Here is a 115,343-nt window from a genome sequence, read left to right as displayed (position 1 = left end):
AACCTTTTTATCATCAGCTTTTGTGGCCCTTCTCGCTATCTCGCAATTACTCATATTGTAAACATAGCTGAGTAGGAAAAATGACATCGGACGAGGATTGTTATGGTCATACATTTGGGCCACCATCCGATCAATATTCAGTGCATCTTCATCAGAAATAGGATTAACGTAGCCCTTAATTTCTCTTGGTAGTACATTTGATAAACCACACATTTCGGTGTACCAGCCAACGCCTGATTTATTGTTAGCCCACGCTCCCCACGATCTGAGAATTTTTCGTGTTGTTTGTAAGTCTCTCATTTCACCACTCCCGACGTTACTCTCGCGATAACTTTCCAGTCAGATAATCAGTAACCACCGCTCTCATCTCGTCCACGCCATAACAGAAAACAAATAAATACCCTTGTTCAGTTAACCTGGCTTGCCATTTCAATTGGGAGTCAGAGATTTTTGATTTGTACGGCTTCGGAGCCTTAGCTTCAATGCGTAGTCCATGGTATCCGCAACGGGCAACGTCAAGAATGTAATCCGGATATCCACTCTGTACACCAAGTTTCTTTAAATCTCCCTGTGCCTTCCAGCCGCGTTTGGCCTCATTAGGAACATGAGTAAGATGCTCACCAACTTTGACACCACCTATAGTGGAGTATTGAGCCCATTCTACAAACGCGGCACATTCTTCCATTTCCGGCTCCCTGCGTTTTTTCTTTAAAGTTTCTCCGGATTTTCTTAACTCTCCGAGGCTCATTGAAACGTCATAAATTCTCGTATCCATTACTTAACTTCCAGTAAACGCTTTTCAAACTTTTCCTGAGTTTCTTCAGGTTGTGCCATTTCGATATTTGAATTCATGGTCGTCCCCTACTTCCTGAAACTTTCCCAATTGAATGAAAGCCAGACACCCGAATTACTTTTCATGCGATCCATAATTCTAGGTCCTAACAAATCACTGATACTTTGCTGGCCATCATTGGACTGATACGGCAAATTCGTTAGCATTCCGGTCGGTCTGTACCGACAAACACGTTGATCGATAATTTGATTAAGCATCAACTTTTCAGTGTCTGTGTTTCTCTGTAGCCCTATTTCGTCAATCACCAACAAATCAAAGTCAGCCATTGATTTAACAAACTGGTCTTCTGAAATCTGGCTGCCTGAGCCATAACATGCCCGGAGTTTTTGCATAAGCTCGGTAACCGTGATAATCAGGCATGAGTATTTTCTTTTGAGCAAAGCATTGCAGATTGCTGCAGCGAGATGATTTTTACCGGTACCGGTATTTCCGCTGAAAATAAAACCGGTCCCGGCGTTAGTGTCGAAATTCGTTATGTACTGACTCGCAAAACTTACTGCTTCGTGTTGTGAAGAGTTGGTGACCAGATAGTTTTCAATCGAACACCCCTGATACATCGCTAATATTCCGGACCGACCGATAAGCTTTGAAATTCGATAATTCGCCAACTGAGCACGAAATTGATCATGTTGTTTCGCTTCGTCCTGCTCGCGCAACCGTTTCAAGTCATCCCATGAATATTTGAGATTTCCCTGGGCAGCTCTGGCTCTGATTTCTTGCATGATGGTCATAGCGATGTTCTCCAGCCGGGAGGCGCGGAGAAATCATTTTCTGAGCTAATGGAATTAATATCCGGTTTCCCGAATTGCTGCCTGTCACGCTCAAGCCAATACACTTCAAAGCCACACCAGCCTCGCTCCACACACAAACTCAAAACATCGTCCACACTCATGCCGAGTTTTTCCCTCGCAAGTTTGAGTTTTTTTGCAAATCGATTGACTGCCGTTTGAGTCAGTGGTGATTTTTTTCTGTCACGAACGGTTTTCCAATCTTTCAGAATTTCAGGGGCTGGTTGTTCAGGCCACAAGGAAAAATCAAGTTTGGTTTTTTTTGTGTTATTTTTTTTAATAGTTTCTATGACTGGTTCTACTGACTGGTTCTGAGTACCGTTTTTGGGACTATTCAAAGTACCGTTTTCGGGACTATTTAAAGTCCGTTTTTGGGATGGTTCCGTTTTTGGAATGATTCCGTTTTTGGGACTATTAGAACGAAGGGATATTTGTTCATCAATTTCAATCAAATTTAGCTGATAAACCTTAACTCTCTGAGTTGCCCCCTTCCGTTCTCCGGTGTCCCTCAAAAGACCTGCATTAATCAATTTATCTATGCCTGACATGATTGTTTTTCTGTTCAATCCAGTATCTTTAACAAGCCTTTCGATTGACGGATAACAGCAATGATATTCATCAGCACGATCCGCCATCGAAAGAAGCAGTAATTTTAAGCTTGCCGGCTTTATATTTAACGACCAAGCCCAATCATTTGCAGCCCTGCTCATAATGCCACCTCACAAATAGTGCTCATAGAATGAGTTTTGTTCGCTGCAGGCATGTCAGAAATAAAATAATCTACCTTTCCGGATGCGTGCTTCTTCATCTCAACAAAGCCAATGTCTTTAAGCTCCTTCAGAATGGCATACACACCATCTTTCCCGGTTCTCTTTTGCGTTCCCTGCGTAACACCGACCAAATGCTCAATATTTACTGTCCAGTTATCCGGTTTCGATAAAATGTATGAAAGCAATCCCATTGCCTGAAAAGATAACCGGTTATCGGCATAGACTGAGTGGGACATTACGCTGTAGTTGCGATCACGCCTGGCTCTTACAATGCTCATAGTTCATTCTCCGAATACAAAGCATCAAGTTTGATCATGAAAGCCTCAAAGGTTGACTGGTATTCATCTTTGAGAGCCGATATTTTTCTTCGCTCTTCAGCGTCAAAGACACCATCAGCTTTTGCTTCCTCGATGGTTTTATCCAAAAGTCCCTTAACTGCATTTAACTGAAGATGGCAGTCAAACATGTCTACACTGTCTAATTCAGCCAGACTCGGCTTAGGGACAACGAAACAATTAACCCTTTCTGCGAAATACTCGGCGATACTGGATGACTTTCTTAAGTCAGCGAGTTCCACCAGCTCATCGACATTAAAAAATCGAGAGCCTTTTTTTTCATACAAATGGTTATTGAAGCTATCAACTGACATCCCCAAAGTAGCCGCAACAACTTCTTTTCCACCGCTAACACCTGCAATGGTTTTGTTTATCATTTCTTTTTTGTTGGTCACCACATAGCTCCAATATTGGTGGTTAATAACAAAAGCCACTTGTGAAATAATTACTTCATCTCGGTAGCTTCAATAGCTGAATTTTTTTGAATCGACCGTTCGACAAGGTTTCAATTTGTTCTGCATAATTTGTTTCCCCGGTATATTCCGTTCGAGGCAGAACACCTTTTTCACACCATTTGTAAACAGCTCGAGCACTAACATTGCAATGCTTGGCTATTTTTTGAACACCGATTGCCGTTATAGCTTTTCTTAACACATATACACCTTTTAAACATGAACATTTAGTACATAGTACAACAGAACTGAAAGTACACTCAAGACGTTTTATTATTGAACCTATGGTACATAGTGAAAATGTGCGGTTAGAATTTTCTCAGCGGCTTGCACAGGCCTGCGTAGATGCTGGGATTGGAGAACATGGTAGAGGCGTAACTATTTCCAAACAGCTTGGAGTCACACCCAAAGCTGTAAGTAAATGGTTAAACGCCGAATCGTTACCCCGTCAAAATAAAATGTCTGAGTTAGCTGACTTTCTCGGAGTAAGCCTCTATTGGCTGCAATATGGCAAAGAAACAGCTCAGGAAACAGGCAATGCTGAAATTTTAGGCAATATGCAAACATGGGATAACAAAACCCCATTATCAGAAGATGAAGTAGCTATTCCTTTTTTATCAGACATAAAGCTTTCTGCAGGTAACGGGTTCGTAAATGATCTGGAACATGACAACGGTTTTCGTCTTCGCTTCGCTAAATCCACACTCCGCAGGTACAACGTACTACCTGAACATGCAGTTTGCGTAGCAGTTACTGGAAACAGCATGGAGCCAGTTCTTCCTGATGGCTCAACTGTCGGTATTAACTGTGGTGACAAGGCACTAATAGATGGAAAAATCTTTGCCATAAACCATAACGGTGAATTATTTATTAAGAAGCTATACAAACTACCAGGCGGTGGTTTAAGGATATTTAGTTTCAATGAGATTGAATACCCACCTAGGGAATACACAAGCGAACAGATAAAAGAACAAAAAATCACGGTTATTGGTCGGGTGTTCTGGTATTCCGTAATGTTATAAATGGTTGAGACAGATGGCTAAGCAAGATGAAATATGCATTTCTCAGGTTATCCGTGAAATGAAGCAAGGACGAACAACTCCATATCTGTGTAAAGATGATAATCAAAACCAACATATCGTAAAGGGTGAAAATGCTACTCGAGAAGGATTGGTTAAAGAATGGATATGTGCCACATTAGGTACCGAATTCGGCTTACCCATCCCCAATTATTCAGTTGCGTGGGCCGACACTCCACTACAAAGTAAACGTGACTTGTTTGAATATAATTTTGCGTCCAGTTTTATTGAAAATATTCAGGATGTCACGCCTTCAACCCTAAAAAATCTTGATCAGCAACTTATCAATGATCTTTATATTTTTGATTATTGGATACAAAATGCGGATAGAAACCTAACAGGTTTTGGCGGTAATCCAAATTTCTTTATTCATCAATCATCTGGTAAACCTGTTGTTATAGATCACAATTTAGCCTTTGACGCCGACTTTGATATCAAGCAACATAAGGCTCTTCATGTCTGTTCCACAAAAAAGAAATGGGCTACATTGTTTGATATAGAGCGCCAGAGATACGAAGAATTATTTGCAAAGTCATTACTTGCTTTAGACGCTGCTATTAACTCCGTCCCTGATGATTGGTTGGAAGGCTACTCTCTGGAAAAAATTGATGCTGAAATTAAACCTATACTTAATAGATACAAATCTGATGACTTTTGGGAGGCAATAAAATGAAAGCATTCGTTGAATATGCAGTTGTACGTTTCATGCCGTTCTCAGAAACACAGGAATTTGCAAATGTAGGTGTAGTCATTTGGAATAGCGAAAAAAGAGAAGTGCTAACCAAACTAGCACCAACACCATTTAGCCGGATCAATAATTTCTTTGATGACTTAGACGGCAATCTATACAAGACAGCCCGTCATTTTATGGATCTAGAGTTACGCAGAATTCAGGAATACGCTCGGGATGCGGACCCAACTAACCTTGATACAATCATGAACGAATTAACCCGACAACGTGAAGGAGTTATGACGTTTAGTGAATCAGGAATGATGTTAACTGAGCAACCACAAAAAGCACTTGAAGACCTTTATAGTACGTTTATAGGAAGGGATCTGAAGGTACCAAAAGAAATTCGAGAACGAGTTATGGTTCGGGAATTAAAAAACAGTTTTCGTAAACTTCCTTTTGAATATAAAGAGCATTCTCTTGCTACTAATTTCGGACAGTTTAATGTTCCGCTAGCTACTGAGGTTGACACTAAGTTAAGAGCAATCAAGCCTATGGCCTTTAACCAAAACAAGCCTATAGAGATAGCCGATCACGGTGACAAATGGGTTTCTCGTGTCAGACACGCGTTAGATGCCCAGACTATTGAGCCATCTAATTTCTTGTTTACGATTGAAAAGCCAAAATCAAAATTAGATGAAGCTCTGAAAGCTTTTGAATCGGTAGAGAAAGGAATGAAAGCTTTAGGTGTTAACATTATCCCGTATGATAGAAAAAGTGAAATTCTTAGATTTGCCACCCCAGACATTGATTCTAGAGACTTTGAACTTCGTTAATTAACATACAAATATATTTCAGCAAAAACCGCTTTCATAGCGGTTTTTTTATACCCACCGAATAAAAATGAACTTTTAGTACTTTACTTAAATTGAACTTATGGTACATTTATGAGCATCAAAACGGAGAAATTATTCTCAAACTGACATGTTCTTTAACAATACGTACTATGAACGATTATCCCGGCGGTTAATCTACCGGGCCAGGTTCACTCCGAGTAATCCAGTGACGGAGGACAGAAATTCACTGAAACAGACTTGTGTGCCACTAATGGCGACCGGGTGTCTTACCTATAGATAATGGAATGGCATTTGCTGATATGGCTTAACCGAGTGGATGACCCAGTTATGTACACAACCCCGCCTGTCTCGGCGGTTAGGTAGAGAACTATTTGGCTTTAGAAACAGAGCTATTTTGAAATCCCTTTAATGCTCGGACAGTGGACTAAGGAATATGCCGACAAAGCCTAATGAAACTGCATTAGAGGAATTTCACAATACCCAACCACTGCACCACCAGCAAGGATAACGTCATGTTAAATAAACCTGTTCAGGATAATATCGATACTATCCCCACCCTACTAATTCAGAACTATCAGGACTACCTTACAAAAGGTATTTTTCAAATGTTCCATAACCGGGAATTCTGTCATTCAAGCATCGGCGATTTCTTTCAGTACCTATGTAAAACTGATGGCGGTGCCCAGTTAATGACTGGATTGATAAAGCATTTAATCACTATGCCTATTAATCCAAATGACCCCTCTCAAACAGTCTTGTATCAGCAGAAGCAATATCTGTCTGACTATCTCAAAAAGTTTGTTCAGGAAAATGATGATCGTTTCTTTGCTGAGTTCCTTGAGCAATTGAAAGAACAACCAATCACCATTTCAAGCCTGATCGATTAATCCACCAGCACTTTAACCACAAGAGGACTTTCTATGTCTGAACAGGAAAAAGGAAATTTGAGTATTGAAGAAACCAACACCAATTTTCCAAAACTTATGCAAGATCTTGACGCAGGTGTAATTGCCAATGTTGTCGGTCTTGCACTGACTAACGTTGCTCGCGCGGTTTCTCATAACGATAAACCGGGCGAAGTTAAGTTAAATATGAAATTAAAGCCAATGGGTACCAATAATGAAATGGCTGAAATTGCATGTTCAATTTCAGTAAAAGAACCTAAGGCAAACGGTAATAAATCGGAAGATTTTAAATATACCTCCCTCGCATTTATAGGCAAAAACGGCAAGCTGACTTATGACAGGCCAATGGAAGACATTAAAGGTCAGTTAAATCTTAACGATCGTAAACTACAAGAAGTCCGCTAATCCCCCCTCTACTGTATTTTTTAACCACACATCTATCAAAGAGAAAAACATCATGGATAAATCAGCAATTATGCAGATCCAAGAGACTGCTAATATCCCAGAACTGCTCAAACAATTAGAAACCGCCAAATTCCCGGTCGCAGTTTTTCCGAAAGATTTCTACGTTGAAAGTCTTGAACAGTTTATGCCGGAGCGAAATCAATTTCGTGGTTGGATGAAAACGGCAAATATCGATGAATTCATCCGGTATAACGAAAAATACGCGCAACCGGGTAACGAATGCTTTATTGATGCTTCCAAAATGACAGGAAGAACCATTTTTGACTTAGGCACAAAGGAAAATCCAGGACACTGTTATCACAAAGCATCCTTGGCCCTAAAAGCTACCGCCGCATTCAATGCATTGACTGCTATCAATGAAGAACGTTGCGGGCAAAAACAACTGGCCGAATGGATAGAAGACTATGCTGTTTTCTTAGAAGTGTTCGCCGTTGATGGTTCGAAAATAGAAATTCCAATTGCATCAGCAGCAGTTCGAAATATGAACTTTGAAGCCAGGGCTGGTAGAGAGTCAAGTGTTGATGATTTCAGCCAACGACAGTCCGAATATGAATCAATAGCTGTCCGCACCAAAGACGAACTTCCAATGCCAGCCGTATTTAAATTTAAATGCGAGCCCTATCTCGGTCTCCCTGAGCGGGTATTTGAGATGCGTATGAGCACAATCGGTAATGAAACGTTAATTTTGCGGATTAAAAATCTTGAACAACATCAGGAGGAAATGGGTGTTCAGTTCATGGATATTCTTACTGGCAAGTTCAAAGAAGAAGAAATCGACGTAGCTACATTTATCGGTTCTTTCAGCGAATAGCCTCAATAACAAGGCTGCTTGTGGCCTTGTTTATTTCTACAGATATTCACAGTTAGAGGTAATGATGGAATGTGAAATCCCGTATTTCCTAATGGAAATGTCAAAACAAATGCGCAAGCAAAACAATCGCGGAACAGCTGCTCCCATATGGCAAGTTAGGTGCAAAGACTACGTTGCTACAGAAGAAGGGATTAATGAGCATCATATTGAAATTATGGATATGAACGGTCAGTGCGTATATCGCTCTGATATGGATGCATCTTTCGAATCTTTTGCATCCTACCTACTCAGTAACCATAAAAGTTGGTGCGATGAATGGTGTGACCTTTATGACGTAGTGAATGACTCAGGAAAATATGAAAAACGTGCATTCATTAACTCTTTTCTGGCCTATTTTAATCCCTGTATTGATGAGCTGCCGGTTGATTTATCTTTGATTCACTGTCAAGAAATCGAAAAGGTCATATCCACCCATTTAACCGAAGAAGATGCAAACTGGTTTATAAGGCGTAAACAGCACCATCACCCTAAGTTATACACACATGTCGAATCAGCTTATTGGTCCCCACAAATGAAAGAGCTTAGAAAATGGATTATGAGCCTTGCTGAGAAGGAACAACAGCCATGAAAGACACCGATATAATCGAAAATCTTACAGGCAAGCTCGAACTGGCTGAATCAGACAAAATAACTCTTATATCCACTCTTCAAAATCTCTTATCAAATCACTCAAAAAAATCAATTGCTGACGCAAAAAAAGTATTAAATCAATTTTCTGCTCAGCAATAATTCAGGAATTTAACAATGTTACTACCAGGTGAAATAGTAGTTGATAACTTCGCCGGTGGCGGCGGTGCGTCTACCGGGATGGAATTGGGGCTGAACACTCATGTAGATATAGCAATAAATCACGATCCAGCAGCCATTGATATGCACAAAATGAACCATCCAGAAACAAAGCATTATTGTGAGTCTGTTTGGGACGTTGATCCTGTAGAGGCCTGCGCCAGTCGCCCGGTCGGTTATGCTTGGTTTAGTCCGGACTGCAAACATTTCAGTATCGCTAAGGGCGGCAAGCCAGTAGAAAAAAATATACGTGGCTTGGCTTGGATTGTCATTAAATGGTGCGCGCTGGTTCCTGTGCGTATCTTTAATTTAGAAAACGTCAAAGAATTTAAAGATTGGGGGCCGTTAATAGAAATAGAACCCGGTGTTTTTAAACCCGACAAGAATAAAAAAGGAGAAACTTTCAGGGGGTTTTTAAAGGCACTTACAATCGGATTAGAAAAAGATAGTCCGGTATGGAGTGATATCTACCACTCATTATTTCGCTGTAAATACGATATAAATCAGAAGCTAAAAATATATAAGGCCATTGTAAAAGGTCTAGGCTATACGCTTGAATATAAGCTAATTAGCGCAAAAGATTATGGAGTTCCAACAACCAGGCTTCGTTTGTATATCGGAGCTAGGAATGATGGACACAAAATACATTGGCCTAAACCAACACACGGCCCGGACGGATCTGGATTATTACCTTACAAAACCACGGCTGAACATGTCATAGACTGGTCTCTTCCTGTTCTAAGTATTTTTGGACGTAAAAAGCCTTTGGCTGAAAAAACCATGCAACGAATTTTTAAAGGCATTAAGAAATTTGTCATTGAAAATGAAAATCCGTATATCGTTTCTGACCGTCACAATATTTCGTTTATAACAGAACACGCAAACGGCTCAAGCCAGAGAAACATGCCAATTGATGAACCATTAAGAACCATTTGTGCAGAAGTAAAGGGCGGTCACTTTGCCTTAGTCTCAGCAACAATTGATCGCCAGTTCGGAAACAGTGAAGGAAACCGCATTGACGAGCCTCTTGGAACCATAACCTGTGGCGGCGGCGGGAAATGCGCACTCATAACAAGCCATATTGTAAAAATGCGTGGTGACAATGTTGGTCACGGAGTGGATGAACCACTTCATACGATTTCAGCCGGAGGCTTCCATTTAGGCGAAGTTAGAGCTTTTCTAATGAAATATTATGGAACTGGTGAAGGTGAATCTTTAAATAGTCCATTAGGGACGGTAACAACTAAAGACCGTTTTGCTTTGGTTACGGTGAAAGGAGAAAGTTATCAGATTGTAGATATAGGCATGAGAATGCTACAACCTCACGAACTTTTTTCCGCCATGGGTTTTCCGAAAGATTACAAAATATCTCATAACAGCAACGGTAAAAAACTATCAAAAAGTTCACAAGTAAACAGGTGCGGTAATGCGGTTTGTCCTCCAGTAGCACAAGCTCTGGTTGAAGCCAATCTACATATCACACCTAATCAAATTGCAGCATAGGCAGCAAATCATGAACCAACACTATCAACCTCTAAGGCATCCAAAATGCTTTAGTGGTGAATTTGTCGATATATTCAATACAGATAAAAAATACACGCTCATTTATGCCGATCCACCATGGAAGCTAAACAGTATTAAAACTGGCGGCTCAATGAAATCCGGGGCTGCAAATCAATACCCAACAATGGATTTGTACCAATTAATGTGTTTACCGGTTCGTTACATGCTTAAGCCGGATGCTGTTTTGGTTATGTGGTATCTGAGTTCGATGCCGGATGAAGCCCTTCAACTTGCAAAAGCCTGGGGATTTAAAAAATTCTCAAACATAAACGGAATTGTTTGGGAAAAGCTCACCAAAAATGGAAAAACGAATTTCGGAATGGGTGCTCATACTCGCGCTGGTACTGAATCGGCTTTAATTGCTTACAACGGAAGCCGGGAGCGGTTAATCAGAGATAAGGGCGTCAGTAACCTGATTAAAGCTCCAATGCCTATTAATCCAGAAACCCGGGAATACATTCACAGCGCAAAGCCACCAGAAGCATATGAAAGGATTGATCGCTTATACGGTAAACACATTGAACGAATAGAACTTTTTTCGAGAAAAAGGCGGATTGGTTGGGATTGTTGGGGTAATGAAGTGAAAGAGGAGTATACATGAAAATAAGCTTTTACAGTTTTAAGTAATCGCCAGAACGTAAACAAATACCTTTCCTACATTTAATTAAAAATTTCCCAATCTCTCACCCACCGTATTCATGAGTTTTTATTGCCGAAACTTCCAACGGAGATCCATATGAAATACATGCCCATTCGTGAATGGTTTCAAAAAACCTTTTCCTTCGTCCCAAGCAGCGGAACGATTACATCGTATATAAAGACGAACCAAATCCAACCGAAGCCAGTTAAAATGGCCGGCCGGTGGATGGTGAAATCTGATGCAGTTTTTACCGGTCTACCCCAATCTCAGAACAAATCAATATCAGACCCCCTTGTAGAAAGGATCTTTAAAAATGGCTGCACGACCCCGAACTCATAAAATAGATGTAGAAAACTTATACCAGAAATTAGATAAGAGAAGCGGCAAGGTTTATTACCAATATAGGGACCCAAGAACCGGTAAATTTCATGGCCTTGGATCAGACAAGAAAAAGGCTATCCTGGCCTCGAAAGAACTTAACCGTTTAATATATGAGCAACTAACAGAACAATATCAGCATATCATTAACTCAAACCAGGTAACTATCAAAACAACCGGTATATCTACAGGCAAATGGTGTGAACGATATTTATCAATTCAAAAAGAAAGACTCACAGTTGGTGAAATCGTTGAATCCACGTTTAAGTCTAGAAGATCTGCCATTAACGTATTAATTGGAAGGTGTAAAACGACTGGAATAAAAGAGCTTGATACAAAAACTCTGGCAACAATCATCGATGAGTACAAATCTGAAGGCAAGTCTAGAATGTCGCAAGTACTTAGATCGGTATGGATCGACTTATTCAAAGAAGCTCAACACGCTGGAGAAGTTGACGCCGGATATAACCCAGCTTTAGCCACCAAACCTCCAAGAGTTGAAGTCAAAAGAGAAAGACTCAAAGAATCTGACTGGCCTATCATATATGAAAGCTTACTCAAGAACGCACCAAGATACACCACAAATGCAGCCTTGTTAGCATTAACAACGGGATTGCGCCGGGAAGATGTTTGCGCACTGAAATTCAGAGATATTAAAGACGGTTTTCTTTATGTAGCGACGAGCAAATCAAAAAGAAAAACCAAGCTTGCCTTTCCTCTTGAGCTGACAAACCCGCTTATTAATAGAAGTCTTGGAGAGATAATTTCAGATTGTCGACAAAGCGGTGTTGTTTCTAAATACGTTATTCACCAGACAAAACGTGTGTACACGGTCAAGCCCGGTGACAGAGTTGACGTAAACAGGGTAACCCACCACTTCGCTATTGCAAGAGATTTAACTGGCTTAAAATGGAAAAACAAACCTTCATTTCACGAAATAAGATCATTGGCTGAGCGATCGTATCGTAAAGTTGGGATTGATACTCAGGTTCTATTAGGCCACAAAGATCGCAGAACAACGGATAGATATGATGACATGCGAGGTGGTGAATACACAATCATTCAAATTGCAAAGTAGTGACGGTGTAACCATTTTCGGTAAAACCACACCAAATACAATCCCCCACCCAAATACTGCTGTAGTTTTGGAGGGGAAATTTTGGAGGAATTTTGGAGGGGATTTTTTAATAATAAAAATCAGCCAGTTACAAAAACCTAGTATGCTAATCATGCACATAGAGCTCAATATAATCAAGCTTATACAAGCATTTAGCTAAAACAAGCTGTGATATAAGGCACAAACTATTCAAACATTTGAATAATCACATTAATTTCCAGTGTTTCTTCAAATATTGAATGCACCATGATTTAGCCTCGCCGATTTTATTACGTCGCCATGCCATAATTATGTCGGTTGTTGTCTCTTGTGAACCATCGATAATTTTAAGTCTTTCCTGTTTCATGTATTTCTCAGCGACCTGCTTAGGTATTGTCCCAATACCTAAGCCATCAATTAATGCCCTGCATTTTGCATCAAAATTCGTGACCGTTAATCTTGGCTGTTTGTGCAGGATATTAACACTGATTGCCGGTTGTTCTATAGCAGTATCGGCAATAGCAATAACCCGGAATTTTTGCCGGGCCTGTTCATCAAATACGCCCTTGCGCTTGTGGATATAATGATTGGTTGCTGCGACCCAAACCATTGACATCTGACCTATTGTTTCAGATTTTACGTCATGAGGTAGTGAGTCTGTTTTAGGACAGACTAATAAGTCGGCTCTGTCCGTTGCCAATGACTCCCAACACCCTGCTAATATTTCTTCCTGAAGTCGGACCCGGGTTTTACTGACATTCCCGAGAGCATCAACAAGAGGAAAGAATGTTTCAACCGGGACAATTCCGTCGTAGGCCAGAGCGATATCCAATTCCCAGCCATTCGCCAGTATCGTTGCATCATTCACTAATTTATCGGTTGCATTCAGAATAGCTCGTCCACTTTCCAGAATAAGTTTTCCTGCTTCCGTAAAATTCGCTTTATGACCTGAACGGTCAAATATCATGATATCAAGATCCTGCTCCAGTTTCTGAATTTGATAACTTAATGAGCTGGGGGCCCGGTTTAGTTCATTTGCCGCTGCCGCAAAGCTTCCCCTGCGGTCAATTGCATCAAGTATATGCAATGCTTCTAATGTAATTGGACTATGCAACGTTACTACCCTTTAGTTGTGCGACGAAACTGACAATGCAAATCAGTAAAAAACAGCAGATCACCATTGGTATCATTTAACAGGTTAAATTTCAGGTTTAACCCAAACATGGCAAAAATCAAACCATCCTAATGCATTGCATTTAGCATTTTGCAGAGAACCACACTGGTCGTGATTAACACCCATCCAGACATGAAACAGTGGTACCAGTTGTTTATTCTCAACAAGCGATTTCCCGAGATCCATTGCCGGAAAAGGTCTGGATAACTGGCTTCTCCAATCATCAATCATATTACGCCATAAATCAAAATGCTCCGGTACACTCATTGAATGAATATCCGAATAATTTAGTAACCAGCCGGCAATCGCATCATCACGATAATTTGATATTCCCATGGCTTTTACCCAGATATCAATGCTATCTACATCCTCCAGCTCATGTTCGTAACGAATAAGTTCAACAGTGTGGCCATCGGATTTAAGAATAGATTCAATATAACTGATAATCTGAGGAAACATCGGATGTTTGGCATGATATGCTATCCTTACCGGTCTGTCATTATAAGGAACCGGGCTGATAACATCGCAGCTCGTTGAAGTATGGTACCAGCCTGGTTTAAGTCCCAATGCAGGCACAATACCTAACTCGACGATTGCTTGCTCAGGCAATGCTCTGAAAAGAGACAATGCATTCAGCCGGTTTGTAAAATAATCGGCCCATGCTAAATCTTTTGCTAATCCGTTTTTCCTGTTTAACAGCAGATGTAAACAGCCGGGATCAAGGCTAACATCCTCTTCTACAGACCCTCTTTCCATTTTTAAAGGTTTGGTTAAACTAGGAAAGACTAAGGTCGAGTGTGCTTCATCAATCACACAGACTTCAACCCTATCTAATAATGGCCTGAATCCAAAATAACCGTCAAACGCATCCAGTACCAATCTTTTTTCATCATTATGAATGACTTTGTACGGACCGGTTCCGACTGGTAACTGATCGTAATCTTCAGAACGTTGCTCACAACTTAATACGATTTTAGCGCAAGACTCTGTTAACCATAAATCCAGATAGTGATCCGGTTTTTTAAGGTGTATATCAATAATCCAGTCACTAACGGCAATAACATTTTCAATGTGAGAGAAAAGAGGGAATGGTTTCAGGGCTGTGATACTTTCTATAACATGTCGGATCGTCAACAGTTCGCCATTATGAAAACGGACTCCCGGTCTTAAATAAAAACGCCAGTGTTCAGGTGAAATCTGTTGCCAGAAATGAGCAATATCGGGACCAACGTTATCATGTTCATCCAGTGTTGTTAATCCGCTGAAAACCTGCCTGACAATATGTTGTTCAGAACGGCGCATGTTAATTCTGGGACACAAACGGGAAAGTGGCCGATAATAAGGAAGACGAACAACCTGTTGCCCTTCCTGCTGTTGAACTCCAAGATAGTTTTGTATTACCTGAGTTAATTTAGTGGCATCATTATCCAGAACCGTCAGAGCTTGACTAAATTTGCCTTCCTCTAAATATCGTCTTGCTAAGTTCTCACTGATTTCATTCCGGCTTTGCTTAAAAATGAGTTTAGATAAACGTCCGCGTCCAGCCGCCGGATACCATTCAATCCACCCTTGTTCTTCCATTTTGTTCAGAACAATACGGGCATTCCGTCGGGTACAAAAAAGTAAATCGGTAATATCCTCTAACTGAATAGAGGTATCATGTCCCTGACAGTGTTCAAATAATGATTCAAATTGAGAACGAAGACGCTGGCTACTCATAAAAGCGGAAAACCTTATTTTAAACAATCAAGACGATTTTCCCCATTTTAATTCAGACAAACAAGTTTATCGATCAAGAAATTATAAAATTTCAACGCCAGTCTCTTTAGAGATTAAACAAAGTTGCTCTTGATTATCTAATGTCAAAGACCATTTTGCATCACCAGAATTTGCAGCGATAACACAAGCATCTCCGTACAGTGTTATCGTATCTCGGTATGCTTGCATTGTTATTCCCCCTGACACGGAAACTCTGATAACGATTTCCATGGGGGTGACAATGATTTTTCCTGCTGAATAATTGATAACCACCAGTTCCTCTCTTACTTACTTCCTTTAACTTTCATTACGGCCACAGTAAGACGGCTTGTACAAACAAGTTGATGTTTATCGTTATGTATGTTGATTTGCCATACCTGAGTTTTAGAACCAATATGCACAGGCTCAGCAGTCCCGGTCACCATTCCATTCCTGACCGCCCGGATGTGGTTGGCATTGATATCCAGACCAACACAGAAAGAGTCATCATGAACACAAAAATTTGCGGCAACCGATCCAAGTGTTTCCGCCAAGACGACTGACGCACCACCATGAAGCATACCCAATGGTTGGTGGGTTTTTGCGCATACCGGCATAGTCGCCTTTAGTAATGAATCTGTAACTTCACTATAGCGGATACCCAGATGTTCAATCAGCGTATTTTCGGATGTCTTATTTAGTACATCTAAATCAATATCCTTCTTCCAAATTTTCATCCGTTATTTAAGCCCTTTTTTATGGTTAGTCATGTTACATATGCAAAAAAAGACATTCTACCAGCAACTTTTCCTTATTCATCACTTTGCTAAATAAAAACTGGTGAAACCTTCATTGTGAATTTTTAATTTACCCTCTTTTATTCATGGCCGTAATATGCATAATACGACCTCTTTTCCAAGTTTAAGGCTAACATTATGTCTACCGAAGCAACTCTTCTTGAACGTTGTGATTCAAAATGTGAATTGTGTGGAGCAACGTCGTCTCTATCTCCATTTGTGGTTGCGCCACATACACAAATGACAGTCGATCACTCAGCTATGCTATGTGATACATGCAAATCTCAGATTGAAGCTCCGGACTCTATAGACCCAAATCATTGGCGATGCTTAAACGACAGCATGTGGAGTCAGGTGCCTCCGGTACAGGTTTTAGCCTGGCGTCAGCTTAAAACGCTTGCAGAGAAAGAACAATGGGCTACGGAACTTCTCGACATGATGTACATTGAAGAAGACGTAATGAACTGGGCTATCATCGGAATGGATGATGATGCTGAAAAACCGCGTGATGTAAACGGTGTTGAACTAAAGAAAGGTGACGACGTAACAATCATCAAAGACCTACCAATCAAAGGTTCTTCTCAGGTTATCAAACAAGGTACCGTTGTACGCGGCATAAGCCTCGCAGACGATCCAAAACTTGTTTCTGGTAAAGCAAACGGCCAGTCAATGTACATCATCGCAGAGTACACTCGTAAGAAATAGGATTTTTTACAGTCATTTACATGGATAAAGGCGCTACATTTAGCGCCTTTTTTGTTGGAAAGCTGAGAGAAAGGTAACGCTGTAACTTTAAGTTGTATTTAACGATTCTTAGTCACCCAAAAATCTTATAACAATATTAAAATGGCCTTTTATACTGCTGAACGAATGTATGATTTTATACACCCGGTGACCAGAAGAAATAAGCTAAATCAATCTTTAAGTTTGAAAGAACTGACCAAGTCATCTAACTGGCCAGAAAGCTGCAGCAACTGAATGCTGGCTGTTGCCATGGTTTCTGCATTATCAGCTGTCTCTATGGTTAATTGATTAATATCTTCAACATTTCGATTAATCTCCGTAACCGTTGAAGCCTGCTCTTCGGTCGCAGTAGCCATTTGGATATTACGATCATTTATTAACTCGATATGAACATCAATTTGTTGTAATGAATGGTCGGCATTGTCAGCTTGAGCCACTACCATATCGCTTTTTTCTTTACCCTGAGACATCGCGGAGACAGCTTTATTCGACTCTTCCTGGAGTTTATTAATAACTTCTTGTATTTCCTCTGTTGATTCTGCAGAACGACTGGCAAGATTTCGAACCTCATCTGCAACGACAGCAAAACCTCTACCTTGTTCTCCAGCACGAGCTGCTTCAATTGCAGCATTAAGAGCCAGCAAATTTGTTTGCTCCGAAATACTACGTATGGTTTCCAGAATAGAACTGATGTTTTCAACCTGAGTAGCTAATGACTGGACAACTCCTGTTGCATGAGTAAGTTCGCTTGAAAGGACATCTATCTGAGTGCGAGCCTCACCTATCACCAGGCTGCCTTCCTTAACTTGCCTTGTTGTCTCTTTAGCTTCTTCAGCAGCTTGAGCGGCATTACCAGCGATTTCCTCAACGGTTGCACCTAACTCTGTGATTGCTGTTGCAACCTGAACTGAATTATCTCGCTGAGAAACACACTTTTCTTGAGTCTGCCTGGCTCTCTCCGCTACCTGATTTGCAGTATCGGCTAAGACAGAAGAGCTGGTCGCGACTTTCTCGACAGAATCATGAACCTTGCTTATAAAAGTATTAAAGCTTTTGGCAATGGAAGCCAACTCATCTTCACCTTCCAATTCCACTCTAATATCTAATGCCATGTTGTTGGCAGCATAGACTATAGGATCTCTTAATAAACTCACTCTTCTACGGAGACTTAATATGATAAGAAAAGAAATCATCACGGATATGATTATCGTAATACTGATAATCATTCCCATACGAAGAACTCCGGAGCTATAGCTTTTCTGACTTGAGGAGTATAGCTGCTCAGCCTGTCCTAACAGTGAATCTAAGATCTGATTGGTTTGTTTTCGCATAACTCCATAAGACTTAGCATACTTGTCTCTATATATTGCCTTTGCCTTATCAAGTTGATTATTTTCAAGTGCTTTTAGCATCGGAGTGAGCTCTTCTCGAATAACATCCTCAAATTTTGATGCCAACAGCTCTACTTCTGCTCTACGTTCATCATCAACTTGAGCACTGATAGCGTGTTGCAGTGCATTTTGCATTTCAGGGATGTCTTCTTCACGAGTTTCTTTGACTCTTGTTAAAACCCCTTTTTTGTCTTTTAACGAGGTTTCTTGCAATAGCATCATGTCGATACCGACACGCATTCTAGGAATACGAGATGCTATTTCGGCCATCGAACGCATTGGCGAAGAAGTACTCTGATAGAGTTTTTTACCTTGTTCTTTAATAAATGCCATACTGTTAAAACTTGCCCACCCTACAATTAGCAACGCAAAAGTAGGCAAGAGAACAGCAATTATCATTCGGGTTTTCAGCGTTAGTTTGTTAAACAACATAGGCCATCCTATTTTATAAAGTTCGTCAAACAAATATTTAACTTCATTAAGTTTAAATTTTAACAACTTTTACAATATATATTAGTTAACTTTTAAACAATAAATCACCAGAAAATCAAATCGGTGACTAAGAAATCGAATAAGAATGACAATCTGGTGACCAAAAGATGTGGCAAACTCAGATGCCATCTGTATAGACAATGGGGCAGAGAAAACACGTTAAGTAAAAAGTATTGTCCAAAAAAGCGACAACGTCACAACAAAAAACACCTAATCAAAACTTAATCAGTTCCACATGTTGATCTTGTGATAATTCTATTTCAGGATAAATATTCATACTTGGTTAGTCCTTTTCAGTCATTCTTATTTACAGGGTTGCATCCTGATCTATGAGAATCGTATACTGCCTTTAAAGAATACTGTACTCGTTTTTCATTCTACAGGATTACTATGTCAAATTTAGACATCAAGTTTATCGCTACTGATATGGATGGCACACTTCTCAACGAACAAGGTGAACTGCCCTCTCGTTTCTTTGAAATTTTTAACCAGTTAAAACAAAAAAATATTTTATTTTCTGCAGCCTCTGGGAGGCAATATTACAGTTTGATTGAGACTTTTGAACCAGTTAAGGACGATATCGTTTTTATTGCTGAAAACGGTACTCTGGTTATGCACAAAGGAATGGAATTATACAGTTGTACTATTCCGGAAGAAGATATTCCGGATTTGATATCCAGAGCCAGAAATATTCCGGACTCTTACATTGTTCTTTGCGGAATTAAGTCGGCTTATATTGAAACCCAGCATCCGAAAGCATTGAAAGAATTGGGTAAGTATTATTACCGCTGTGAGTATGTCGATGACTTACTGTCAGTTAAAGACGATTTTATTAAAATTGCGATATGCCATTTCGGGGGTACCGAGGACAATGTATACCCAGTGATCAATGAACATTTCGGCTCAACCCATAAAGTTGTTGTCAGTGCAAGGATATGGCTGGATATTATGAATATTTCGGCGTCTAAGGGTGATGCAGTTCGCCAGCTACAAGATCGGTTGGGGTTTTCATATGAACAAACCATGAGCTTTGGCGATTATCTGAATGATACTGAATTACTGGAAGAAAGTTATTATTCATTTGCAATGGCAAATGCGCATGACAAAATTAAAGAACTGGCCCGGTTTCAGGCCCCCAGTAATCAGGATGAAGGGGTTATTACAACAATTATTGAAAAAGTTTTAGATTAAATTGTCCTCCCTACCCCAAAACAGAAGAGAATATGAGTAATGGCTCATAGTCTCTTTATGTGTCAGAAAGCCCTTACTTCACAGAAGAACTGAATATTACCAACATTTTTCGTTTGCCAAAATTGATGAGATATAAATTCAAACTATCTTTATGTTGGATTATTGTCTATCTAGTTGTCATATGCTACCAACAAATATAATATATAAGAATTTGCTAATATATGAATTTTGGAGTACAGAATGAATGACACCACTTTATTGACACAAAACTCAAGGTTGTCAAATTTTCCGATATCGTTCTATGCCATTGTCATGGGATTGACAGGCCTGGCAATCAGTTACCGGGCGGCAGATTTCAATGAAATAAGCCGGATAATAACCATGCTTAGTTCTTTCATATTTCTGCTTGTTACCGGCTTTTATGCTACTAAAGTTTTGCTTTACCGGGCTAAAGTACTTGAAGAAATTAAGCATCCGGTAAGAATCAATTTTTTTCCAGCATTTTCAATAAGCCTGCTCCTATTATCAATAGCATGGCAACATATTCCTCTTATCAGCGGAATCTTATGGCATGTTGGTGCCATTGTTCATATTAGTCTGACTCTTTTTGTTATGAGCAGTTGGATTCATCATACGCACTACCGTCTTGAACATGCGAACCCAAGCTGGTTTATCCCCGTCGTAGGTAACATTATCGTTCCAATAAATGGGGTGAGTTTAGGGTATATTGAAATAAGTTGGTTTTTCTTTAGCATCGGAATTGTATTCTGGCTGATTCTACTTACTATCATTCTGTACCGTTTATTCTTTCATGAATCCCTTCCGGCCCGTTTAACACCGATGTTGTTTATTTTATTGGCACCACCATCTGTTGGTTTTGTTTCGTATACGATTCTGACTGGAGGAATAGATACTTTTAGCCGGATTATCTATTATGTAGGATTATTTCTGGCCATTCTTTTAATGAGTAATTTAATCCGTTTTACCCGTATACCTTTTTTTATTTCTTCATGGGCTTATTCTTTCCCATGTGCAGCTCTGACGATTGCTACATTTAAATTCAGTCACCTTACTCATTCAGGTGGAATGGCTACATTTGGTAATATTCTGTTATTACTTATTTCTTTGTTATTTATCTGGTTAATAATGAAAACTATAAAAGCAATAATACGCGGTTTGATTTGCCAACCAGAATAAATCAGAGTTACCGAAGGGCTTTTAGTACTTCATTTTATTCACAGTATAAAGCCCCCCTATTACGACATATTCATTTTCTCCGCTCAGTGCATCGGGTAAAAGAGATTGATAACAGGCAATTTTTGTAAGCGGAACATTGACTTCATACACGCTTGAACCAAATAAAAGCGCAGATTCAGGGTTTGACGTAAAGGAGGACAGGTTATTAAATAGTGTTACTTGCTTATCGTCTATTCCAAAATTCTCTGAGTCATCAGTGCATCCACGATATAAGGTAATATGTTGCTCAGATGGAAAAGTGAATTTTAGTTCTTGTTGACAAAAGTAATACAGTAAATCAAGCTGCTCATAAAGCTCATTAGTATTATGCGTGGCCTGCTGACAGCGTTGACGGAACTCCCAATAGGCTTCATTGCCACAATCAACTGACGAACCGTTGTAAAAATTTGTGAGCAATCCGAAACGGGATTCAACCCACCCCCGCCATGCAGCTCCTTGTTGATTATCTGAATCAAATAGCCACCCCAGAATCAAACGCCGGTAATGAACTTTAGGCCGGAGATTTTTGAGTCCATCAGACTCAATACGCATCCGAATTCGGGTTTCGTCCGATAAGCAAAATCGGTTGTCCATAAACTCAGTAAACATATCAAAACGCTGATTTGTTGATGTTATTTTACTCAAATCATCAAAAAATTTACTGTACCAGAGCGGAATACCATCGAGACTGACAGGAATAGGATGGTGTTGATATTCTATTGACCCAAACAACCAGGATGGAACATTGATTCGGTTCAGCGGCACTGTGATTTTTCGTAACAACGATTTCTCTTTTGTATTTGGTGCATAATTAAAGTTGTCTGAATGTATCATCAGTCACTTCTCCGAATTTTACATAGATCCGGAAGCCAGATATAAACTATCTGCAACCTTAACTATTTCATCATGCTGAAACAATGCATCCAGCCAATCCTGACGAATACCGCTGTAACCATAATATGCTCCTGCCATTTGTCCGGCGATCGCAGCAGTAGTATCTGCATCATTTCCTAAATTCGCAGCTGCAAGTACACACGATTCGTATGAATCAGTATAAATAAAACACCATAAAGCAGATTCCAGACTATCCACAACAAAACCACTACCTGTCAAATCCTGATACCTCTTATTCAAAAAATGCCCGGACTTGATAGATATAAACTCCTGGGTTTCCGGCTGATAATCCAGAGTCATAAAAACGGTCTTCTTTTCACCATGAAGCAATTCAACCAAATAGGAAGAAAGATAGCGGCATGCATCAACACATAATGCAGAACGATGTGTTGTTTTGGAACTTTCACCACCATAGAAAATAGCTTCCCGCGGTTTTTGCTGGTAAAAAATCGGAATAGGGGCCAAACGCATAATCGAACCATTACCTGAGCACCATCCTGCTTTAGAGCCTGATAATGGGTCGCCTGTTTTCTGGTAACGTCTTAATGCTGATGACACGGAAGCACCGACATCAAAGCATATATTCAGGCTACTCATGTAACCGGAATCCATCCAGGCACAATACCGTTCAATTTGATCTTTAAGATTAAATGCTTGGTGTTCTGTTAAGCTATGAGCAAGACACAAGGCCATGGACGTGTCGTCAGTCCAATATCCTTTTTTAAGACAAAACTGCCCTCCACCAATCATATCAGTTAAAGGCTTGAAAGTACCTCTTGGTCTAAATTCTACCGGGGCTCCAACAGCATCACCGACCGCAAGTCCAACCAGGCAGCCCAGAGATCGGTCTCGGTCAGAGGAAATATCTGTAGTCATAATCACTCCATTGATTATTTTCTGATAAGATCAATTTCCGTCAGAAACCGGATTAGTTTTTTTATTTCTTCCATTCTGGACAGGAAAAGGAATCTTTAAAGTTTTCATTTTCCTGTATAACGTTGTTTTATGAATACCCAATTCTTTTGCCGTTGCGGAACGATTAAATTGATTTCTTTGCAATGCAGATTCAATGGACATTTTTTCTGCTGATTCACGAATCAATAGTATGTTCTTTTTTTCTGAAGAAACACAATTTCCGAGCAGTTCAGGAGGTAAATGACAAAGACCGATTTCAGCATCTGGACATATAACAAAGGCTCTCTCAATAATATTTTCCAGTTCACGAACATTTCCTGGCCAGTGATACTGCATCATGACAGAGGCAGCCTCAGAATGAATACCGTGTATTTCCTTCCCCTGTACTCGGTTAAAGTTCTGAATAAATTGGTCTGCTAATAACAGAATATCCTCCTTACGTTCACGTAATGGCGGCAATTTCAGATCAACAATGTGGATTCGGTAAAAAAGATCCTGCCGGAATTCACCGTTTTGAACCATAGAAGGTAAGTCCCGGTGAGTTGCGGCAATGATTCTGGCATGGCTGATTTCGGATTGAACAGCCCCAAGCGGTTCATAGGAATGCTCTTGCAATACTCTTAGCAGACGAACTTGTAGCGCCGGGCTTATTTCACCGATTTCATCCAAAAATAACGTGCCTTCATTCGCCAGAGCAAAACGTCCCGGTTTATCTTTATTCGCACCGGTAAATGCGCCTTTTTTGTACCCGAATAATTCTGATTCCAATAAAGAGTCTGGCAACGCTCCACAATTAATAGCTACAAATGGTTTATCTGCCCGGGGACCACTTTCATGAATAGAACGGGCTAATAGCTCTTTTCCGGTTCCTGTTTCCCCCTGGATCAAAATCGTACTGTTACTGGAAGCTACAACTGGTATAAGATCCAACAAGCTTTTCATCACAGGACTATGACTGGAGAAACGGCCAATCTGATGATGATCTTTTAATGCATTTCTCAGTGCTTCAATTTCACTCAGGTCCCGAAACGTTTCAGCGCCACCGATCATATTTCCCTTGTTATTTCTTAAAACAGCGGTAGAAACTGATACCGGTATTTTCTCTCCATCGGCATCTATGATAAAACAGGTCCGGTTAACGCTTGGTGTCTTAGACTCAAGTGTATGCCTCAAAGCACAATTGCCTTCACAGAGGCTTGACTTAAACACCTCAGAGCATAACCTTCCTAGAGCTTCCTCTTTCTTAATACCTGTTATGTCCTCAGCAGCCCGGTTAAAGAAAGTGATTTTCCAGTTTTTATCAACAGTAAATACACCATCTGAGATACTTTCTAATACGGATTCTGCAAAGCCGGGGAAATGCCCCACTGATTCTTGAACCATTATATTTATCCAGTCTTTTCATTTCGCTGACTAGACCTATTAGGTCATTAGTCTCAAAAAATGCTTACCCTGATGTTTAGACTCTTTTCCATTGTAAAGAACAATTATGTCATTTGCCAATAATGACTGCACTAATGATTTTCTTTCAGCTTATTTTTCTTTCATTCAGGCTGTATAGTTGTTTTACATTTATGTTATGTGGCTATTATTTATGGAAGATAAGACATGGTAAATACAGAAGATGACTTTTATAAAGGACTTAAAGATTGCTCAAAAATAGAGTAAAAATCATAAAAGTGAGTAATGAAACTTATGAATATAGTTTTGTAAATTTATAAAATTATGGGCAAAAGAATAATTTGACATGCATCACAAAAAACCATCCTGTGACACGATAAAGTCTCTCTCGAAATAAATGTCATATTCTTTGTTAGTCAAAGATTCAAGAGGTATTGTTAATGATTCCAACAATACTAATTACTTGAGTTTTATTTCTTGACCTATTTTCGTAGTTGTTTTAGTTGGATAATAGAGAGGCAAATCCCCTAATTAACGTTTCTCTGTTCAACTCATTATCAAGACCCCACCGAATTTCGGATTGGGGTTTCTTTTTTTAGGCGTTCACCGCTATACAGTTTTGTCCATTCTGCTCACATAGATACAACGCTAAATCCGCATCTTTCATAAGTTTACTTTCTTCCAGATTCCAGCTCGTCGGAATCATACTCGAAAGGCCTATACTGGTTGTAACATATTTACCTATTTTTGACCCGACATGCTCAATGTTTAGCTCACGAACGCCTGATAATACATCGTTTGCAACTTTGATAGCGCCATCTAAATCTGTAAATGGTAACAAGCAGGCAAATTCGTCATCATTATAATGACTGCAGACATCAGAAGGCCTTCTGGCCCTTTTATGTAAAAGATCACCAATTTTTTTTAAGCACTTTTGAGCATTGTCTTTTCCGTATTGGCGGCAGTATTCCTGATAATAATCAATATTCAACTTTAATAATGAAATGGGCCTATGTTCTCTCATACACAATCGCCAGTTAGCATTGAGAAAGTCATCAAACTTATTCTTATTATATAAGCCGGTTGCTGTATCGATGATTGTTGTTGAATTGATATAATCAGTCTGAAGCTTAAATGCAACATGAGAACGAATACGAGCTTGGAGACAAAGAGGATTAATGGGAGGAAAAATAATATCTGCAGCCCCACTCTGGTAGCCTTTTTCAATAACACTCTCTGTGCTCTTCCGGTTCATAATACCATCTGTTGCTTTACGCGAAATCAGTACAACCGGAATATGATGAGTACTTTCATCATCAGTTAGAGTATGACATATATGATAGCTATCAATATCAGGCATATTAACATCTAATAATATTACATCCGGGGATTGCTCTCTGGCTCTGACCATCGCATCCATACCTGATGAGGCGTAAATAATCCGATAGTTTCTTCCAAAAACACGACTTAAATAGGAAATGTTTTCCTTTTTACTATCAATAACCAGCAGAACTGCTTTACCATCATAATTCCAATTTTCGATATTGCTCATACATTCATATTCCATGACCAATGCGAATATTAATTATTGTTATCTAGTACAATTTATAATTAATTTTCTGTCTAAGTTACTATGCCCCTTTGTCTTTATCTTATGATAGGCAGTAATCTACTTGAACCTTTTTGACCTCAATGCTCAATGGCATACAAGGCATCCGTTTTTTTCTCAACGCAGTCTAATGTTTGAGGATCAATTCCATGGATACAAAAAGAAAACGCTTCTAATCCGCTGGCTCCATACCCTTTATAAAGACTTTTATAGACAGAAAAGTTCCCCTCAACATACATACAATTGATAATGAAAATAGGCCTTTCAGGTTGATCATAATTCGGATAGGTTTTGATTTCGGCTACACGGGCAATAATTCCATAGTAATCGAGTAAATCACCTACCCTGAACTCAGATAACATCCGTTTTGTCCGATGATACTTATCGGTAACATTTTTATTACCTAATTGAGTAAAGTCCCGTTTTTCCAGATATGGTTCATCGGGTACATCATGTTTCTTCGAAATAAATTCTGAAAAATGGTGTATAGGTGAAAATTCAGATATACGTGTTTTAATTAAGCCCAGACGTTGTTTTAAGTTTTCCATTTGTCACTTCTCAAATGTATTTTAATTAAAATTATACTTATACATATTTATGTATAGACCATCTGAGTCAATATGCCTATGTCAATGCCGTCATATGTCGAATTCACATCTAAAATTGCGCTAAAACATATCTGGCGTCTTGATTTGAACTTCTTTTGCAGAAAATTGCATTTTTCTTCTGATAGGATCACTCTATGGCGAGAACAAAACACTAAAGAAATTAATAAAAATGAATCCAGAAGCGATTCAGTCTTCGTACAACATCTGAATCGCTGTAAAAATTATGGTACCTGAAACTAAGCAAGTACAATTTTGATTCTTAATGCGCTGATAAAAGACTCAAAATCTTCATAGTATCTTGCCGTGTTAAACGGAATTTCAACTTCCATTTTTCCATAAGAACTGGTTGAAATTTTTAACGTACCGGCTAACAAACATGCATCCAACTCAATACTGGTAATTTTACTAAATGGAATATGCTGTATTTTATATCCCATAATATTATCCGAAATTTCAATAAAACCTTCTTCCACAATTATGAGACCATAAGACGTTAGTACTAAGAGTTTGGCTGCTGAATAAACCGGAGACTCGATTCTTTCACGCAGATATTCCCGATCTAAAAAAACCAGATCTTCGATCTCTTCATCCGGAAGTAATGAGGTTTCCTTTCTCAGGATTTGCTTAAAGATACTTGGAACCTCAAAATCAGTATCGAGAACCCTTGAAATTTTGTTATTTATGTCACCCATCATTCACCCTCCTGCTATTTTGTCCAAATTATATGCATTTGTTCAATAATTCTCCATAATACATAAATCACTTCCATAACAGGATCACATAAGTCGGTCATTTGAATGATGACTTTGCGACACGGATATTTTATATCTTTGTTACTCCTTTCTTATGTATCTATATTTGAACACTCAATCGTTTTGTGAAAGTACTGAAGTACCTAACATGAATCAACGTCGGAAATAAGATAAAAACAAAGACTCATTCAGATCCATCAACAAAAAGAGAACTGATTAAAAACCCAACAAACAGGGCTAAATATTTATTTTATTTTTGGTTTATCTCTTCTAAGCCCTTGCTACAAACTAAATAATCTGTACCATAATTTTTACTTCTCATCTGCCAAATTCCAAAATATTCTCTCGTATAAAAGCTGCATTACGATCAAGGTGTATTCATGATATTTAATGACGGAGTTCCAATGCCGCAGCGCATAGGATCAATCGTAACTATTGCTCTTGGTATATCGGTTGCCGTTCTGGATGGCACTATCGCCAATGTGGCACTTCCCAGCATAGCTGACGATCTACAAATCAGTGCGGGCGCTTCTATCTGGATCGTCAACAGCTATCAGTTAGTTGTTACTATGACTTTACTGTCTCTGTCCTCCCTTGGTGATATTGTCGGATACCGGCGAATTTATCAGACAGGGCTGCTTGTATTTTCCTGTATGTCATTACTGTGTGCTTTATCCGGATCTCTTCTGACTTTGACCATTGCCAGAGTACTTCAGGGTATTGGGGCATCAGCATTAATGAGCGTAAACACTGCTCTTATCCGGCTTATTTTTCCAAAAGCAAAACTGGGAAGAGGCATGGCTCTGAATGCAATTGTAGTAGCCATTTCTGCTGCGGCCGGTCCAACCATTGCCGGCGTGATTTTATCTTTTGCATCCTGGCAATGGCTATTTGCTATTAATATTCCGATAGGTATTACTTCGTTATACCTATCATTCAGATATCTTCCAAATAACGACTCAAAAAATACCCACTGTTTTGATGGTATGAGTGCAATATTAAATGCGTTAACTTTTGGACTATTTTTTATTGCCATTACCGGTTTTTCACACAATCAATTTATTGGATATGTTTTATCAGAACTACTTTTGGCTTTGATCATTGGCTATTTTTTTGTTCGCCGACAATTGAAAAATCCATTTCCATTGTTACCGATTGATTTGCTGAGAATTCCTATTTTTTCCTTGTCGATATGTACTTCTATTTGCTCATTTTGCGCTCAAACTCTGGCTATGGTATCCATTCCTTTTTACTTTCAGCGAACATTAGGATTAAGTGAGACTGAGACCGGCTTGTTATTAACACCATGGCCTATTGCCACGATATTATTTGCTCCATTGTCAGGAAGGCTTGTCGAAAAGATTCATGCTGGAATTCTTGGTGCCATCGGTATGCTTATCTTTTCAGCAGGTCTGTACTCTCTGGCTTTGCTCTCTGGAACACCAACATATTTGAACATCTCTTTGTGTATGATGATTTGCGGCGCAGGATTCGGTCTGTTTCAGTCCCCAAATAATCAAACGATAATGAGTTCTGCCCCTAGGAACAGAAGTGGTGGTGCCAGCGGAATGCTGGGAACGGCAAGATTAATAGGACAAACCTCCGGGGCAACAATCGTTGCACTATTATTTAATTCTTATGCCGTGGAAGGAACTCATGTTTCGTTAATGTCGGCAGGCGCTTTGGCTTTAATTGCCTGTTTTATCAGCGGATTGAGGTGGAAAGCATAAGAATTAAATCGTTTATAAATTTCTTTCAGACGCAAAAACACGAAAAAAGTTTAAAAAGTAGTACTGTTCCGGCGATTAAAAAATTAGAATCGGTTTTGATTCATTATGAAAACAGCCATTTATATATGATTTATGAGATAGAAAGATGAAAACAATGAAAGTCAGTACTGCCAGTCTCAATCAAACGGCAGGCGAATTTGAAAAAAATATCAAAAATATAATAGATGCTGCTGTCAAAGCAAAACACGATGGAGCCAGTTTTCTTCTGACTCCTGAATTGTCGCTCACCGGCTATGGACTGGAAGACAATTTCAGTTATATGAGCATTATTGATTCAGCCCTATCTAAACTATTCAAACTGGCTTTACAACTTCCCAAAGGGATTGCTGTCTCTGTCGGGCTTCCTTACCTTTATAGCGGAAAACTTTTTAATGGCACGGCGATACTTCTTGATGGCAACATTTGCGGAATCACATTCAAGAAAAATTTAGCCTCTAATGGAATCCATTACGAACAACGTTGGTTTACGCCCTGGAACCAGACAGACGTATTTCAACATACATTTACAGCGAACGGGAAAGAAGTCACGATTCCTATCGGTACTCCGATTTTTGATATTGACGGATTTCTGATGGGGATCGAAGTCTGTGAAGACAGTTGGGTAGCAAAACGCATCGCTTCACATTATTTTGACTTTGGAGTCGATATTATCGTTAATCCAAGTGCCAGTCATTTTGCTATTTCGAAATTTGAAACCCGTAAGCAGATAATCCAGGAATCAAGCCGTACCTATGGTGTGAATTACTTGTTCGCAAATCTCAATGGGGTCGATTCGGGGCGGGCGGTATACGATGGTGGCTGTATCATCGCTAGTTCCGGTCAAATCATCAATCAAGGTCCAAGATTTCACCATACCCCCTGCGAAGTAATTACATCCGTTATTCGTAATAATAACAGCAGGATGAGAAAGACCATTACCAGCCAGCGCTATTCAGAGACTCAACATAATTTGAATGGTTATATCGTAAAGGTAAACACAAATAATAACACTCAGCCTCATCACAATGATTCCAAAACGTTTCTTAGTCGGCTGGCAGACACTCATTGCGAAAGAAACGTTATTTCTGCATGGGAAAACAGTCCGTATCTTGAGCATGAAGAAGCGACAAGAGCTATTGCGTTGGGTCTTCGTGACTGGTCTCAGAAAACTCACACAAATGGATATACCCTCTCACTGAGTGGTGGAGCCGACTCCGGATTGGTAGGGACTCTTTGTAATCTTGCCGTTAAGCTGGAGCTGAATGAGTTTCGAACTAAACAGTTATCAATAAAAAACAGCTACTTTATGCGTTTTATTGGTGATGACATCATTGATGTAGACAATACCGATCTGGATGTTCTTGAAAAGTCCATCATGGAAAACTTTCTGGAAACAGCCTATCAACCAAGTGCTAATAGTGGCAATGTGACGTTCACCGCAGCAACAAAACTGGCAGAGTATATTGGTTCTACCCATTTTAATTTTCCAATTAAAAACGTAGTAGAACAATATGAGAAAGTCCTTGGAGAAGAAACCGGAACAGAGTTTAACTGGGAAGACCACGATATTTTCCGCCAAAATATTCAGGCCAGGACAAGATCCCCCATGATTTGGGGAGCAACAAACCTGAAGAACAGTCTGTTATTAACAACCAGCAACCTTTCTGAAGCAAGTCTCGGTTATGCAACTCAGGATGGCGATACATCCGGCGTACTCGCACCTATTTCCGGCGTGACCAAATCCAGAATTTTGAAAATACTTTCCTGGATGGAAAAGAAAGGTATTGATATTACCTACGATGATACCAGTCATTATGTAAAATATAGTGCTCTTAGTTACATCAATAGCCAAAAACCGACGGCAGAGCTTCGCCCGGAAGAACAGCAGGATGAAGATGATCTGATGCCTTACGCTATGTTGGACCGCATTCTGATGCTGCAGTTGCAGAAAAACCTCAGTCCGTTGGAGATATTTGAGGTCATTGCGATAGAAGACAAAGAGTATACCCCTGAATTTGTAGCTAAATGTGTTGTAAAATACTTTACCATGTTCATTAGAAACCAGTGGAAACGGGACCGTCAGGCGCCATCTTTCCATATTGAAATAAATTCTCTTGACCCAAAAACAGACCGCAGAATGCCATTACTTGGCAATCCATATCAGGAGGACGTAGCCTACCTGAAAAGTTTGTTTTAATTACTTTTAAGTCCACACATTATGACCGTGTTTATTTGGCGCGGTCATCTTATCGAAAGCAATGCAACCATGAGCATTTTCAATACTGAGCAATATCTCATTTTTATCTGCCCATGCCATTAAAATGCCATATTTGTTTGTTTTTTTGTTTTTTGCCCCCACAAATAGTGTTTAGATAAATCACTAAATTCTGACATATCGCAATATATAAACGATGCTGTCAATGTAACGTATCTATAATTATTTTGAAGTACCAAATAAAAGGTTGGGATAATTGATGTCCGATATAACGACAAATGTAACGAATACTGAAAGCATGGTTCAGACCGTGCTAAACACACTAAACTCCGGCTGGGGCTACTCCATTGGCGGAATTCTTCTCGTCGTCGCAACAGGTTATTGGGGCATAAAAAAACTGAATACGCCTCGTTTTGTGATTATGCAAATTCGCAGACGCAATCTCAAAGAGATGAAAAAACTGGGTACTGAAAATACCGAAGCGACTGACGATCTCGATCGTTTACTCAGTTCCGTTGAACGTTATGCCACACAACAAGGCATGTCCGGAACGGCGATGTCTAAATTACTGGAACCTTTAAAAGAAGCCAAAAATGGCGCCAATTTTTACCAGTCAATGTCATACATCGCAAAAAATATTGGTGATAATGGGTTGGCAAATACTTTGTCGAAAAAATCCAAACAGGTAAAAACCAGTTCCAATCTGATGGCGGGGTTACTTAAACGCGCGAAAGTGTAAACGAAAAACGGGTCTCCCACTCATGCCGGGAGACCCATATCGCTATCCGTTATTTAAAAATATACTGATTAACAAGGTTTTCCAGATATTCCTGCTTACCGGATTCTCTTGTCGGATTCACATTCTTCTCAACAGCGTAGTTCGCAATAGATTCTAAATTGTATTCTCCAGCCAGAATTTTTTTACCGAAAGTATCACTCCAACCCGCATAGCGTTGGGCAATATTTTTCGATAAGACGTCATCTTCAATCATGGCAGCGGCTTTTTTAAGAGCCAGAGCCATCGTATCCATTCCGCCGATATGACCGTAGAATAAGTCTTCAGGGTCAATGGATGGACGGCGTAATTTAGCGTCGAAGTTCAATCCTCCGGTTGTAAACCCACCGGCTTTCAGAATTTCATACATCACTAACGTATTTTCTTCAACACTGTTAGGGAACTGGTCTGTATCCCATCCCAGTTGAGGATCGCCACGGTTCGCATCAACCGAACCAAAGATACCCAAAGACGTTGCGGTCGCAATTTCATGATGGAAGCTGTGTCCGGCCAATGTAGCGTGGTTAGCCTCGATGTTGACCTTGATTTCATTTTCTAAACCAAACTGTTTTAAGAAACCGTACACGGATGCGGTATCATAATCATACTGATGCTTAGTGGGTTCTTGTGGTTTGGGTTCAATTAAGATGGCTCCTTTGAAACCGATTTTGTGTTTGTGCTCAACCACCATCTGCATTAAACGTCCTAATTGGGCTCGTTCCTGACGTAAATCGGTATTCAGTAACGTTTCATAACCTTCACGTCCACCCCATAAAACATAGTTTTCACCACCCAGTCGTTTGGTTGCATTCATGGCGTTAAAGATTTGTGTTGCAGCATAAGCAAACACTTCCGGATCTGGGTTAGTCCCTGCGCCAGCCATGTATCTTGGATTAGAGAAAGCGTTGGCTGTACCCCACAGCAGTTTAACACCGGTCTCATTTTGCTTACGCTCAAGAATGTCGACCATGTGTGAAAAATTGCTGACGTATTCTCTGATGCTATTGCCCTCTGGTGTAACGTCAGTATCATGAAAACAGTAATAGGGATTGCCTAATTTGCTAAAGAATTCGAAGGCAACATCCGCTTTCATCTGAGCCAGTTCCATTTCGTTTCCAGCCCCTTGCCAGGGTCGATTAAAAGTCCCCAAGCCGAACATATCGCCACCAGGCCATACCAGATTATGCCAGTAACACGCAGCAAACCGTAAATGATCTTTCATTGATTTACCCAGCACCATTTCGTCTGCATCATAATGATGAAACGCAAGTGGATTCTGACTTTCTGTACCTTCAAATTTAATTTTGTCTACGTTAGTAAAAAATTCAGTCATTGTTTTTCTCTCATTCAGATTTATCAGAAATTTAGTACTTACAATCGGTTTATTACTTTTCCTAATAAAATAACTTCTGTTGTTATTTTATTTTTTATTGTTAACAACCAGAAAACAATTATGTTTTTTTACATATTAATGTCTTTATTTATTAACTGGAAAAAATACACAATTATTTCCCACAACGTTTTACTAAATTATTAATAAATTAGGTTTTATAAATAGTTTCTGTTGTGAGTATTTTATATTTCAATACAATACCCGCCTGATAATTACTTCTCCAGCGCACACGATTAACGCTGTTGTTTCATTGCACTGTCCATCCAAACGGCTAAGAGCAGAACGCCCCCTTTAACGATATATTGCCAGAATGTCGGAACATCCATCATACTCATCCCATTATCAAGAGACGCCATGATAAACGCACCAATCACAGCACCAAACACGGTACCGACCCCTCCGGCCATACTGGTTCCGCCTATAACACAGGCCGCAATCGCATCAAGCTCAGCGATATTACCGGCTGACGGGGAACCTGCGCCCAGCCTGGAGCTCAAAATCAACCCGGCAACCGCCACTAAAAAACCATTCATTGCATAAACTAATAATTTAGTCCGCTCGACATTAATACCTGATAAGCGGCTGGCTTCTATATTTCCGCCAATAGCATAAATACGGCGACCAAAGCGGGTTTTCGTTGCAATAAAGGTTCCGACCAGAATAAAAAAGGTTAACAACAATACAGGAGTTGGAACACCACGATATTCATTAAGAATGAATATCACCACTAATACCGCTAAAGCAATAATGGTATTTCTAATTAATGAACTCTGCATACTTGGTACGGATAATTCATATTTTTTCCGCATGGCATTACGTTTTTTCTGCCAACCGAAATACACAGAAAGACAGGCAAGGCCAATAATCAGACTCACGATATTAGGCAAATAACTTTGACCGATGAACTCCATTCCTTCAGAAATCGGAGCGACAGTTGTACCGTTGGTAATACCTATCAAAATACCTCGGAAAGCTAAATACCCAGCTAACGTAACGATAAAAGAAGGGACTTTTCGGTACGCGACCCACCATCCATTCCAAACACCCAGGACAAGCCCGGCAATCAACGTAATGACGATGGTCATAAATAAGGGCAACCCAAACCAGACATCCAGTATTGCCGCTATCCCACCAAGTAGTCCCATGAGGGAACCAACGGAAAGGTCAATTTCCCCGCTGATAATGACAAATACCATACCAATCGCTAAGATTCCGGTAATCGCCGTTTGTCTAAATAAGTTTGAAATATTTCGTGGCGTCAGGTAACTCCATTCCGTCATAAAACTGAAGAAAATCATAATGAAAATAAGAGCGATAACCATCACCAGAAGCTGTAAGTTGCCACCTTTCAGCTTATCGAACAATGAACTACTGTTTGTTTTGCTTAAATCACCGGGTTGCTCAATCATGCTGCGACTCCTTCTGATAATGCGCAATCCATAATAATTTCCTGAGTCAGGTTTTCGTTAATTAAATTTCCTTTTATGACACCTTCATGCATAACAAGAACGCGGTCACTAATACCGAGTACTTCGGGTAACTCAGAGGAAATCAGAATGATGCTGATATCATTTTTAACCAGTTGAAATATTAATTTATAAATTTCGTATTTAGCGCCGACATCAATCCCCCGGGTAGGCTCATCCAAAATTAAAATGCTGGGATTTACCATGAGAAACCGGGCTAAAATAGCTTTTTGCTGATTACCACCCGATAGGTTTTTGATGGCAATTTCCGTATTAGGGGTTTTCACTTTAAGCTGATTCACACTATTTGCTATTGAGTTTGCTTCTAACGTGTCATTCAGCACACCAGACGAGCCAAACTCATCTAAGGCGGCTAATGAAATGTTTTCACCGACAGACATGATGGGAATGATGCCATTACGCTTACGGTCTTCCGGTACCATTGCGATGCCGACATCCAGAGCATCTTTACTGCTCAGGATATTGAGCGTTTTTCCATTCAGATAATAGTTACCCTGATAACGGCCAAGATAGCTGCCATAGAGGCATTCCATCAATTCGGTCCGACCAGCGCCCACCAAGCCGGAAACCCCGAGAATTTCGCCCCGGTGTAATTCAAAACTCGCATTTTTTACTTTAGGAATGGCCGAATTAGATTTGTCCCAGGCACAGACATTTTCAACCTTCAGAACCACATCGCCAATGTCGTGGGGTTCTCTGGGAAATAGCTGTTTCATTTCCCGGCCAACCATCATGGTGATGATATCGTCTGTCGTCATGTCTTCAGCCGGACGGGTCCCGATATGTACCCCATCCCTGATAACGCAGATATAATCCGATATTTCTTTTACTTCCCCAAGTTTATGAGAAATATAGATGCAGCTAACACCAGACTCGCGCAATTCTTTGACTAAATTCAACAGAATCTCGGTTTCAGATTCCGTCAGAGGGGCTGTCGGTTCATCAAGAACCAGCAACTTCGTATTTTTTGACATGGCTTTGGCAATTTCTACTAATTGCTGCTGCCCCACGCCCAAATCCCCAACTTTTGTTTCAGGAGAAACAGATAAGTTCACTTTCTGTAATAAGATCTTAGATTCGTAATGCATGAGTTCATAATCTAAAACACCATGCTTGCTAATTTCAGAGCCAAGGAAAAGATTTTCAAGAATACTCAATTCTTTTACTAACGTTAATTCCTGATGGATGATAGCAATGCCCAGACTTTCGGTATCGGTAATATTTTGAGGCTGAATAGATTTACCTTCAAAAATAATCTCACCTTCGTAATCGCCATGTGGATAAATACCACACAGTACTTTCATTAGTGTTGATTTTCCCGAACCATTTTCACCACACAGTGATAAAATTTTCCCTTTTTCTAAGCTGATACTAATATCATCAAGCGCTTTAACCGGGCCAAAGCATTTCGTGATATTATTCATTTTTAATAAATAAGTCATAATAATCACTCCTAACGAAAAAGAGCGTTAAGAAAAGTCTTAACGCTTTTATTTTCTATTGATAAATTTCTTTTTCGGAGTGAAATCCATCAGCAACAACGGTTGTTTTAATGTTTTTGGCATCAACAACAATTGGATCCAATAACCAGGCTGGTACGTCTTTCATTCCATTATTGATTGAAGAGTTCTGAGCGGGTTTTTCACCTTTACCCAGTTCAACAGCAATTTCTGCAGCACGATTGGCAATAGAAGGAATGGGTTTGTAAACGGTCATTGTCTGCGTGCCATGAACGATACGACGTAATGCCGCAAGGTCAGCATCCTGCCCTGAAATATCAACTTTTCCAGCTAGTCCCTGAGCTTCAAGTGCCTGAATAGCACCGCCGGCTGTTGAATCATTAGAAGCAACAACAACATCAATGTTGTTATTATTCGCAGTCAGTGCATTTTCCATAATTTTCAGTGCATTTTCAGCTAACCAATAATTAACCCATTGATCACCGACAATTTTAATATCACCTGAATCAATTTTAGGTTGCAGAATTTCCATCTGACCTTTACGGAAAAGTTTGGCGTTGTTATCAGTTGGTGCCCCACCCATAAGGAAGTAGTTACCTTTAGGCTTTGCTTTCAACATAGCTTCCGCCTGCATTTCACCAACTCGTTCATTATCAAATGAGATATAGAAGTCCAGATCGGCATCAGTAATTAAGCGATCATAAGCAAGAACTTTAATGCCTTCACGTTTGGCATCTTTAATCACATTGGATAAAACACCACCATTTGTCGGAATAATAACCAGTACGTCAACACCACGGGCTATCATATTTTCGACTTGAGAAATTTGTGTTTGTTCATTGCCATTAGCGGATTGAACATACACTTTTGCTCCCAAATCCTCTGCTTTATGAACAAAAATATCTCTGTCTTTTTGCCACCTTTCCAAGCGTAAATCATCGATGACCATCCCGATCTTTAATGTCTTTGCAAAGACTGGAGTACTGATACTAATAAGAACGGAACATACAAGAATTATCAGTTTTTTCATTATATTTTCCTTTGTAGTACATTATATTTAATATTTATGTAGGGTATATTCAGTATCCATTGATACTGAGCAATTTAATCTTATAGACAAAGAACAAATAAAACCATTTCTCTTATTTTATTTACCTTTTACGTTTTCTGTTATTTTTTATTAATCGTGATCAACCTTGGATATTTTAAAAACAAGAAAACCTCAAAAAAGAAGAAATGATAAATTTTATTTTTTAATCAATAACTTATTTCAATGAAACACTATCTTAGATGATTAGCATTAATAGCAATAGTGAGATCAAGAACACATCAAATAAAAAATAACCTACTATACCCATACATATTAAAGTGACAACAATTGTTAATTTTTAAAATAAAATAAGAATTAAAAAATATTATTGATTCATGTAAATATGATAGTGTTTTTATATCAGACTTTTTCTTCGGGAGAATCCCTATATTCTTTGGGAGTTTTATTAAATGACTTCTTAAATACCGAATACATATATTGAATAGATGGATATCCGCAGGTTTCGGATATTTCAGCAATAGGAAGGTCCGTGCTGGATAGCAGATTACGGGCACGATCTAACTTTGCCTTATGTATTTCGAAATGAATAGAATGGTCCCGCTCTTCTTTAAACCGGCTTTCAAGATTGGAACGGGATATTCCCACGTGAGTTAATACCTGCTCGACTTTAATTCCCTTACAGGCATTATTTCGAATGTAGTGTAATGCCTGAACAACATACGGATCATGTAATGTTTGATAATCAGAGCTCTGTCTTTCAAACACCTGGCTTGGTGGGACAAGAATCCGGCTGTTTTCAATACGGGGATTTTCCTCTCCTTTTGCTTTTTTCATCAGCAACCGATGAAGCATTTTGGCTGCATTATAACCCATTGTCTTGCATCCCTGAGCAACAGAACTTAACGACACTCTTGTCAGATACCGGGTCATCTCTTCGTTATCTATACCGACAACCGCAATCCTGTCTGGAACCATAAGACCCAAATGTTCGCAGGTTTGCAAAAGATGCCGGGCTCTCGCGTCAGTAACAGCAATAATTCCAATTGGCGTTGGTAATCGTTGAATCCAGTCAGACAGGCGATTCATGTCATATTGCCAACTAAGTGCATTCGTCTCATTCCCCCGATAAACCGAATAGAAATAGTTTTCCTGAGAAACTAAATCGATAAAAGCCCGTTCCCTTTGGTTAGCCCAGCGTTGCCATGAATCATCAGGAATACCATAAAAAGCGAATTGCTCAAGTCCTTTCTCTTTCAAATGTTGAAAGGCCATTTCGACAATTTTGTAATTGTCTGTAGCAACATAAGGAACATCCGGATAATCTTCATCATCTGTATACGAGCCTCCTACCCCGACAACAGGGATATTTGAATCTTTCAGAAGTTCAATAATTTGTGGATTATCAAAATCAGCGATAACACCGTCACCGTTCCAGGAGCGAAAATGCTCAACATTCGTTGTAAAATCATCTTCAATAAAAATATTCCAATGGCATTGGGATGCTTGAAGATATTCTCCGATACCTTCCATAACCTGTCGGTCATAAACCTTATTCGCATTAAATAACAGTGATATTTGATAATGTTTATCCATTGGCAACCATCATTTCTATCAATTAGAGAGATGAGTCTACCAGCAGAATTCATTTCTCTATGTGATCTATAACTCAGTCAATAAATCTCTGAATTAGAATAACAAAAAACATAATTGTAGACCGTCCGTAAAGGAATACACTCATTGGTATTCTTATGCATTCTATTTGCAGTGAATCCTCACCTAGGAGATGACTATGTTTATTGGGATCGATTTAGGCACATCTGGCGTAAAGACAATATTAATGTCCGAAACCGGAGACATTCTGGCCTCAACCACAACTGAAATATCGGTATCCAGACCTCACCCACTCTGGTCTGAACAAGCTCCGGATGACTGGTGGGCAGCTACGTTAACGTCACTAAAGGCGCTTTCCGAACAACATCATCTCAATCAGGTGAAAGCCATTGGCCTGTCGGGACAGATGCATGGTGTTACATTGCTCGATAGCCAGCATCAGGTTATTAGACCAGCCATACTCTGGAATGACGGTCGTTGTGAAGCAGAATGCCATGAACTGGAAAAACTCGTACCGGAAAGCCGCGATATAACAGGAAACCTGATGATGCCGGGTTTTAGTGCACCTAAACTAAAATGGCTGGCCAAAAATGAACCGGAATGTTTTTCCCGAATAGATAAAGTTCTGCTACCTAAGGACTACCTGAGATATCTGCTGACCGGAGAATTCGCAACTGATCTATCAGATGCAGCAGGTACCATGTGGCTGGATGTTAAGGCGAGAGACTGGAGTGATGAACTGCTAAATGCCTGTGAATTATCGCGTTCTCATATGCCAGCGTTGTATGAAGGTAATGAAATAACCGGGACCCTAAAACCTATGCTGGCAAAACAGTTCGGTATGGACGAGGTTCCGGTTGTCGCCGGTGGCGGCGATAACGCTGCCGGAGCCATTGGTGTCGGAATCATCAAACCGGGACAAGCCATGATTTCCCTTGGTACCTCCGGAGTCTATTTTTCAGTCAGCAAACAGTTTATCAGTAACCCCGATTCGGCTCTCCATTCCTTTTGTCATGCATTACCTGGGACCTGGCATACCATGTCAGTCATCTTGAGTGCCGCATCCTGCCTGAATTGGGTAGCGGAACTTACCGGATATGACACAGTCTCCTCAATGATGGACGATGTTGAAAGGAATGCACCAGAAACCAATGTGATTTTTCTACCATATTTATCAGGAGAAAGAACCCCTCACAATAATCCTAATGCCAAGGGAGTATTCTTCGGTATGACGCATGATACCTCTAAGTTAACCCTTGCTCAGGCAGTACTGGAAGGTGTTGGTTTTGCATTAGCCGATGGTCTTGATGCTTTACATGAAACCGGAGAAAAACCAGACCAGATAACTCTGATTGGTGGCGGAGCGAAAAGCTCGTACTGGCGACAATTACTCACTAATATATTCAACCTTGATTTGGTTTATCGTCGTGGCGGAGATGTGGGACCGGCGTTAGGTGCAGCCAGACTGGCTCAGCTTGGAGTTTTGGGTTCGGGTGCAATGATTGAAGATGTATGCCCTCTTCCCGAAATAATCGAATCCCATAAACCTGATATTGCGCAGCACAAAAAACTGTCAGTGAAAAGAGAAACATTCAGGATGTTATACAAGCAGCTTTTGCCTGTTTATTCATAATATTTCGATTAAAAACAAAGCGACTCCCAGTTATATAACATGACAAAACGGGAGCCGCTGTCTGGTTACGTTGGTATCCTCAGAGAAAATTTCTGACGAATTTTTGCAACTTTTGATGCTGATTTTACACTAACATCCGTCTGATCTCTGTTTATTGGACGGCCATCTGATTCCAGACCTATATCACGAAGCAAATGCGGATTATCCCAGGGAATATCATGCGCCGACCGTTTAATTTTTCGTTCCAACGCTCGTTCTTCCCGATAAATATCAGCACGAATAAGCCAGACGGCAAGTCGGATATAAATTGAATGTTTCATGGTACTCTCCTTAGTAAAATAATAATGTTTACTGGGAGAAATGGCAGATTAAACAGAGAAAGGTCCAGTCAAGCTGCCAGTTCCGCAGCTTAACATGAGCATACGGATCAACTTAATCTCGGCGTTTCGATGCATTATCAATCAACATGTCAAGCGCTGGATAATCAGACTTCATGCTGAAATTACACATAGAAATAAGATCGGAAAGAGACGCAAAATTAGATGAATTAATACGTTGAATATTCATATTACGTCTCCTCTAAGTTAATCCGTGATGGTGACGAAACTCTCGTTTCGTTATTTTTATACTAAAGAATAATGCCTTAAAATCAACCAATTCCAGACACTAATAATAAATAAGCAGAATTGTTCTAAAATAAACATTTGTCTATCTTTAGAGCAGTATTATTCACTAAATTAATCGGTAAACTAATGACTATAGTTTTAGCACCATTATGGTAACTATACTTAAAAGGTTTTATTTCATATCAGTTCATCATCAAGAATGGCATCAGATAAGGCTTGCACACATACATCGTATTTCTCCAGTGAGCTTCTTATACAATACAACGAGGTCATTCGTTCTGTTTCATTCGAATATTCAATTCTCTGTAACTCACCGCTTTCAAGATACGGTCTGATTTCACTCTCCGGCAACCAACCAATACCAAGTTGATTAATAACCGCTTCTATGGCGGAATTAACGGAAGTAAAATACCAAGTCTCTCCGTATCGTTTATTTTGACGGTTTGCTCTTTGATTCTCTTTATCCACTATTTGTATTGTTGGGTAGCGGTATAAACGGCTTGCTCTGAGTTTTTCCTGAATCGAAAAAATTTCATGATTCTGGTGCGCTACCAAAATAAACCGCAGGGTAATTGTCAGAACTTTAGGGTGTTTATCCTGTTCTGGAACACTGACAACATACAAATCCCCCATTCCCTGTTCAATCTGTAAAAGCCCTTCATCGCGTACAATCTCTTTTACATGTACCTGAGTATATGGATACAACTGGTTAAAATGTTTCAACGCATTAAACAAACGCTGTTTGGGAAATAAGCTATCCACAACCAGACTGATTGATTCCCTGGAATTTTCCGTCAAAGCTTTCGCCTGAGATTCAAGATCCTGCCATTCAGCAAGTAAAATGGAGGCCTGCTCCAGAAGAGAAGCACCAGCGTTAGTTAATGTCAGTTTTCTCCCCTTGAGTTCAAGCAAATCTATACCAAGTCGTTTTTGTAACTGATTGATTTGATAACTGACAGAAGGCTGGCTTCTACAGTGTTTTTCAGCAGCTTTTGCAATACTGCCGGTTTCAATAATGGATTCCAGCAGCATCCATTGTTCGAGTGTACTTAAAAACATATAAAATTTCTTGAGCCTTTATATTCAAAAATAGCGTTATTTTATAAAAATAATTTAAATTATAGTATCTGTATTCCAAAAAATGAATAATAAAAGAGAGTGATTATGTTTGATAAAACCGATCTTTCAGGCCTTCTTGGTAAACATTTGGTTTACACATACGACAACGGCTGGAATTATGAAATTTATGTAAAAAATGGAGAAACTATGGATTACCGGATTCATAGTGGAATTGTCGGAAACCGTTGGGTCAAAGATCAAAAAGTATTTCTTGTCAGAGTAGCCAGTGACGTCTATAAAATTTCATGGACTGAGCCTACAGGGACTGACGTTAGCTTAATTGTAAACCTGGCTGATAAAGTCTTTCATGGAACCATTTTCTTCCCTCGCTGGATTATTAATGATCCGAAGAAAACCGTCTGTTTCCAGAATGATTTTATTCCTCAAATGGAAGCATATCGCGAAGCGGGTCCAATCTATCCGACTGAGGTTATTGATGAATTTGCTACCATTACATTTGTACGTGATTGCGGAGAAAATGACGACAGTGTAATCAATTGTGCTGCAAGCGAATTACCAGCTAATTTCCCAGACAATCTGAAATAATTAACCCGAAGGTTTCGGTATAATGAGTTATGCCGGAACCTTTTTAATCGCTCCCTTATCCTCCCTTATCGAATAAATGACATTCGATATTCAGTCCTCTGATTTTTCAGTTTTCTATTGGTTGATATACATAATCCTGCCTTATCATGTCACTTCCGTATATAATCGTCTTCAGATATTTATGCGGGTAAAACATATGCAGATACTGGCCAACTCTACGATAGTTCTCGATTTTGAAACCACCGGGCTCTCACCAAATATGGGAGACAGAGCTATTGAAATTGGTGCGGTAAAGCTGGTCGAAGGGCAGGTAACAAAGACTTTTCAATGCCTGATGAATCCAGGATTTCGTATCAGCCGGTTTATTGAAAATTATACGGGCATTTCGAATGCTATGCTAAATAACGCTCCCAGTTGCGAAGAAGTAATGAGTGAGTTTGCTGAATTTATCGGAGACAGCTCACTGGTTGCACATAACGCCTCTTTTGATAAACGATTCCTGGATGCAGAACTGGCCCGAATTAATACGGATTACTCAGGCGATTTTGCCTGCTCAATGCTGATAGCCAGGCGATTAATTCCGGACTCACCAACACATAAGTTAGGAGATTTAGTTCGTTTCAAACAAATTGAAAATGACGGGACGTTTCACAGGGCATTGGCTGATGCGCAAATGACAGCAAAATTATGGACATTAATGGTACATGAACTGGAAAGCATCGGAATAAAAAATCCCAGTTTTTCCCTAATGCAACAGATAAGTAAAATCAGTAAAAATGATGTATATCGCTTCCTGAAAAAGAAAACCGAATAAACCGATTATTGCTTGCCACTACTTCTATTTATTTGACACCTAATTGAATACAAATTAACAGATATCAATTACTCCATTCTGTTAACAGAGGTATTGTAAGTAATAAAAATCAATAATTAGGAAGCAACCATGAGCACATTAGAAATCAATAACGCAAATATCCCCATATTTGATTATGAATCTTTAACGTTAGAGAAGATTACAGCCGCCATTAAAGTCGTTGAAAAAGCACACAAACTTAACTTTAGTACCATCCGTCAATTTGTTACTGAACACAGTTCAACAGTGATCAGTGAATTTAACAAAATGAAAACGTTTGAAAGTGTTGATCAAAAATTTCAGGTAATTGATAAAGTATTCAGTACGATGCCGGATTATAAAGAACTAAATTACTATATTCTTGAAATTGCTATTTTAGTAAGTTAATCCATTATCAGTGACATACAAATATCTTAAGCCCTCTGACTGATGAAAAATTAGCAGGTACCAATGCAACAAATTTAGAACATCTTTTACAATACCTGTTACAACTGTTAAACAAAAATCCAACCTCGGATAAAGTCTTCACATTTAAGCTTTATCCGGAGTTTGACACACATATCAGTATTCTATTTCCAAAAAAATTTATCAAATCAGTTATCAACCCCACCCTTTATCAGTGGTAATACAGAGTTTGTATTCCTGTCTTCGCATTGGTAATGAAGCGTTAGGTGTTATCTGCGGCAGTTATTCTATAAATCATTTGCAACAGAGTGTTGCAAACTAGAGAAACAAGAGTAATATTGATATCAATTATCATTTAGATCAACATTTAGGAGCTGACTATGAATACCACATCAGGTGAAACACTTGAAGATAATAGCTCACTGAATAAGCCTCCATTAAGATCAGATTCGGAAAATTCAGTTAATTACCTCGCCAGTTTTTCATTAATCCAACCTTTTTTAATCAAACAAAAATGGGCCCTAATCACATCAATTTTTATGGCAACACTTTCAGTTGCATTTGAACTTTTCCCAATCTATGCAATATATCGTCTGTTAGTATTAGCAATCGAATACACCATTAACCCTACTACCGTAATGATCCTATCTGTCTCATCCTTAATCAGCGTTTTGGCTGCATACATTTTACTTGGGTTGGCAATGAGGACATCGCATTTCTTAGCATTCAATTCTCTTTATCAACTCAGGATTAAAATCGCTAAGCACCTCGCTTTACTTCCGATGGGATTTTACAGCAAGAAAAAAAGCGGAGATGCCAAAAAGCTTCTAATCGATGACCCTGAACAACTGGAGTTGATCATTGCACATGGGATACCCGAAGGAATCAGCGCAATCGCAACATGGTTTGCTGTTTCATGCTGGCTTTTTTACATCGACTGGCGAATGGCCTTAGCATCAATTCTGATTACACCTATCTCCTTTTATCTGTTGATTAAAGGAATGAAGAAAGGCTCAGAACATGCATCGGCCTACCAACGTGCAAACCAAGTAATGAATGCCTCCGTTGTTGAATACTTAAATGGTTTGCCAATTATAAAAATTTTCAATCAGGACGAAAAAAGCCACAAGGAAACAGAACAGGCGATAAAAAACTATGCCAATACCGAGAAAAGCTGGGCTCAGGCATATTTACCCTACGGTGGCACATTCTTTAGCCTTGTTCTCAGCAATGTGATTTTCATAGTGATTCTGGGCAGTTTTCTGGTCGTCAATCATTCTATTGACGTTATCACATTTGTCTTTTTCATCATTGTTGGGGCCAATTATAGCCGCCCATTACTTAAACTGTTTCATTTATTCCATCAATTGGCTCATATCAGTATGAATTCACAGTTGACTGAAAAAGTATTAGCCACGCCTCCACAAACAGACTCGCATAAAACCATCTCTCTTGATAATTACACGGTTGAATTTGATAATGTTTCATTCAGATATGATCAACAGGAAGTTCTACATAACATATCATTTACTGCGAAACCAAATGAAATAACAGCGCTAGTTGGACCATCCGGTGCAGGGAAAAGCACTCTCGCCACACTGATCCCCCGTTTCTATGACATATCAAAAGGACAGATTTCTATTGGGGGACACTCAATTACTGAATTTTCGATAGAGCAACTCATGGATACCGTCTCTTTTGTTTTTCAGGATACTTTTTTGTTCACTGGAACTTTAGAAGAAAATATAAAATTTGGCTCCCCACAGGCCTCTGTTCAAGACATGATTCTGGCGGCTCAAGCGGCTCAAATACACGATTTGATCTTATCCCTGCCAGAAGGATATCAAACAAAAGTTGGCGACAAAGGACGTAAATTATCAGGTGGAGAATGCCAACGCATCGCAATAGCAAGAGCTATTCTCAAGAACTCCCCGATTATTATTCTTGATGAAGCAACCGCATTTTCGGATCCAGAAAATGAAGCACTGATCCAACAAGCAATCGAAGCCTTAACAAAAGATAAAACGGTAATCGTAATTGCACACAGACTAAACACCATAAAAAATGTTGATCAAATTGTAGTTATTGATAACGGCTTTGTTGTTGAAAAAGGACTCCATGAAAATCTTTTAAGTAATGATGGCGTCTATAAAAAACTTTGGACCGACTTTTGTGCGATTCAAACATCCGAATCAAAGGTTGAGGAATATCCACATGAATAACCAAATTCAAAAAGAAACAACAGAGACACATTCTGACTGGCAAAGTTTAAAGCGGCTATGGAATTTGGCAGGACCACTGAAACACCAAATTGTCAGAGGAATCATATTCCGGTTTCTTCAGTCTTTCAGCCTAGGATTGGGTTATGGCGTCGCCATTATAGTTGTCACTACACTTGTTACTTCACAGGGCAGCGTTACGAAAGACTGGTTCTATCAAATTTGCTTCCTTTCATTACTTTCGCTTACCGGACAACTTGTTTTTAGTTTTTTATCATCACACAAAACTTGGATGGCAAGCTTTCAGCTATCCAGTGATTTACGAATAAAAATGCTAAGAAGAATGAACCAACTTCCATTGGGTTTTCATCTATCCCGGCATAGAGGTGACGCTGTCACTGTTCTCACAACCGATATGCAGACAGTAGAAACATTTCTGTCTGATGGTTTACCCCGCATTGCAGAAGCATTCGGCCTTCCAATTGCAGTGCTTACCTACCTGATTTTTCAAAATACTGCCCTATTCACCGCCGCTGCTATTTCGATTGTCCTGAGCATACCGGTATATATCATTGCCAGTCATAAACTTGCTCAGTTAGGAATAAAACGTCAGGACACACAGGCATCTGCAGCAGCAAGAATGATTGAATATATTCAGGGGATGGTGGTCATAAAATCTTTCAACCGTCTCGCGAAAGGTCAAGAAGATTTTGAGAATGCACTAAATGATTTCCGGAATTTATCCAACAAGATGGTTAAACAACTTGTTTTTCCATTGGTTATATTTGGGGCAATTACCCTACTCGGTATTCCCATTATTTTTTATGTTGATAGTCATTTACTGCTAAGTAACAGCATTAACGTATCTTTATTTATAACGGCTCTAATGCTTATTTATGCACTCTACAGCCCTTTGCTTGGTTTGGTGGCCGTTCTTGAGCAAACCCGGATGGCTGATGCTTCGTTGACCAGAATGAACAGAGTCCTAAACGCAGAAACCCTTTCTGAACCAGAACACTCTGAAAAACCTTCTGATTTTGATATTAAATTTAATAACGTTTCTTTTGGATACAATGATGATCAAAGCGTTATTAATAATATCAATTTTTCTGCCAGACAAAACTCCGTAACGGCAATCGTCGGACCTTCCGGAGCCGGCAAAAGCACACTACTTAATCTTGTTGCCCGTTTCTGGGATGTTACATCCGGAGAAATCAGCATTGGTGGAGTCAATCTTCAGCAAATGAAGACAAAAGACTTAAATAAATTAGTTACTTTCGTTTTTCAGAATGTCTATCTTTTTTCGGGAACAATAATGGATAACCTGTTGATTGGTAGACCTCATGCAACTCAAGACGAAATCATTTATGCGGCAAAAATGGCTCAGGCTTATGATTTTATAATGGACCTGCCTGATGGGTTCGATACTCAAATTGGAGAAGGCGGGGCTACTTTATCAGGAGGAGAGAGACAGAGACTTTCCATTGCCAGAGCAATGCTCAAAGACGCACCTATTATTCTGATGGACGAAGCGACAGCAGCAATTGATCCAACCAATGAACGCGCTTTTTATCAGGCTTTGAAGGCATTGACAGCAAATAAAACCGTTCTAATTGTCGCCCACAAATTATCAACCATAAAAAATGCAGACCAAATTATCGTCATGAATGACGGAAACATCGTTCAGCAAGGCAGCCATACCGAATTAGTCAACTGTGATGGCTTGTATAAAAACTTATGGGATAAGTGGTCAGGTGCAGCCAACTGGAAATTTAATCCGTTAAAACATTAATATTATAGGGAAAAATTATGGAAAACAGTTTACGTCAAACCGGTATCGGTAATGAAGTCAGTCAGACTTTATTTATTCCTCTTTATATGAAAGCACAGCAGACTCTTGCCAAAGATTCTTTTTTTCAAGATTTATCGGCCGTTCATATTGTCGAAAATATGAAGTACGATTTCTCTGTATTTAATCAATCGGTGACCAGTTCTGTCGGATGTGCTGTCAGAGCTGATTATATGGATTCTCAAGTTATAAATTTTATTGATTCTCATGAAAAACCGATCATTGTTAATATAGGGTGTGGTCTGGATGCCAGATATGAACGCGTAAGGCCTTATATTAATAAAAAAGCACAGTTTTATAATCTGGACCTTCCAGATGTAATCAAAATGCGAAATAAGCTACTTCCAGGAAACAGTGAAAGCATCAATCTAACAGGTTCAATTCTCAAAACATCCTGGATGGAAACTCTTCGATCCTATCACCCCGACAGTCAATTCTTTTTCACTATAGAAGGTGTGTTGATGTACTTTGACAAATCTCAGGTAAAAAACATACTGCAGAATTTAAGTCACTATTTTAAAGGCGGAAAATTAGTATTTGATGCAACCTCTGGCTGGATGGCAAGACATTCACAGAAACACGATAGTATAAAACATACAGGTACCGAATTTCAGCTTTATCTGGACGATCCCCGTGAAATCGAAATTTGGAACGATAATATTAAAGTAGCGAAAATTCACTATTACTGCGATTTTAAAGAATTTCGCCGAATTGGATATATAAAATATTTCCTCATGAAATATTACCCACCAATGCGGAAGGCTGCTTATATTGTCACCTGTAACATTTCTCAGTAAAAAAAAGGAAGAGCTGTATCATTGGATTTTAGCAAATCTGATGCGTTTTCTATATATTACCGATAATTTGATTATTAAGATAAAACAGAAATATTTATATGACATCTAAGCAACCCTCGGATGTATCCATCGGAAGGCCAGCCCGAATTTCCCGTGAAGCAATCGCCAAAGCGGCATTGGGAATCGGACTGGACAGAATAACTCTGAAAAAAATATCCACTAAACTTGGTGTTGATCACTCTTCACTATACCGACATGTAAAAAATCGTGAGGATATTATCTACGATGCTTTGGATCTGGCAATTTCCGAAATTAATACAGAACATCATACTAATAATTGGCAGGATTATTTAACTTATGTAGCGAATACACTTTGGGATATTTACGCAAAATATCCGGGACTGGCGGCTACAATCCGAAGTTTTGATCGCCCTCCACTATCAGCAATTAACGCATTTTCAATGTCATGCGACAAAATTGAATCACTCGGCTTCAACCGTGATGACTCCGCCTTGATTATTGACAGCATTATTGATATGACAACCGATTGTGCCTCTGCATGGCAACAGTTAAATACTCCCGATTCAAATGGGAAAATACCAGCTCAACGACTCAAAAATGCCTGGGAGCAGGCTAAAACTCATCAAACAGCCGCACATGTCGAATATGTTGTTCGTATTATTGCCAGTAACCCCAAAGACTGGTGGCAGAAAAAATTATCTCTGCTCATTGCTGGTGCAGAGGTTTTCTACCAACGAACTATATCGAAAGATGACTGAATTACCCTGAAGTAATGCTACGATTTAAGGCTTAACAGAACTATATAATGAAAATATACCCCTCTGACTGGTAAGCTACCTAGAGGGGTATTCATAATTAGAAATTGACAAATTTCTCTTATTTTTATACAGAAGGATCAGATTAATTCATCCAGCTTTTCCGGATCGTAAGCTGTCAGCTCCTGTCCATGAAGGACACGGGAGACATAATCAGGGTTTGATATAAATGAACGACCAATTGCCACCAAATCGAAGCGGTCTGTCGATATTGCCCTAGTCCCGGACTCCGCATTATATCCACCGACTCCAATAAGTGTTTTGCTGGTATGCTTACGCATATAATCAGAGACGGTACCATCCAGAAAATCAAATTCCATGGTGTCATCAAACATCCCTTCATGCAGATAGGCAAGCTCCCTTTTTTCCAGTTCTTCAAAAAGATGATCGAACACTTTCCTATCTTGTGGGTCGGGATCTATATGTGCATACGCTCCGGGAGACAGGCGTAACCCAGTCCGGTATCCCCCAATGCGTTCACATACTGCATCGACGACAGAAAGGGGAAAGCGGGTCATATTCTCAGGTGTTTCCCCGAACTCATCAGTTCTCTGATTCGTATTAAAATGAAGAAACTGATCGATCAGATACCCGTTAGCCCCATGGATTTCAACACCATCAAAACCCGCCGTAATCGCATTTTGTGCTGCAGTTGCATAATCTTCAGTCAATTGCTCAATCTCTTCGCTTGTTGCCGCTTTAGGTACGGTATAAACCAGATCTCTATGCCGGGGAACCGTTCCTTCAAATGCAATGGCAGATGGAGCTAAAGCATACTCTCCACCGAAAAACGTCGGATGTGCCACACGTCCGGTATGCCATAACTGTGCAAATATCTTTCCCCCCTTCTGATGAACAGCAGAAGTGACGTTTTTCCAGCCTTCTACCTGTTTTTCAGTAAATAATCCGGGAGTATTCGGATATCCCTGTCCATCAGGTCGAATAATGGTTGCTTCAGAAATGATCAACCCGGCATCAGCACGTCGGGCATAATATCTGGCAACCTCATCGGTAGGAACAAGCTCATTATCTGCTTTACAGCGAGTTAACGGCGCCATGACGATTCGGTTATTAAGCGTAATTTTACCGTTGAGTTCAAACGGTTGAAATAATATGTCTGTCATTACTTTTCCCCAGTTATTATTGACTTTTATCTATGCTAGATCATTCTTGAATGATCATTCAAGCTATTTTTGAACAATCATTCAAATTGCTTTGTTTCCTGTTTTTTCTCGGGTAATATGTAAGACAACAATACATTGACTGATTCGAGTAATGTTTTTTTGCAAATGATGAGAAAAAGAAGTGCGTCTAGCGAAATATGACAGAGAACAGGTATTATGTTCTGCCTTGTCTCTGTTTGTCACTAAAGGGTTTAATAAAACCAGCATGCAGGACATAAAAAAAGCAACCGGATTACATCCCGGTTCCATATATTGTGCTTTTAAAAACAAACAAGGGCTTTTACTGGCTGCGATTGAGCATTATGTGAATGAGCGGGATCAACAGTTTAGTGATATCTTCGACTCTCAACCGACGATTATTAAGGGCCTGAAAAGCTATTTTTCAATGATTGTAAATGAATGCGAAAACGCCACCATTAAAGATTGCCTGCTACAAAAATTAATGAATGAATTAACGCAAGACGACAATGAAATGAAGAATATCATCAATGACGCTCTGAATAGCTGGAAATCCAAATTATTATCCAAACTCAGAGAAGCACAGGCTAAAGGCGAAATATCAGCAGAATCAGACTGTGATTTTCTGGCCGAGTATCTTGTTATGGGGATTTATGGTTTACGCGAGTTTTCTCATACAAAACCACAAAAAGGACTTTTAGCCAAAATTGCTGATCAATTACTACAGTCAACAATTCAGTAATATCGCCACCCCAGCGCCCCTCTGGAAGCAGGAAAGCTTCCAGAGATTATTTCTAGATTATGATTTCACTCTGAGTTTCTTTATTGCCGGACCAAAAGCATTGTCGCCACACCAGAAATTAATGGCATTTTGAATTCCATCACTAGTCATCGTCGCACCACTGACGCCATCAATAGAATTGCTGTCAACCGACGTCTCATGATTCATTATTACCTTAAAATCAGATACACCCTGCTTATAGACATGTTTTCCGGTAAATCGTTTAACAACATCAGGATCATCAACAAATTTTGCCCCCAATCCCGGCGTTTCACTGTGCTTGTAAATTCCAAACCTGTAAATGCTTAAATCATCAGCATTCAGTGAAACAAAAGCGTAAATTAAAGCGTATTTTCCCTCCCCCCGGACAGGTACAATTATTTTGTCGAGTTTACCGGCATCATCGTTAACCAGATAAAGCTCTCCGATATTTTCTCTTCGTTTTATACCGGCAATATCATCCTGCTTGTTCAGAACAACTGACCGTTTGGGATCATTTGCTGCTTCCTGCTCATTGTAATTTTCAGGTACCATCGAACGTTTGAGCAGACGGCCAGTATTCAAATCAACAAAACGCGGAGTAATGTATTTTTGGGTCACTTCAGCCATTGGCATCCGTTTATTTATCAGTCCTGCGACCTCAACCATAACAAGACGCTTATCCAGCGTTACCGTTTTAACTTCATGTTCTGCATGATTGTCTACAGATTTATTATCATCGCACCCACTAAGAGAAACTATAAACATTCCGAGCATGAAAGAGATTAGTGTTTTTTGTAACATAATTTCCTACTCAATGACTATTTCAGACGACGTGGAACCACCTGGGCAATCACATCAAACTCCCCCTGATTGGTATGAACTTTCAAAGTAAGAAATTCTCCGGTTTTTAATTTGTGAATAGGGTTAAACAACATGAAGTGATGAGTATTCGGCGTCAGAGCCAGTTTTTTATGGGCTGGAACGGTAATGTGGTCTACATGAAACATTACACGCTTACCACTTTCGTACCGGGTACTATGAAGCATTGTTCGCTTGAAATCATTAGATGTAAAACCATCAATAATTAGATCTTTGTCAGTATGATTATAAATCGTCATTTTGCTTCCGGTAGCATTAGCACCATTGGCCAACTGAAATACCACCGGATTTTGTACATCAATCATTTTTTTTAGTTCATTTACTTTTGTCTCAGCCAGAACAGAAAATGTCATCACAAGAGCGGCACACATGACCAGCAATAAACGTATTTTTTTCATCATAAGATTTCCTAATTTTTTACAAGATATGAAATCGCTTTATTCAAATCCAGCTCATAGGAAAATCCAATATGAAAATTCACTATTTCGCCAGATTGATCAATAAAATAAGTGGTTGGGGTAACAGATACCTGATAACGCTCTTTTGTAATACCCAGTTGATCAAATCCAATTGGAAATGTCAGGCCATATTTTTTAGCAAATGCGTTTAGATCAAAGTGATTTTTATCAATTCCGACACCAATTAATACCACATCATCCGGACGATTTTGTAACACACTTTGCCATTTATCCATCATGGCAATACAGGCTCCACAGTCCTTCGACCAAAACTCCAGAATGACCGGTTTCCCTTTAAATTGATCAAAAGTGATCGGATTATTTTCCGAATCGAATACAGCAAGAGATGGGGCTTTCCCCCCAATTTTTGCAAGTTGATCCTGGCATCCGGTAATAAACACGGAAAAAATCAGAAGAAAAATTCCCCCGACACATTGATTAAGCCGCAACATTTGGTCTTTCCTCACCGAGGTATTTCCCGTGTTGTAACCGAATAATACGATCCGTATATTTGCCCAAATCCGGGTTGTGAGTCACCATAATAATGGTGCGGTTTTCTGCGTGTAACTTTTGGAAAATATCCAGTACAATCCGCTCATTTTCTTCGTCCAGATTCCCGGTCGGTTCATCTGCAAAAATAATCGGACATTCATTAACCAGTGCTCTGGCAATACAAACCCGCTGCTGTTCTCCTCCAGATAACTCGCTGGGAAGATGGCCAATCCGGTGTCCTAACCCAACCATTTCTAAAACATTAACCGCGGCTTCCCGGTCAGTAACACTATGATAATGCTGAGCAAGCATTACATTTTCCAAAGCCGTCAAATAGGGAATAAGATGAAATTGCTGAAACAACAATCCGATTTTCTCAGCACGAAACTCTCTGCGGCCATTTTCATCCAATTCTGAAGCATCCTGACCATCAAGGATAACCTGACCTTCAGTAGCCGTATCCAGGCAGGTCAGAATATTCATTAATGTGGTTTTACCGGAACCGGACGCACCCATAATGGCAACAAACTCTCCATGCTTCACGGATATATTGATGTTATCCAGTGCACTTACCTGATCAAAACGCTTACACAGACCTTTAGTTTGAATCGCATAAGATGACATCTTATTCTCCTTTTAATACTTTCGCCGGATTGACATTAATTGCCCTGACGGTCGGTAGGATTGCAGCAACAACAGCGGCAATAATGGATGAGATGGGGGTAATCAGAAAGACAGGCAAACGAAGGTCAATCGATGCATTGAAAACAGTCTGCCCAAGTATCTGAGCAAGAACATAACCGACTCCCAAACCCACAATAATAGCAACTATTGTTATCAATACCGTTTCGATAATAATCTGACCGGTAATTGCCTTATTCGATGCGCCTAACGATTTTTGTAGAGCAAACTCACGACGGCGCTCGGATATCATCGCTGTCAGTGTCGTATTCACACATAATGTCGACAAGATTAAGATAACCAACGAAACAACACCTAATAGCAGTTTTATTTTGTCTAATACCCGCCCCTCAGAGGCAGAGACTTTCCGAATCGGACGAACATTTAGTGCTGGGTACACTTTGCTTACTTTTTTCTGAAACTCAGACACCTGTCCCTGATCATTCGCCAGACTGAACATAGCATAATTGATTTTGCTTTCTTTATTGAGCCAGTTCTGAACAACCGGCAAGTTTAGAATGAGGTAGTTATCTTCGTTTGAACCAGACTCGATGATACCTTTAATCGTAAAACTGCGTGTCTCTCCATTCTTTTTTATCAGATTAATGGTTGAACCAACTGACAGTTCAAGCTTTTCTGCCAGTTTGCTTCCGATCATAACATTTCGTTCATCAAAGGATACACCAATCCATTTACCCTTCACCTGCCAATAGGGAACCAGCTTTCTCAACTGAGAAAAATCGATTCCCATCAGAACCACATTTTCCAGATCTGACTGAGCCATACCGTATAAATAAGGGCTGGATGCCACCAGACTTCCCTGCGGTGCTAATGACATCATTTTTTTATAGCCATCATCATCGAGATAAGATTTCCCTTCTTCCGGTCCGACAAAAAAGTTGGCGCCATAATTACGCAGTTCATGGCTCATTTTTTCATTAATATCAAAATAAACCCCAGCCATTGCTGTAACGATTGCCGCACCTACCATAAGAGCAGCAAACACAACCAACACCCGTTGAATTCTCAGTCTTAGAGAACGGGTGATTAAAAGCAGAGTCATTGATGTGTTATTTGCGGCCATAAAGCACCTCAATTGGATACAACGCAGCAATTTTCCTGGAAGGGAAATAAGTGCCAATTGACGTAATCAAAACAGAGAGGACCAAAACCAAAGGAATAATGATCCAGTTGAAACTTAAACTAGAACCAAATAATGCGTATCCCATCAATTTGGATAATCCCCAGCCACCAATGCACCCCAGAATTCCACCGACAATTCCACATCCTATCGACTCAGAATAAAACAGTGCATACACCTGCCAGTTGTGTGCCCCCAGAGCTTTCATTAGACCGATTTCTTTTGCTCTTTGTAGAATAGCGTTTGTCATCAAGGACGCGATTCCCATAGCAGCAGCAATCAACGCAGAAATCGTGACAACAAATAACAGACTTTGAATTTTCCCAATCACAATACCCTCCGAAGCGGCAACCTGCCAAAGAGGTTTCACTGTGGCATTGTTCATCGCACTCTCCAGTTGAAAAGATATGGATGACACATATGCGGTACAAAACCACAAATCGTATTCATCAGAATCCAGAGATTCCAGGTCTTCTCGAGCCTTTTTCGACAACGCATTTTCCGGAACCGTTAATGCTGAAACTTTGACACTTTGAACGCGCCCTTCAAGTCCCAACAACGTCTGCCCGAGAGCAAGAGGCAAAAGAATTGAATTATCATCCGCTGTCCCGTCACTTAGAATTCCGGTAACAACGATGTTGACATTTTGTCCATTAACACCGGAAAGCATCAATTTATCACCGGTTTTCCAGTGCTGTTCGGCTGCTAAAGCTTGCCCGACTAATGCCTGATTTTTTTCATCATCCGGCCACCGACCGTTAACCTGCCAGTATGTGGAAATATATTTGTTTCCGGTATGAAAAGTGGGCTCATCTGAAACAGGTAAATGCTTATCAAAAAAAGTACCCACGATATTAATGTTTGTCAGATGCCTTTCCGGAACGGTAACCTGCCCCCTGACAAACGGCGCAAATCCGATAATGTTATTGCGCCAGAAAATATCCATTATGTTGGGCAGCTCATTCTCTTCCAGCAAATCTTCTTTGTCCAACGGAGTCTGCTGAGCATTAAGGATCTCAGGCAACTGAATCTGTCCTTCAGGAGTTATCTCAATATTGGCACCATAGCTTTTCATTTCTTTCGACATCTTATCGCCAATATTAATCGATACAGCAAGTAACGCAGAAATAAGACCAGTGGCAAGAAATACCGTCGTAATCGCCAGAATTTTCCGGCCTTTATCATGAGCCCAGGATTGTCTGAGCATTGTGAATAACATGCTTACTCTCCTTCCTCATCATTATTAATAGCTGCACTATCTGCGTATTTCCACGGTTCTGCTCTGAATGCTTCATAAGTTGCCTCAGAAGTAAAGAAGTAAGTCTTACCACCAAACTGATATGTATGATCAGCATCTTTATTACTCAGCTCTTCTCCGTTGACCGGATCTGTTACAGTGATTTCCAAAACTTCACTGAAATATTGCAAACCACTTTCCAGCATTTTTTTCGAAATCGTAATTTCATTGTTATGGAGCGTCCATTTTGGAATCGGAATTGGGTTACAACCACCGGGCTTTCCTATTGACGGAATAAAAATATGGACACCGCAGGCCAAACAGATAACCTGATCACCCACCTGTGTATATCCCGCATCCCCACAAAGCATGCAGGCATCAAATACAACACCAAACTTTTTCTCTCCCGGGTAACGGTCAATAATGAAAAAACGTACCACTTTCCCGTCACTGGCCACCCATTCATAACGGTGTAATTTCCCATCAACTAATGTTTCATTGACAGGAATATGTACTCGCTGGTCTGCCATCAATTCAATACGTGTCGCCGGCGAGCGTCGTAGCGGTTGTGATGCCACAAGATCCCAATAAAGAAGACTGGATAAAATCAGAATAATGATGAATCCATACTGTTTCAGTATCCCGTTAAAACGATTGATTTTTGCCTGATTTTTCCGACGCTCCAATGCCGATGTGAACCCGGCTTTGGCCAATCTTAAAGGCCGAACCTGTGACAGGAACAAGGCCGTCATACCTATCAGGCCAAATACCAGAGCACAGTATGGGTAAACCCAGTAAAAATTGGTTACTTTGGAAACATAACTCAATAACCCCTGAGTCAGCCCAAGTATTTGCAACTTTATCGCAGAAAGCATGATTTCCCCGGAAAGAGGAAGTAATGCGATCAGTACCAGCACGCAAGTCATCGTTCGGTTGAGACCGGAGGATAAAAAAGACATTATCTTAGTAGTGATGACCTGACACCAGACAATCAGAAAAAATCCAGCGACTAAAGCGGAACCATTCAGAATAAAATCCGTGTTAATTACATTGGTCGCACTCAACATGGAAAGCTTTGCAATTTTCGCCCACATAAAAGATGCACAGAGCAAAACCATAGCCTGAAACGCGATGACAACCGAACCCGAAGGGCGCAACATTACTCCATACAGCAGTGCCAGAAATAAAACAGCCGCATATAAGCCCGATGCGATCAGAATATGAACCTGACCGTACGGCAAATAGATAAAACACGCCGCACCAACGAAAATGGCACAGAAAGAAGACCAGAACTGAATTTTATAAAATCTAAATTCAACTCGGCTCCATAGAATTCCGAAAAAAATAGCGGGAATTAAAAATAAAGAAATAACCTGAGAGAGATAGAAACTCATTCTTTAACGCCTGATGATTAAAATTGATGAGGCATATCCCATACTCTGAAGATATGCCTATCAATTGACTTAAATACCGATTTATTTCAGACCGACATATTTGAACTTATAATTCACATCAAATGGCTTAAACCAACGACCTACACCAGTTTCTTCATCGGTATGACGAAGAAGGCCAGCTTTTGATGGTGGATCAATATGAAATGTCAGTTCATAGTTACCAACACCTAACATTTTAACGTTTGAACCATAATGTGGACCATCTGAAGCGACCATTGGCATAAATGTGCCATCTTGAGTTTTACCTGTATCCACATTTTTCAGGCTGTAATGAATGGTAAGATATGGAATCCATTCACCGGCACCGAATCCATTTTTGTTACCCGCAAGTGCGTGAATATCGGCTTCAAGGTGAACATCTGATTTAGATGCTGCACGCATCATGCCTTGTGGTTCCATAGTAACAGGCTCAAGGTATACGGCAGCCAACTCCATGCCATTCATTTCAACAGTTTCACCTGCCGGAACTTCACCTGCATAAACACCCGCACTCGCCAACATTGAAGCAGCGATGGCTGCTGTCAGTAACTTTTTAGACATAATTAATGATTTCCTTTTAGATTTTGTTATACACATATTTTTACACTGCAGTTGCTGTCTCCTGTGCGCCGCGACGTTTCATTACAAACAATGCAAACACAGCTGCTATCACTAAGATAATTTGTGGGGTTAAAGTTTCAATATATGGGTATATACCCAACAAACTAAATTGAGGAGCCCACGTAATTAAGGTTGGTTGAAATAACTTACCTTCAACCAATTCCAATATGCCTTTGCCAGCAAAAACAAAAGCCATCAGATACATGAATCCGCCGGTAAACAGGAAGAACGGTTTTAGCGGCAGTTTCACCACACTATGGCGCATGAGGTAAAAAATAATGACAAGTAACAGGATACCTATAACCAGACCAGTAAAAATCCCGATGAGTCCCTGTGTATCGGCATCTGCGCCAAGTGCATAATAGAACAGAACAGTCTCAGCCCCTTCCCGGTATACCGCCAGAAAGCTGGCAAACCACAGACCGATAATTGACCCTGTCGTTAAGGAAAGCGAAATTTTGTTTTCTAAGTATTTTTTCCACTGATGTGCTTCAACTTTAGACAACAGCCAATAGCTCATTGAAAACAGTACGACAACAGCAATCAGCATGGTAAATCCTTCCAGTAATTCTCTGCTCGCACCTGAGTTTGTAAATAACCACTGAAAGAGACCGGCGGTAATCACACTGGCAATCAAGCCTACGACAACGGAATTTTTAATAATATACAGTTTGTCCTGGAAATTATTTTTCACCAGATAAGATGTAATCGCCGCTACGATTAACAATGCTTCCAATCCTTCACGCAAAATGATCGTCAAACTGGCAAGTAACATTGCCCACAACCCGTGATTGTTTTCTGAAAGTAAATCGGAACTTTGTGTTAAGTCTGAATGTAATGCCTCACGTTGATTATTCATTTCCTGTACATCAGCGCCTGCTTTCATTAGGCTGACCAGGTGAGTAAAGTACCCTTCAAGCTGGGTTTTCATAGCAGAATCGTGTGCGCCCACGGCATTTTCCATACCGGATGCTTCAAATAAGTCAAAATAAGCATCCTGAACACTGCCAATTGCCGCTTTTACGTTACCATTCTTATATTTTTCAATAGATTCCGATATAGCATCATTAATTTTATTAACAACTGTAGCCCAGTCTTTCCCGTTATTCTGTGCATCTTGAGATGCCGCCTGCTGAGGCTTCTGAGAATCACGGGTGGCGGGTAAACCCGGTAAATCGTCTTTTAGATCCTGAACCAGGGTTGATAATTCGTAGCTAAAAGCAATCAGTTGCTGTTGGCTATACGGCGCCCTCGTAATTTTTGCCATATTTTTAAATCTATCATTATACTGTGCTGATTTTTCCATCGAACGATTCAACCGAATGGCAATTTCAAGCTCCGAATTTTTATAGAATTCATACTGAGCTTTTTGCACTAACTGATAGGCTTTTTGCTTTTTATCTACCGAAGAACCAGGGTCGTCAGCGGATTCACGATAGTCAGACAAAGCATCATTTAACGTTTTTTCAATAGAAATAACGTTGTTACGCCAATAAGGAAGAATATCAGCCTTATTCAGATCCTGATTTTCTGCTACCAACTGATGACCCGAAGCCAGCTTTTCCGGCAAGGTATTAATTTGCCCTTTCAACCAATCAATTTCTGCTTTGATTTTTTCCTGAGGAACCTTTTGCGAAATTAACTTCCGGATTTCACCGAATTTAGCTTCTAACTGATAACTGTATTTCTGCGAGTAATTAATCCTGATAGGCCCTTCAATACCTTCATATATATCAAAATAAGCCATCTGAACGGTCGATTTAGCACTATCGATATCACCAGCCTGATAGAGTTGTAAGGTTTTGTCGAGCCTTTGATTGATATCGTTTGCAGCCGCCTGATAATCAACAATAGCACCAAGCGCATGAAACGATGACAAACAAATAAGAAACGTTAATAGTGATTGAAATAATTTTTGCATCATGAATCCGTATTGTTTTAAACCATGCAAATGCGAACGAGATTGATTGTCAACAATACTATCATCAAAGTTGCTAAATGTAACTAATTATTAATACCATTTAGAATAATTGTTCTGTATAGATGAAAATCAAAAATCTATGGATAAAAAATTCAAGATTTATTCTGAATTTTTTCTTTTGGCAATAGATTTATAACATATTGATTTTATAATTAATTATAGTCCAGCCAGTTCCCATTAGTCACCCAAATAGAGAGAAAAAGAAAAGAAGACTAAATGCAACCATACAATGCCAAAAGAAATAAATCCTTAAATAGTTCCTAAAGAAGCCAGCTAATTGTTGTCTCAGAATTATCATAATAAGAAAAGCATCTAATGGCATATCCTATAACGAAAGATAGCGAAGAAATAAGTTGATATATAAAAATATAAAGATGGAACTAGGGAAAAGGTCTATAGAGTAAATTAGAGTCCGCAAAAATGCGGACTTTAATTATAGCGATGCGACGTTGTTCTTAGTGACAACATCATTTGCAATCGTTAACCGAGAACGACAACCAGAGCCAAGCCATAAACCACCGTCAGTGCTATCAAAATAAACGGCAGGAGCAATAACTTTTTAAATAATACTTCTCTGGTTTGTTCGTCATTACAATAGCTCAACGATAAACTACCACCACTTGAAAATGGCGATAAAGCCGCAGCATTCGCACCAAGACTAATAATACAGAAGAATACAATTGCCTGAATCGTACTTACATCACTCAAAGCAGGTACAATTGGGTACAATGTTGGCATAACAACACCGGTAGTACTACTAAAGAAAGACATCCCCCATGGAATAACCATCATTAACGGAGCCAAAAGTGATTCTGGAATATTTCCGCCAACCCATGAAGAGAATGTCACAACCATACCCGCTTTCACACCCAGTTTGATCAGGACGCCAATTCCGCAAATCATGATGATTGTTGACCATGGAACAGAAGAGATCATTTTTTTCTCATCGCCCAAATTACACATCAGCGATAAAATGGCAAAGAAAATAGCAACAAAGCTAATATTGATATTTTTCTGAAATGCAGCAATTTCAGGTGTGCCAATCAGGACATTCAATAGCGCCGGAACCAACAGAACGGCAATCATAGAACCAATCAGAATCAGGTTAGTTCTCTGGACTTTATTGAATGGTTCCGGTTTTTCCATAGCAGCATTCACATTCAGTACTAACCACTGTTTTTCCAGAATGAAGAATAATCCCATTTGCAAAAGCGTATATAACGTAACGGTTGTATAAATCATCAGTGCAGTATGAGCGGCATAATTAGCATCGAATCCGGAGTTTAGAACCAGCTCTTCCGCAATTTTACCACCGACACTAATCACAAACCGGCCACCAGAAAGAGCCCCACCGTGAGTCGCCAGAATACCAACAATAATGGACATCTTTGTTTGCTTGCAAATCGCCAACATAATTGGAATGACGACGGCCATAACGGCAAAGTAACCAGCTCCAAGTGCAGCAATAACATGGGCCGCGGCAAAAATAGCTAAAGGAAGTGCCATTGGGTATTTACGACATGAATAAATTATCTGTTTTGCCAGTTTCTCTAACGTACCGTTTTGTGACGCGAAACCATAAAAAAGTGATACCGACATGATGATAAAAAAGATTTTCATTGGCCAAAGAGCAATGACTGCTTTTGGTTTCATTCCCATAAAAAAACAGCCAATAATATATGCAAACACCAGTGCAATGATACCAATGTTTATTTTCTTATAAATTCCTATTATTAGTGAAGCAAGTATTGCTCCGAAAATGAGTATTAAATTGTCGTCCACTGTATACCTCTAAAAATTATCATTTGCGTAAAAATGTAATAAATACGCTCACTTAATGAATAACGATTCATTAAGTCTTGTTTCTAGCAAATTAAATTTAAGCGGACATTGACCTAAACAATATAAATAATATAAATAATATTATTTATAAAATTTACGTAATGGTCGTAAAGGATTCTTCCTATAAGGATGCATAAGAACATTAAAATGAAAAGGAGTAAAAGGAGTGATACCGGGCTGATCGCTGAATGCAAACCAGACGGTATCCTATACACAACATAATCCACCGATGATAATCAAAAAGTCACCAGTAAAATAAAGGAAGCCGAAAACAGTTTTAGATAAAAAAATAACTATAATTAGAATTTAGTTTATAGTACTTATCTCGTGACTCCATTTAAATTCGTTCCGTCAGCGCCAGCTTCAGACCAAGCGCAGCAAAGCTACCGGCAAATACTTTTTGTATAACGATACTGACTTTTTCCGAGCGCACAATAAGGCCACTGAAGTGGCTGGCCGCTAATCCATATAATATAAAGACTCCTAATGTCATCAACATGAATGTAGCACCAAGAACTAGCATATTCAGTACTGGCTGTTGAGCCTGATGAGAAACAAACTGAGGTAAAAAAGCCAGAAAGAAAATTGACAGTTTGGGGTTTAAAATATTGATTAAAAAACCTTTCATCACAATATTAATAAGCCGGGTTTCAGTCTGTTTTTTTTCAACAACTAATGGCGATGAAGACCGCCACATTGACCATGCCAGATAGAGCAAGTACACCACACCGAAATATTTAACCGTCTGATATACCAGAACACTGGTATGAAAAATAGCAGCAAGACCAAACACACTAGCCAGCATTGACGGAACAATACCGAGAGTGCATCCTGCCGCAGCAAAAATACTGGCTCGCTTGCCGGTAAACAGACCTGTTGCCACAGTAAATAGCACTCCGGTTCCGGGCATCAAAACAACCACAAGAGAAGTAATCAAAAATTCTGGTGAGACCATGTCAAAAATCCTTAGTTAATATCATGTTATACCCGAAGTTTATTCAACTATATTGTAATAATAAGGTATGCCTTTTTCATATTTTAATCACTATTTATCCCGGCTACGAGGCATTATATATCTGCATCTTATTTCTGTAACTCAATCGTTCCTGAGAAATACCCAATGGCGAATAATAGGCTAGCGGTAGCAATTGGAAAAGTTATTTTTGAGGATAAGTGGCATTATTTGCTCAGCAGGGAGTGGTTTCGCTATCAGATACCCCTGCAGATAATCGCAACGAAGATGAGACAGATAACAGGCTTGTTCTTTGGTTTCTACTCCCTCCGCAACCACTTTCAATTTCATCGCACGAGCTAAAGTTAAAATCCCGTTCACCATCTGGCTCTTGTTACCATCGACTCCAACATAATCGACAAAGCTTTTATCAATTTTAATCCCTTCAAGGGGCAGTTTTTCCAAATAAGAAATGGAAGAATAACCCGTACCAAAATCATCGAGATAAAGCGAAAAGCCTTCGTTAACTAAGCTTTCAAGATTTGCAAAACCATTAGCTTCATGAGTAATTAACTCGTGTTCTGTTATTTCAAAATGAATACAGGCAGGGTCCATATTTAGCTGTGTCTTTAACGCCTTCATTGAAAAGACAAAATCTGAGGCAAGGACATGCCTGGCTGCCAAATTAACCGAGACTCTCATGTCAATCCCTTCATCTGCCCATTTTTTCTGCTGATAAACAGCACGACGAATGACCCACTCCCCAAATTCCTTTGTATGGTACCCTTTTTCGATTAGTTGAATAAAATCTGCAGGAAACAGTAATCCCTTCCCCGGATGATTCCAGCGAACCAGTGCTTCAACACAAACACACAGCCCGGTTTCAGCTTCTATTTGTGGCTGGTAATAAAGTTCGAATTGGTCATTATCTATGGCATTTTTGATTTCTGTTTCCATCTGATGTTCACGCTCAATTAACAAACTGAGCTGCTTGTCGTAAACATGATAACGGTTTTTCCCTTCGCTCTTTGCTTTAAACAAGGCGATATCAGCCTGTTTAATAGCATCATGGACATCCAGAGTATTTAGAGTCATTTCCTGCGAACTGGTAACACCAATACTGACAGTTATATAAAATTCCTGATTATTAACAATAATAGGCTTTATAAAAGCCCCCTGAATCTGGCCAATAATTTTCACTAAATCGCTAAAATCAATAGAATCACAGAAGACAAGCAAAAATTCATCCCCTCCCATACGTCCTATTTTATCACTTGACCTTAAGACCTTTTGTATACGGCTAACAGCTTCTATAATTGCCAAATCACCGGCCGTATAACCAAGCAATTCATTTACCCGCTTAAAGTCATCAATATCAACCATAACGATAAACAGTTTTTCATTATTTAAATTTGCCCGCTCCAGCTCATCGGATAATTCCAGTTCAATTAATTTACGATTTGCCGTATCAGTCAGAGAGTCATAATAGGCCAGTTTTTCTAACTCGGCTTCCTTTGCATTAATTTGTTTTAACAGCTTTTGCTGGAAAAACATCTGAGCCAGTATGACAATAAGAACAATGGCAGTGGCAAATGAAATAGTCTGATACAATTGAGATACTTTGTATTCACTGGTTTTGAAATCAACATAGCTCGACTGTATATCCGTCCATACCAATCTTTCACGCCGTTCCGCGGTCAGATAGATATCTTCAACCAGTTGTCTGATCTTCTGTAAATTTTGATCATTAATATCAAGCTGGTATGTTTCCATTAACAAAATGATTTGTTCCAGCTTAGGCCTTGCAACAGACTTAAACTCGTGATCCAAAGAATGAGCTACATGAATAAAGCCAATAGCTGCCTCAAAATGATCTAAGGCATTGTAGAATATCTCAAGGTTTCTCTGATGGATCGCATCTGTGTAGATCAATAACCCTCTCTGAGCAATCATCGCAGATTTAAACGAAAAACGGATAGTATCCACTTTTTGAATGGTATCGGTTGACTGTGCAACTTTGTAAGGTATTGATCTGAGAGTGTAAAAATAAAAAACCGATACAATAAGAAAAACAATCAATAAAGCAATCAATAACCGTCTGTATCTAAACTGCTTCATTCACTCCCCGCCTCTGTTCGGAATTCGACACGGGTAATCATCCACATCCATTTAGGTAGCTTTAGCCCATCTTCAGCATTGTTTTTATCAAATTCAGAGAAAATAACCCGTAATGGCCCTTTTTCTCTTACCGAGATATAACTGCCATTAACTTTTGTTGCCAACAGGATCTTATCAGATAGCCATTCATTGCGGTTAAAACTAACCTGATAACCATCAAGGCCGGTAAGCAATATTGACTGAACGTCCGGAGTTCCAAGTTTCTTAGCCATGATATTCAGCCAAAAGCCAGTGTAATCCTCTGTCTTCTCATCCCAGGGATTATAGGCCGTAATGGTCACCAGAGGAAGATTCTGCTCCAACGTCTTTATCGTCAGCCTTTTTGAGTATTCAGCTTTTATCGCATCCCCTGAAAACCGGATGGTTTTATCTCCCGGTCCCGCGGCAGCTAAATCAGGCAACAGAATCGAACTAAGTATTAAAAAGAGAAAGAAATGTATTCTCATAGAAACACCGCGTCACCAAACATATTTATCAGTATAGGTACCAGCATAGATATCATCAATGTAGTAAATAAATGACCCGCTATGAAAAATTCAAAATTATTTTGTTAACACTTATAATGTAACAAAGAAGTTCTGACTGTTTTTCTGATGAGATAAATCACGATATAGTTGGTTGTCTTTTGCCTGAAGCCGGGAGTTTTATCATCTGAAATACCAAACTGACAATGATAAGCAAAAGACCACACCAGCCAATTGGAGCAAATTTTTCCCCGACAAAATACACAGCCAGTAATGTCGCAATTGCGGGCTCTAATAATGTTATCAATGTTGCCTGACTAGCATTAATTCGCTTCAAAGCATAGCCAAAACACAGATATCCAAGAAACATAGGAACAATCGCCATATAAAGTAACACTGTCACATGAATTTTATCTGAAAAAACATTTTCACCAGTAAATATTAAAGACGGGAGTAAAAGCAATGCAGCCAAACCAAACATACCTGCCATAGCAGACTTTGAGCTGGCTCCCTTTTCTATCATCTGCCTGGCTGCCCATGAATAAAGTGCGTATGTTCCCCCGGCAATAACGGCTAAGAAAATGCCTAAATACTGCAGTTCTTCATAACTATCAATGACAGCCGATTTCTGTTTGCCAGCTGTCAGAAGAAATATTCCGATGATGCCAATAAAAAACGAACATATCCATTGTGTTGATATTCTTTTTTTGCTGAAAAGACATTCAAGTAACACAGAAAAAAGTGGTGCAGATGAGATTGAGATTAGTGTTCCAACCGCTACTCCGGAATATTTCATTGCGGTATAAAAAGCAAGTGGATAAACAGCAACAGAAAGGCCACCGACAAAACAAATACTGCGTTGAGTGAACAGAATTCGCCAGTCTGCTTTTAGCTGATTTTGGGCATTAAACAGCAATAGCAAGCCGCCAAAGCCCATTGCAAAAGCTCCAACAGCAAGGGAGTTCACATCAGGGATTAAAGAGGCCACTGTTCCGGTTGTTCCCCAAAAAATACTGGCTACGATAACACTCCATACTCCTTTCGCCTTTCTCCTTTCCGACATAACTCTATCTCTGTAAAATTATCATAAACTTTATCTTACAGTTCTGATGTTTAAATAATTATGCCGTTCAGACACTTATGCTTGCTAATAAGACGCAATTAACGTCTGAACTGAGACGGTGATAACCCGGAAAACTTTAAAAAACGCCGACTGAATGCAGCATGATCGGTATAACCAACGATGTCGGCCACAATCTGTATCGGGTAATCAGTATGTAGCAATAAAGCCTGGGCTTTCTCCATTCGCAAACGGGTAATATATTGAATGACAGAAACTCCGGTCTGCTCTTTAAATAACTTTTTAAACTGAGTCGGACTTAAACATGCAACATTAGCTAATGCCATAATAGATAAGGATGCAGGCAAATTATTCTCAATATAATCCAGTGCCTGCCTGATTCTGGGATCAAACGCCTTTAAAATTTTTTGTTCCATCAAAAGGTGGTAAAAAGTGTCATTCATCAGATTCTGAATCGTTCTGTTTATCTGGTATTTCAGCTGTTCTTCAATGAAATTCAAAAAATAAGCAAGCGGTGGTGTAACAGAAAAGACAACGGTGTTGGAAATCAGAAAATGATCCGGGAGATTTTCCAGATCAGCAACAACAAATCTGGCTTCAGCTTCAGCAGAGAAATGATGAATTTCTCCGGCTTTAACAATAACACATTCACCAGGTATGACCTTCCCTTTGAAGTGACTGACTTCAATTGCAATCGTCCCCCTAACGGGTAAAACCAACTGATGAAAATCGTGTTTATGGCCTCTTTTCTGTTTGCTGTATGAGCGAACAGATAACGAATTAATGTCTGACATGATTATTTTTATATTGAGAAAAATAATATGGTAACAGAGAAATCATTCAGGGAAAGCGCCATTAACCAATGTTCAAAACAGGGTGTTTTGCACAGTATGAATTCGCTTAAGAACAGTATATTCACTGTTAACATCTTCTCCTATCAAAAAAGCACTACGAGGGTTATGTTTCTGCTTATTCGTAAATACGGTTCTCTGATTAAATGTTGCATAACAGTAAGCACAACCGTGAAAACAGGTATTGTACATACCTATATCCCTACTTTTAATACAACCACACGCCTTTCTCTGCCCGGGATCCTTTGCACCACTTAACGATAGGCCAAACACATTTTTAATATATTCGTTATCAATGCACTTACCGTGTTTAATACCGAATTCAGATAATTCAAGATCTTCCGCGCAGCTTTCGACCACCATGCCATTTTCTTTAGCCACTTTTGACATATAAAGCGCAAGCTCACTTAGCTCTGATGGGGATTGGGTAATATCCCGATAGGTAAGCCCATCAATTTGCTCAAGATTTCGTTCCGTTTTTTTATATAAATCAAAAAAGCTAATAACGACCTTTCGGGTTTTTCCGGCCAGCATAGCGGCTATTTTAGAGAACAGCCGTTTGTGTTCAGCCACATCAACCATGTTACAAAGCAAAACAGGATCATAACGCCAGATGACTTTTTCAGCGCCTATTAATTCGGACAAATCACAGAAAGTTTTAATGGCGCGATATGGTGCCGGAACATTCTTTTCCAAACACTTTGGATACCCTGTAATGGTAAATTGAAAATAATACCGAAATCCCAATGTATCCAGTTCTGATAGGTGCGCCATCAACATTGTCGGATTGCGGGTCCAGAATACAAATAAATCGACATCAACCGGAGTTAAGGACACTCTGCTTACCTGATGAGCATTAAATGGATTTCTTGTCAGCATAAAGCCCTCTCTGATACGGTTCATAAACCAGGGAGTATAAAATGCTGGAATGTCTGTCCTTCTGCTGACACTAATGATCATATTTTCTTACCGGGTGCGAAGCGATATTTCCAATTATATATCCGGGAACTATCCGTGCACGAACTCGAGTCCATAGTCAGAAGAAATTTAATAAATCCTGTGCCGGTAACGCACTTTATCTGTGCGTAGTGCACCAAAAGAAATTGAATTCAGAATATCTCGAATAATAAATTGTTCTTTTGGTATAGGTTACTATTACTTTTACATACCAAATGACTAAATCCAAATAAAGCAAAACTGGCACGAACCTTGTTATTCACACTGCATCGATAACAGAAAGGAGTAGAACAATGCAGGGAGATAATGATTTTCCGCTCAGCGAGGTTCCCGATTCAAAACGAAAGGGAATGCTCTCGATGGCGGTTATTTTACTTGGCTTCACTTTTTTTACCGCAACCATGTGGGCTGGTGGCAACATCGGAGCAGCATTTCCCATCAGTGAATTGCTATTTGTCATAGTTTCAGGAAACCTTATTCTAGGCCTCTACGCTGCAGCATTAGCTGTTATTGCCCATAAAACTGGCCTGAATACCGTTTTGCTGGGAAGATACTGTTTTGGAGAATACGGAAGCAAACTATCGGATTTTGTTCTTGGATTTACTCAGATAGGCTGGTATGCATGGGGAGTAGCCACCGTTGCCATTGTTCTGACAACATTACTTAAGATCAACGAATCCTGGCAAACACCTCTGATGATTCTCTTTGGCTTTGGATTTTGTATCACCGCATCTATTGGCTACCGGGCGATGGACATATTATCAAAAGTTTCTGTTCCGCTTATGTTAATTTTTATTGCTATTAGCTTTTATCAGGGATTAATCGATGTCGGTGGCATTAGCAATTTATTCAGTATAGAGCCTACAACGTCAATGACAATAAGCTCAGCGATTACTGTGGTTATAGGAACGTTTATCAGTGGGGCTACTCAGGCAACCAACTGGAGCCGATTTTCCAAAACCGGGAAGATTGCCATCGTAGCCACACTTATTGCTTTTTTCTTTGGTAACGGGCTGATGGTTTTCATTGGTGCTTACGGTGCTTTGATTTATAAACATGCCGATATTGTTGATGTTCTGGTCGCACAGGGATTCATGCTGGTTGCTGTTCTGATGTTATTTGCGAACTTGTGGACAACACAAGACAATACGATTTATAACTTCGCAGCCGCAGGATGTAATTTATTTCGTTCAGAGAAACGCCGGATGATTACTGTTGTCGGTGCCGGAATTGGTACCATTCTGGCTATCTTCGGGATGTACAATTACCTCATCCCGTTTTTAATACTGCTTGGGACCTTCATTCCTCCTATTGGTGCCGTCATTATGACCAATTTCTTGTTTGTTTACCGTTCAAATTTACCTAAGCTGTCGGACGTGGTTTTACCCCGGTATAACTACACAGGACTGAGCGCTTATGCCATCGGTTCACTGGCAGCCTATTTCTCTCCGTGGATGCCACCAATTATTGGAATGGTCTGTGCGAGCATAAGTTATATGGTACTGAGAACAGTATTTTCATCAACAGAAATCCCGGTTAAAACAAATTAACCATGTTGACTGTTCGTGATATCCCTAACATTCAGGGCCTGTCAGACATAAAAATAATTGCAGGACAGAACCATGTAGAAAACCGCATTCGTTGGCCTTATGTTGCTGAGGAATATCAGCTAGAGCCCTGGCTAAAGGGAGGAGAAGTTGTCTTCATTACCGGTATAAACAGATGTTGGTATGATGACGACTTCTCACGTTTGATCGATATATTAAAACTAAAAAATGCGGCAGCTGTCATTGTATTAACCGGTTCAAAGCACATACCCAGCCTTAAGCAATCATGGCGGGATTTGTGTGATGAGAAGCAAGTTCCTTTATTGGAACAGCCCTATCACCTGCCAATGGTTACCGTAACCGAGCGAATATCGAATGCCATAATACAAGACACCTTTTCCCAACGTTCAAAACAATGGTTTATTCAGCAGCTTATTGACGCGAGACTACCCTCAGAGAACACCACTATTGACCAGGCCGGACAAATGGGCTTTCCGACCGATGTCAATTTATCTGTTGCTTTAGTTTTACCCGGTAGTGAACCGGATACAAATACCGATGCATGGTACTTTGCATTATGTGAATTTTTAACCCGACACAAGAGTCCTTTCCCGGTAATCGAATACCGGGCCGGATGGATCTTATGCCTGCCGCAACTGACAACAGATCCGCTACCCTATTCCATTGAAATCTGGGAAGAATTACAATTTTTTTTAAAATCACATCAGTTTGAAGCATCTATTGGTGTCAGCGACGGGTCCCGTATAGAGTATCTGCCCAGAATGGTTTCAGAAGCAAGACAATCCGCGGCCTTTGCCTCACAACATATTCCCGGACAGGTTCATCATTACCAGTCTTTTGGATTACAGCGATTATTTGCATCAGTAGAAGATACTGACCTACTCTACGATTTCTGCCGTCGATATCTGGGCGATTGTTTTCTTTGTCAGGAAGAAGAACTCGTTACTGTAAAGCAAACCATGATCCACTATTTTAATAACTTGTGTTCTCTGAGAAAAACCGCCGAATCACTTAATATTCACCGTAATACCGTGACCCACAGGCTTAACAAATTTAAATCACTGACTCACTTATCTCTGAATGAGCCAAACACAAGACTGTGCGTTCAGAATGCACTTCTAATGGAAGCATTCATCCTTCCTAAATATGATAAAAAATAAGGAAAATTATGAAGATTATCAATGCTCGCCTACGCAACCAGCCCGATTTATTTACTTTGCATTGTGACAAGGGCATATTCACCGAAATTGAGCGACAGGAAGCCCCGATAGAATCCGAATGCGATATCAATGCCAACCAGAACCTGCTGTGTAGCCCTTTCGTTGAACCTCATATCCATCTGGATGCGGTACTGACAGCCGGAGAACCCAGATGGAATCTTAGTGGTACGCTATTTGAGGGCATTGAGTGCTGGGCCGAAAGGAAAAAACTGCTCAGTATTCAGGACGTTCAAACACGAGTTCTGAAAGCTGCAGAGCTACTGATTAGCCAGGGTGTTCAATACATTCGCACACATGTTGATGTTACCGACCCTGATCTGACCGCACTGAAAGCCATTCTCCCACTAAAAGAAACACTATCACCTTATCTCGATTTACAGGTAGTTGCATTTCCTCAGGAAGGAATCCTATCTTTTCCTGATGGAAAAACATTGATGGAAGAAGCCATCAGACTGGGCGTCGATGTAATCGGTGGTATACCTCACTTTGAATTCACACGTGAGTATGGTGTCGAATCAATGCGATGGATAATGGATCTTGCGAAAAAAAACAATAAACTGGTCGATGTTCACTGCGATGAAATCGATGACGGAAATTCACGATTTTTAGAAGTACTGGCAACCGCAGCACTGGAAACCGGAATGAACTATAAAGTGACCGCCAGTCATACGGTTGCCATGCACTCCTATAATAATGCCTATTGCTCAAAGTTATTCCGGTTGTTAAAAAAATCTGGGATCAATTTTGTTTCATGTCCGACAGAAAACACTCACTTACAGGGGCGATTTGATGAATTTCCGAAACGACGTGGTATAACCCGAGTCAAAGAACTAACCGCAGCTGGGATGACAGTCGCTCTTGCTCAGGATTCAATTCAGGACCCATGGTATAGCCTGGGTAACGGAAAATTACTTAGACAAGTGGATTTTGCACTGCATGCCTGTCACATGATGGGATACGATGATTTCAAAGTCGCATTGGACTTCATCACTTCTAACGGAGCCAAAGTGATGAACATAACTGAACGCTATGGCATTGAAGAAGGAAAACCAGCCAACTTTATTATCCTGAATGGTGAAGATGATGTATCTGTAATCCGCGAGCAATCCGAAGTATTGTGGTCAGTCAGAGAAGAAAAAATTCTTTTAGAACGCCAACCTGCGAAAATTCGTCAGCTAAAAACACTTTTACAACATTAGCCATATCATCAATTTATCCGGTAATAGCATATCAGCAAATGAAGCGCAGTCTTTTCACCGGATACTCCTGTACTTAACTAATGCAACTCACGGAACTGCGGCGAATTAAAATTGGCATAAAAAGATTATTCACCCGATGATGCAATGGCTTATTACTAACGAGTGATAAAGATAGCTTTACCGCTTCCTGAGCCATTACCTGAATCGGGTATTTTATGGTGGTCAGGCGGGGATAAATGCAGCTTGCGATGTATCCGTCATCAAACCCAACGATCGACATTTCTTCCGGTATATTAATCCCATTTTCCTGTAACATTACCATTCCACCAGCAGCCATATAATCGTTATATGCTGCCACAGCGGTTACCGGCATATTTTTAGCAATTAAATTACTCATGGCCAACTCCCCTCCCTGTTCATCAGGCTCACCATAAGCAATGTATTCCTCTTCCGGCTCAATGCCATTATCTTTAAGGGCTGCGATATATCCGGATTTACGGTCATACGCATCATCAATTGAGTGGCTGGAGCACAAATAACCTATGTGTTTATGACCGTTACGAATAAGGTATTCTGTCGCCATGTATGAACCACGATAATTGTCCAAAGCAATACACCGGGATTCGATTCCAACCACATTTCTATTGATAAGAACCATTCCGGGTATCTTGCCCGCTAACTCAATCAATTCTTCATCATGAAGACCTTTGCTGTGAACAACAAGCGACTCACAATGGCTATCGAGAAGCAGATTAATGGCTTCCCGTTCTTTCCCGGCATTATGATAACCATTACCAATCAGTAATCGTTTTTTGTGCTCAATAGCCACAACGTCAATGGCTTTAACCATCGCGCCAAAAAATGGTGATGACACATCATTGACAATAACACCAATGGTATTTGACGACTTGGTAACCAATGCCTGTGCATTAATATTCGGACGATAACCGAGTTTTTCCATTGCGGCATTCACCGCTTTCACAGCCGTTTCGCTGGTGTACTGCGCTTTATTAATGACCCGTGAAGCCGTAGTTACCGATACGCCGGCTTCTTTTGCCACATCCTTAATTGTCGCCATCGTGATTAACTCTAACGTCTTATTTTTGTTTCATTTAACAACGTCAATTCCCGTAATTCAAATACTGTCAGGCAAGAATAACCCAGCGATCATGTTTTTAGCGGTATGTTGTACAAAACATAAGTCCAAAAGGCTGAACAGGCCCTGATTGTATTCAAAAGAAAAAGCCTCAGATAGTGAACATTAAAAGTTGACCAACCTCACAAAAATAATCATAATTGGGATAAAAATCACACAAAATAAGGTTACGTTAATATGGAAGCCATCATTAAAAATGGGAATTTCCCAACCGCTCAATCCGACACTAAACAACCCGCATCAATGGTAAAAGAGCTGCTGTCGATAGCAAAAACCGGCCTCTTTATCAGTGTGGTTGTTGCCTTCTACGCCTGGATGTGGGTTTAACAACCAACGCAACGCACAGCCCCGGAATGAGGCTGCTTTGTGAAAGCGTTGAAACGGTTACCGGTGCGATTACCGGCAGCCTCAACTGCCAATGATCACGGAATATTGATAGGTTTTTTCCGTTAACTGAAATTCCTTATGCACACTCGGAGTCCAGGAATCGTCCCCCCCAATCCCCATGTGACGGTGGTCAATGCGGATATATACCTGAGATTCCGCTTCCAGTTCATTCGTATGCTTAGCTTCAGATAACTGTTCTAATGAATAACGGCTTACCCTGAATGAAAAGTCACCGTCAAACGTCATTTTCCCAACCTGCAAGGTTTGTGTTCCGCAGCGAAGCCCGCAATCTGAAGGAAAGATATAGGGCGTATGCATGTCTTCAACCGGCTTCGTATACACACCAAAACGCGCTGCAGCCTTCCGGTCAGGGTAATTTTCAAACGGCCCTAACCCTTTCCACGTGACATTGTCACAGAGTTCAGCCGGTAATGATAACTCCAGACCAACACAAGGCAGTGACGGTAAATGGTCAGCCAGATTCACCTGCACATTCAGGTGTACCTGACCTGAGTTGTAAACATCATAGCGCCACTCGGTGATCGCCATTATGTCATCCCCCCGGTAATACGCCATTTTGGAAAGTACTCTGACCGCATTCGTTAACGTTTCACAGGAACAGTGGAAGCAACGTCTCTCCCAGGTTGTTATCCCGGCATGTTCCCAGCGGCAAATCCAGGCATTCGGATCAATGTTATCCACCTCACTGATGCCAATATCATTATCCAAAGGAGCACGGTAAAAATTATCGCGCATTGGCTGTAATAAACGGGCGTTGCCATCCACAGACCACTCAGTTAACAGCCCGGACTCTTTATCCCAGCGCCACTGGTATTTCTCATCCTGACTGAAAACGTAGATGCCCTGGTGATTTTGTTCAGAGAGCGGTACGACGGAGGACGGTGATGCCGGCAGACGGAGTCCGCAATAATTGGTCAATGCAAACTGCTCAGAAGCGATTACATGGCCTTTCGGAGCCCAAATCACGCTCTCGGATAAACAAATATCCGTATTTAAATGGTATCTGGCCCCACTTTTTTGCTGATAATTCAGCGAGACCGTCAAAACCTCAGTCGAACCGGGCTCAATATCCAGTGCCTGCTGACCGGACAAAATAACCTGACCATTTTCCAGTACATGCCAGTGTAATTGCTCGTTATCCGTTTTTCTGAATACGTTTTCATTGGTCACAGACAAACGAATCTGGCTTTGATCAAGCTGGTTAACGTCGACGGTCACCATTCTCTGGCAGTGTCTGGCTTCTTCGATCGTCGGATGCGGTGTGCGGTCCGGGAACATCAGTCCGTTAATACAGAACTGACGATCGTTAATGGTATCGCCGAAGTCCCCACCGTATGCCCAGTACTCATTGCCCTGTTCATCCACTTGGGTTATTCCCTGATCGACCCAGTCCCAGATAAAACCGCCCTGAAGTCTGGGGTAATCTCTGAAGGCATCCCAGTACTCATGAAAACTTCCCAGACTGTTCCCCATTGCATGTGCGTATTCACATAAAATTAAAGGCCGGTGCTCATCGGGCAACGATATCCATTTTTTGATTGCCCACTTTGGTACCGCTTCATCTTCTATCGTTGAATCCACCCGTGAATACATTGGCGTCACAATGTCTGTCGCCGTTGAATCCGCGCCCCCACCCTCATACTGTACGGGACGCGAAGGATCGTATTCTTTAGACCAGGCGTACATCGCATTGTGGTTGCATCCATGGCCCGATTCATTACCCAGCGACCAAACCAGCACTGAAGGGTGATTCTTATCCCTCATTACCATTCTCGTATAACGGCTCATAAACGCATGAAGCCAAAGCGCGTCGTTCGATAACCGGTTCATCGGTTCCATTCCATGCGTTTCAATATTCGCTTCATCCCAGACATACAAACCGTATTCATCACAAAGCTCATACCACCGGGGATGATTGGGATAATGCGCCGTACGGACAGCATTAAAGTTGTGCTGTTTCATCAGACAAATATCCCGGACCATATCTTCTTCCGTCATAACATGACCCAGCCTGGGGTGATGTTCATGCCGGTTCACCCCCCGGATCAAAAGGGGCTTCCCGTTCAGTAGTAGCTGGCCACTTTTGATCTCGACTTTTCTGAATCCAACCTGACAGGCTTCACTTTCAATGTGTTGCCCATTTTCATCTAACAGTGAAACCACCAAGCGGTATAAATCCGGTGATTCTGCTGACCATTTTTTCGGATATGATACGATTAAAGACTGAAAGATAACGTCACTGTATGATCCGCGTTCATCAATGCGCCGATTATTCGGCTTATTTACAACCGGAACAGTTACCGGGAGCTCGCCATCAAATAATTGTATCTGCACCTGATAGGTCTCAGGTGCAGATATAGTAGTCGAAACAGAAAGCGTACCATGCTGATAACAGGCATCCAGATCCGGTGTAACGGAAAAATCTTCGATACAATACTCAGGTTTTGATAGTAGTGTGACATCACGAAATATCCCACTTAGCCACCACATATCCTGGTCTTCTAAATAACTGCCATCCGACCAGCGCAATACCATCACCGCCAGGGTATTACTGCCACAAACAAGAAATGGCGTTAAATCGAATTCTGACGGCAACCGGCTGTCCTGGCTGTAGCCAACCCAGTGACCGTTACACCACAGGTGAAATGCTGAATTGACGCCATCAAAAATAATTCGCTGGGTATGGTTCAGATCGGTTTCCGTGAAATCCACTTTTTTCAGATAGCATCCGGTTGGATTCTTTTCAGGGACATACGGGGGATGGCAATCAAAGGGATACTTCACATTGGTATAGATGGGCTTGTCGTACCCCTGAAGTTGCCAGTTAGAAGGCACCTGAATATCCTGCCAGTCTTCACAACGAAAACCGGGTTCAATAAACTCAGGAGTGACACTTTCCGGTGATTCGAAAAGTTTAAATTTCCATGTCCCGTTTAAAGACGTACGTTGTGCATGCTTTGCCTCTAATGCATGACGAGGAGAGCGGTAACCCGATAACGGACTGTGTGCCTTTAAGCAATGAATCTCGACCGACTGAGCGTTTTCCCAGTCACGGTTATTTATAACTTCAGAGAATGACTTCATAGTTAACTATCCAAACTTCTGTTTCTGCTTACATCAGTATAAACATCATCTGGAAACGTTTTCATGATAAGTTAGACATTTTGGTTGTTTTTTATATGAATAGATAAATAAAGTGATTTTTATCACATAAAAATGACCATTAAGTCATTAAAAAATCAGAAATTCACAATTTTACATGGTAACGTTTCCATATTTGTATCTGGTTCACAGAAACAAATACCAACTTAATTACTATATATACCCAAGCGGGCATCGTTATGTCACACGGAGAAAGAAATGGTCGAGCTCAGTGGTAAAAACAGTCAATTAATTATTAAGACCGGCGACGCGCCTGAAATTATGTATTGGGGTAAAAAGCTCCGTCACTATTCAGACGACTACAATGTAACACTTTCCAGACCGGTCCCTTATGGACGGTTAGACGCAGATGTGCCACTCACCCTAAGCCCGGAATTGGGGAGAGGCGTGTTTAGCAGCCCCGGCATTGAAGGCCACCGACATGGCCATCACTGGGCTCCGGTCTTTATCACACAAGGTGTTGTACACGGTGACGGGCAACTGACCATTGCAAGTACGGATGAACTTGCCGGCTTAGCATTGAATACGGAACTCACCATTGACGAAAATGACGTCGTCCGGATTCGCCACACCCTGAAAAATACCGGTGATACGCATTATCAGGTCAACCGTCTGGCCTGCACTCTGCCCTTACCGGCCAGAGCCGCGGAATTAATGACGTTTTATGGCCGTTGGTTGCACGAATTTCAGACTGACCGGCAGAGTCTCAGACAAGGCGGCTATCAACAGGAAAACCGTCGTGGCCGGACGTCACACGAGCACTACCCCGCTTTGGTTGTCGGCACACCGGCGTTTAATGAATTACAGGGAGAAGTCTGGGGATTTCATTTTGCCTGGAGTGGCAATCATCGCATGCGGGTTGATGTCAAAGCCGACGGTCGTCGCTTCCTGCAGGCCGAAGTGATTTACTTCCCCGGAGAAATGAGCTTAGCCCCCGGGGAATCACTGACCACACCATGGCTGTATGCGACTTACAGCGCCTCCGGACTCAATACGATGAGTCATCAGTTTCACGAGCATGTCCGCCACACCATTCTTGACCGTGAATTTGCTGCAACCCCCCGGAAGATTCATCTCAATACCTGGGAAGGCATTTACTTTGCTCATAACCCTGAGTACATCATGTCGATGGCAACAGAAGCGGCAAAAATGGGCGTCGAAAGATTCATCATTGATGATGGATGGTTTAAAGGACGACATGATGACACCGCCGCCCTCGGGGACTGGTTTCTGGATGATGAAAAATACCCGGACGGCATCAAACCGGTGATATCTCATGTCAAACAACTGGGGATGGAGTTCGGCTTATGGTTTGAACCGGAAATGATCAATAAAGACTCAGACCTGTACCGTCATCATCCAGACTGGCTGCTTGCGGTTCCGGGTTATGATCAGCCGACCGGGCGGCATCAGTACGTCATTGACTTACAGAACCCGGAAGCTTTTCATTACCTGTACAATCGCCTGGAGCATTTTTTGTCTGAATACGAGATTGATTATATTAAGTGGGACATGAACAGAGAGATCGTTCAGCCCGCCCATCAGTCTGTCGCTTCAGGCTACAAACAAACACAGTGCTTTTATCAGTTACTCGATAAAGTCAAAGCCCGTTTCCCACAGCTGGAAATCGAGTCATGCGCCGCCGGAGGGGGCCGCATTGATTACGAAGTCCTGAAACGGACCCAACGATTCTGGACCTCAGACAATAATGATGCACTGGAAAGACAGGCTATTCAGCGTGGCATGAGTTACTTCTTCCCGCCTGAAGTCATGGGTTGTCATATCGGTGCCGCCCACTGTCACAGTACCCGTCGGCAACATTCGATTGAATTTCGCGGTATAACCGCCTTATTCGGACATATGGGTATCGAACTTGACCCGGTCAGCGTGTCTGATGACGAAAGAAATGGCTTTGCCCGTTACATCAAATTACACAAAACCCTCCGACCGGTTTTACATTCAGGCGATACCTTACGGTTACCGACTGATGACGATGCCCATTTGGCTCATGCAGTCATATCGAAAGACAAATCCGACGCCATCGTCATGATCGCTCAGTTAACCATGCCAACACACGCGCTTAGTGGCCACCTTAAAATTCCGGGATTAAAACAGGACGCACTCTATACGATTTCTGTTATCGATGCGCCTGCTAATCTGGAAGGCATTGTGAATTATCAACCCCCCTGGATTCATTCAGACTGCCCGGTTTCCGGTGAATGGCTGCAAGAATCCGGGTTATCCATGCCATTGCTCGATCCGGAAACGGCCCTGCTGATTCACATCAGAATCGCTGGCTGAACCGGTTCACCGGTTTTATTTATCTTCATCTGGAAACGTTTCCAGATAATATTGAGACACAATGAGAAACTTAAAAATAAGGAGTAGTGGCTCGTCAACATTCAGTCTGATTATTAAAAAACATAAAACTAAAATAGTAAAAAATGAAAGGAACATCCTATGTCGGAACACGTTACTCTACAAACCAAATTATCCTATGGATTGGGGGCACTGGGAAAAGATTTAGCCTGTGCACCTATCTACATTTTCCTGATGTTTTACTTCACAGACGTCGCCAAATTACCCGCCGCGTTTGTCGGTTCGGTCTTCTTAGCCGCCAGAATTATTGATGCCATAACGGACCCTATGATGGGGGTTATCGTGGATAATACCCGCTCCCGGTTTGGTAAGTTTCGCCCGTGGATCGTCATAGGAACCCTGCTGAATGCCGTTGTACTGATCGGGTTGTTCAGCACACACCTGTTTCATGGAACGGCACTGTATATTTACGCGGCCGCAGCCTACATTCTTTGGGGGCTCACCTACACCATCATGGACATCCCATTCTGGTCAATGATCCCCGCCATTTCCAACTCCCGGCAGGAAAGGGAAAAACTGGTTGTCTGGCCCCGGTTGTTTGCCAGTATTGCCTGGTTCGTGACCGGATCTTACGGGCTGTCTATCGTCGGAAAACTTGGTCATGGCAATCAGGGAGACGGATTCTTTGATGTCGCGGTACTCATTGCGATCCTGTTTATATTAAGTGCCTTTCTTGTCGGCCGGAACGTTCGTGAACAAAAATCGGTCTCCACCACCAAAACCGAAAAGTTCAATTTTAATGATATTCTTTCTATCATTGGACAGAATGATCAGTTAAAAGCGCTTATCGGTTCTGTCCTTACTTTCCAGATTGCTAACCTGCTTGTCGGTGGATTTGCCATCTACTATTTCACTTACGCTTTGGGTAACGCAGACTTATTCCCGGTTTACATGATGGTTGCCGGTGCAGCAGAAATTGCCGGTGTGTTTCTCTTCCCCCGCATTGCGGCCAGATTACCAAGGAAACACCTTTGGTCCATAGCCTGTGGTTTCCCGGTTATTTCCTGCTTTATGTTGTTTGTCATGAGCTACATTGCCCCCAATAACCTGATTATCATCGGCTTCGCCGGTGCCGCAATCAAGTTTGGTGTCGGTATTGCCAATGCATTACAGACCGTCATGCTGGCCGATGTGGTCGACTATGGCGAGTATAAAACCGGACGACGCAGTGAAAGTGTCATTTTCTCCGTTCAGACCATGCTGGTAAAATTTGCCGGAGCGGCGGGCGGATTCATTGTTGGTGTCGGCTTATCTTTTATCGGCTATGTTCCTAACGTCACACAATCAACCGACACCATCGTCGGTCTGGAATTTATGATGATTGGGTTACCTGTGATCATGATGCTAATCAGCGGCTTCATTTATAAACGGTTCTATCGCCTTCATGAAGGGTTTGATAAAAAAGCACTGGGTGAACCCGAGGCGGAAAAACAGGAAGCCATCGTATAGCATCCCTGTCGTGCTCCCGCAAATACCACAATAGATGAAAAACAAGATAAGAAAGGCGAACCTCGGTTCGCCTTTCTTCATTAAACGGCCTTTAGATATGATCAGTTCAGACATGGGTTCAGGATGGTATCAATCCCCCATTGCAACGCCCTCCCGACGAGGATCCGCGCCGCCCTGCAGCTTGCCGTCAGTGAAAACAATCCCCTGAAGACCGGAATTTAAATCTCTGATCTGAACCTGATAGCCCATTTTCTTGAGTGCTGCCTTATACGTCTCAGCGGAGGTGCCCGCTTCAAGCTCGTAGGTACCAAAACGATTGAGTAAATGAGGACTCGATATCGCCTGTTGAATATCCATGCCCCAGTCAAGATTCGCAATCAGTGTCGAAGCCACGTAGCCGATAATTTGTGATCCACCGGGAGACCCCACCGCCATATAGGGTTGACCATTTTTCATCACAATGGTCGGAGACATAGAGGAACGCGGACGTTTCCCCGGCTCGACCCGGTTGGCAATCGGATAGCCGTTCGCATACGAAGCAAACGAAAAGTCCGTCAGTTCATTATTTAACAAAAAGCCATGAGACATGATTCTTGAACCAAACCCGTTTTCAATGGTGCTGGTCATGGAAATAATGTTGCCAAACTGGTCGGCAATGACAATTTGTGTGGTACAAGGTAACTCAATTGATTGATCATCAGCCTGCGCAACCCGGTTCTTCCACGGAGGGTCTCCGGCAGAGACGGACGCCAGTGCTTTTCCGGGCTCAATCAATGCCGCTCTCCGGGCTAAGTAGGCTGGGTCAAGCAACCCTTCCGGCATCGGGACATAATCCGAATCGGCCATGTACCGCCCCCGATCCGCAAACGCCAGACGAGAAGCGTCACCAATAATCTGCCAGGATTTTGGGTTATCTGCCCCAAGCGATTTCAGATCAAAATGGCTGACAATACCCAATATCTGTCCGACGGTTAAGCCACCGGAACTCGGAGGCCCCATCCCACACACATTATACTGCCGGTATGGCGCGCAAACGGGTTCTCTTTCAATCACGTGGTAAAGCGCAAAATCCTGTTCCGATAACACGCCCGGGTTGTCTTTCATATGGTTGACTTTGGCGGCAATATCACGGGCAATGCTTCCATGATAAAACGCTTTCTCCCCTTCTTTCGCCAACCGTTTTAACGTATCGGCGTAAGCTTGGTTAACCAGAAGATCCCCCGTTAACAGCGGAGAGCCATCTTTTTTGAAAAAATACGCTTTGGTGTCCGGATAACGGCTCAGCCTTTCCATATCATCGGAGATGGCCCCGGCCAGACGTTGCGATACATGAAACCCGTTTTCCGCCAGTTGTTCTGCCGGTTTAAAGAGTTCCGCCCATGGCTGTTTGCCATATTTTTGGTGCATCGTTGCGATCAATTTTACGGTACCTGGGGTACCCACCGAGCGGCCGCCAACAACCGCATCATAAAATTTCAGTGGCTGACCATTTTTATCCTGAAACAATTCCGGGCGGGCTGCCATCGGTGCGGTTTCCCGGGCATCGTATGTCGTCAGTTTGTGCGTCTTACCGTTGTAATACACCAAAAACGCCCCGCCGCCCAATCCGGAAGACTGGGGTTCCACGAGGCCCAATACGGTTTGTACGGCAACTAAGGCATCCGCCGCCGTCCCGCCTTTTTTCAAAACCTCATACCCGGCTTTCACCGCCAGAGGATTGGCCGCCGCGACCATAAATTTATCGGCAGTAACGAGGTGCTTTTGTGCAACGGAAGTGGTCGATTCAGGCGCAACGGCATCGGTCACCTGAGGGGAAGCCTGAATTAATGAAGAAAAAGCCAGTAACGAGGCAATCGTGACTATCGGTTTATTCATAATTGTCCTTAATTTTATAATGTGTTTGTTCCATTCAAACGTCATTTATAGCCATTATAGCGAATTGCTTTCATTATGCCCATCGTTGCCCATGAGCAATTTTGGGAAAAATCACCAGAAATAAGAATATGGCCGCCGGCATCGGTGAGCTAGACCAATGACTGATAAATTCGGTAAGCCGCCAGTACCGTTGCCGTCTGTATGGTATGTCCATCGATAAAATCCTGTCCATAGATGGTTTCGTCCGGGTATTCTGTAATAAGCTGCAGCGGAAACTCATAGTCGGTCACCGGAGACAAAATGCAGGGATACCGGTTGATCATTTTAAAACCGGTCTCTCCGGCATGACGCTGGTATGTGTTAATGTGTGAGCGATTCATTTTCATGACGTCCGGATATTCATTTAGCGCCAATGTCAGTTGCCCGATGAAACGTTCCGCCAGCGTTGCCCAATACGGTTCATCTTTATAACGCATGACAAGAAAAAAACCTTTGGGGATGGTCCACATGGCAAAACCGTTTGGAACATAACCGGATAAAGGACGGGTCCACTCATGACTGGGATATCCGTGCAAATTAATGTGCAGGTCCGCGCCACTTCTTCCCCTTGCCTGAATACGAATGTTTTTCTCATAAAAAGGGCTCTGGGTCCGGTATTCCAGATCGTCACCCAATGCGGTATATCTCGCCGCGTGGTGTATATGGTAAGGACTCTCCCGGATGTATTTCTGATGCAGCGCATACCCGTCCGGATTACTCAGAGGGGCGACAATAAAGTGGGCCTGCTCCCCGCCATCCAATTGCCCGGCGGCCCGTAACGCACCGACAACCCCGGTCGTCTCATTGGCATGTTGTCCACCACTGATCATGACCGGCTTATCGGTGCCGGTACGATACCGGGCAAAGACTTTCCTGCCGGATGGCGTGCCCACAGAAAATCCCTCGCCGGAAATCTGATTCAGCTGGTTTTCAATCACAGAAATGGGAAGTGGCCTGTCGGCTTCATTCAACCGTATGTCATCCGCCTGATCGCTCTGCTCATTTCTCTCATAGGTATCTTGCCGGATGTCAATTCGGTATTCATGGGCTGAGCCATACGTTATCTGAGGGACAATCTGCCCCGGCTGACTGTTGCGGGCGGTGAGATCTTTTCCTTCTTTGTATTTAAACCATTCCTGCAATGTAAAATAGATATCCTCATGCAAGACTTCCTGAAGGCTGACGGATTCATGACCGTACCCGACCGGCTCATCTTCAGCCGGAACCTCAACCCTCACCCGGAGCTGCTCAAAATAGGGCGACTGCTGTGGCCATTCATGAGTCGAAACCGCCTTGATGATCGTCTCAAAAGCCAGCTCAAAGTCCGTTTTCAAACGTTCATCTTTGATACATACCCCGGATTCATCGAATGCTCTTATCCAACCGGTAGGCGTCTGAATTTTTTCACCGGTAACACTGAGATGAATATGATTGGGAGCAAAAACCGTTCTCAGTTCGGTTTCCCGGTTTTTACGGTGAATCCGTACCTGATAATCGGTGGAAAATTGATGGGATGGAATAAAATCCAGTTGTCCATCTTCGATCAACCCGGCTAAAGGATAACTTTCCAGAAGAAACCGGTTTTCTGAGGCGACCAATCCCTTAGGGTAAATCACCTCAACCCGTTCAAACCCGCGTTCATCGATAAACAAGGTTTCGAGAAAATAATGCAACAGAGGTTTATACGCACTGAACATCCGGGCCTCAATGCCCAGATGTTCTAATGATTGCTCAGCCAGGCGACGAGATTTCTTATCTGCAAACACCCAGACATGAACCCGGGCCGGACGATCAGAACGGACGGAAAATTCATCCAACAGCTGACTTAGGGTGGTTGGTAACGAACCGGAATAAATGGTATTCATCAAAAGACGGTCTCAGACGGTAAATGGAAAATAAAATACAACGAGACAACAAATTAAACCAGAGAGAAAAACGTATTTGGAATAAAGAGAAAAAATTTAAGAAGAGAACTTGGAGCGGGCAGCGGGAATCGAACCCGCATCATCAGCTTGGAAGGCTGAGGTAATAGCCATTATACGATGCCCGCTGCATCGAAGCGATGGATGTAATATGCCACAATCAGAAAAAATTAAAAGCGTTTTTTCTGATTTTTAGTTTGTTTGCACAGATAACAACCAATTTGATATCAATTGGTTATCCTTCATACAAAACTTATCTCCTTTTTTGTATCAGATGGTTCATGACCACAATGAAAAGCCACACCAAACCGCCAAACATTTTTTCCTTCCGGGATTACAGATGTGTACAAAAACACATAACTGTTTTTATAAACAGTATACTATGGTATTATTCAACCTCCCATTCACAATAACAAAAGAACTATGATCACAGTATCCCTGAAAAACAACCGAGTATGGTCGGAAACTCCCTACCGTGGTATTGAATTCTGCTGGTTATCCGAAAAGACAGAATCCGGCCGAATGGCGCTGCTTAAAATGCAAACAGGCGCTGAATTACCATTGCATTATCACCCGGGCTGGGAACAAATATTTATATTGGAAGGGTCGTTGGAGATCGCAGATAAAACCTATTGCAAAGGTGACTTTATCTTAATCGATGCGCAGACACAGCATAAAATCAAAGCGAAAGAACCAAGCCAGTATATGACGATTTCTGAAAAAGAAGGCGTGACGGTGATTGAAAGTTAGCAGGCTTTTTCGTTGCCCTCCTGATAACCTACAGGGGTTCAGGCAGGTTCAGCCCGTTATCTGACAACGTCCCCATTTTTGTCATCATCTGGTATGCGGCTTCAATCAAATTCATGGCTAAAGCCGCACCACTCCCTTCTCCAAGCCTCATTTCAAGATCAAAATAGGGCTTCATTTTAAGATGAGATAATGCAACCTGAGCGCCCTGCTCCGCTGACAAATGCGAAGGAATCAAATAGTGTGGGATATAAGGATTTAACTGGCAGGCAATCAAAGCCGACGCGTAAGACAAAAATCCATCCAACACAACAGGAATACCGGCTGCGGCCCCGCCAATGATTAACCCGGCCATACCGGCAAGATCGTAACCACCGACTTTTGACAACACAGAGATAGGATCCGATTTTTCAGGGCCATTGACCCGGATGGCTTTGGTCACCATGTCCACTTTATGCTGCCTTCTCTCTGACGGTAAGTTCGCACCCAAGCCAACAACACTATCGGGGGCAGTATCTGTCATCACACTGACAATCGCCGCCGCCGGTGTCGTGTTTGCAATCCCTAATTCTCCAATGCCTAATACTTTGGTACCGGAACCGGCTTCTTCTAAGGCAATTAACGCAGAGCGATACAACAGTTGCTCAGCCTCGCAGCGTGTCATCGCCGGACCGGTGGTAATGTTGGCGCTTCCCCGGTGTTGCTTAATTTGTCGGATACCTTCAAGATCGTCGCAGTTAATACCGGCGTCAATCACTTCGACATCCGTACATGCCGCCGCCGCCAGCGCACAAACCCCGGTTAACCCCAAACAGGTATTTTTGGCCTGTAGCGCCGTCACAGACTGAGGCGTGACTGCTACCCCTTCCTCAAACACTCCGTGATCCGCCGCCATCACAATGATCTTTTTCTTATCAGCAACCCATTGTGTACTGCGGTATATCCCGGATAATTGTCTGGCAAGTGATTCAAGCCGCCCGAGACTGCCGATGGGCTTAACCAAGTCATTGATCATTTTTTCCGATTCCGAAAGCGTGCCCTCATCCAACGGCCGGATTGATGCCAACACGTTATTCAGTTCCTTCATCCGGCTATCCTTACGAATTGACTAAAAACAGCAGTAAAAAAACGACTTCAAACAGCTCATTACCCGCTCCCAGAGTATCTCCGGTATGACCGCCGAGGAGGTGATTAATGTAATGGCGAAACCAGTACGCAAAAACGGCGGTTCCAACAAAAGGCAGCACAGTTCCGGTAGCTAAAATACAGAACGCCGCCCCCATCAAAAGACACCAGCAATAATCCATTTTTGCAATCTTACCGATAAAAATATTACCCAATCCTTCTTCCCGGGCGTATTTTTGTCCGTACATTAGAACCGACATAAGCGTCCGGCTGGCAATCGGTGCTGAAAACAACACGGCCATATATCCCATATCACCAGAGATGGCAAATTGCGCAACCACGAAAATTTTTATCATTAAAACAAAAAACAGCGCCAGCACACCATGCGTACCAATGCGGCTGTCTTTCATGATCTCCAGCATTCTCTCCCGTTTTCGGGCTGAAAAAATGCCATCACAGGTATCGGCAAGACCATCAAGATGCAGCCCTCCGGTCATCACCGCCAGAAAAGAAACATAGATGGCAGCAGACACCCACGGCCCGGTCCCCAGCACCGCGTAAAAGCAATGAAACACATAGGCTGAAATAATGCCAATCACCGCACCGACCATTGGAAACCAGATGATGCCTTTATAGCTCTTTGAAAAATCCAGGTCTTCTGTCCACCGATATGGAATCGGCAGCCGGCTCATAAATTGCAGCATGGCTAAAAATAATTTCATAAGGGTACCCGTTGACTTTTATTCACAATAATTGTGGAAAAATAAGGTAAAGCCTGTTCATCGGTGATTTCATTCAGATCCCGACAAACGATCTCATTCTCAAGGGTTGCGTTTGCCATCAATAGAGAATGCGGCAACAGTGCCAGTTCAGACAGCAAGGCTTTTATCCGGTTAAAACGTCCGTATACCTTCATCAGCACCACACATTCGTAGTCCGTCAGGGATTGCCGAATCTTATCTTCCGAGGCCGTGCAGGGAACCACCGCCATTTGCTGTTTTTCCATCGCTAAAGGAAACAAAGCCTGAGATGAAATTGCTGAATAGGAACTGATCCCGGGAACCACTTCGATCGCAATGTGTTCGATTAACCGTTCCAACAGAAACACCCAGGTGCTGAACAACATGGTATCCCCCAGAGTGATAAAAGCCACTGATTTACCCGACTCAATATCCCCCTTGATTTCATCCGCAATGCTGTCCCAGGCCCGTTGTTTTTCGTCACCATTATTCGACATTGGGAAGTGACGAGTCTTCACTTCCACCTGCTCGCCGACATACTCTTTCACAATCGAAAAGGCCAGACTGTCGCCGCCTTTTTTTCCGGCCGGAGTATAAAGCACGCTGACCGATGACAGCAGACGGGCTCCACGAACGGTGATCAGATCCGAGGCGCCGGGCCCCGTGCCAATGGCATACAATTTTGCCTGTGTTTTCATCGTACGGCCTCATCTTCAACGTCTTGAATTGCATGCAATAGGTGCTCAACAAACAATTCCCGTATCGCTGAGTTCTCACCCAATCCCTGCAACCAAACCTGAACCCCGATGCCGGATTTCTGCATCAATGACTTCCAGGAGTCATCTTCATCCGACGCCATATCGTTAGTAGCATGATCACCGGCAACCAGCATTAACGGCATTAAATGGATTTTTTTCGCTTTCAGAGAGACCAGGCGGTCAACCACAAGCCCGACTTCCGGATAGCTTTCTACCGCGCCAACATGGAAAGGCAGGTTTCTCGCCTGAAACATATGATCCAGACATGCGTATGCAGTAAAAGCATGATGCGTCGCGCCATGCCCCATCAGAACAACGTGTTCGTCGTGATTCAGTGACGGAAACAGATTTTGTACGGCAGACATGACTTTTTCAAAATCCGAAAAGTCGCTCAGCAACGGAGCGCCCAGATGAAGGCGTTTAAATTTCGCCTCAAATGCAGAAACCTGACGGGCCACTTTTTCGTATTCATCGCCATTAATGATATGAAGGGACTGTACTGCCACATCTTCATATCCCTGTTCATAAAGCTTCTGTAAAGCCCGTTGAGGATTGTAAATATCCTTGCCGTCCCGCTTGGCGATCTTTTTAATGATCATTTCAGAGGTAAACGCCCGGAAACAATCCCGGTCAGGGAACTCTTCTGCTAACCGCGTTTCACAACTTAAAATATTCTTTTTATACGTTTCGGTATAGCTGGTTCCAAAACTCACAACGAGCAATGCTTTTTTCATTTTTTAACCATTCAAATCATTAACTAAAATCGGCTCCAAAGCGGAGCATTCATAAATCACGGCCACATAATCGTCTGTCACTGTCTCAGGCCGGGTAATCACCACACAGTGCCGCTTCATATCCAGACACGGCTGGACTTTTTCATAAAATCCACCGGCAGAACCTGACTCTTTCGTCACGACCGAATCAATGTTCAGCTCCCGGTAGAGTGACCGGTTAAATTCAGCCGAAAAAGGCCCCTTTAAGGCGATGATTTCATCCAGCAAAAACCCTTCCCGGGCACACTGTTCCATCGCCGCCACATTGGGCAGCACCCGCGCGAATAATTTCACATCCGGCAATAAATGCCGGAAGGTATTCAAATCCTTGCTCCCCGTCGTCAGTAAGACCCGGCCGGCGTTCAGTTCAGCGAGTTTCTGACAGGCTTCGGATGGGTTCCTGACCGGATGAAAAAACGGATGTTGGCTGCATGACGTGGCAACAGGCGGACGATCATAACGGACAACGGGGATCGCCTCTTTCTGCGCAACATGACGGATTGTCTCATGCAATACACGGGCATAAGGATGAGCCGCATCAATAATCAGTGAGATGGCCTCTTGTCTGACCCAGTCGGCCATCGCCTTCTCATCCATACGGCCAACGCGAACGTTCTGCTCGTAGGCCGATGCGGACTCCAGCCCACTGTGAGTTGCAACACAGAGGCAAAATTCAATCGAATGAGCATTCAGCCATTCACACACATCCAATGACGTCGAGGTCCCGCCAAACACACAGACTTTCACCGGGGTCATACCTCATAGCCCCGGGGCGTCACCATCAGACCATCTTTCACGTAAGTTGACTGATTGCCGACAATGACCATAGAGCGCATGTCCACAAGCGTGCAATCCATATCGCTGATCGTGGTCAGCCATTTTTGTTCCTTACGGCGCCCGGCTTCTTTCACGATCCCAACCGGAGTATTACCGCTTTTAAACGGCGCCATTAATTCAAACGCTTTGGCCAGATGCCCTTCCCGTCCCCGGCTACGCGGGTTATAAAAACAGATAACAAAATCGGCTTTTGCCGCAGCAATGATTCTTTTTTCGATGACGTCCCACGGCGTCAGCAAATCGCTTAAACTAATGTGACAAAAGTCATGCATTAAGGGCGCCCCAAGCACAGACGCAGCGGCAATACTGGCCGTCATCCCGGGAACAAGCTTAACCTCAACATCCAGATTCTGTTTTGTAACCATTTCCAGAATCAGCCCGGCCATGCCGTATATACCGGCGTCTCCGCTACTGATCAACGCCACTTTTTTCCCTGTCTGAGCCAACTCGATGGCGGCCTGACACCGCTCCAGCTCCTTACACATCCCGGTTTTGATGACTTCTTTATCTCCCACCAGATTCTTAACCAGATGCGTGTAGGTTTTATAACCGACAATGACTTCGCACTCTTCCATGGCTTCGAGAGCCTGTGTTGTCATCATCGCTTCCCCTCCGGGGCCGATACCGATTACATACAACATTATTCTGCAACTCCTACTGTAATGGTAATGCCATTTTCTTTCGTCGTATCACCAATCAAATGCCCCTGACTGAGCAACCATGCGATTGGCTGAGAAACCGAACCGACACCGACCGTTTTTTTGACAAATTCAGATTCAGGAAAATGAGCGGCACAGTCGTGTAATTCCTGAGCAACAAACAACGCCAGATCGATATTGTATTCGTCGGCCAGATCGAGCAATGCCGGTTCGTCAGCTTTAATATCAATACTGCCAATCGCCGAGACGGACAAAGGTTCGATATTAAGTGATATCAACTTCTTCCGGACCATATCGGAAAGTAGCTGTGAATCAACACCTCTTCGGCAGCCAATTCCCAAAACAACCCGTTTGGGGATCAGTTTATGAACCGGGATTGGCCAGAACGGCTGCGATGAAAACACACTGATGCACACCATCGCCGCCAGATCGACCGGTTTCTTTTCCAAATGCTTTAAAATCGTAAAGCCCCGGGTATCAAAATCCCCGAGTTCCAACGAGGTGATTTTGAGGAGTTCCGGATCAACATACAGTCCGACTTTCTTTCCGCAGGCAAGAAGCTGATTAATGGTTTTTATCGAATCTCTCGGCGTCGGAAGGACGCCCTTCATCTGTTTTGCCAGCGAGTCAAGCGCACTCACCTCATTAACATCCGTAGCCGTCGTAATCACAGGATTGGCATTCAATGCCGCCGCCAGATAGCGGGTGAGATCATTCGCCCCGCCGATATGACCGGAAAGCAGACTGATCACATTGGTGGCTTTTTCATCCATCACCACCACGGCCGGGTCATGAAATTTATCGGATAAATAAGGCGCAAGCACCCGGATAACAATCCCCGTCGCACCAATGACAATCAAAGAATCGTCTTTACGAAACCGCTCAACCAAGGTGTCGGCAAACGAATCGGGAAAGGCGGTAAATCCCGGTTCAACGTATTTTTCCGCGCAGTAGGCCGTAACCGGCAAAAATTGCCTGACCCGGCGCGCCAACGCCATTCCTCCGGGTGTCAGACAAAAAAGTGACACTGTCTCTTTTTTATCGATACTCATGGCTAAACTCCGCATCATAAAGCTTGGAATAAAAGTATTCTTCTCCGAGAAAACGTCCAACTAAGATCAACGCCGTTTTCCGGATCCCGGCCTTCTCGACCTGCCCGGCAATCGTTTCCAGAGTACCAGTCAGCTTTTCGCAATCCGGCCAGGTAGCTTTATAGACAACCGCTGCCGGAGTGTCTTTCGGGTAACCGCCATCGAGTAATTGTTCAACTACGTTCTCAATTCCCTGAACAGACAAAAAGATGGCCATTGAAGTCTGATGACGGGCGAAAGACGCCAGATTTTCCAGCTCCGGTGTCGGCGTCCGACCCGCCATCCGGGTAATAATCAAACTCTGAGACACTTCCGGAACCGTGTATTCAACCCCCAATTCCGATGCGGCCCCCAGAAAAGAACTGACCCCGGCCACTGACCGGAAACCAATGCCATGTTTGGCTAATTCTTCCCCCTGTTCCCTGATGGAGCCATAGAGAGACAAATCACCCGTCTGAAGCCGGACCACCAGCTTATTGCTCCGGACACCATCAACCATCAGCGTTAAAATTTCCTCGAGATGCAAACCGGCACTATCGACACAGTTCGCCCCGGATTTACAATATTCAAGCAGTTTAGGGTTGACTAATGACCCGGCATAAATGACCACGTCCGCCTGACTTAGTAATTTATACCCTTTAATCGTCAGTAACTCAGGGTCACCCGGACCGGCTCCAACAAAATAAACCAACGAGGTATCAAATTCAGCAGGAGTTAAGTTATCCCGAGGCATGTTCAACTCCTTTTTTACATGACAAGATAAAAGTCGGATTATTGGGCTTAAAATAACTTCCCTGTCCCAACGATGTCATTGTAGAAACAAGTAATTGTGTACACTCAAATTCTTCAATGTTCTTACTTTGCAAATGAGCCAGAGCGGTTTGCAGATTTTCCTGAAGGATAAAATTCAAAACAAGACGTCCTTTGGGAATAAGTAAAGATAGTGCCCAATCTATAATGTCAACAATATTTCCGCCACTACCTCCAATAAACACGGCATCCACTTTTCCCGACAGATCACAAGGGGCTTCATGCGGGATAATCCGGACTCTTTCCGAACAATCAAACTTCTGGCAATTCAATTCTATTGCCGAAACGGCGGATTGTTTTTTTTCTATCGCCAGCACATGAAGATTGGGATATTTCACCGCCGCCTCGATACCGATACTGCCGGTACCCGCCCCCACATCCACAAAACGACGGGCAAACTGTAGATCCAGTTTATCCAGTGACACCGCACGCACTTCCTGCTTTGTCATCGGGACTTTCTCAACCCTGATAAATTCACTGTCTTTCATTGTTCAGCACCACCACATTTAACTGATACGCTTTATCCCGGGGAGGTAATGACGCTGTCAGGTCATACTGTTCAATCCTTTCTCCGGAATAAGATAAATTTTCCCCAACATACATAGTAAATGAGGTACTTCTGGCTTTCATTTCACAGGCTATCTCATAAGGCCCGTTTTCTTTATCCGTTACGATAGCCACTTTGCTTAAACGGGCAATCAAATCATAATCCGGCTGCTTTCCATGGCTGCTGGTGAGATACACATCGTTCATATCCAGTCCAATACGGCCAAACATGTACTGCACAGCGCTGATTCCATTGATAAAACGACACTGATCCGGACCAAACGTCTCTGAAATTCGTTTTCCGACACCAAACAATAACGGATCTCCGGATGCCAACACCACAACGTTCCGGTGTATACTGGTTTTCAATAGTTCCATTAACGCATTGAGATCACATCCGATCTGCGCTTTCTCGCAAAGAACATCGGGAAACAATTCCAGAACCCGTTTCCAGCCGACCAGTAAATCGGCCTGTTCAATCGTTTCGATAGCGCTAACCGTGAGCAGTTTCCGCTCTCCGGGACCAATTCCTACTACAGATATCATTTCATCTCCCTCACAATATCATACGGATGTCTGTTGCTGCCAAGAAGCTGATTATCCATTGAGAACAAAATGACATCGCACTGCAATGGTTTTTTCGCATACCGGAACATTTGCTCAATTCGCCCGACAATCACACTGGCAATCCGATCATAAACCGCGATCATTCCACATTCTTCAATAATACCCATCGCCTCTTCTGTCGTATTGCAATCGTAGATTGCCTGCAGACGCTTTTGATCCATCCCCATCAGGGCAAGATGCGTTATCAGCGTTTCCATCCGGGCATCCGCAATATGGGAATGCGTATGAAAAACACCGGCCGCGACTTTAATCAGTTTGCCTAAATGTCCGGCCAGTACCACGTGCTGAAACTCCAGACGTTCGGCTTCCTGAAGCATAAAACCGACAAAATTGCTCATGGTTACGACCCGTTCAGGTGAAATGGTTAATTGCTGAGTCACAAACCGTTCACCGTAATTACCGGGGACCAGCACCACTTTATCGATTCCCATGGCTTTTTTCTGTTCTAATTCGATGGAAAGCGAGCGTTTCCAGCTCTCCTCCGACATCGGGGTGACAATCCCGGTTGTGCCGATAATCGAAATGCCACCTTCTATTCCTAAACGCCCGTTGTACGTTTGTTTGGCCCGTTCCACACCCTCTGGCGCAAAAATTTCAATGTCCACACCTCTTGCCGGGCCAATCACATCACGAACGGCCTGTTCGATAGTATGCCGGGGGGTTTTATTGATGGCCGCGACTCCGACCGGCAATCCGACTCCCGGTTTCGTCACCACCCCGATGCCCTCGCCGCCGTGGATCACAATGTCAGCATCGTCCCGTAGATGAACACGGGCAAAAATCAACATGCCGTGAGTCGCGTCGACATCATCCCCCCCATCTTTGCGGATAGCGGCGACGGCCTGATGTTCACCCGTGACCGATGGCGATTCGACATTCAATGTCAGAGAAATTCCCGCCGGTGTAGTGATTTCAACCTGATGAATGATCTGCTGTCTGAGCAGCATCAGACAAGCGACTTTGGCGGCAGCAGTGGCACAGGATCCGGTGGTGTAGCCTTTCCGGTAGGCTTTCCCTTTTTTCCAGACCGGTGCCAACAGAGACTCGTGGTCACTCATTCCTGATTATCCCGGATATGGTACAAAATGGCGTTGACGATAGCCGCGGCTATGTTGCTCCCGCCCTTTCGTCCCTGTGCCGTTATAAACGGAAAATCACTTTCGGATAGCGCCTGTTTCGATTCGGCCGCGCCCACAAAACCAACCGGTACCCCAATGACAGCCGTCTTGCCTTTCAACTCGTCTTGGTTTTCAAGAAGTCGGAACAACGCCGTCGGGGCATTACCGAAGATAAACAGTTTATCGCCGCCTTCATTCAGGGCCTTATCCACCGCTGCCATCGAACGGGTGATCTGGTTTTCTTTCGCTATCGCCGCCACATTGGTTTCGGCGATATAACACCGTACATCACAGTTTAACTGAGCAAGAACACGTTTATTGATCCCGGACATCACCATGGTTGTATCCGTATACAAGGTTCCCCCTCCGTTTAAAATACCGGAGATGATATCAAGGGCACCGTCTGAAAACTTCAGAATATCAAGCCAGTCAAAGTCTGCTGTCGTATGAATTACCCGCTTAATGATTTTCTCTTCTAACGGATTCCGAAACCGGTAATCCGGGTAGTCAGACTCAATAATGTCAGAAATAATGGCAAAACTTTGTTCTTCAATTTTTTGTGGCTGTTTAATATAGTCCATCGTCTTCTATGCCTCCTTTCTCTTAATTTACACCCAGTACATCAGGCAAAAAAGTACGACTGTCACTGAAGCTGCAACATACATCATACGTATTGAAATCAATATATCCTGTGGATTGACTTCCCTGACCTCATCACCTATCCAGGGTTTGTCAACCAACTGACCGAAATAGACATTTGGCCCACCGAGACGAACGCCGAGAGCCCCCGCAACGGTCCCCTCAGGCCATGCACAATTCGGGCTTTTGTGATTTTTTCTGTCCCGCCAGCCGATTTTCAAGGCATTCATGGAATCTCCACCGGTCAGTTTTGCCGCCAGAGAAAACACTAACCAGCTTAACCGCGCCGGAATATAATTGGCGACGTCATCCAGCTTCGCGGAGAAATAGCCCATTTCCGCGTATTTTTCATTCTTATACCCGACCATCGAATCCAGAGTATTCACCGCTTTATAGGCCATTGCCAGCGGGACACCACCGATAAACAAATAAAATAAGGGCGCTATCACCCCATCTACTGTATTTTCTGCAACGGTTTCAATGACCGCCTTTGTGATCTGAATGCGATTCAGCTGTGAGGTATCCCGGCCCACGATGTAGGATAACTGCCTGCGGCTTTCGGCAATATCCCCGGTACACAAAGCATCAAACACCTGCTTCGCACAGTCACTGAGGCAGCGGGTTGCCAGCACGGTATAAGCCAGCCACAATTCAACCAGGCTACCTAACAGCCAATGAATACCGGAACAAAACTGGACAATCGAATAAGTGACAATGTAACTACCAAAGACGATCACAACCCATAATATCAACCCGGCAACCTGCAAACGGCCTTGTCCTGAACAGGCGTCCCGCAATCTTCGCTCCGTATAATGAATGGCATTGCCAATCCACCTGACCGGATGCGGCCAGTTCTGAGGATCACCCAACATCAAATCGATAACGAACGCCAGAACATAGATGATGACGCTCATGAATCAACCTGCCTTGCCACGTTCAGCCAGTTCAGTATCAATTGCGGATTCTGAGCAAAGTGAATATGCAAGTAGCTCCCAAACGTATTTTTCTGTTGATATCCTCCCTGCCACCGGCTTAATTCTTTTCCGTCACGTTCTTTTGTCAACGTCAGGACCGGATCAAGGGTAGTTTTAAAATCGGAATAATGAAATTCATGTCCGCGGATGGACTCACCACGAGCCGCTAGCAAGGTATCGCTTTCTGCACGGGCTGAACAATAACCAAACCGTTTTAGCGATGACGTCATATAACTGTGTCCGGGAAATATGCCAGACATTCTGTGAACCTTCCCCTGAAGATCTTCGATGGACTCACCCAAATACATCAAACCACCACATTCCGCCAGAATCGCCTTTCCATCATCATGAGCTTTTCGAAGGGCAGAAAACAACCCGGAATTTCTTGCAAGTTCTTCAGCATAAACTTCCGGATAACCACCACCCAGATAGATTAAATCCGCATCCGGTAAGGATGGATCTTTAAGCGGACTAAACGGAATAATCTCAACCCCAGTCGCGGTCAGAAATTCCAGATTGTCCTCGTAATAAAAATTAAACGCATCATCGTGAGCAAGCGCCAGTGTCAGCCCTTTACCTTTATCAATCAGCACTTCAGGAATCGGATGACGATACGTCTCCGGGCGGTTAAGGCTGGCAATGTCTATCAGTTTATCCAAATCCACATGCGCTTCCATCGCATCGGCAAGCTGGTCCCATTTATCGGAAAACTCGGCTTGTTCGGATACGGTGACTAAACCAAGGTGGCGGGAAGGTAATTCAATGTCAGGCAATTTTGGCAAGCGCCCGAGCACAGGAATGTGACAATATTTCTCAATTGCCGTTTTAATCAGTTCAAAATGCGTGGCCGTCGAGACGTTATTTAATAACACTCCGGCAATGTTTAATTGCGGGTCCATTTTCTGAAAGCCAAGAACCGTCGCTGCCGCTGACGTAGACACAGCCTTACCATCCAATGTCAGAATAACCGGACACCCAAGTGACTTCGCCATACCGGCACTGCTGCAGTAATAAGGATCGGTGCCATACCCATCATAGAGCCCCATTACACCTTCTATAACGCTAATATAGACCTTTGACGAGTGATAATAAAACGAATCAAATAATTGTTTTTCCGGCACCATGAAAGCATCTAAATTGCGTGACTTAGTACCGCAGACATGGGTATGCCAGGAGGTGTCAATGTAATCCGGACCGACTTTAAACGGCTGAACAGTCAGTCCCCGGCGGCTCAGCGCTCTTAAAATCCCAAGTGTCATCGTGGTTTTGCCACTACCACTGTTTGTCCCACCAATTAACAAGGCTTTCATACTGTTCACTTTCTCTTCATTCTGATGATTCAGACGGTATTTTGGCAACGCTCAGCGTACTAAACCGATATCCGGCAAGTAAACGCAGCCTGACCATCTCCCTCTGACATGGAAACGACGGTTCAACTTCATCAACAATGAGGCTGAGATAAACAAAATAAAAAGCTCTAACTGACTTACCGGACAGAGCCTGACTGCTTGTAAAATGAAAATACCATGATCAGTTTAAAAAACAAGGTAATAGCATCATCTATCTACGTTATTTCATAATTACGCTGAGGATTTTCTCTTCTCCAAATTGAATAAAAAATGCCAACTTTATAAAAAAGTTGGCAATTCACTTACCTACACTTTAACAGCATAAAATAAATTATTTGGTTAAAACTTCTTTTGCTACTTTAACCACGTTCTCTATGCTGAAACCGAATAGCCTGAATAATTCACCTGCTGGAGCAGACTCACCGAATGAAGTCATACCAACGATACGACCATTTAAGCCCACATATTTGTACCAATAATCAGCTATACCAGCTTCGATAGCCACACGAGCAGTTACATCAGATGGCAAAACAGAGTCACGGTATGATTTATCCTGAGCATCAAATACATCTGTTGATGGCATAGATACGACACGAACCAGCGTGTCATCTTCTGTCAGCTTCACTGCCGCTTCAACAGCAAGTTCCACTTCAGAACCGGTTGCGATAAAGATAAGGTCTGGTTTCCCGGCACAATCTTTCAGTACATAACCACCTTTCGTAATATTAGACACCTGCTCAGCACCACGTTCCTGCTGCGTAAGATTCTGACGGGAGCAGATCAGGGCAGTTGGACCGTCTTTACGCTCAATGGCATATTTCCAGGCAACTGCTGATTCTACTTGATCGCAAGGGCGCCATGTACTCATGTTTGGTGTCATACGAAGAGAAGCCATCTGTTCGACAGGTTGGTGCGTCGGACCATCTTCACCCAGCCCGATTGAATCGTGAGTATATACCTGAATGTTCTGTACCTTCATTAATGCGGCCATGCGCATGGCGTTACGTGCGTATTCCATAAACACCAGGAAGGTTGCACCATAAGGAACGAAACCACCGTGCAACGCAATACCGTTCATGATCGCTGTCATAGCAAATTCACGCACACCATAGTGAATATAGTTACCAGAAAAATCTTTTTTATTTAGTGAGTTAGATCCAGACCACATAGTCAGATTAGATGGAGCAAGATCAGCTGAGCCCCCCATAAACTCTGGCAACATCTTACCGAAAGCTTCTAGTGCATTTTGTGATGCTTTGCGCGATGCGATATTTATTGGGTTTGCCTGAAGATCAGCGATAATTGCAGATGTTGTAACTTCCCATTCTACCGGCAGCTCTCCATTTACGCGACGCTTGAATTCAGCGGCCAACTCAGGGTAAGCTGCAGCATACGATGCAAATTTCTCATCCCATGCTCTCTCTTTTGCTATACCTACTTCTTTTGCATCCCACTCAGCATAAATTTCAGGCGGGATTTCGAATGGCCCATAGTTCCAACCTAGAAATTCACGTGTTGCTGTTATTTCATCTTGACCCAAAGGGGCACCATGGCAATCGTGAGAACCAGATTTGTTTGGTGAACCAAAACCGATAATTGTCTTACAGCATATCAGTGTAGGCTTGCCGCTCTCTGCTTTTGCTGCTTCAATCGCTGTATTTATCGCTTTTGGATCATGGCCATCAACTTCCGGAATGACATGCCAACCATAAGCTTCAAAACGCTTGGGTGTATCATCAGAAAACCAGCCTTCAACTTCACCATCGATAGAGATACCGTTGTCATCCCAAAACGCAATTAGCTTACCTAGCCCAAGCGTACCTGCCAGCGAGCATGCTTCGTGGGATATGCCTTCCATCAGGCAACCATCTCCCATAAATGTATAAGTGAAGTGGTCAACGATATCATATCCTGACTGGTTGAACTGAGATGCCAAAGCACGTTCAGCTATTGCCATACCCACTGCATTAGTCATGCCCTGACCCAGTGGACCTGTCGTGGTTTCAATACCCGGAGCGTACCCGTATTCAGGATGGCCAGGTGTTTTGGAATGCAACTGGCGGAAATTTTTCAGGTCCTCAATAGAAAGGTTATATCCAGTCAGATGAAGCAGAGAATAAAGCAACATGGAGCTGTGACCATTTGATAGAATAAAGCGGTCGCGGTTAGTCCAATTTGGGTTTTTCGGGTTGTGGTTCAGGTGATCACGCCAAAGAACTTCGGCGATATCTGCCATCCCCATAGGAGCCCCTGGGTGTCCAGAGTTGGCTTTTTGTACACCGTCCATGCTCAGTGCTCGGATTGCATTAGCCAATTGTTTGCGATTCATAGTCGTTACTCGATTAAATTGAATATTGCTGTGTGCAGAGAGAAAATCTGCTCAAAAAGGAATTCGGCATAAAATAAAAGAAGAAGCGAGTTGCTCTCACTTCTGATGTTATAATGAAAGCTTCGCTTCGATCATTTTTTCAAGTTTTCCCTGATCGATAGCGAAGTTACGAATACCTTCCGAAAGTTTTTCAACAGCCATTGCATCCTGATTGTGTTCCCATAGGAATTCAGAGTGGGTCATTACTGCTGGATGCTCTTTGCAACCCTGAGAATCAACTAACTTCTCAGTTACTTCGCCTTCCGCTGCTTGTAATTCAGAAAGAAGTGCTGGAGAAATAGTTAAACGATCGCAACCTGCCAGTTCCAGAATTTCATCGATATTACGAAAACTTGCACCCATAACAACCGTTTTATAGCCATGCTCTTTGTAGTAGTTGTAGATGGAAACAACAGACAAAACACCAGGGTCTTCCGTGGCTTCGTATGTGTGACCGTCTTTCGCTTTATACCAATCCATAATACGGCCAACAAAAGGAGAGATCAGGAATACCCCCGCTTCGGCACATGCACGAGCCTGAGCAAATGAAAACAGAAGAGTCAGGTTACAGTTGATACCTTCTTTTTCCAGGATTTCACTGGCACGAATACCTTCCCAAGTTGAAGCCAATTTAATAAGAATACGGTTATTAGAGATACCTGCATCGTTATACATTTTTACCAGCTTACGGGCTTTTTCGACACTTGCCTGAGTATCGAAAGAAAGGCGTGCATCAACTTCAGTAGAAATACGTCCAGGAACAATTTTCAGGATCTCTTTACCAATGATAACGGCAAGCATGTCGCAAGCATCTTCTATTTGTTGAGTTTTATTTCTGCTTTGAGACACAGCAAATTCAATCGCCTGCTCGATTAGCGGGGTATATTTTGCAATTTGGGCAGCTTTAAGAATAAGAGAAGGGTTAGTTGTTGCATCTTCAGGCTGATATTTAACAATTGCTTCAATATCACCAGTATCTGCTACTACTGTCGTTATTTTACGAAGTTGTTCCAATTTGTTGTTCATTTCCGATCATCCTATTCTTTGGACATTTGTTTAGTACACTGTCGAGCATTTCATTTTATTGGTAATAATCAAGGTCAATGAATACTGATATGCATATTTAATAACATCACTCTGCGTCATTCCTTACAAATACTGATGCTTCAGTTTTATGCGGATAACGAGACATCTTCTGCTCTGTGTGGCACTTTGTCAGATTGAAGCCGAAGAAATTTTTCTCCCGTCGTTTCTTCAAACTCAGCAACCATTTGTTGCCATGAACTTTCAATATTATCTGTCAAATTGAAAAGTCCGCTACGCCCAATGACGTAAATATCAGGTTTTACATCATGAATGACTTTCCAATGTTCTTTATTGGTTGAACCGTCCATTTCAATAAGGTACTGGTAGCCGTACTCTTCACGAAGCTTTCTTAATTCTGTAATTTTATCTAACATCTTTACAAGAAATCGCTGACCCGCAAACCCTGGATCAACAGTCATAATTGTTACCTTATCAAGAACATCGATATATGGCAGGATTTCACTAACAGAAGTCTCCGGATTTAATACTACGCCAGCTTTTAGTCCCGCCGCATGTATTTGATCAATCAGCCTAAAGGCAATTCCATTTATTCGTTCAGCGGGCATACAGATGACTTCGCACTTTATATTAATTAATTTCTGAACCCAGAATACAGGATCAGTTACCATTAAATGCGCAGACATCTCTTTATTACTTAGCTTACGAGTTTGTTCAATAAACCATGGAGATAAACTAAGATTAGGAACAAAATGTCCATCCATTATATCAATATGAAAAGAATCCACATTATTATTTAAAAAAGTAATTTGCTCTTTAAACTGATCAAGATCCATTGTCATCAATGATGGTGAAATATGTATATGTTTATTCATATTTATAAAATCCGTTCTTAAAAAAATAAATATATGTTAAATTTCAAACAAAACGGTCCATTATCCAATAATAGGATGAAAAATATTTCATCAACCTAATTATTTAGACCGTTTTTACAATGTTTGTTTTATATATTGATTTGATATATTTTAAATGTATTTCAGGGTATATCTAACTTATTTTAATATCATCTAAATTGATATCTTCCTCTTCATCATCCTCTGAGATAATATCAATAGGAACATCTTTTTTAATCAGCGCATATACAGTCCCTGTGACTAAAATATTGACGAGTAATGCCATTGCGCCAGCTAATGGATTCGACATTGTGGGAAGCATGAAAATTCCTCCAAAAGGCACAGTTGCATCCGCGCCATACACCATAGTGATCGCACCACCGCACGCGCCACCAATAGCTGCTGCAGTAATACCGCGAACAATATCGTTCATAACGACCGGTATTGCACCTTCGACAATATTCACTATTCCCATAGGAACAGCCGATTTTAGGGTTTCGATTTCTTCATAGTTATAAATATTTTTACGCAGAAGTTTGGCAATAAAATAAGCAAGGCCAAAACCGACGGGGGTTGCTGTGTTAACGAGCTGGAGTGCAGTGATTGGTTCATTGATACCTTGAGCTTGAAGCGTTAACACAAATGCAAAACACGTTTTATTAATAGGTCCGCCAAAATCAACAATACACAAAGCTCCAATGACAGCACCTAAAACTAAATTTGATGAAGAGCCCATACCTCTTAAAAAGGATGTTAGTGATTCGGTAAAAATACCAACAGGAGTCCCTATGATGTAGACCATAATCAGCCCACTAATTATCGATGCAAAGAATGGAACAATCAATGTCGGCATTAAGCCTTTAGCCCAACCTGGTACCTTGACATTTTTGATGATGGCAAGAGCAAGGTAACCGGCAATATAACCACCTAGAATACCACCAATGAAACCGGCGGAAATTGCATTAGCAGCTAAGCCTACTACAAAACCAGGTGCTATACCTGGCTTACCAGCAATAGAACCAGCAATTCCGCAAGCAATGACAACTGGTAAAAGCCCAAGCGCTTTTGCTCCCATTGTTGCCAGCACTCCCCATATATTGAATTGCCCGGAAACCAAAGTATCTTGAACCGAGCCTCCAAGGGACAACCCGATGGAAATAATAAAACCAGCACCACAAACAATTGGAATCAAAAACGAGATAGCGGTTAGCAGATGACCTTTAGGATTAGCTGCTTTCCATATTTCTTTCATACTCATATGTAACACCCTCTATTTCTTATTGGATAAGAATTAGTAGAAAAATTATTTTTACTAATTCACTCAGCTTTTAATACTAATTCTTGTAGTTTTTCGATTAGTTTATTTGGTGATTTAACAGCCATTTCTGTTGGCACTTTAACGACTTTCTTTCCAGAAAATCTTTCTTCTCCTGAAACCTGAACATCCGCTGCCAACAGAACAATATCTGCTTGTGCAATCTCATCTGCGGTCAAAGGATTCTCAATACCAATCGTACCCTGAGTTTCAATCTTTGCATTATGTCCAGCTTTTTTCGCTGCTATTTCAATTTTCTTTTGTGCGATATATGTATGAGCGATGCCTACTGTACAGGCTGAAATTCCAACAATGTTCATATTAATCCTCGATAAATTATTTATATGTCTGCTAAAGTTAATTCAAAATAATAAATATTTAGTCTTAGGCAGCAACGTCTGATTCTGTATTAAAAATGTCAATAATGTTTTGGGGATCCTTTTCTTTCAGTAACTGCTCGATTATTTCCTCATCAGCCAAAGCACTTGAAACTTGTGTTAATAAACGCATATGAGTTGTATTTTGGTCTTCCAAACGGACAGCAAATAAAATGACACAGCGAATATCGCTACCATCCATAGTTTCCCAGGGAATTTCATTCAAAGTACGTCCAATGGCCAATGTTGTATGGCTTACTGCCAAGGATTTACCATGTGGGATCGCAATATGGTTTTCAAATCCAGTGGAACCTTGATCCTCACGCAGCCAGACGTCCCGAAGAAATTCATCTTTGTTAATCACAGAGCCGTCCTGTACTAATAAATCTGTTAATTCTTCAATTGCTTCTTCTTTAGTTTTAGCGACCATATTTAATTTTATATGTTTCGCATTGAGTACTTCTGAAATATCCATAAACTACCTTCATTAACATCGAATAAAATTTGAGTAGCAGCATGTTCATCACTTACAAATACAGCTTCTCTGTTATTAGTTTTTCGATAACACACCAAGTTTTCCATATTGAATAAATTGATATACTCCCATTATATTACCAAGATGCGTAATAATTTACGTTGTGTCCGGTAATCATTTTCATTTTTCACACTTATTACAACCAAACAAATATTATTAATCGCTTTATGTTTCTATTTAATGGTTAATCCGGTGTGGAATCTATGATTATAAATATAAGGAGAATGTCATAAGGCCACAATACTAAATCGTGTCCATATATCAGGACAAGTGACAAACACTGTTATTTAATCATATAGTAGGTGCTTCACTCATAAGACTTTCGTCTCTAGAAGTAACATTTGGATGTATTCAACTATTTTATTACGATAAAAAACGACCGCTGCTCGCCAGAACGAACAGGTAAAAGACATATAGAGCATGAGTATATTAAAGAAACTACAGCAGTGATTAACAACATAATAATAGTGGATTTTGAGAAAGTTCCCGGTGTTAAAGCACTTCGTTCAAGACTAAGAGAAAATAATAAATAGTTACAGTTAATCACCAACTTCTGCTTGCGTATTAAAAATTTCAACAATATTTTGAGGGTCGTTTTCTTCCAGTAACTGAGCGATTATTTCCTCATCAGCTAACGCACTTGAAATTTGTTTCAATAAACGAATAGAAGTCGTATTTTTTTCCCTTAAACAAACAGCATATAAAATAATGCAGCGAATATCGATGCCATCCATAGTTTCCCAGGGAATGACATGGGGAGTACGTCCAATCGCCAATGAAGTATGAGCTACTGCGGATGATTGTCCATGCGGGATCGCGATATGATTTTCAAATCCAGTAGGACCTTGCTCCTCGCGCAGCCAGACATCCCGAAGAAAGTCCCCCTTATTGTTCACACAGCCATCCTGTACTAATAAATCTGTTAATTCTGCAATTGCTTCTTCTTTCGTTTTAGCAACCATATCTAATTTTATGTGTTTTACATTAAGTACTTTTGAAATATTCATATACCAACTTCATTAAAATAAAATCAAGATTGAGTAACAGTGTGAGCATCACTTATCTGATGCAGTTTCTCTGTGATTAGTGTTTCAGTAATACGCTGGAGATCCGCATCATTAAGAAATGCGGTAACATACACCACTGGTGTGTCAATCTCTGGCACATGAATAGTTGAGATAACAAGATCCGGTGCCATTTTCTGGTTAACACTTTGTAAATTACTGGCTGGCACTGCTGCAACGATTTCCCAATCGGGAAATGCACGTAAAATACGACTTTTCAACAAGTGCGATGTACCAATTCCGGTAGAACAGACCAGCAACACACGCTTATGCGTAATTTGCCGTTCAATAGCAGCCTGAAAATGAACGGTCAGATAACCGACTTCATCATCAGAAACTCTTTGTTGAGCACAGCGAATAAAGACATTTTCTGCCGCAATATGTGTTAAGCGATAGACATCCGCCAATTCACTTTTAATATCGTCCAGTAAAGGATTGCGGATATTAATATGATAATGAAGTCGATTAATTAATGGCCGAATATGAACGACGAGTCCATCATACAATTGTTTATCATTGCTAAGTTCAATGTTGATTAACCGTGAAAAGCTCCTCACTAAATTCGATGTAATATCACGTGCCTCATCACTAAACAGCTCGGAATGTAAAAAACTGCTACTGTGATTTTCAATGACCAAAACACCTGATGAAATAATGTATTGATAGATAAACCACACTTCATCTTCCGGTAAGGATAATGCCATGTGTTGCTCAATTTTTTCCACCATCTTACCCGCCACTAAGAATACCGGGTCCTTCAAAGGTTGTCGGGACACATGGACTGGATTATCCAGCAGATTCCCTCTGGTACGGCGGCGCATCATAATCAAAATGTGAGTAAAAATATTGATGTAGTAAGCTTCACCTAATGGATATGACAGTTCCTGTTCCATTTCCTGCAGTAGAACCTGAACAAAGTCAACTTCGTCCTCACCAAAATATTCAACCAATGCTTTATAGCTACCCGCATCCAACCGTGAATGATTCACAAGACCAGGATCCTGATAGTTAATTAACCCGTTAATCAACGCAGCCATCGCCTGCCTAACATCGTTTTCATTGCCTTGAATTCGGGTACCACTTTGGCTACGAATTAGCTGCAATCCTAGAGGAGTTATCCAGTCTTCAATAATTTTTAGGTCATTAACAACAGATGCATTACTTATATAAAAACGTTCTGACAGCTTATTGATTGACGTTTCTTTTGGCGTCTCACTCAGTAACCAAGAAACAATTTTTATCCTACGGGCATGACTCATAATGCTATCTGCATCCTCACTTTCACCATTGAGCTGCATTTCCAGTTGTAGGAAGTCAGCCGCATTTTCAGCCAACAGCAAGACACCGGCTCCCACTTTTTTATCCACCTGAACGTTCGAATCAACTAAGTAATCATTAATAATATTCAGATCACGTTGGATAGTTTTTTTCGACACACTAAATTGTTCTGCCAGATTGAATAAGGTGACATACTCCCGCTGTTGTAGCAGGAAGCGTAATAATTTATGTTGTCGTGAGGTAATCATTTTTAATTTTTACCTTTAGTTACAGAGCAATGATTAATCGTTCAATATTTCTTTTTAATAAGCGGCTTTGGTGCGAAAACTATCATCGTCAAGATAAGAAAAATTTTATAAAGACACAATACTAAATAGTGTCCATATATCAGGACAATTAACAAACACTGATAGACAAATTTTAATAGTAAGATCATGATTTATAGTATTTTATTTCAAAAAACATATTAATTATGGACAATGAAATGATAATTGGCTTTTGTCTGTACATGTGAGAACCATATCGGTTTATATTAGAGCAACAATGACAAAGAAATGCTTGTTGGGAATAGTTACTTCAGCCAGAACATCGCCACCGCTGACGATAAATCAGTTGTTCTGTACCGGACAATAACATAGGCTTACCGTCTGATAACTATGAATTTACTTCCGGGATGCCAGCCTGACCCAATGTTCAGGCTGAGATCGCCCCATGCAGCGATAGCGCAGGAGAAAGAATGATCGTAAAAAGTGGACAGCATGGGGGAAATACCCGCCAAATGGCGCAGCAGTTCCATTTAGATGAAAACAAGCTGATGGATTTCAGCGCCAATATCAACCCAAATGGGATGCCTCCTTACCTCAAAGCGATGATCATTCAACATCTGGACAAAGCCGAGCACTACCCGGACATCGACTATCACAACCTGTACCGATCGCTCGCCTCGCATTGCCGGCAAAATCCGGAAAACATCCTTGCCGGTAATGGCGCGACGGAACTTATCTATGACTGGGTAACGGCCATTTCGCCCCGTAAAGCTCTGCTGGTCGAGCCGAGTTTCGGTGAATACCGGCGAGCGTTGACTCAGGCCGGATGCGACATCAGGACACACAGTTTAAGCGAAGCGCATCAGTTTCAGGTTACCCGTGACATTCTGGATGTTCTGACCGACGACATCGACTGCCTGTTTCTGTGCACACCGAATAACCCAACAGGACAACTTATCGAACCGTCATTACTGGCCGATATCATAGACGTTTGTGAAAAACGGCATATTCACCTTATGCTTGATGAGTCATTCATGGACTTTGTTCCGGATGTCCCTTCCTCTGCTCATTCCTTAGCACGCAGTGCTTATCTCACCATTTTGCGCTCCCTCACCAAATATTTCGCAATTCCGGGGCTTCGGTTAGGTTACCTACTTTCCGGAAACACCGCCCTGATTACAAAGATGCTGACCTACCAGAAACCATGGACAATCAATACCTTTGCAGCGATTGCCGGTGAGCATATTTTTTCCGATCCAGACTACCAGCGCATCACAACACAATGGTTGCAGACGCAGCAGGCATACCTTTATGAGGCAATGAACCAAATTCCCGGTATCACAGTCTGGAAACCCTCCGCCAATTATGTTTTTTTCAAATTGAATGCGGACTCCGTTGACTTACAGAAAGCACTCTTAGCCCACCATATCCTGATTCGCAGTTGTGAAAACTACATTGGCCTGAGCCGCCACTTTTACCGGGTGGCCATTCGCTCTCCCGAAGACAATCAACATCTGGTATCGGCACTTAAACTGGTTCTGAATTAGTCAATGTACGAAGCACAATGCCCCGGTACTTGTGGTGAATTGCTACAGGGATGGATGATGGGAAGTGAAAAACTGATTTCCTGCCCGATAAACCGCTTTAGCCGAATCCGCATTGAAGACGGACGACAAGATTCCTGTTTGCCACCGCTTATTGAACAAACGATTCAGCTGACGTTACAACATTTGGGCGTTGATTTGGCGTATCGTCATACCCTCAATATTCATCATTCTTCCGATTTACCGGTTGCGAAAGGTTACGCCAGTAGCACGGCAGATATGAGTGCCACGGTAGTCGCCCTGTCCCGTTATTTCAAACACACCATAGCACCGGGAAAAATCGCCGAGCTAACAACGCGCATCGAACCAAGTGACGGTGTCATGTTTAAGGGTCTGGCTCTCTTTGAGCACACTAGCGGACACCTATATCAACAGTATACTCTGAAATCGTTTCCTTCTATTTTGGTCCTTGAGCCGGAAAGAACCGTATTAACCAGAGATTTTCATAACATCAGCAGAAAAAAGCAACTCATCACCTCGCAGCCTTCCCTGAATGAAGCACTGTCTCTATTTGAACAGGGAATTAAATCGTCTGATATCAACAAAATTGGTCATGCAACAACGGTAAGTGCTCAGGCACATCAAAAGATCTCGGCCAACCCTCTCTTCAGCCAGATAGAAAAATGCTGTGAAAACAACGATCTTCCTGGACTGTGCATTGCACACAGTGGCAGTATTATCGGGCTCATATATGAGGAAAAAAAACACAATATTGATTCCGTCCTTAGCCAGTTAAAGAAAGCTGGATGTCTCAAATACTACAACGTACACCATAAGGTAAAAATGATATCCGGAGGCATTTCCTGATTGCCTTTCTTTCGATTTATCTTCTACACTAAAAATGAAGCCATGTGGTTTTGTTTAACACATAGTGAAAGGAGGTTCGATATGATGACAATGCAGGATCGTATTGATTCACTGGAAAGACAGATATTTATCGCCTGTTCTGAAGGCGATTATCAACGGGTAAACAGACTAGAAAAACAACTGGACAACATTCGCGAACAACTTGGACATCCCCGCGAAAATGACCCTTTTGCACCAGAGGGAAGCCCATATATTGACGTTGACGATGACTGGAGATGACATCTCAAACACCTTTTTTAAGGGAGCAGCCATGCTCCCCATTTTATTTTTTCAAAAAATGCCCACCCGGTGAGCCTGAATATCACATTCAACATTATCTCTTAATAAATAGAGATTATTTAAGAATATTCCCCTATTTTTAATATAATTAAAAATTCACACATAAAAATGCAATTAAAATAAATATTATTTAAAAAGCAAACGATTAACGTGGATAATTAATAAAATTCAGCATAAAAATTTGTATATAAATGAAGATCCTACCGATATTTTACGTTAGTATATGACTTTCAGCCGGGCCTATTTCCCGACTATATGCCTAGAGAACGGGTTTCTGTAAAAACATAAATACGTCAATAACTACTAATAAAGACATTGTTATTCTCAATATATGCAAGGAACCTAAATAATGATGGCTGCGCTATCTAACGTATCAACGTCAAAAATGACAGATAAAGAAATCGCTACAACACGATTAGAGGAGGATTTATTAGGCGAGAGACTCGTTCCCAATAATGCTTATTACGGTATTCATACTTTAAGAGCAATCGAGAACTTTTCTATATCCGAGCAAAAAGTCTCTGATATACCAGAAATGGTCCGCGGTATGGTAATGATCAAAAAAGCTGCTGCGCTTGCAAACCGGAAATTAGGCGTCATACCAAGCCAGATAGCAGATTTCATTATTCAGGCATGCGATCTGATGTTGAAAACCGGCAAATGCATGGATCAGTTTCCTATAGATGCCTATCAGGGCGGAGCCGGAACTTCTGTCAATATGAATACCAATGAAGTTATCGCCAATCTGGCATTAGAGCTGATGGGAAAACAAAAGGGTGAATACCAATTTGTAAACCCAAATGATCATGTCAATAAGAGTCAATCAACTAACTGCGCATATCCGACTGGGTTCCGTATTGCTGTCTATAATAGTATCCAACAGTTAATCACCACCATTCAGTATCTTCGTGAAGGATTTGCAGAAAAAGCCGAAGAATTCGTTGATATCCTGAAAATGGGCCGCACTCAGTTACAGGATGCCGTTCCGATGACTGTCGGTCAGGAGTTTCATGCCTGGGATATTACACTTAAAGAAGAAATTAAAAACCTCGAATACATTTCGAAACTGCTTCTTGAAGTTAACTTAGGCGCAACAGCAATCGGAACAGGGCTAAATACGCCTCCGGGTTACCAAAAACTTGCAGTTGGATATCTTGCTGAAATTTCGGGGCTTAATGTAACTCCGGCTGAAGATCTTATTGAGGCGACATCCGATTGCGGTGCCTACGTCATGGCACATGGGGCACTTAAACGTTTAGCAGTAAAATTATCGAAAGTCTGCAATGACTTACGTCTGCTCTCCTCTGGCCCGCGTACCGGACTGAATGAAATCAATCTTCCTGAGTTACAGGCGGGTTCGTCCATTATGCCTGCTAAGGTTAACCCTGTCTTACCGGAAGTGGTCAATCAGGTATGTTTTAAAGTAGTTGGTAATGATACGACTGTTTCATTCGCAGCCGAAGGTGGTCAATTACAACTTAATGTCATGGAACCTGTGATTGCTCAATGTATGTTTGAATCCGTTTCGATACTGGCAAATGCTTGTAAGACCCTGAGAGATAAGTGCGTTAACGATATCACTGTTAACAAAGAAATTTGCGAAGGCTACGTATTTAATTCAATTGGTATTGTCACTTATCTAAACCCATATATTGGTCACCATCAGGGTGATATTGTTGGAAAAATCTGTGCCGAAACCGGCAGAAGTGTAAAAGAAGTGGTTCTGGAACGTGGTTTACTTTCCGAAGATCAATTGTCCGAGATCTTAAATGTAGAAAACTTCATGCGTCCAAAATACACAGCAAAACGGTTTCTTTAATATTCCTTCCTTTCCTATCTAATCATTGGACCGGCGAAAGTCGGTCTTTGTTTATCTGTCAATCTCCTGATTTCATTACTTTAGTTCAGAATATGCTCCCCCCAATACATCCCTATCACCTAATAAAGTTTGGTCATACCATTGACGTTTATTTGGTACGACCAAAGATTGCAATTTACACTGTTAATTTGTGTATATTTGATTATTACCCATAAAAAATGTTATTTTGGTATTACCATTTGGTTATGGTAAATAATTTATGAGTGATATTCAGCCAAAAACAATATTTAAACCAGCTCAGGTTGGACGAGCAAGTGAAGACATAGCCCTACAGATTGAATCGGCGATTATGTCCGAAAGACTACGACCGGGAGATGGACTGCCAAGCGAACGCGAACTGCAAAATCAATTCGGAACCGGACGCGGTGTTATCAGAGAAGCGATCCGGGCTCTGAAACAAAAAGGCTTAATTGAAATCCGAAAAGGTCAGAAAGGCGGCGCATTCGTTAAACAGATTGAAGTTAAAAATATTAGTGAATCGCTGGCTCTATTTTTGAAGCAAAGTCATGTCAGTCCTGAAAAAGTCGCCGAATTCAGAGAGTCAGTCGATCATCAAATTGCTTTTTTTGCTATGACTCGGGCAACAGACACTCAGAAAGAAAGGCTTTCCGGGCTAATTGAAGAACTTGAAAAAGAAGCATTATCTGAAAACCGGGATCTGCATCACTTGGGTGAGATAGACCGGGCTCTGAATATCCATATAGCCAAAATGACGAATAATCCTATTTTTGAGTGGGTAATGAATGCTCTACAGCAAGGCTTTAGCTCACATGACTACGCTCTGTATGAAAATGACGATTTTTGTCACGACACAGTCAATAACTGGAAGATAACCGTAAACCATTTATTAAATCAGGAACCACTAAAAGTACAGGCATCAATCAGTTACCACTACCAGTTACTGACACAATGCATCAATAAGAATACATCGAAATAAAATATTTCGCTGCATAGAAAATTTAATCGGAGCCTTTGCTCGCTAAAAAATCCTAATTATGGAGGCAACAATGGGAACTCAAACTTACGACTATATCATTGTCGGGGCAGGTGCTGCCGGCTGTGTACTGGCTAACCGGTTAAGCGCAAACCCGGAAAATAAAGTATTGGTATTAGAAGCCGGTAAACCAGACTACCGGTTTGATTTTCGAATCCACATGCCAGCGGCTCTGACTTATCTGTTAACTGACGGCACCTATAACTGGTTATATGAATCAGAACCGGAACCATTTATGCACAACCGGAAAATTGCTCATCCCCGGGGCAAAGTTCTGGGAGGAAGCAGTAGTATCAACGGTATGATCTACATTCGCGGCAACGCAATGGATTATGAAAAATGGGCCGGAAATGAAGGTCTGGAAAAATGGGATTACTCTCATTGTTTACCCTATTTCAGAAAATGTGAAACCCGCCTGATCGGAGCGGATAAATACCACGGGTCAAATGGACCTCTAAAAGTGACCACTGCAAAATGTGATAATCCCCTCTTTCAAGCATTTTTTGACGCAGCAGAGGAAGCCGGTTATCCACTGACGGATGACGTTAATGGTTATCAGCAGGAAGGTTTTGGCATCTTTGACCAAAATATTTACCGGGGACGCCGGATGAGTGCAGCCCGGGCCTGGCTGCATCCTGTCATGCATCGCAAGAATCTGAAAGTTCTCACCGGAGCCACAACACAGAAAGTCCTGTTTGAGGGTAAAAATGCCATCGGCGTGGAATATAAAAGACGCGGCAAAGTCATTAATGCCTATGCAAAAGAAATTATTTCCTGTGGTGGTGCAATTAACTCACCTAAACTTCTTCAGCATTCAGGTATCGGTAATGCAGAGGAATTAAAAGCGGCCGGAATAACACCGGTTCATAATCTGCCGGGTGTGGGTGAAAATCTACAGGATCATCTGGAATTATATGTTCAGTACGAGTGTAAAGAGCCTGTTAGCAAGTATCCGGCATTAAAATGGTATAACCAGCCCAAAATTGGTCTGGAATGGCTATTTTTACGTAAAGGTGAAGCTGCAACCAACCATTTCGAAGCCGGTGGTTTTGCTCGTAGCAATGATGAAGTCCAATATCCTAACCTACAGTTCCACTTTTTGCCTTTGGCAATTCGTTACGATGGCTCATCTCCTCATGATGGACATGGTTTCCAGCTTCACGTCGGTCCGATGAACACAGATGTCCGTGGACATGTTAAAGTGCGCTCAAACAATCCTGATGAAAAACCGGAGATTCTGTTTAATTATCTGTCGACAGAGCAGGAACGACGGGAATGGGTAGAAGCTATCCGGGTCTCCCGCAGAATTATTGAACAACCCGCATTCGACCATTTACGCGGTAAAGAGCTGTCACCGGGAACCTCAGCGCAGACAGATGAAGAAATACTCGACTTCGTCGCCCGGGAAGGTGAAAGTGCTTACCACCCGAGCTGTACCTGTAAGATGGGCTACGATGAGATGGCCGTCGTTGATGCCGACCTGAAGGTTCATGGTGTTAACAATTTACGGGTTGTCGATGCATCCATATTTCCATCCATCACAAACGGAAATCTGTATGCTCCGACGATCATGGTAGCAGAAAAAGCAGCCGACATTATCCTTGATAATTATATGGAACCAGCACGTGATGCTGAGTATTACAAATACGTTCCAAAGACAGAACATGTATCTGAGTAACGCTCAGTAACGTCAATTTAATGAAAAAATCGCCGGTAGAGAAAATCACCGGCTTTTTTTTAATCAACTTAATGATAACATCATAATATCCTAATATGTTGATCCCTAAGAGGAGTTTATGAAAAAGACAGTTATCATTGTCCATGGGTTATATATGAATGCGTTAATGATGAAGTGGTTAGAAAACCGCCTTCGACGTATGGGTTATAACACCCGCAATTTCAATTACACAACCCGAAACTACTCTCCCCTTACCCTGCACAAACTTCACCAGTTTCGTAAAGACATAAAAGATGAAGAACTTTTGTTCCTCGGCCACTCAATGGGTGGACTGGTCATTCATCAATATCTTACGTATTACAACATCACCAACAAAGAAATCAAAATCGTCACTCTGGGTACACCATTTAACGGCAGCACTCTGGCACGTCTAATGTCAGATAAGATGTATTCTTCCTGGCTATTCGGGAAAGAATCGACTGAAGA

109 protein-coding genes and 1 tRNA gene (2 of these 110 cut by a window edge) are annotated in these 115,343 nt (G+C 41.6%); 41 read left to right on the top strand and 69 right to left on the bottom strand.

All coding sequences use genetic code 11. The features are described from left to right. From LRQ06_RS18035 to LRQ06_RS18010, 6 genes are all read right to left on the bottom strand, one after another. Positions 1–300: the 5' portion of an antiterminator Q family protein gene (locus tag LRQ06_RS18035; protein WP_232768431.1), read on the bottom strand. 102 nt of this gene lie to the left of the window's left edge; 300 of the gene's 402 nt are visible here — the first part of the coding sequence; the start codon lies at positions 298–300; its stop codon lies beyond the left edge, outside the window. A 16-nt stretch (positions 301–316) separates the two neighbouring features. Next, entirely contained in the window at positions 317–775 is a 459-nt protein-coding gene (locus LRQ06_RS18030; protein WP_232768430.1) for a VRR-NUC domain-containing protein, read from the bottom strand. Between the two features lie 86 nt (positions 776–861). After that, complete coding sequence (locus tag LRQ06_RS18025) at positions 862–1,584, bottom strand: ATP-binding protein (RefSeq protein ID WP_232768429.1); 723 nt, start codon at positions 1,582–1,584, stop codon at positions 862–864. After that, positions 1,581–2,351, bottom strand: a complete 771-nt coding sequence (locus tag LRQ06_RS18020; RefSeq protein WP_232768428.1) for a helix-turn-helix domain-containing protein — start codon at positions 2,349–2,351, stop codon at positions 1,581–1,583. The genes LRQ06_RS18025 and LRQ06_RS18020 overlap by 4 nt, the downstream gene beginning before the upstream one ends. Further along, complete coding sequence (locus tag LRQ06_RS18015; RefSeq protein ID WP_232768427.1) at positions 2,348–2,689, bottom strand: hypothetical protein; 342 nt, start codon at positions 2,687–2,689, stop codon at positions 2,348–2,350. Before LRQ06_RS18015 ends, LRQ06_RS18020 begins: the two co-directional genes overlap by 4 nt. Continuing rightward, entirely contained in the window at positions 2,686–3,141 is a 456-nt protein-coding gene (locus tag LRQ06_RS18010) for a YmfL family putative regulatory protein (RefSeq protein WP_232768426.1), read from the bottom strand. Before LRQ06_RS18010 ends, LRQ06_RS18015 begins: the two co-directional genes overlap by 4 nt. A gap of 341 nt (positions 3,142–3,482) precedes the next feature. Between LRQ06_RS18010 and LRQ06_RS18005 the strand changes: the two genes are divergently transcribed. The 12 genes from LRQ06_RS18005 (at position 3,483) to LRQ06_RS17955 (ending at position 12,490) form a co-directional block, all read left to right on the top strand. Further along, complete coding sequence (locus LRQ06_RS18005; RefSeq protein WP_232768425.1) at positions 3,483–4,220, top strand: S24 family peptidase; 738 nt, start codon at positions 3,483–3,485, stop codon at positions 4,218–4,220. Between the two features lie 13 nt (positions 4,221–4,233). Next, positions 4,234–4,950 carry a HipA family kinase gene (locus LRQ06_RS18000; RefSeq protein WP_232768424.1) on the top strand — a complete coding sequence of 239 codons (717 nt, stop codon included), beginning with the start codon at positions 4,234–4,236 and terminating at the stop codon, positions 4,948–4,950. Continuing rightward, on the top strand, positions 4,947–5,783 hold the full coding sequence (locus tag LRQ06_RS17995; RefSeq protein ID WP_232768423.1) for a DUF3037 domain-containing protein: 837 nt from the start codon (positions 4,947–4,949) through the stop codon (positions 5,781–5,783). Before LRQ06_RS18000 ends, LRQ06_RS17995 begins: the two co-directional genes overlap by 4 nt. 533 nt (positions 5,784–6,316) lie before the next feature. Then, complete coding sequence (locus LRQ06_RS17990; protein WP_232768422.1) at positions 6,317–6,691, top strand: hypothetical protein; 375 nt, start codon at positions 6,317–6,319, stop codon at positions 6,689–6,691. Positions 6,692–6,724: 33 nt separating this feature from the next. Further along, positions 6,725–7,114: a YfdP family phage-associated protein gene (locus LRQ06_RS17985; RefSeq protein ID WP_232768421.1), complete on the top strand. Its 390-nt coding sequence runs from the start codon at positions 6,725–6,727 to the stop codon at positions 7,112–7,114. Between the two features lie 52 nt (positions 7,115–7,166). Then, entirely contained in the window at positions 7,167–7,985 is an 819-nt protein-coding gene (locus LRQ06_RS17980; protein ID WP_232768420.1) for a DUF2303 family protein, read from the top strand. 61 nt (positions 7,986–8,046) lie between these two features. Further along, the gene (locus LRQ06_RS17975; protein ID WP_232768419.1) at positions 8,047–8,613 is read left to right on the top strand and encodes an ead/Ea22-like family protein; all 567 of its coding nucleotides are present in this window, start codon (positions 8,047–8,049) and stop codon (positions 8,611–8,613) included. After that, positions 8,610–8,774 (top strand): hypothetical protein, encoded by a 165-nt coding sequence (locus LRQ06_RS17970; protein ID WP_232768418.1) that lies wholly within the window; start codon positions 8,610–8,612, stop codon positions 8,772–8,774. Before LRQ06_RS17975 ends, LRQ06_RS17970 begins: the two co-directional genes overlap by 4 nt. 15 nt (positions 8,775–8,789) lie before the next feature. Then, positions 8,790–10,334 carry a DNA cytosine methyltransferase gene (locus LRQ06_RS17965; RefSeq protein WP_232768417.1) on the top strand — a complete coding sequence of 515 codons (1,545 nt, stop codon included), beginning with the start codon at positions 8,790–8,792 and terminating at the stop codon, positions 10,332–10,334. A 10-nt stretch (positions 10,335–10,344) separates the two neighbouring features. Then, positions 10,345–10,995 (top strand): MT-A70 family methyltransferase, encoded by a 651-nt coding sequence (locus tag LRQ06_RS17960; RefSeq protein ID WP_232768416.1) that lies wholly within the window; start codon positions 10,345–10,347, stop codon positions 10,993–10,995. A gap of 135 nt (positions 10,996–11,130) precedes the next feature. After that, entirely contained in the window at positions 11,131–11,373 is a 243-nt protein-coding gene (locus tag LRQ06_RS21270; protein ID WP_373054841.1) for an excisionase, read from the top strand. After that, on the top strand, positions 11,348–12,490 hold the full coding sequence (locus tag LRQ06_RS17955) for a phage integrase Arm DNA-binding domain-containing protein (protein WP_232768415.1): 1,143 nt from the start codon (positions 11,348–11,350) through the stop codon (positions 12,488–12,490). Before LRQ06_RS21270 ends, LRQ06_RS17955 begins: the two co-directional genes overlap by 26 nt. Positions 12,491–12,734: 244 nt before the next feature. Here LRQ06_RS17955 and LRQ06_RS17950 read toward each other — a convergent pair whose 3' ends face one another. From LRQ06_RS17950 to LRQ06_RS17935, 4 genes are all read right to left on the bottom strand, one after another. Beyond that, a complete protein-coding gene (locus tag LRQ06_RS17950) occupies positions 12,735–13,622 on the bottom strand; it encodes a LysR family transcriptional regulator (RefSeq protein WP_232768414.1) in 888 nt (295 codons plus the stop codon). An 84-nt stretch (positions 13,623–13,706) separates the two neighbouring features. After that, positions 13,707–15,401: an SgrR family transcriptional regulator gene (locus tag LRQ06_RS17945; RefSeq protein WP_232768413.1), complete on the bottom strand. Its 1,695-nt coding sequence runs from the start codon at positions 15,399–15,401 to the stop codon at positions 13,707–13,709. Positions 15,402–15,482: 81 nt separating this feature from the next. Beyond that, positions 15,483–15,713 (bottom strand): DUF3389 family protein, encoded by a 231-nt coding sequence (locus LRQ06_RS17940; protein WP_232768412.1) that lies wholly within the window; start codon positions 15,711–15,713, stop codon positions 15,483–15,485. Between the two features lie 11 nt (positions 15,714–15,724). After that, complete coding sequence (locus LRQ06_RS17935) at positions 15,725–16,156, bottom strand: hotdog fold thioesterase (protein WP_232768411.1); 432 nt, start codon at positions 16,154–16,156, stop codon at positions 15,725–15,727. A gap of 198 nt (positions 16,157–16,354) precedes the next feature. Here LRQ06_RS17935 and LRQ06_RS17930 point away from each other — a divergent pair, with 198 nt between their 5' ends. Continuing rightward, positions 16,355–16,921 (top strand): PhnA domain-containing protein, encoded by a 567-nt coding sequence (locus LRQ06_RS17930; RefSeq protein ID WP_232768410.1) that lies wholly within the window; start codon positions 16,355–16,357, stop codon positions 16,919–16,921. A gap of 209 nt (positions 16,922–17,130) precedes the next feature. On the opposite strand, the gene LRQ06_RS17925 is transcribed toward LRQ06_RS17930, so the two are convergent. After that, on the bottom strand, positions 17,131–18,783 hold the full coding sequence (locus tag LRQ06_RS17925; RefSeq protein WP_232768409.1) for a methyl-accepting chemotaxis protein: 1,653 nt from the start codon (positions 18,781–18,783) through the stop codon (positions 17,131–17,133). Positions 18,784–19,233: 450 nt separating this feature from the next. Between LRQ06_RS17925 and LRQ06_RS17920 the strand changes: the two genes are divergently transcribed. Together LRQ06_RS17920 and LRQ06_RS17915 are read left to right on the top strand one after the other, a co-directional pair. Beyond that, positions 19,234–20,034, top strand: a complete 801-nt coding sequence (locus LRQ06_RS17920; RefSeq protein ID WP_232768408.1) for a Cof-type HAD-IIB family hydrolase — start codon at positions 19,234–19,236, stop codon at positions 20,032–20,034. A 240-nt stretch (positions 20,035–20,274) separates the two neighbouring features. Continuing rightward, the gene (locus tag LRQ06_RS17915) at positions 20,275–21,231 is read left to right on the top strand and encodes an SLAC1 anion channel family protein (RefSeq protein WP_232768407.1); all 957 of its coding nucleotides are present in this window, start codon (positions 20,275–20,277) and stop codon (positions 21,229–21,231) included. Between the two features lie 21 nt (positions 21,232–21,252). Here the strand turns inward: LRQ06_RS17915 and LRQ06_RS17910 are convergent, their stop codons facing one another. From LRQ06_RS17910 to LRQ06_RS17885, 6 genes are all read right to left on the bottom strand, one after another. Beyond that, complete coding sequence (locus tag LRQ06_RS17910) at positions 21,253–22,104, bottom strand: NAD(+)--dinitrogen-reductase ADP-D-ribosyltransferase (RefSeq protein WP_232768406.1); 852 nt, start codon at positions 22,102–22,104, stop codon at positions 21,253–21,255. An 18-nt stretch (positions 22,105–22,122) separates the two neighbouring features. Beyond that, positions 22,123–23,040, bottom strand: coding sequence for an ADP-ribosylglycohydrolase family protein (locus LRQ06_RS17905; protein ID WP_232768405.1), 918 nt, complete (start codon positions 23,038–23,040; stop codon positions 22,123–22,125). Between the two features lie 30 nt (positions 23,041–23,070). After that, on the bottom strand, positions 23,071–24,462 hold the full coding sequence (locus tag LRQ06_RS17900) for a sigma-54 interaction domain-containing protein (RefSeq protein WP_232768404.1): 1,392 nt from the start codon (positions 24,460–24,462) through the stop codon (positions 23,071–23,073). Between the two features lie 613 nt (positions 24,463–25,075). Further along, entirely contained in the window at positions 25,076–26,032 is a 957-nt protein-coding gene (locus LRQ06_RS17895; RefSeq protein ID WP_232768403.1) for a diguanylate cyclase domain-containing protein, read from the bottom strand. Between the two features lie 137 nt (positions 26,033–26,169). Then, positions 26,170–26,637 carry a hypothetical protein gene (locus tag LRQ06_RS17890; RefSeq protein ID WP_232768402.1) on the bottom strand — a complete coding sequence of 156 codons (468 nt, stop codon included), beginning with the start codon at positions 26,635–26,637 and terminating at the stop codon, positions 26,170–26,172. Positions 26,638–26,933: 296 nt separating this feature from the next. Next, positions 26,934–27,392 (bottom strand): hypothetical protein, encoded by a 459-nt coding sequence (locus LRQ06_RS17885; protein WP_232768401.1) that lies wholly within the window; start codon positions 27,390–27,392, stop codon positions 26,934–26,936. Positions 27,393–27,853: 461 nt separating this feature from the next. Here LRQ06_RS17885 and LRQ06_RS17880 point away from each other — a divergent pair, with 461 nt between their 5' ends. The 3 genes from LRQ06_RS17880 to LRQ06_RS17870 all read left to right on the top strand — a co-directional run bounded on the left by LRQ06_RS17880 (position 27,854) and on the right by LRQ06_RS17870 (position 32,172). After that, complete coding sequence (locus tag LRQ06_RS17880; RefSeq protein WP_232768400.1) at positions 27,854–29,179, top strand: MFS transporter; 1,326 nt, start codon at positions 27,854–27,856, stop codon at positions 29,177–29,179. Between the two features lie 145 nt (positions 29,180–29,324). After that, positions 29,325–31,415, top strand: coding sequence for an NAD(+) synthase (gene nadE / locus LRQ06_RS17875; RefSeq protein WP_232768399.1), 2,091 nt, complete (start codon positions 29,325–29,327; stop codon positions 31,413–31,415). 277 nt (positions 31,416–31,692) lie between these two features. Further along, positions 31,693–32,172 (top strand): hypothetical protein, encoded by a 480-nt coding sequence (locus LRQ06_RS17870; RefSeq protein WP_232768398.1) that lies wholly within the window; start codon positions 31,693–31,695, stop codon positions 32,170–32,172. A 49-nt stretch (positions 32,173–32,221) separates the two neighbouring features. On the opposite strand, the gene xylA is transcribed toward LRQ06_RS17870, so the two are convergent. The 5 genes from xylA to LRQ06_RS17845 all read right to left on the bottom strand — a co-directional run bounded on the left by xylA (position 32,222) and on the right by LRQ06_RS17845 (position 39,192). Continuing rightward, positions 32,222–33,541 carry a xylose isomerase gene (gene xylA, locus LRQ06_RS17865; RefSeq protein ID WP_232768397.1) on the bottom strand — a complete coding sequence of 440 codons (1,320 nt, stop codon included), beginning with the start codon at positions 33,539–33,541 and terminating at the stop codon, positions 32,222–32,224. A gap of 293 nt (positions 33,542–33,834) precedes the next feature. Continuing rightward, a complete protein-coding gene (locus LRQ06_RS17860) occupies positions 33,835–35,010 on the bottom strand; it encodes a sugar ABC transporter permease (protein WP_232768396.1) in 1,176 nt (391 codons plus the stop codon). Then, entirely contained in the window at positions 35,007–36,530 is a 1,524-nt protein-coding gene (locus tag LRQ06_RS17855; RefSeq protein ID WP_232768395.1) for a xylose ABC transporter ATP-binding protein, read from the bottom strand. The genes LRQ06_RS17860 and LRQ06_RS17855 overlap by 4 nt, the downstream gene beginning before the upstream one ends. Positions 36,531–36,585: 55 nt before the next feature. Continuing rightward, the gene (gene xylF / locus LRQ06_RS17850; RefSeq protein ID WP_232768394.1) at positions 36,586–37,578 is read right to left on the bottom strand and encodes a D-xylose ABC transporter substrate-binding protein; all 993 of its coding nucleotides are present in this window, start codon (positions 37,576–37,578) and stop codon (positions 36,586–36,588) included. A gap of 420 nt (positions 37,579–37,998) precedes the next feature. Then, on the bottom strand, positions 37,999–39,192 hold the full coding sequence (locus LRQ06_RS17845) for a XylR family transcriptional regulator (RefSeq protein ID WP_232768393.1): 1,194 nt from the start codon (positions 39,190–39,192) through the stop codon (positions 37,999–38,001). A gap of 196 nt (positions 39,193–39,388) precedes the next feature. Between LRQ06_RS17845 and xylB the strand changes: the two genes are divergently transcribed. Further along, complete coding sequence (gene xylB, locus LRQ06_RS17840) at positions 39,389–40,843, top strand: xylulokinase (RefSeq protein WP_232768392.1); 1,455 nt, start codon at positions 39,389–39,391, stop codon at positions 40,841–40,843. 65 nt (positions 40,844–40,908) lie between these two features. On the opposite strand, the gene LRQ06_RS17835 is transcribed toward xylB, so the two are convergent. From LRQ06_RS17835 to LRQ06_RS17830, 3 genes are all read right to left on the bottom strand, one after another. After that, complete coding sequence (locus LRQ06_RS17835) at positions 40,909–41,163, bottom strand: DUF1127 domain-containing protein (protein WP_232768391.1); 255 nt, start codon at positions 41,161–41,163, stop codon at positions 40,909–40,911. Positions 41,164–41,275: 112 nt separating this feature from the next. Beyond that, positions 41,276–41,410, bottom strand: coding sequence for a hypothetical protein (locus tag LRQ06_RS21075; RefSeq protein WP_257794119.1), 135 nt, complete (start codon positions 41,408–41,410; stop codon positions 41,276–41,278). A 236-nt stretch (positions 41,411–41,646) separates the two neighbouring features. Next, positions 41,647–42,528 (bottom strand): LysR family transcriptional regulator, encoded by an 882-nt coding sequence (locus tag LRQ06_RS17830; RefSeq protein WP_232768390.1) that lies wholly within the window; start codon positions 42,526–42,528, stop codon positions 41,647–41,649. Positions 42,529–42,630: 102 nt separating this feature from the next. Between LRQ06_RS17830 and LRQ06_RS17825 the strand changes: the two genes are divergently transcribed. The 7 genes from LRQ06_RS17825 to LRQ06_RS17795 all read left to right on the top strand — a co-directional run bounded on the left by LRQ06_RS17825 (position 42,631) and on the right by LRQ06_RS17795 (position 50,036). Further along, the gene (locus LRQ06_RS17825; protein WP_232769013.1) at positions 42,631–43,134 is read left to right on the top strand and encodes a phenolic acid decarboxylase; all 504 of its coding nucleotides are present in this window, start codon (positions 42,631–42,633) and stop codon (positions 43,132–43,134) included. Between the two features lie 196 nt (positions 43,135–43,330). Then, on the top strand, positions 43,331–43,948 hold the full coding sequence (locus LRQ06_RS17820; RefSeq protein WP_232768389.1) for a 3'-5' exonuclease: 618 nt from the start codon (positions 43,331–43,333) through the stop codon (positions 43,946–43,948). A 129-nt stretch (positions 43,949–44,077) separates the two neighbouring features. Further along, entirely contained in the window at positions 44,078–44,374 is a 297-nt protein-coding gene (locus LRQ06_RS17815) for a hypothetical protein (protein ID WP_232768388.1), read from the top strand. Between the two features lie 398 nt (positions 44,375–44,772). Continuing rightward, positions 44,773–46,614 (top strand): ABC transporter ATP-binding protein, encoded by a 1,842-nt coding sequence (locus LRQ06_RS17810; RefSeq protein WP_232768387.1) that lies wholly within the window; start codon positions 44,773–44,775, stop codon positions 46,612–46,614. Beyond that, entirely contained in the window at positions 46,607–48,403 is a 1,797-nt protein-coding gene (locus LRQ06_RS17805) for an ABC transporter ATP-binding protein (RefSeq protein ID WP_232768386.1), read from the top strand. Before LRQ06_RS17810 ends, LRQ06_RS17805 begins: the two co-directional genes overlap by 8 nt. 17 nt (positions 48,404–48,420) lie before the next feature. Next, positions 48,421–49,257 carry a class I SAM-dependent methyltransferase gene (locus LRQ06_RS17800; protein WP_232768385.1) on the top strand — a complete coding sequence of 279 codons (837 nt, stop codon included), beginning with the start codon at positions 48,421–48,423 and terminating at the stop codon, positions 49,255–49,257. Positions 49,258–49,355: 98 nt separating this feature from the next. Next, positions 49,356–50,036 (top strand): TetR/AcrR family transcriptional regulator, encoded by a 681-nt coding sequence (locus tag LRQ06_RS17795; RefSeq protein ID WP_232768384.1) that lies wholly within the window; start codon positions 49,356–49,358, stop codon positions 50,034–50,036. Positions 50,037–50,173: 137 nt separating this feature from the next. On the opposite strand, the gene LRQ06_RS17790 is transcribed toward LRQ06_RS17795, so the two are convergent. Then, positions 50,174–51,217 carry an alkene reductase gene (locus LRQ06_RS17790; RefSeq protein ID WP_232768383.1) on the bottom strand — a complete coding sequence of 348 codons (1,044 nt, stop codon included), beginning with the start codon at positions 51,215–51,217 and terminating at the stop codon, positions 50,174–50,176. A 181-nt stretch (positions 51,218–51,398) separates the two neighbouring features. Between LRQ06_RS17790 and LRQ06_RS17785 the strand changes: the two genes are divergently transcribed. Then, positions 51,399–51,977 carry a TetR/AcrR family transcriptional regulator gene (locus tag LRQ06_RS17785; RefSeq protein ID WP_232768382.1) on the top strand — a complete coding sequence of 193 codons (579 nt, stop codon included), beginning with the start codon at positions 51,399–51,401 and terminating at the stop codon, positions 51,975–51,977. Between the two features lie 57 nt (positions 51,978–52,034). Here LRQ06_RS17785 and nqrC read toward each other — a convergent pair whose 3' ends face one another. The 16 genes from nqrC to LRQ06_RS17705 form a co-directional block, all read right to left on the bottom strand. After that, on the bottom strand, positions 52,035–52,799 hold the full coding sequence (nqrC, locus tag LRQ06_RS17780; RefSeq protein WP_232768381.1) for an NADH:ubiquinone reductase (Na(+)-transporting) subunit C: 765 nt from the start codon (positions 52,797–52,799) through the stop codon (positions 52,035–52,037). A 17-nt stretch (positions 52,800–52,816) separates the two neighbouring features. Next, positions 52,817–53,278, bottom strand: a complete 462-nt coding sequence (locus LRQ06_RS17775) for a copper chaperone PCu(A)C (protein ID WP_232768380.1) — start codon at positions 53,276–53,278, stop codon at positions 52,817–52,819. A gap of 8 nt (positions 53,279–53,286) precedes the next feature. Next, positions 53,287–53,787 carry a TlpA family protein disulfide reductase gene (locus LRQ06_RS17770; protein WP_232768379.1) on the bottom strand — a complete coding sequence of 167 codons (501 nt, stop codon included), beginning with the start codon at positions 53,785–53,787 and terminating at the stop codon, positions 53,287–53,289. Then, on the bottom strand, positions 53,774–54,451 hold the full coding sequence (locus LRQ06_RS17765; protein ID WP_232768378.1) for an ABC transporter ATP-binding protein: 678 nt from the start codon (positions 54,449–54,451) through the stop codon (positions 53,774–53,776). Before LRQ06_RS17765 ends, LRQ06_RS17770 begins: the two co-directional genes overlap by 14 nt. A 1-nt stretch (position 54,452) precedes the next feature. After that, positions 54,453–55,592, bottom strand: coding sequence for an ABC transporter permease (locus LRQ06_RS17760; protein ID WP_232768377.1), 1,140 nt, complete (start codon positions 55,590–55,592; stop codon positions 54,453–54,455). Further along, positions 55,579–56,868, bottom strand: a complete 1,290-nt coding sequence (locus tag LRQ06_RS17755; protein ID WP_232768376.1) for an ABC transporter permease — start codon at positions 56,866–56,868, stop codon at positions 55,579–55,581. The genes LRQ06_RS17760 and LRQ06_RS17755 overlap by 14 nt, the downstream gene beginning before the upstream one ends. A gap of 2 nt (positions 56,869–56,870) precedes the next feature. Then, positions 56,871–58,280, bottom strand: coding sequence for a Fe-S-containing protein (locus tag LRQ06_RS17750; RefSeq protein ID WP_232768375.1), 1,410 nt, complete (start codon positions 58,278–58,280; stop codon positions 56,871–56,873). 81 nt (positions 58,281–58,361) lie between these two features. Next, complete coding sequence (locus LRQ06_RS17745) at positions 58,362–58,880, bottom strand: iron transporter (protein ID WP_232768374.1); 519 nt, start codon at positions 58,878–58,880, stop codon at positions 58,362–58,364. A gap of 40 nt (positions 58,881–58,920) precedes the next feature. Continuing rightward, the gene (locus LRQ06_RS17740) at positions 58,921–60,861 is read right to left on the bottom strand and encodes an FTR1 family iron permease (protein WP_232768373.1); all 1,941 of its coding nucleotides are present in this window, start codon (positions 60,859–60,861) and stop codon (positions 58,921–58,923) included. Between the two features lie 540 nt (positions 60,862–61,401). Continuing rightward, the gene (locus LRQ06_RS17735) at positions 61,402–62,703 is read right to left on the bottom strand and encodes an SLC13 family permease (RefSeq protein ID WP_232768372.1); all 1,302 of its coding nucleotides are present in this window, start codon (positions 62,701–62,703) and stop codon (positions 61,402–61,404) included. Positions 62,704–63,100: 397 nt separating this feature from the next. After that, positions 63,101–63,718: a LysE family translocator gene (locus LRQ06_RS17730; RefSeq protein WP_232768371.1), complete on the bottom strand. Its 618-nt coding sequence runs from the start codon at positions 63,716–63,718 to the stop codon at positions 63,101–63,103. Between the two features lie 180 nt (positions 63,719–63,898). Next, entirely contained in the window at positions 63,899–65,833 is a 1,935-nt protein-coding gene (locus tag LRQ06_RS17725) for a putative bifunctional diguanylate cyclase/phosphodiesterase (protein ID WP_232768370.1), read from the bottom strand. Then, complete coding sequence (locus LRQ06_RS17720) at positions 65,830–66,339, bottom strand: molybdopterin-dependent oxidoreductase (protein WP_232768369.1); 510 nt, start codon at positions 66,337–66,339, stop codon at positions 65,830–65,832. The genes LRQ06_RS17725 and LRQ06_RS17720 overlap by 4 nt, the downstream gene beginning before the upstream one ends. 157 nt (positions 66,340–66,496) lie before the next feature. After that, positions 66,497–67,420, bottom strand: a complete 924-nt coding sequence (locus tag LRQ06_RS17715) for a DMT family transporter (RefSeq protein WP_232768368.1) — start codon at positions 67,418–67,420, stop codon at positions 66,497–66,499. 98 nt (positions 67,421–67,518) lie between these two features. Continuing rightward, the gene (locus LRQ06_RS17710; RefSeq protein WP_232768367.1) at positions 67,519–68,232 is read right to left on the bottom strand and encodes an AraC family transcriptional regulator; all 714 of its coding nucleotides are present in this window, start codon (positions 68,230–68,232) and stop codon (positions 67,519–67,521) included. A 72-nt stretch (positions 68,233–68,304) separates the two neighbouring features. Continuing rightward, positions 68,305–69,249 (bottom strand): DUF1848 domain-containing protein, encoded by a 945-nt coding sequence (locus tag LRQ06_RS17705; RefSeq protein WP_257794118.1) that lies wholly within the window; start codon positions 69,247–69,249, stop codon positions 68,305–68,307. A gap of 290 nt (positions 69,250–69,539) precedes the next feature. On the opposite strand from LRQ06_RS17705, the gene codB reads away from it, so the two are divergent. From codB to codA, 3 genes are read left to right on the top strand one after another with little or no spacing between them, the layout of a single operon-like run. Then, on the top strand, positions 69,540–70,796 hold the full coding sequence (gene codB / locus LRQ06_RS17700; RefSeq protein WP_232768366.1) for a cytosine permease: 1,257 nt from the start codon (positions 69,540–69,542) through the stop codon (positions 70,794–70,796). Positions 70,797–70,798: 2 nt separating this feature from the next. Then, a complete protein-coding gene (locus LRQ06_RS17695) occupies positions 70,799–71,974 on the top strand; it encodes a PucR family transcriptional regulator (RefSeq protein ID WP_232768365.1) in 1,176 nt (391 codons plus the stop codon). Between the two features lie 8 nt (positions 71,975–71,982). After that, positions 71,983–73,233, top strand: coding sequence for a cytosine deaminase (gene codA / locus LRQ06_RS17690; protein WP_232768364.1), 1,251 nt, complete (start codon positions 71,983–71,985; stop codon positions 73,231–73,233). A gap of 73 nt (positions 73,234–73,306) precedes the next feature. Here codA and LRQ06_RS17685 read toward each other — a convergent pair whose 3' ends face one another. Further along, positions 73,307–74,311, bottom strand: a complete 1,005-nt coding sequence (locus tag LRQ06_RS17685; protein ID WP_232768363.1) for a substrate-binding domain-containing protein — start codon at positions 74,309–74,311, stop codon at positions 73,307–73,309. Positions 74,312–74,566: 255 nt separating this feature from the next. On the opposite strand from LRQ06_RS17685, the gene LRQ06_RS17680 reads away from it, so the two are divergent. Further along, positions 74,567–74,716 carry a hypothetical protein gene (locus LRQ06_RS17680; RefSeq protein ID WP_232768362.1) on the top strand — a complete coding sequence of 50 codons (150 nt, stop codon included), beginning with the start codon at positions 74,567–74,569 and terminating at the stop codon, positions 74,714–74,716. An 81-nt stretch (positions 74,717–74,797) separates the two neighbouring features. On the opposite strand, the gene LRQ06_RS17675 is transcribed toward LRQ06_RS17680, so the two are convergent. Next, complete coding sequence (locus tag LRQ06_RS17675) at positions 74,798–77,881, bottom strand: beta-galactosidase (RefSeq protein ID WP_232768361.1); 3,084 nt, start codon at positions 77,879–77,881, stop codon at positions 74,798–74,800. 276 nt (positions 77,882–78,157) lie between these two features. Between LRQ06_RS17675 and LRQ06_RS17670 the strand changes: the two genes are divergently transcribed. After that, positions 78,158–80,260 carry an alpha-galactosidase gene (locus tag LRQ06_RS17670; protein ID WP_232768360.1) on the top strand — a complete coding sequence of 701 codons (2,103 nt, stop codon included), beginning with the start codon at positions 78,158–78,160 and terminating at the stop codon, positions 80,258–80,260. A 159-nt stretch (positions 80,261–80,419) separates the two neighbouring features. Continuing rightward, positions 80,420–81,787, top strand: a complete 1,368-nt coding sequence (gene melB / locus LRQ06_RS17665) for a melibiose:sodium transporter MelB (RefSeq protein WP_232768359.1) — start codon at positions 80,420–80,422, stop codon at positions 81,785–81,787. A 129-nt stretch (positions 81,788–81,916) separates the two neighbouring features. On the opposite strand, the gene ggt is transcribed toward melB, so the two are convergent. The 3 genes from ggt to LRQ06_RS17650 form a co-directional block, all read right to left on the bottom strand. After that, positions 81,917–83,662: a gamma-glutamyltransferase gene (gene ggt / locus LRQ06_RS17660; RefSeq protein WP_232768358.1), complete on the bottom strand. Its 1,746-nt coding sequence runs from the start codon at positions 83,660–83,662 to the stop codon at positions 81,917–81,919. A gap of 149 nt (positions 83,663–83,811) precedes the next feature. Further along, on the bottom strand, positions 83,812–85,566 hold the full coding sequence (locus LRQ06_RS17655; RefSeq protein WP_232768357.1) for a M14 family metallopeptidase: 1,755 nt from the start codon (positions 85,564–85,566) through the stop codon (positions 83,812–83,814). Between the two features lie 110 nt (positions 85,567–85,676). Next, positions 85,677–85,751 (bottom strand) — tRNA-Gly (locus tag LRQ06_RS17650). Positions 85,752–86,046: 295 nt separating this feature from the next. Between LRQ06_RS17650 and LRQ06_RS17645 the strand changes: the two genes are divergently transcribed. Beyond that, complete coding sequence (locus tag LRQ06_RS17645) at positions 86,047–86,373, top strand: cupin domain-containing protein (RefSeq protein WP_232768356.1); 327 nt, start codon at positions 86,047–86,049, stop codon at positions 86,371–86,373. Between the two features lie 28 nt (positions 86,374–86,401). Here LRQ06_RS17645 and cobT read toward each other — a convergent pair whose 3' ends face one another. The 22 genes from cobT to LRQ06_RS17535 all read right to left on the bottom strand — a co-directional run bounded on the left by cobT (position 86,402) and on the right by LRQ06_RS17535 (position 107,538). Next, positions 86,402–87,457 carry a nicotinate-nucleotide--dimethylbenzimidazole phosphoribosyltransferase gene (cobT, locus tag LRQ06_RS17640; RefSeq protein WP_232768355.1) on the bottom strand — a complete coding sequence of 352 codons (1,056 nt, stop codon included), beginning with the start codon at positions 87,455–87,457 and terminating at the stop codon, positions 86,402–86,404. Positions 87,458–87,467: 10 nt separating this feature from the next. Then, complete coding sequence (gene cobS / locus LRQ06_RS17635) at positions 87,468–88,217, bottom strand: adenosylcobinamide-GDP ribazoletransferase (RefSeq protein WP_232768354.1); 750 nt, start codon at positions 88,215–88,217, stop codon at positions 87,468–87,470. After that, on the bottom strand, positions 88,214–88,933 hold the full coding sequence (locus tag LRQ06_RS17630; protein ID WP_232768353.1) for a cobalt-factor II C(20)-methyltransferase: 720 nt from the start codon (positions 88,931–88,933) through the stop codon (positions 88,214–88,216). Before LRQ06_RS17630 ends, cobS begins: the two co-directional genes overlap by 4 nt. Next, on the bottom strand, positions 88,930–89,727 hold the full coding sequence (cbiK, locus tag LRQ06_RS17625) for a sirohydrochlorin cobaltochelatase (protein ID WP_232768352.1): 798 nt from the start codon (positions 89,725–89,727) through the stop codon (positions 88,930–88,932). Before cbiK ends, LRQ06_RS17630 begins: the two co-directional genes overlap by 4 nt. A 3-nt stretch (positions 89,728–89,730) precedes the next feature. Continuing rightward, complete coding sequence (cobK, locus tag LRQ06_RS17620) at positions 89,731–90,522, bottom strand: precorrin-6A reductase (RefSeq protein WP_232768351.1); 792 nt, start codon at positions 90,520–90,522, stop codon at positions 89,731–89,733. Further along, positions 90,519–91,244: a precorrin-3B C(17)-methyltransferase gene (locus tag LRQ06_RS17615; protein WP_232768350.1), complete on the bottom strand. Its 726-nt coding sequence runs from the start codon at positions 91,242–91,244 to the stop codon at positions 90,519–90,521. Before LRQ06_RS17615 ends, cobK begins: the two co-directional genes overlap by 4 nt. Then, a complete protein-coding gene (locus tag LRQ06_RS17610) occupies positions 91,244–92,314 on the bottom strand; it encodes a cobalt-precorrin 5A hydrolase (protein ID WP_232768349.1) in 1,071 nt (356 codons plus the stop codon). The genes LRQ06_RS17615 and LRQ06_RS17610 overlap by 1 nt, the downstream gene beginning before the upstream one ends. Further along, complete coding sequence (locus tag LRQ06_RS17605) at positions 92,301–93,086, bottom strand: cobalt-precorrin-4 methyltransferase (protein WP_232768348.1); 786 nt, start codon at positions 93,084–93,086, stop codon at positions 92,301–92,303. The genes LRQ06_RS17610 and LRQ06_RS17605 overlap by 14 nt, the downstream gene beginning before the upstream one ends. Further along, on the bottom strand, positions 93,073–93,651 hold the full coding sequence (locus tag LRQ06_RS17600) for a decarboxylating cobalt-precorrin-6B (C(15))-methyltransferase (RefSeq protein ID WP_232768347.1): 579 nt from the start codon (positions 93,649–93,651) through the stop codon (positions 93,073–93,075). Before LRQ06_RS17600 ends, LRQ06_RS17605 begins: the two co-directional genes overlap by 14 nt. Next, positions 93,638–94,255 (bottom strand): precorrin-6y C5,15-methyltransferase (decarboxylating) subunit CbiE, encoded by a 618-nt coding sequence (gene cbiE / locus LRQ06_RS17595; protein ID WP_232768346.1) that lies wholly within the window; start codon positions 94,253–94,255, stop codon positions 93,638–93,640. The genes LRQ06_RS17600 and cbiE overlap by 14 nt, the downstream gene beginning before the upstream one ends. Beyond that, positions 94,252–95,394, bottom strand: a complete 1,143-nt coding sequence (gene cbiD / locus LRQ06_RS17590) for a cobalt-precorrin-5B (C(1))-methyltransferase CbiD (protein ID WP_232768345.1) — start codon at positions 95,392–95,394, stop codon at positions 94,252–94,254. Before cbiD ends, cbiE begins: the two co-directional genes overlap by 4 nt. Further along, complete coding sequence (locus LRQ06_RS17585) at positions 95,391–96,035, bottom strand: cobalt-precorrin-8 methylmutase (protein ID WP_232768344.1); 645 nt, start codon at positions 96,033–96,035, stop codon at positions 95,391–95,393. The genes cbiD and LRQ06_RS17585 overlap by 4 nt, the downstream gene beginning before the upstream one ends. Positions 96,036–96,062: 27 nt before the next feature. Further along, entirely contained in the window at positions 96,063–97,007 is a 945-nt protein-coding gene (gene cbiB / locus LRQ06_RS17580) for an adenosylcobinamide-phosphate synthase CbiB (RefSeq protein WP_232768343.1), read from the bottom strand. Continuing rightward, the gene (locus LRQ06_RS17575; protein ID WP_232768342.1) at positions 97,004–98,377 is read right to left on the bottom strand and encodes a cobyrinic acid a,c-diamide synthase CobB; all 1,374 of its coding nucleotides are present in this window, start codon (positions 98,375–98,377) and stop codon (positions 97,004–97,006) included. The genes cbiB and LRQ06_RS17575 overlap by 4 nt, the downstream gene beginning before the upstream one ends. Positions 98,378–98,747: 370 nt before the next feature. Further along, complete coding sequence (tkt, locus tag LRQ06_RS17570; RefSeq protein WP_232768341.1) at positions 98,748–100,745, bottom strand: transketolase; 1,998 nt, start codon at positions 100,743–100,745, stop codon at positions 98,748–98,750. A gap of 108 nt (positions 100,746–100,853) precedes the next feature. Beyond that, positions 100,854–101,810: a transaldolase gene (gene tal / locus LRQ06_RS17565; protein WP_232768340.1), complete on the bottom strand. Its 957-nt coding sequence runs from the start codon at positions 101,808–101,810 to the stop codon at positions 100,854–100,856. A gap of 146 nt (positions 101,811–101,956) precedes the next feature. Continuing rightward, a complete protein-coding gene (gene alsE / locus LRQ06_RS17560; protein WP_232768339.1) occupies positions 101,957–102,703 on the bottom strand; it encodes a D-allulose 6-phosphate 3-epimerase in 747 nt (248 codons plus the stop codon). Positions 102,704–102,875: 172 nt separating this feature from the next. Continuing rightward, a complete protein-coding gene (locus tag LRQ06_RS17555; RefSeq protein ID WP_232768338.1) occupies positions 102,876–103,979 on the bottom strand; it encodes a PTS fructose transporter subunit IIC in 1,104 nt (367 codons plus the stop codon). A gap of 59 nt (positions 103,980–104,038) precedes the next feature. Next, a complete protein-coding gene (locus LRQ06_RS17550; protein WP_232768337.1) occupies positions 104,039–104,356 on the bottom strand; it encodes a PTS fructose transporter subunit IIB in 318 nt (105 codons plus the stop codon). A gap of 64 nt (positions 104,357–104,420) precedes the next feature. Then, complete coding sequence (locus tag LRQ06_RS17545; RefSeq protein WP_232768336.1) at positions 104,421–104,888, bottom strand: PTS sugar transporter subunit IIA; 468 nt, start codon at positions 104,886–104,888, stop codon at positions 104,421–104,423. Positions 104,889–105,487: 599 nt separating this feature from the next. Next, the gene (locus LRQ06_RS17540; RefSeq protein ID WP_232768335.1) at positions 105,488–105,955 is read right to left on the bottom strand and encodes a PTS sugar transporter subunit IIA; all 468 of its coding nucleotides are present in this window, start codon (positions 105,953–105,955) and stop codon (positions 105,488–105,490) included. A 23-nt stretch (positions 105,956–105,978) separates the two neighbouring features. After that, positions 105,979–107,538 carry a BglG family transcription antiterminator gene (locus LRQ06_RS17535; protein ID WP_232768334.1) on the bottom strand — a complete coding sequence of 520 codons (1,560 nt, stop codon included), beginning with the start codon at positions 107,536–107,538 and terminating at the stop codon, positions 105,979–105,981. Positions 107,539–108,026: 488 nt separating this feature from the next. On the opposite strand from LRQ06_RS17535, the gene cobD reads away from it, so the two are divergent. From cobD to LRQ06_RS17500, 7 genes are all read left to right on the top strand, one after another. Next, complete coding sequence (cobD, locus tag LRQ06_RS17530) at positions 108,027–109,103, top strand: threonine-phosphate decarboxylase CobD (RefSeq protein WP_232768333.1); 1,077 nt, start codon at positions 108,027–108,029, stop codon at positions 109,101–109,103. Positions 109,104–109,106: 3 nt separating this feature from the next. Beyond that, a complete protein-coding gene (locus LRQ06_RS17525; protein ID WP_232768332.1) occupies positions 109,107–109,967 on the top strand; it encodes a GHMP family kinase ATP-binding protein in 861 nt (286 codons plus the stop codon). Positions 109,968–110,051: 84 nt separating this feature from the next. Next, positions 110,052–110,246, top strand: coding sequence for a DUF1090 domain-containing protein (locus tag LRQ06_RS17520; RefSeq protein ID WP_232769011.1), 195 nt, complete (start codon positions 110,052–110,054; stop codon positions 110,244–110,246). 445 nt (positions 110,247–110,691) lie between these two features. Further along, a complete protein-coding gene (gene aspA, locus LRQ06_RS17515; protein ID WP_373054863.1) occupies positions 110,692–112,125 on the top strand; it encodes an aspartate ammonia-lyase in 1,434 nt (477 codons plus the stop codon). Between the two features lie 259 nt (positions 112,126–112,384). Next, the gene (locus LRQ06_RS17510) at positions 112,385–113,122 is read left to right on the top strand and encodes a FadR/GntR family transcriptional regulator (RefSeq protein ID WP_232768331.1); all 738 of its coding nucleotides are present in this window, start codon (positions 112,385–112,387) and stop codon (positions 113,120–113,122) included. A gap of 70 nt (positions 113,123–113,192) precedes the next feature. Further along, positions 113,193–114,857 (top strand): choline dehydrogenase, encoded by a 1,665-nt coding sequence (gene betA / locus LRQ06_RS17505; protein WP_232768330.1) that lies wholly within the window; start codon positions 113,193–113,195, stop codon positions 114,855–114,857. 118 nt (positions 114,858–114,975) lie between these two features. Beyond that, positions 114,976–115,343: the 5' portion of a PGAP1-like alpha/beta domain-containing protein gene (locus tag LRQ06_RS17500; protein WP_232768329.1), read on the top strand. 247 nt of this gene lie beyond the right edge of the window; the window shows 368 of its 615 coding nt (coding positions 1–368); the start codon lies at positions 114,976–114,978; its stop codon lies off the right edge, out of view.

Source organism: Vibrio salinus (assembly GCF_021272385.1).
Taxonomy (GTDB): Bacteria; Pseudomonadota; Gammaproteobacteria; order Enterobacterales; family Vibrionaceae; genus Vibrio; species Vibrio salinus.
The sequence above is the reverse complement of the archived record's forward strand: the minus strand, read 5'-3'. Positions and strand labels throughout refer to the sequence as shown.

Bases quoted from the DNA above. Each gene is read 5' to 3' on its own strand.
- LRQ06_RS17740 (WP_232768373.1), bottom strand. From the start codon at position 60,861: ATGCAAAAATTATTTCAATCACTATTAACGTTTCTTATTTGTTTGTCA.
- cbiD (WP_232768345.1), bottom strand. From the start codon at position 95,394: ATGAGTGACCACGAGTCTCTGTTGGCACCGGTCTGGAAAAAAGGGAAA.
- LRQ06_RS17800 (WP_232768385.1), top strand. From the start codon at position 48,421: ATGGAAAACAGTTTACGTCAAACCGGTATCGGTAATGAAGTCAGTCAG.
- LRQ06_RS17675 (WP_232768361.1), bottom strand. From the start codon at position 77,881: ATGAAGTCATTCTCTGAAGTTATAAATAACCGTGACTGGGAAAACGCT.
- LRQ06_RS17890 (WP_232768402.1), bottom strand. From the start codon at position 26,637: ATGGAAAACTTAAAACAACGTCTGGGCTTAATTAAAACACGTATATCT.
- aspA (WP_373054863.1), top strand. From the start codon at position 110,692: ATGACAGATAAAGAAATCGCTACAACACGATTAGAGGAGGATTTATTA.
- cbiB (WP_232768343.1), bottom strand. From the start codon at position 97,007: ATGAGCGTCATCATCTATGTTCTGGCGTTCGTTATCGATTTGATGTTG.
- LRQ06_RS17525 (WP_232768332.1), top strand. From the start codon at position 109,107: ATGTACGAAGCACAATGCCCCGGTACTTGTGGTGAATTGCTACAGGGA.
- LRQ06_RS17980 (WP_232768420.1), top strand. From the start codon at position 7,167: ATGGATAAATCAGCAATTATGCAGATCCAAGAGACTGCTAATATCCCA.
- alsE (WP_232768339.1), bottom strand. From the start codon at position 102,703: ATGAATAAACATATACATATTTCACCATCATTGATGACAATGGATCTT.
- LRQ06_RS17925 (WP_232768409.1), bottom strand. From the start codon at position 18,783: ATGTTGTTTAACAAACTAACGCTGAAAACCCGAATGATAATTGCTGTT.
- LRQ06_RS17870 (WP_232768398.1), top strand. From the start codon at position 31,693: ATGTCCGATATAACGACAAATGTAACGAATACTGAAAGCATGGTTCAG.
- tkt (WP_232768341.1), bottom strand. From the start codon at position 100,745: ATGAATCGCAAACAATTGGCTAATGCAATCCGAGCACTGAGCATGGAC.
- LRQ06_RS17545 (WP_232768336.1), bottom strand. From the start codon at position 104,888: ATGGATATTTCAGAAGTACTCAATGCGAAACATATAAAATTAAATATG.
- xylA (WP_232768397.1), bottom strand. From the start codon at position 33,541: ATGACTGAATTTTTTACTAACGTAGACAAAATTAAATTTGAAGGTACA.
- LRQ06_RS17630 (WP_232768353.1), bottom strand. From the start codon at position 88,933: ATGAAAACACAGGCAAAATTGTATGCCATTGGCACGGGGCCCGGCGCC.
- LRQ06_RS17710 (WP_232768367.1), bottom strand. From the start codon at position 68,232: ATGTCAGACATTAATTCGTTATCTGTTCGCTCATACAGCAAACAGAAA.
- LRQ06_RS17775 (WP_232768380.1), bottom strand. From the start codon at position 53,278: ATGATGAAAAAAATACGTTTATTGCTGGTCATGTGTGCCGCTCTTGTG.
- LRQ06_RS17520 (WP_232769011.1), top strand. From the start codon at position 110,052: ATGACAATGCAGGATCGTATTGATTCACTGGAAAGACAGATATTTATC.
- LRQ06_RS17615 (WP_232768350.1), bottom strand. From the start codon at position 91,244: ATGTTGTATGTAATCGGTATCGGCCCCGGAGGGGAAGCGATGATGACA.
- nadE (WP_232768399.1), top strand. From the start codon at position 29,325: ATGAAAACAATGAAAGTCAGTACTGCCAGTCTCAATCAAACGGCAGGC.
- LRQ06_RS17915 (WP_232768407.1), top strand. From the start codon at position 20,275: ATGAATGACACCACTTTATTGACACAAAACTCAAGGTTGTCAAATTTT.
- LRQ06_RS17795 (WP_232768384.1), top strand. From the start codon at position 49,356: ATGACATCTAAGCAACCCTCGGATGTATCCATCGGAAGGCCAGCCCGA.
- LRQ06_RS17670 (WP_232768360.1), top strand. From the start codon at position 78,158: ATGGTCGAGCTCAGTGGTAAAAACAGTCAATTAATTATTAAGACCGGC.
- LRQ06_RS17945 (WP_232768413.1), bottom strand. From the start codon at position 15,401: ATGAGTAGCCAGCGTCTTCGTTCTCAATTTGAATCATTATTTGAACAC.
- betA (WP_232768330.1), top strand. From the start codon at position 113,193: ATGGGAACTCAAACTTACGACTATATCATTGTCGGGGCAGGTGCTGCC.
- cobS (WP_232768354.1), bottom strand. From the start codon at position 88,217: ATGAAATTATTTTTAGCCATGCTGCAATTTATGAGCCGGCTGCCGATT.
- LRQ06_RS17715 (WP_232768368.1), bottom strand. From the start codon at position 67,420: ATGTCGGAAAGGAGAAAGGCGAAAGGAGTATGGAGTGTTATCGTAGCC.
- tal (WP_232768340.1), bottom strand. From the start codon at position 101,810: ATGAACAACAAATTGGAACAACTTCGTAAAATAACGACAGTAGTAGCA.
- cobT (WP_232768355.1), bottom strand. From the start codon at position 87,457: ATGAAGGAACTGAATAACGTGTTGGCATCAATCCGGCCGTTGGATGAG.
- LRQ06_RS17810 (WP_232768387.1), top strand. From the start codon at position 44,773: ATGAATACCACATCAGGTGAAACACTTGAAGATAATAGCTCACTGAAT.
- LRQ06_RS17935 (WP_232768411.1), bottom strand. From the start codon at position 16,156: ATGAAAATTTGGAAGAAGGATATTGATTTAGATGTACTAAATAAGACA.
- LRQ06_RS17820 (WP_232768389.1), top strand. From the start codon at position 43,331: ATGCAGATACTGGCCAACTCTACGATAGTTCTCGATTTTGAAACCACC.
- LRQ06_RS17965 (WP_232768417.1), top strand. From the start codon at position 8,790: ATGTTACTACCAGGTGAAATAGTAGTTGATAACTTCGCCGGTGGCGGC.
- LRQ06_RS17975 (WP_232768419.1), top strand. From the start codon at position 8,047: ATGATGGAATGTGAAATCCCGTATTTCCTAATGGAAATGTCAAAACAA.
- LRQ06_RS17920 (WP_232768408.1), top strand. From the start codon at position 19,234: ATGTCAAATTTAGACATCAAGTTTATCGCTACTGATATGGATGGCACA.
- LRQ06_RS17985 (WP_232768421.1), top strand. From the start codon at position 6,725: ATGTCTGAACAGGAAAAAGGAAATTTGAGTATTGAAGAAACCAACACC.
- LRQ06_RS17555 (WP_232768338.1), bottom strand. From the start codon at position 103,979: ATGAGTATGAAAGAAATATGGAAAGCAGCTAATCCTAAAGGTCATCTG.
- LRQ06_RS17760 (WP_232768377.1), bottom strand. From the start codon at position 55,592: ATGGCCGCAAATAACACATCAATGACTCTGCTTTTAATCACCCGTTCT.
- LRQ06_RS17645 (WP_232768356.1), top strand. From the start codon at position 86,047: ATGATCACAGTATCCCTGAAAAACAACCGAGTATGGTCGGAAACTCCC.
- codB (WP_232768366.1), top strand. From the start codon at position 69,540: ATGCAGGGAGATAATGATTTTCCGCTCAGCGAGGTTCCCGATTCAAAA.
- LRQ06_RS17835 (WP_232768391.1), bottom strand. From the start codon at position 41,163: ATGAAACATTCAATTTATATCCGACTTGCCGTCTGGCTTATTCGTGCT.
- LRQ06_RS17770 (WP_232768379.1), bottom strand. From the start codon at position 53,787: ATGTTGCGGCTTAATCAATGTGTCGGGGGAATTTTTCTTCTGATTTTT.
- LRQ06_RS17900 (WP_232768404.1), bottom strand. From the start codon at position 24,462: ATGGTTCAAGAATCAGTGGGGCATTTCCCCGGCTTTGCAGAATCCGTA.
- LRQ06_RS17845 (WP_232768393.1), bottom strand. From the start codon at position 39,192: ATGGATAAACATTATCAAATATCACTGTTATTTAATGCGAATAAGGTT.
- LRQ06_RS18020 (WP_232768428.1), bottom strand. From the start codon at position 2,351: ATGAGCAGGGCTGCAAATGATTGGGCTTGGTCGTTAAATATAAAGCCG.
- LRQ06_RS17720 (WP_232768369.1), bottom strand. From the start codon at position 66,339: ATGAGAATACATTTCTTTCTCTTTTTAATACTTAGTTCGATTCTGTTG.
- LRQ06_RS17540 (WP_232768335.1), bottom strand. From the start codon at position 105,955: ATGAATATTTCAAAAGTACTTAATGTAAAACACATAAAATTAGATATG.
- melB (WP_232768359.1), top strand. From the start codon at position 80,420: ATGTCGGAACACGTTACTCTACAAACCAAATTATCCTATGGATTGGGG.
- LRQ06_RS17955 (WP_232768415.1), top strand. From the start codon at position 11,348: ATGGCTGCACGACCCCGAACTCATAAAATAGATGTAGAAAACTTATAC.
- LRQ06_RS17550 (WP_232768337.1), bottom strand. From the start codon at position 104,356: ATGAACATTGTTGGAATTTCAGCCTGTACAGTAGGCATCGCTCATACA.
- LRQ06_RS17695 (WP_232768365.1), top strand. From the start codon at position 70,799: ATGTTGACTGTTCGTGATATCCCTAACATTCAGGGCCTGTCAGACATA.
- LRQ06_RS17860 (WP_232768396.1), bottom strand. From the start codon at position 35,010: ATGATTGAGCAACCCGGTGATTTAAGCAAAACAAACAGTAGTTCATTG.
- nqrC (WP_232768381.1), bottom strand. From the start codon at position 52,799: ATGTTACAAAAAACACTAATCTCTTTCATGCTCGGAATGTTTATAGTT.
- cbiE (WP_232768346.1), bottom strand. From the start codon at position 94,255: ATGATATCTGTAGTAGGAATTGGTCCCGGAGAGCGGAAACTGCTCACG.
- LRQ06_RS17725 (WP_232768370.1), bottom strand. From the start codon at position 65,833: ATGAAGCAGTTTAGATACAGACGGTTATTGATTGCTTTATTGATTGTT.
- LRQ06_RS17745 (WP_232768374.1), bottom strand. From the start codon at position 58,880: ATGTCTAAAAAGTTACTGACAGCAGCCATCGCTGCTTCAATGTTGGCG.
- LRQ06_RS17535 (WP_232768334.1), bottom strand. From the start codon at position 107,538: ATGATTACCTCACGACAACATAAATTATTACGCTTCCTGCTACAACAG.
- LRQ06_RS17815 (WP_232768388.1), top strand. From the start codon at position 44,078: ATGAGCACATTAGAAATCAATAACGCAAATATCCCCATATTTGATTAT.
- LRQ06_RS17885 (WP_232768401.1), bottom strand. From the start codon at position 27,392: ATGATGGGTGACATAAATAACAAAATTTCAAGGGTTCTCGATACTGAT.
- LRQ06_RS17855 (WP_232768395.1), bottom strand. From the start codon at position 36,530: ATGACTTATTTATTAAAAATGAATAATATCACGAAATGCTTTGGCCCG.
- LRQ06_RS17905 (WP_232768405.1), bottom strand. From the start codon at position 23,040: ATGACTACAGATATTTCCTCTGACCGAGACCGATCTCTGGGCTGCCTG.
- LRQ06_RS17960 (WP_232768416.1), top strand. From the start codon at position 10,345: ATGAACCAACACTATCAACCTCTAAGGCATCCAAAATGCTTTAGTGGT.
- LRQ06_RS17910 (WP_232768406.1), bottom strand. From the start codon at position 22,104: ATGATACATTCAGACAACTTTAATTATGCACCAAATACAAAAGAGAAA.
- LRQ06_RS17680 (WP_232768362.1), top strand. From the start codon at position 74,567: ATGGAAGCCATCATTAAAAATGGGAATTTCCCAACCGCTCAATCCGAC.
- LRQ06_RS18015 (WP_232768427.1), bottom strand. From the start codon at position 2,689: ATGAGCATTGTAAGAGCCAGGCGTGATCGCAACTACAGCGTAATGTCC.
- LRQ06_RS17575 (WP_232768342.1), bottom strand. From the start codon at position 98,377: ATGAAAGCCTTGTTAATTGGTGGGACAAACAGTGGTAGTGGCAAAACC.
- LRQ06_RS17730 (WP_232768371.1), bottom strand. From the start codon at position 63,718: ATGGTCTCACCAGAATTTTTGATTACTTCTCTTGTGGTTGTTTTGATG.
- cbiK (WP_232768352.1), bottom strand. From the start codon at position 89,727: ATGAAAAAAGCATTGCTCGTTGTGAGTTTTGGAACCAGCTATACCGAA.
- LRQ06_RS18025 (WP_232768429.1), bottom strand. From the start codon at position 1,584: ATGACCATCATGCAAGAAATCAGAGCCAGAGCTGCCCAGGGAAATCTC.
- LRQ06_RS17970 (WP_232768418.1), top strand. From the start codon at position 8,610: ATGAAAGACACCGATATAATCGAAAATCTTACAGGCAAGCTCGAACTG.
- LRQ06_RS21075 (WP_257794119.1), bottom strand. From the start codon at position 41,410: ATGAATATTCAACGTATTAATTCATCTAATTTTGCGTCTCTTTCCGAT.
- LRQ06_RS17990 (WP_232768422.1), top strand. From the start codon at position 6,317: ATGTTAAATAAACCTGTTCAGGATAATATCGATACTATCCCCACCCTA.
- LRQ06_RS17600 (WP_232768347.1), bottom strand. From the start codon at position 93,651: ATGAAAGACAGTGAATTTATCAGGGTTGAGAAAGTCCCGATGACAAAG.
- LRQ06_RS17605 (WP_232768348.1), bottom strand. From the start codon at position 93,086: ATGCCTCGGGATAACTTAACTCCTGCTGAATTTGATACCTCGTTGGTT.
- cobD (WP_232768333.1), top strand. From the start codon at position 108,027: ATGATCGTAAAAAGTGGACAGCATGGGGGAAATACCCGCCAAATGGCG.
- LRQ06_RS17930 (WP_232768410.1), top strand. From the start codon at position 16,355: ATGTCTACCGAAGCAACTCTTCTTGAACGTTGTGATTCAAAATGTGAA.
- cobK (WP_232768351.1), bottom strand. From the start codon at position 90,522: ATGACCCCGGTGAAAGTCTGTGTGTTTGGCGGGACCTCGACGTCATTG.
- LRQ06_RS17805 (WP_232768386.1), top strand. From the start codon at position 46,607: ATGAATAACCAAATTCAAAAAGAAACAACAGAGACACATTCTGACTGG.
- codA (WP_232768364.1), top strand. From the start codon at position 71,983: ATGAAGATTATCAATGCTCGCCTACGCAACCAGCCCGATTTATTTACT.
- LRQ06_RS17510 (WP_232768331.1), top strand. From the start codon at position 112,385: ATGAGTGATATTCAGCCAAAAACAATATTTAAACCAGCTCAGGTTGGA.
- LRQ06_RS17610 (WP_232768349.1), bottom strand. From the start codon at position 92,314: ATGAGTATCGATAAAAAAGAGACAGTGTCACTTTTTTGTCTGACACCC.
- LRQ06_RS17585 (WP_232768344.1), bottom strand. From the start codon at position 96,035: ATGGACTATATTAAACAGCCACAAAAAATTGAAGAACAAAGTTTTGCC.
- LRQ06_RS17790 (WP_232768383.1), bottom strand. From the start codon at position 51,217: ATGACAGACATATTATTTCAACCGTTTGAACTCAACGGTAAAATTACG.
- LRQ06_RS17995 (WP_232768423.1), top strand. From the start codon at position 4,947: ATGAAAGCATTCGTTGAATATGCAGTTGTACGTTTCATGCCGTTCTCA.
- LRQ06_RS17880 (WP_232768400.1), top strand. From the start codon at position 27,854: ATGCCGCAGCGCATAGGATCAATCGTAACTATTGCTCTTGGTATATCG.
- LRQ06_RS17705 (WP_257794118.1), bottom strand. From the start codon at position 69,249: ATGATCATTAGTGTCAGCAGAAGGACAGACATTCCAGCATTTTATACT.
- LRQ06_RS17895 (WP_232768403.1), bottom strand. From the start codon at position 26,032: ATGAGCAATATCGAAAATTGGAATTATGATGGTAAAGCAGTTCTGCTG.
- LRQ06_RS17755 (WP_232768376.1), bottom strand. From the start codon at position 56,868: ATGTTATTCACAATGCTCAGACAATCCTGGGCTCATGATAAAGGCCGG.
- LRQ06_RS18030 (WP_232768430.1), bottom strand. From the start codon at position 775: ATGGATACGAGAATTTATGACGTTTCAATGAGCCTCGGAGAGTTAAGA.
- LRQ06_RS17750 (WP_232768375.1), bottom strand. From the start codon at position 58,280: ATGAGTTTCTATCTCTCTCAGGTTATTTCTTTATTTTTAATTCCCGCT.
- LRQ06_RS18000 (WP_232768424.1), top strand. From the start codon at position 4,234: ATGGCTAAGCAAGATGAAATATGCATTTCTCAGGTTATCCGTGAAATG.
- LRQ06_RS18005 (WP_232768425.1), top strand. From the start codon at position 3,483: ATGGTACATAGTGAAAATGTGCGGTTAGAATTTTCTCAGCGGCTTGCA.
- ggt (WP_232768358.1), bottom strand. From the start codon at position 83,662: ATGAATAAACCGATAGTCACGATTGCCTCGTTACTGGCTTTTTCTTCA.
- LRQ06_RS17830 (WP_232768390.1), bottom strand. From the start codon at position 42,528: ATGTTTTTAAGTACACTCGAACAATGGATGCTGCTGGAATCCATTATT.
- xylB (WP_232768392.1), top strand. From the start codon at position 39,389: ATGTTTATTGGGATCGATTTAGGCACATCTGGCGTAAAGACAATATTA.
- LRQ06_RS17685 (WP_232768363.1), bottom strand. From the start codon at position 74,311: ATGGCGACAATTAAGGATGTGGCAAAAGAAGCCGGCGTATCGGTAACT.
- xylF (WP_232768394.1), bottom strand. From the start codon at position 37,578: ATGAAAAAACTGATAATTCTTGTATGTTCCGTTCTTATTAGTATCAGT.
- LRQ06_RS17765 (WP_232768378.1), bottom strand. From the start codon at position 54,451: ATGTCATCTTATGCGATTCAAACTAAAGGTCTGTGTAAGCGTTTTGAT.
- LRQ06_RS21270 (WP_373054841.1), top strand. From the start codon at position 11,131: ATGAAATACATGCCCATTCGTGAATGGTTTCAAAAAACCTTTTCCTTC.
- LRQ06_RS17655 (WP_232768357.1), bottom strand. From the start codon at position 85,566: ATGAATACCATTTATTCCGGTTCGTTACCAACCACCCTAAGTCAGCTG.